Raw genomic sequence first — 115,343 nt, forward strand, 5'->3', positions numbered from 1 at the left:
GAGGAAGCCGCCGACACCGTTGTCTTTATGGAGGCCGCACCATGAACACGATCGTTCCCCGATCAACCTTCTCGCAGCAGGACCGTGACCTTGTTGCCAGCCTGTTTGCCGATATAGGTGCGCAAACCGCCGATACCGAAGGCGTTAGCCGCCCGGCCTATTCGGCCATCGAAACCGCAACGATTGATTATCTGGTCGCATTTGCCCGCAAGCACGGGCTTGAAGTGGAATTTGATGCCGCCTGCAATGCGCTGTTTTCCCTGCCCGAAGACCTGGCAGCCGAAAAGTTTGTGCTGGTTGGCTCGCACGCTGATAGCGTACCAAATGGCGGCAATTTTGATGGTTTGGCCGGTATCCTTGCCGGTTTGATGTGCCTGGTACGTGCCAAAAACGAAGGCCGCCGCTTTGCCCGCCCGGTTAAGGTAATTGCCCTGCGCGGCGAGGAAAGTGCCTGGTACGGCCCGTGTTATATTGGCTCCAAGGCGCTGTTTGGTCTTTTGGGCACGACCGAGCTTTCGGCCCGTCACAAGGGCGATAATCGCCCGCTGGCCGATCATATGGCCGAGATTGGCATTGATATGGCCCCGGTGAAGGCAGGGGAAAAGCTGTTTGATCCGTCCTGCCTGCTGGCCTATGTCGAACTGCATATCGAACAGGGGCCGTTGCTGGTGAACAAGGATTTGCCGGTTGCTAATGTGTCGGGCATTCGTGGCAATTTCCGCCACAAGGCGATTACCTGCATTGGTGAGGCAGGACATTCCGGCGCGGTGCCGCGTGCCTATCGCCGCGACCCGGTATTGGCCGCAGCCGACCTGTTTACCCGCCTGGATGACGACTGGGATACGATTTTGCAAAAGGGCGATGACCTGGTGTTAACCAGCGGCGTTGTGGGGACTGACCCGCAAAAGCACGCCATTGCCCGCATTCCTGACAGCATATCCTTTAGCCTGGATGTGCGCAGTCAGGATGCCTCGACACTGGATGCGATGCGCGATTTGCTGCGTGCCCATATGCGCATTGTCGAACGTAACCGCAAAGTCCGGTTTGAACTGGATGACGAACTGGGTGTGGCCCCGGCCCTGTGTGATGGCGATGTGGTGGCGGGTATTTCGGCTGCGATGCGCCGCCTTGGGTTTGAGGATTATGTCATGCCCAGCGGGGCGGGGCATGATGCCGCCGTTTTTGCCAATAACGGGGTGCCAACCGGCATGATCTTTATTCGTAACCGGAATGGATCACACAACCCGCGCGAGGCAATGGAGATTGATGATTTCATGGCGGCAAGTTCGGTTTTGTATGAATATCTCACCCATTCGGAGGCCGCATGACCGCAACAGAATTGACGTTGCGCCGCCCGGATGACTGGCATTTGCATTTGCGCGATGGGGCGATGATGCGCACCGTATTGCCCTATAGCAGTGGCAATTTTGCCCGTGCGATTATTATGCCCAATCTGGTACCGCCCGTGGTGCGCGGGGATGATGCCCGGGCCTATCGTGACCGTATATTGGCCGCCCTGCCACCCCGGCATGATTTTACCCCGCTGATGACACTGTATCTGACCGAAACCACCGATGCCGATGATGTGGCAAAGGCCCATGAGGCCGGGCTTGTTTCAGCACTTAAGTTATATCCCGCCGGGGCGACCACCAATTCCGATTCCGGCGTGCGCGATATTGACCGTATCATGCCGGTTTTGGAACGCATGGCCTTGCTGGGTATTCCGTTATGTGTACACGGCGAAGTCACCGACCCGGCGATTGATATTTTTGACCGCGAGGCGGTTTTTATCGAAAAGGTTTTGCGCCGCATTGTTGACCGGGTGCCTGAACTGCGCATCATCATGGAGCACATCACCACCGAGGAAGGCGTGCAATATGTGTGGGAAGGCGGGCCCAATATTGCGGCGACCATCACCACCCATCATTTGATCATTAACCGTAATGCCATGCTGGTGGGCGGCATTCGCCCGCATTATTACTGTTTGCCGGTGGCAAAACGCGAAAAGCACCGTTTGGCTTTGCGTCGGGCGGCAACATCGGGCAATGAAAAGTTTTTCCTGGGTACGGATTCCGCTCCGCATCTTGACGCACGCAAGGAAAGTGCCTGTGGCTGTGCGGGGATGTTTACCGCGCCCAATACCCTTTCCTGTCTGGCACATGTGTTCGAGGAAGAAGCCGCGCTTGACCATCTGGAGGCTTTTGCGTCATTGAATGGTCCGGCCTTTTATCGCCTGCCGCCCAACGATACACGCATTCGGCTGGTCAAAAGGGAAGTGCCCTTCGATGTTCCGGCAAAAATTGCGACGGATGAGGGGATGCTTACCGTTTTTGATCCGGGATTTCCGCTTTACTGGCATCCCGAAGACGCACTATCGGTGGATCAGGGCGCAAAGCCGTAACCAGAACGAGGACCCGAGATGTTTTCCAATGCCTTTCCCGAACGTGCCCTGATGGCCGAAATGACGGCAAAGATGCTGCTTGAGATCGAAGCGGTTCATTTTCGCGCCGATAAGCCATTTACCTTTACCTCGGGTCTTGCCAGTCCGGTTTATATTGATTGCCGTAAACTGATTTCCTATCCGCGTATTCGCATGACCCTGATGGATTTTGCCGCCTCGCAAATTTTGCGCACTGCAGGCTTTCAGAAATTCCAGGCCGTTGCGGGCGGGGAAACGGCAGGTATTCCGTTTGCTGCCTGGCTGGCCGACAAATTGGCCCTGCCCATGCAATATGTTCGCAAAAAGCCCAAGGGTTTTGGCCGTGATGCGCAAATCGAGGGGGACATTATAGAGGGGGCAAATGTACTGCTTGTCGAGGATTTGACCACCGATGGCGGCAGTAAAATCAATTTCTGCGAGGCATTACGACGGGCGGGTGCCAATGTCACCGATACGCTGGTGATATTTTATTACGACATCTTTCCGCAGACCCGCGAAAAGCTGAAAGAACACGGGCTGGAACTGCACTGGCTGGCAACCTGGTGGGATGTGCTGGCCGTGTGCAAGGCCCAGAATTATTTTGACCCCAAAACCCTGGATGAAGTTGAAGCCTTTCTGACCAACCCGACCCAATGGTCGGGGCAGCATGGCGGCGCAACCGAAATTACGCTTTGAGAAGGGATACCGAAATGTATGAAAAATTGATCACCGTAATGCAGGGCGATGCCCTTGGCGTTCAGGCCTATGAGGAATGCAGCCGCATTGCCGCAACGGCCATTACCGAAAAATCGGGCGATGCCGCCCCGTTTTTGCTGCTGGGCATGATCGCCAACCGCTTTATCGATGCCTATCGGGACCAGCCCTTGTCGCGCAAAACCGCCGAAGACCAGGCCAAACGCTATGTCGCGCTATGTCGCGCCTTTCGCGAAGCCTTTGAACAGGGCAGCGATGCCGACAAGCTCAATATTCTCAATGAAACCGCGCGGGCCTATAACGCCGAAACCCTGTAAGGGCGTTTCGCCTGTTTCATATGAACGGACCCTGACCGGCAGACTGCCGCCTGTTTTACCGGCGGCAGTTTTTTTTACCCGGTCGGAAGCATGTTGCTGTTTTAATGCCTTCGGCCATTGCATGTCATGTTGGCTTGCAGGCATTGTGAATGACATTCGTCATCATCTGGTGGTTCGGGCCGTTTGGCAGCAGGGCCGCCGTCCCGGGAGATTGAAATCATGTCTGAAAATCGCGACGTCCTTGTTGTTTCGCCAGCACTGCCGCATCAAATGGAACTACTGGCGCAGGAATATACCCTGCATCGTTATGACAAAAGTGATGACCGTGACGCCCTGATTGCCAGCGTTGCGGAAAGTGTACGTCTGGTGATGACAACGGCAGGGGTGGGTGTTTCGGTGGAATTGATGGATAAATTGCCGAACCTGGAAGTGATTACCAGTTTCGGTGTGGGATATGATTCCATCGATATTGCCGCCTGCACCAAACGCGGCATTCGTGTGACCAATACGCCCGATGTGCTTAATGATGATGTGGCTGATACCGCCATCATGCTGATGCTGGCAACCCTGCGCCGCCTTGTGGTTGGCGACCAATGGGCGCGCAGTGGCAACTGGTCAAAAAACGGGGCCATGCCGTTAACCACCACCTTGCACGGCAAAAAGGTTGGCATTGTCGGGTTGGGGCGTATTGGCAAGGCGATCGCCAGCCGGGCCGAACCGTTTGGGGTGGGACTGGGTTATTTTGGCCGTTCACAGCAGGATGATGTTCCCTATCCCTATTTTGACGATTTGCTGAAACTGGCCGGTTGGGCCGATGTGCTGGTGCTGGCCTGCCCGGGCGGGGAGGCGACCCGCAACCTGATTGATATGAATGTGCTGCGTGCCCTGGGGCCGACGGGGTATGTTGTGAATATCGCGCGTGGAACCGTGGTGGATGAACCCGCCCTGATCACGGCACTGCGCGATGGTATTATTGCCGGGGCTGGGCTGGATGTTTTTCACAACGAACCGCATATGAACCCGTCCTTTGCCGATTTTGAAAATGTCGTGATTTATCCGCACCATGCCAGCGGCACCGTGGAAACACGCAACGCAATGGGGCAGCTTGTTGTCGATAATCTGGTGGCGTTTTTTGCTGGCAAGCCCCTGATAACGCCAGTGAACTAAAGGCATGAAGGATAGGTGGCGGGCCGGTTATTCGGCCCGTTTGCCTTGGCAGGATCCCGGTGTTTGGATAATCTGGCGCTATGACACAGGGCAAAGACCTTAAAATCCGTTTGAAAATTGAGCTGCCAGGCGGGGTGCGCCTTGGCTATGGCAAGGTTGATCTGTTGCGTGCAGTGGCCCGGGAAGCATCAATCTCGGCGGCGGCGCGCACGATGGGCATGTCCTATCGTCGGGCCTGGTTGCTGATCGACGAGCTAAATAAAAGTTTCGCCAGCCCGGTGATTGAAACCCGCATTGGCGGCAAGGCGCATGGCGGTGCGACCCTGACGCAAATGGGCGAAAAGATTGTTGCCATCTATCAGGCCGCAGAGGAACAGGCCAAAACGGCAATGGCCGAAAATCTGAGCGACCTTGCGGCCTGTCTGGCACCAGAAACGGAGATTGTAACGGAAACGGGAACCGTAACGGGTGATCTGGCTGAGTTTTCGGAGACAGACGAAGCCTGACTGTTTTTCCTTAAGCATCCGTATCGCGCAATTTGCCATCGACCGTAACCGATTTGATTACGGCATAAACCTGCTGGCCAACTTCCAGTGACAGGCGTAGCGCCGACCAGTTGGTGATGCGGGCCTGAATAACCGGGGTTGTTAGTATTCTGCCCTTGGCGGCATGGCCGAGGTGAAGGGCGGCCTCGATATTGCCGGTGCCAACCGGGGTCAGGGCGGCAATGGTGGCGGGTAAAATGTTATTGGCGCTAATGCCGTCGGGAATGGATGTTGCGATCATCACATCGCGCGCGCGAATATGCAGGCGGGTTTGTTGCGGGATGGTGCTGGCGTGGGTGGTCGTAGTGTTCGCCGAAGGTAAAAGCGGCACAATCAATTGATGCCCGGCACAGCCCAGATAGGAAATGCCGCCTTTTGGATCATGACCTGTTACCGTGGCCGGAATAACCGCTCCGGCGTCAAACTGCCCGGTTAGCGGGGCCAGGTCGGTGCGGGCCAGAATATCAAATACCGACCCGCTGGCGCGCACGCGGCCCTTATCCATCACCACGATATGGTCAGCCAGCCGGGCAACTTCATCAATTGAATGGCTGACATATAAAATTGGCAGGCGGCGCTGATCGCGCAGCGCCTCCAGATAGGGCAGGATTTCTTCCTTGCGGGCCTGATCAAGGGCGGAAAGCGGCTCGTCAAGCAACAAAATATCCGGGTTGCCCAACAGCGCCCGTCCGAGCGAGACACGCTGCCTTTCCCCGCCCGAAAGTTTCGCCGGGCGGCGGGACAGTAAATCGCCAATGCCCAGCATGGCAATGATGGCGTCAACCTGGTTTTCCGGCAGCCGGTTTGTCGCACGGCGATGGGCAAAAAACAGGTTTTTGCGCACGGTTAAATGGGGGAATAGCCTTGCATCCTGAAACACATATCCCACCCGCCGCTTGCGCGGGGACATATGGGTTTTCGTTGCGCTATCAAAAACCGTGCTGTCATTAATGGTAAGGGTGCCGGAATCCGGCTTGATCAATCCGGCAATGGCATTAATCAGGGTGGTTTTACCACTGCCCGAGGGGCCAAACAGGGCGGTGATGCCCGGTTGTTCCACCTTGAACTGCGCCTGTAAATCAAGGGTTCCGGCTTGATGGCGAATGTTAATCTTCAGGCTCATGGGCGGACCTGCCCGGTCAGTTTCTGGCGGATGCCGCGCATGGCCATTTCCGAAATAACCAGCCCGAACAGGGCCAGCCCGATGGACAGGGCGGCAAGCCGTGCGGCCGCCAGTTCGCCCCCCGGTGTTTGAATGGCGGTATAAATTGCCAGCGGCAGGGTGCGGGTTTCGCCGGGAATGTTCGAGACAAAGGTAATAATCGCGCCAAATTCGCCCAGACTGGCACTAAAGGCGGTGATCGCCCCGGCAATGATGCCGGGCAGGGCCAGGGGCAGGGTAATGTTAATAAACCGGTCAAACGGCCCGGCCCCCAGCGTTTCGGCCGCCTGATGCAGGCCGGGATCCATATTTTCCAGCGCAATGCGTATGGCACGGACCTGAAAGGGGAAGCTGACAATACCTGCCGCCAGGGCGGCCCCGCCCCAGCTAAAGACCAGGCGAATATCAAATGTATGAAGCAGCCATGCCCCAATCGGCGCACGGGTGCCAAAACTGATCAGCAGCAAATACCCCATCACCACTGGCGGCAGGATCAGCGGCAGATGCACAATGGCATCAAGCAGAAACCGGCCGGGAAATCGCCCGAATGTCAGCGCGCTTGCCGCCAGGATGGCAAAGGGCAGGGCCCCTGCCACGGCGACAGCGGCAATTTTCAGGCTTAACAGCAGGGCATCAATTTCGGCGGGCGACAGCGTCATGGGGGAGGGGGCCTGTTACTTGCTGATCGGGTCGTCGTTATTATTGGGGCAGGGTAAAACCATATTGGCCGAAAATGGCGCGTGCATCAGGTGATTTTAAAAAATCCAGCAGGCGGGTGGATGCCGGGTTTTTCATATCCTTCATCACCGCAACCGGATAGGTGATGGCAGGATGGCTGTTTGCCGGGAAAGTCGCAATGATTTTAACGCCCTTGCTGATGGCGGCATCGGTGCCATAAACAATGCCAAGCGGGCTTTCGCCGTGTTCCACCAGGGCAAGGGCGGCACGAACATTATCGGCGCGTGCCAGGCGGGATTCGGTTTTTTCCCACATGCCGAGCTTTCCCAGTGCCTGTTTACCGTAAATACCGGCTGGCACATGGTCCGGGTCGCCCATTGCAATGCGGTCATCCTTGCCAATCAGGCGGGTCAAATCGCTTTTGGTATCCAGCGTTATATTGCTCAGTTTGCTGTCTTTCGGGGCAATCAAAACCAGTGAATTTCCCAAAAGGTCGCGGCGGGTGCCTGCCTCCAGCAGGTCCTGTTCTGACAGCCAGTCCATCCATTTTTCATTGGCGGAAACAAAAATTTCTGCCGGGCCGCCCGCCGCAATCTGGCGTGCCAGGGTGGATGAACTGGCAAATGACAGGCGCACATTATCGTCCGGGTTTTGTTGTTCATAGGCTTTGGCAACATCACCCATCGCGTCTGTCAGGCTGGCAGCGGCAAAAACGGTGATGTCCCTGGCTTGGGCAAAGGCGGGCATCATGAAAAGACCAATTCCTGCTGCCAGGCACAGCAGGGGGCGGGGCAAAGGGCTGAACATAGGGGGCTCCGGTTATCACTAAATCACCTATCGCTATATTTCATTGGATATAGCGATAGGTCAAGCAACCATTGCGTTATGCGGGGTGCGAACCGGGCAGGTAGGGATGGAACGGGGCAGCGCGTTTTAATTCTGGCAGGCAGCCGTCAGGGCCGGGTCATTATTTGCCAGCGGATCCATTTTAATGTCACCCTGCGGAAAGCCGTTATCATCAAGGTTTGTCGCGGGCGTAATGAAACCGGCCTGCTTGCTGTCACAGTCAATCAGCCGGGTTGTTGCCATCGCCGGATGGCCCTTTTGCAAATACACGGTGGTGATTTGCTTTTGCGCCGGATTCTGCGGGTTGGGAACATTTTTACCGGCATCTATCGCGGTAAAGCGATTTATGGGCGGGCTGATCAGCGTCCAGGGTTTATAGGGCGTGTTGGCGGTAAGTGTTTCGGTGACAATGACATTATCGGGCAGGCGGGCCGATATGCGCCCAAACCAGCTATAATCATCCCAGATCATATAGCCAAACATGCCAAGGGCGGCGGTGAGCGGGATCAGATATTTCGGGGCCTTGCGCCCGGTCAGCCGAAATCCGAGCATAACAATGCCAGCGCAGGCAAAGCCGACCACGATGGTGGTAAAAATAAAGACAAACATGGTCTGTGGTTCCTGCGGTTGCGGTCGCTTGCGCGCGTAAATGCTGTAAATGACTTAGCGCAGGACACGATCCAGCTCAAGTTCGCCTTTCGGATCACGCTTGTCGATCTGGGCCAAAAAAAGTTCGGCCGTGGCAATGGCGTCGGTTAGGGCATTGTGGGCCCGATAGGGCGGTAAATTATGGGCCTTGCGCAGGTTTTGCAGTTTTAGCGCCCCGCTTTTGAGCGGCGTGCCCTGGCGGTGAATATCGCGCAGACCCAAAACCAGCGTATCCACAGTTGGCATTTGCAGCGAGGCCCCATAAAGCCTTTTGCACGCTCTTCCTAAAAATCCCAGTTCAATCGGGGCATGATGTGCCAGCAAAACCCGCCCGGCCAGTATCGGCAAAAGCTGACGCAGGATCTCATCGATATCGGGCGCATTTTCCAGATGACTATCAAGAATCCCGTGCACAACAGCCGAACTTTCGCGCACGTCCCGGTTGGGGCGCACCAGCGTGTGATATGCACTGGATAAATCCACCCCGCGATTACGCACCACCACCCAGCCGATGCTGATAATGGCATCCTTTTTCGGATGAAGGCCGGTGGTTTCCAGGTCAACCGCGACAAATTCCACATCGGAAACCGGTTTTTCCGGGTCAACCGGCGGAATGTCGTAAAATTGCGCCAGCGGGCCCCTGGCACGGTTGCGGTTCCAGCGCCGGTAAAACTGGCTGTCCTTTAGTTTTTCCTGAAGACCCATATTCTATCCTGCATTGCTATGTCGCTCAAATGTGCCGTGCCTGTCAGGTGCCGCTTTTGCCAAAGCTGCTTTCAAGTGCGGATTGCAGTGTTTTGATCACGTTAAACGCATCCTTGAGGTGGCTTCGCTCGAAGGCGGAAAGGCTCTCGGGATGTAAAAAGTTGTCCGGCCGTTGACCATCGCGGATTTGCGCGACCTGGTGTTTTAAGCGGGTAATGCTGATGAACTCATAGGCATCCATCAAATCGCGCGCACCCTGCGCGCTGATCGAACTGGTATGCAGGGCAGCCTGCAGGCGGGCAGTGGTATTCACCGCCGCAATGCCATTGCCCAGCGCGTGAATGCGGGCAATATCAACAATCGGCACCACGCCACTATGTTTCATATCCAGGGTGCGGTCATGCTCGCCTCCCCGGATCATGACGAAATTGCGGAAAAACCCCAACGGCACCTGATGGCTTTGCGCATTGCCGACCATAAAGGCCAGGAAAATCCGGTTACCCGATGCCAGCCTTAGAATTTCGCGGTGCAATTGCGCGTAAAGATCGGTTTTGCCGTAAATCGGCCGCAGGTCAAACCAGACCGAACACAGCATTAAGGCCTTGGGTTCCGGGCTTTGGATCCAGGTGGTGAAATACCGTTGCCATGTTGCGACGGGCTGGCGCCATTTTTCGGTTTTCGCCATCATCTCGCCGGGGCAGTAAACGTAACCGGCCTCGTTTAAACCATCACAGACGAATTCCGCCAGATTGCGGAAATAGTCACCATGCAGGGCAGGGTCATAGGTATCATCCAGCATCAGGCAGTTATCCTGGTCTGAAATGGCGGTTTGTTCCTGCCGCCCCTGCGAGCCACCTGCCAGCCACACATAGGGCACGGGCGGGGGACCAAATTTCTGTTCGCCCAGTTCCAGTAACCGCGAGGTCACGGTATCGGCCAGCGTGGTCACGATATGTCCGGCATTTTGCGATGTGGCCCCGGCATCAATCAACTGGCGCAGCAGTTCGGGAATTTGCGCAATCACACCGGCCATATCGGCAGGGTTGTCCATTTTGCTGATTTGACCGGCCATATAAACCGCCGACAGCGACTGACGCATCAACAGGTTGGTGGTGGTAATAACGCCAACCGGCGTATCCGCCCCCGGGGCCACCACCGGCAAATGGCGGATGTTGTGGCGTGTCATGGTCAGCAGGGCATCAAAGGCATAGGCGTCGGGCGCAATCGAGATGGGGTTGGGTGTCATCACGGCAGATACGGGTGTTGCGTAATCCAGCCCCTGTGCCACCACGCGGTTGCGCAGGTCGCGGTCCGTAACAATTCCGGCAATTTTGCCCGCTTCGTCCGTCAGCAACAGGCAGGAAACCCGTTCCTTGCTCATATGCTGCCCGGTTTCCAGCAGCGTTGCGCTTTGCGGCAGGCTGACCACATCACGGCCAATCAGGTTTTTGACCTGAAGGCTCATCAGTTTGAGCTGGTCTTCGTCGCGGGCTTCGGCCATTTGCATACCGCCGCGCAGGCGTGCCCCGCCCATCAATTCAAAGAAATAGGCAAATTGCGGGTGCTGGCGGGCCAGGTCGTGAAAATCGCTTTCGGGCAGTTGGTACACCAGGGTGTCTTCAATCGCGGTAATGCGGTTGGCCGCCTTGCCGCCGCGAAACATGGCGCGCACGCCAAAACATTCCCCTTCGGACAGGCGGGCGAGCAACTGGCCGTCTGGCGATTGGGTTTCAACCGCACCGGTACGCACAATGTGCAAATGCAGGCAGGTAATATCGGGTTGTAAAATGACCGACCCCTTGCGGAAATACCGTGCCGTCAGGCGCGCCGGGATTTTGTCCAGCGCGCTACCCGGCAGCAGGTCAAACGGGTGATGGGCGGCTAAAAAATCGCGAATGTCTTTTAACTCTAGGCTCATGTTATTCCCCGGTTGCAAAGGATCGGGCAGGTTGCCGGAAGGTGTGTCATCTTCCGGGCATTCACCCTAACGCAAAGACCCCCGCATGTCTTTGACATCGCGGGGGTCCTGTTCATTTTGGCTGATATTTTTTCAACCTGAATGGATATTGCCGGTTTTAATGGTCAACGGCAGCCCCGGCCCCTTTGGGGATACGGATCTGTTCAACCATGTCCTGAATATGCAGTGGGGGTTCTGCCGTTATTTTGGAAACGGCAAAGGCCACAATGAAATTCAGCAACATACCAACCGCACCAATACCTTCCGGTGAAATGCCAAACAGCCAGTTATCGGCGGTATTGGCAATCAGCGGGGTAATGAAAACACCCTTGTAGGTGATGATATAGCTCATCGTGAAAACAAGCCCGGTCAGCATCCCGGCAATGGCGCCTTCACGGTTCACCTTCTTGGAGAAAATCCCCATGATAATGACCGGGAACAGTGATGCCGCGGCCAGACCAAAGGCAAAGGCCACCACCTGTGCAACAAAGCCCGGCGGGTTATAACCCAGATACCCGGCAATGCCGATGGCAACAGCAGCAGCAATACGGCCCGTCATCAGTTCCTGCTTTTCGGTCATATCCGGTGTGAAAGTACCTTTCAAAAGGTCATGCGAGATACTTGATGAAATCACCAGAAGCAGGCCCGCCGCCGTTGACAGGGCCGCGGCAATACCACCGGCCGCCACCAGGGCGATCACCCAGTTGGGAAGCTGGGCAATTTCCGGGTTGGCCAGCACCATAATGTCGTTGTCGACCTTCAACTCGTTGCCTTTCCAGCCATATTGTTCGGCCTTGGCGGCAAAGGCGGCATTGGCATCGTTGTAATACTGGATGCGGCCATCGCCGTTTTTGTCGTCAAAGGCCAGAAGGCCGGTGCTTTCCCAGCGTTTCATCCATTCCGGGCGGTCTTCAAATACCAGGTTGCCATCGGGAGATCCCACCGGGCCGGTTTGCACCGTTTCGGTAAGGTTCAGGCGGGCCATTGCACCCACGGCCGGGGCGGTGGTGTAAAGAATGGCAATAAAAACCAGTGCCCAACCGGCAGACGAGCGGGCATCACGCACCTTTGGTACGGTAAAGAACCGCACGATAACGTGCGGCAAGCCCGCCGTGCCGACCATCAGCGCCAGGGTAATGGCGAAGATGTCGATCGTGGATTTGCTGGTGGTGGTATATTCCAGGAAACCCAGTTCGGTCACAACCTGGTTCAGGCGATCCAGCATATATTCGCCGGTGCCATTTACCGTGGACCCAAAGGCAAGCTGCGGGATCGGATTGCCGGTCAACTGAAAGGCAATGAAAATCGCCGGGACAGTATAGGCCACAATTAGCACGCAATATTGTGCCACCTGGGTGTAGGTCACACCCTTCATGCCGCCCAGCACGGCATAAACAAACACAATGCCCATGCCAACAATCAGGCCGGTCAGAAGGTCAACTTCCAGGAAGCGCGAAAACACAATGCCAACACCGCGCATCTGGCCCGCGACATAGGTAAAGGAAATGAAGATCAGGCAAATCACCGCAACGATACGGGCGGTTCTGGAATAGAAACGGTCGCCGATGAATTCCGGCACGGTAAATTTGCCATATTTGCGCAAATAGGGTGCGAGCAACATCGCCAGCAGGCAATACCCGCCGGTCCAGCCCATGAGGTAAACCGAACCGCCATAGCCCAGAAACGCAATCAGACCGGCCATCGAAATGAACGATGCCGCCGACATCCAGTCCGCCGCCGTTGCCATGCCGTTGACAACCGGGTTCACCCCGGAACCGGCCACGTAAAATTCGCCAGTCGTGCTGGCCTTTGCCCAAATGGCAATACCGATATAAAGCGCGAAGCTCAAGCCCACGGCAATATATGTAAGGGTCGTAAGATCCATGTAAATGCTCCCCAATACAAATGGCCTGCGTGGGCCTATTCGTCTTCCCGGACGTTGAATTCACGGTCCAGCTTGTTCATCTGCCAGACATAAACGAAGATCAGGGCCACAAAGACATAGATCGACCCTTGCTGGGCAAACCAGAAACCAAGCTGGAAACCGGCAATCGAAATCGTATTGAGGGCATCGACAAACAGAATGCCGCAGCCATATGAGACCGCAAACCAGATGACCAGCAGGGTCAGCACCAGTTTGACGTTGCGTCTCCAGTATTCAGCGCCGGATTTTTCTTCCATTGCGCGTCTCCTTCCTCGGATATGAACCGTCCCGTGCCGGGTTGGGTAATATTGTTATTGATCACCCGGACTTTTAAAAATGCAGTGCCTGATCGCGCAGGTTGCACGCTGCACCATCCTGTTTTCCTACCAGCTTTATGTGCTGATCAGGAACTAACCCTTAGTCGAATGACTTGGAGGGATAATAGGCTTCATTCGAGAAAGTTGTTTTTAAACAGATGGTTGCGTGAGCGTATGGTGGCTTGCAACAGGGCGGGATTCGACTAAAGTCGTGCAAGGTCAGTGCCGCCAGACGCCCCTTGCAGGCTTTTTCGTCGCGTGTGGTTGCACATCGGGCCATTCATGCCAGATCAGATGGAACCGCGATTGTCCCCGATCCCTGCCGATCCCTGAAATGCGGCTGCACATCGCATCATGGCCGTTATCGGGGGGAAATTGCCGGTTTTGGTTCTTTGCCGTTGTTTGTAAGGGGCAGCTCGGTTACAAACGGCGCACAATATTTGCCCCGCAATTATGGGGCGCGGTTCATTTTGGATGGGGAATTTAATGGCATCCTATCAGTATATCTACGTCATGAAGGACCTGACCAAGATCCTTCCGGGTGGTCGCGAACTTTTCAAGGGCATTACGCTGTCCTTCCTGCCGGGCGTTAAAATCGGTGTTCTCGGGAATAACGGTGCCGGTAAATCGACGCTGCTTAAAATCATGGCGGGCATCGAAAAGGATTACGCCGGTGAAGCATGGCCGGCAGAGGGTGTGAATGTCGGCTACCTTGAACAGGAACCGCAACTGGACCCGGCAAAAGACGTTTTGGGCAACGTGATGGAAGGGTGCGGGCAGATCGTTGACGATCTGGCGCGTTTCAACGACATCAGTGCCAAATTCGCCGAACCGATGACCGACGATGAAATGAACGATCTGCTGGCCGAGCAGGGCGAACTTCAGGAACGCATTGATGCCGCCAATGGCTGGGATCTGGAGCGGACGCTGGAAATTGCGATGGATGCCCTGCGTTGCCCGCCCAAAGATGCCGACGTGACCAAGCTTTCAGGTGGTGAACGTCGCCGCGTCGCACTTTGCCGTCTGCTTCTGGCCAAGCCGGACATTCTGCTGCTTGACGAACCGACCAACCATCTTGACGCTGAATCCGTTGCCTGGCTTGAACGCCACCTCGAGGACTATCAGGGCACTGTTATTCTGGTTACTCACGATCGTTACTTCCTCGATAACGTGACCGGCTGGATCCTTGAGCTCGACCGTGGTCAGGGCATCCCGTATGAGGGCAACTATTCATCCTGGCTTGAACAGAAACAGAAGCGTCTGGCGCAGGAAGCCCGTCAGGAAGGCAACCGTCAAAAGCAGCTGGCTTCGGAACTGGACTGGATTCGTCAGAACCCGAAAGGCCGTCAGGCGAAATCCAAGGCCCGTGTTCGTGCCTATGATGATCTTGTTGCAGAAGCCGCAAAGGCCGTGCCGGATTCGACCAAGATCGTTATTCCGGTGTCCGAGCGTCTGGGCAATGAAGTGATCACCGCCGAAGGCCTGACCAAGGCATTTGATGACAAACTTCTGTTTGAAAACCTTGATTTCCGCCTGCCGCCCGGGGGTATCGTGGGTGTGATCGGTCCGAACGGGGCGGGTAAAACCACGCTGTTCAAAATGCTGACCGGTGCCGAAACCCCGGATGCCGGAACGCTTAAGGTCGGTGAGACCGTCAAGATGGGCTATGTTGATCAGTCGCGTGACTCGCTTGATCCGAATAAGACCGTCTGGCAGGAAGTGTCCGATGGCCTCGACGAGATCCTTCTGGGCAAACGTCCGATGAGCTCGCGCGCCTATGTGTCGCAGTTCGCCTTCAAAGGGGCCGACCAGCAGAAAAAAGTCGGTCAGCTTTCAGGTGGCGAGCGTAACCGCGTCCACCTTGCCAAGATGCTGAAATCGGGCGCAAACGTTCTGCTGCTTGACGAACCGACCAACGATCTTGACGTTGATACATTGCGTGCCCTTGAAGAAGGTCTGCTGGAATTTGCCGGTTGTGCTGTGGTTATCTCGCACGATCGTTTCTTCCTTGACCGTATCGCCACCCACATCCTGGCCTATGAAGGCAATTCGCATGTCGAATGGTTTGAAGGCAACTATCAGGAATATGAAGCCGATTACAAACGCCGTTACGGTGAAGAGGCCACCCGCCCGCACCGCATCAAATACAAACCGCTGACCCGCGGTTAATAAGGGCGTTCATCGCTGCTGTGATCAGATCAGGGCCATCCGGGGTTTCCGGGTGGCCCTTTTTGCTGCCCGGCATTTGCCATTTTTTTACGCCATGAGGTCATTCTGGTTATGATGACTGGCAGGTTTTGGGTGCAAATCGTTTCAGATGATAGACAGCTTGAACGTGCCCGGGACTGGGCGCAACGGTTTCACGCAGGCCAGGTGGATAAGCTGGGCCGTCCCTATATTGACCATGTAAGCGATGTGGCACAAAGGGCCAGTCTGCATGGGCATGAGGCCGAAATCGTTGCCTGGCTACATGATATTGTCGAGGATACACCCGTTACACTGGCCGAAATTGAAGAAACCTTCGGGCAGACCATTCGCGAGGGCGTGGAAGGCATGACGCGGCGGGCGGGCGAAGACTATTTTGACGATTACCTGCCCCGTTTGCAGCACAACGCCCTGGCCCGTATCGTGAAGCTGGCCGATATGCAGCACAATATGGCGAAGCTTGACGATTTGTGCGCGGTAAATCCTGAGGATGCCAAGCGTCTTGCGGAAAAATATGCGCGGGCAATGGCGTTTTTAACCGGCGCGGTTATCCATACAGGCTCGCAAACATAAAGCACCCTTTCCCCCGATGGCTGATGTGCCCGGTGTTGCCGGGTAAAAGAAAACGGCGGTCCGTCTGAACCGCCGTTTGATCAGGATATTTCAGGTTAATGCCTGCCTGTTTTAGAAATTCCAGCTCGCCTTCAGGGTTGCCGTCTGGCTTTGATAGCCGGGGCGTAATTCACCATCATATTCCAGTCGAATATCCGTGCTGTCCGTTGCGGCCAGCGACAGGGCAGCACCGATATGCACGCCGTCGGACGGCAGGCCTTCGGTTTCAACCGAATAGGCAGCACCACCGATTTGCCCGGTCGATGTCTGGGCGCTATCGGTATAGTCATGCACCCATGCTGCCGAAATTTCCGGGGTCAGCATGCCATAGGCGGTATCAAACTGCCATTGTGCGCGTGTGCCAAGTTCCTGGGTCACAACATCGCTGTTTTGCGCATCAACCGACAGATTGGCCGATCCGGCCCCGGTTTCGTCATAGGACTCGTTGCGGGCATGGATCCAGCGCAGGCTGGCAAAGGGCGTAAGGGTGGTATTGGCGCCGACGGAAAAATCATACCCGGCCCGGGCGCGCGCCATATATTGCTGGCCGTCATAATCGGCACTGGCGGTCTGGCCAAGGAAAGAAACATTGCGCTTCTGGTCAAAATGGTTCCAGCCCATTCCGGCCTGTCCATCAAGGGCCAAACGTCCCAGCCGATAGGTGCTGTAGGCGGTCAGTTGGTAACTGTCCAGACGCTGGGTTGAGCCGCTGGAATCGTTGCTGCCATCGGTCCAGGATCGCAGCCAGCTCAGCGCGACACCGCCCAGCAGGTTCGGGGTGATCAAATGGTCAAAGCCCGATGTCAGGCCGAAACTTTTGCTGGTAAAGCCATCATTGTCCGAACTTCCCGCCAAATGGGATGATCCACCCAGGAACTGGCCCCAAAGCGCACTATGTGCGGTGTCATTCCCGGCAGCCTTGCCCGTCCCGGCATAGGCCCCGCCATCGCCGCCCATCACCAGTTGCTGGTGGGCATCCACCGCACCCAGCACAATCGAGGTTGCCTGGGCCGACATTTGCAGGGTGTTGGCGGCATTGGCCGGGGCCAACTGCTTGATCGCGGCCCCCTTTTGCTGTTCGGTGGGCAGGCTGTCAATCACGGCAAGAACATTGCTTTGGAAGGCCTGCGCCTGAGGCGTGGTTTCACCGTTCAGTTTGTCAAGCACACTGCCCAGCGAGGATGCAACCCCGCCCGTGGCTTGCCCGACCGGGCTATATTTGCCTGATCCGCTGGAATCAGCAGTCAGTTTTACGACCAGATTACCGCCATTATTCTCGGTCGTTGTCGCGGTCAGCCCGTTGGTACCTGTAACCGAAATAGATGTGATGCTGGTATCGCCACTTTCATCACCAACGCTAACAATCGTGTAGGTATCACCAACTTGCAGGTTACTGCCCTGAAGCACCAGTGTGGTATTGCTGATATTGGCCTGGCCGGAAACATCAAGGGCACCATGGCTGCCGCTAGTGATGGAGGACACCAGCCCGCCGCCGGTTTGGGTATAGTCGCCGGTGATCGAAATGCTATTGGACAGTTTGATCGTCGCGTTATTGACCTGAACCTTGTGGCCGGTGACGTTCACATTGTTATTCAGCCAAATAAAGCCACTATTGAATGTCAGATCGGCATTGTTATGGCTGATTGATCCTACATTGCTGCTCACGGAGCCACCTGACTCTCCGGTAAACAGCCCATAGGAGGATGACGAATCACCGCCCGAAATGGTCATGCCAGTCGTGCCGTTATTGCTGATGTTACCTGCAATCGTGCCGCTATTGGTGATAGCACCTAAGCTTGCGTTTGTGTTGGTCGATATCGCAGTGGGCGCAACAATCGTTCCAGTGTTGTTGATGTTACTTACATTTGCGGTGCCGTTGAGGGAAACGCCAGCAGAACCAGCCCTGATGGTACCATTATTGGTGATTGTACCAATAGACGCGCTACTGGCCGATATGCCTGTTGACCCACTGGAAATCAGTCCGGTCGATCCGTTGGTGATTCCTGTGATAGTGGCGTTAGGGCCAACCGATACTGCCGAAAAAACGGTTGCGCCAGAGGCCGCTATCGTTCCGTTATTGGCGAGTAATCCGGCTGACGCGCCGGATATGGACACGCCGGGGTTGCTGGCACCTGATAGGGTAACCCCGCTATTGACAATAAGATCGCCTCCTGTCCAATTGACACAATCCAAGTTGGCGAGAACTGTCCCCCCTGATGTGGACAAGCAGCTAGCTGCTTGCGCAGATGGCACGATTGACGGTGCCAGATTTAAGGCAAGCACCGAGGCACCGAGTAGTAAGCGTTTGTGGATCATGCTATATCCCCATATGTAGCATAAAACGCCTTAAACAGCCGAACGACCTGATTGTAAAATTCAACGCGAAATTCCACTTGGCGCGTGCAGCCTGATGCTTTCTAGCGTTTTGGTAGTAGATTGATCGTATAAATATCAGAAGTTTGGTTTTTATACTATAATAATAGAATCTGACATTTTCTGACAAATCAGTCTTTTAAACGCTGTTTTGCAGTCTTGAAACTTGACGGAAGAGGAAAGCTGCGGAGCAGGGGACTGGGGTACAGGCGAGGACTATTTTGATGCCCTGTTTGGCACAAAATGCTACGCCAGGAACGGGCATAATGGTGCCAATTAAGACAAATTGCTTTAATTGGCCGTGCCAAAAATAAAGGCCCGCAGGCATAAACCGGCGGACCTTTTGGTGAATTGGCAAGATGATTTTCTTGACGCCACAGGACGCCCTCGGAGATCAGTTCTCGCCGATTTTTTGTTTCAGCATGTCGGTCAGGGCCTGAACCTTGCCGCCATTGTTCTGGATCACGGACGCGAATTCGTCGCGCTGGGTGATCCCCATGCTAATACCTTCGATGGTGACATCGATGATGCGCAAATTGCCGTCAAATTCCCGCAGGCGCCAAACGATTTTGACAGGCGGTCCGTCCGGGCGGATGACCTGGGAATTGACAAAAATGTCTTTGTTGTTTTCGGTGTAATCGCCAACAACAAACTTTTCGCCATCAAAATCCTTGAATTTGCTGGCATAGTTGAGCGCGAGATATTTCTGGAGCAGATCGGCAAAATTGGCCAGTTCCTGGTCTGAAAGGCTGCGCCAGTAACGCCCGAGAACAAAACGGGCCACCTGGTCCATTTTGAAATATTTGTCCATCAAATTGACAAAGCGTTCCTTGCGGTCGTTATCGTCAATTTTTTTGCCAGCCAGTTCGGAAATGGCCTCGTCACCCAGCGAGCGGATAAAATCGCTGGGATTTTGGGCTGCGGCAATTTCCTTAACCTGCTGCGGGCCAGCAGTATGTGTTGCCGCCACGGCACCCTGGCCGAAGGGAATGGCAACACCTGCCGAGGCCATCATCAGACCGGCAATCAAAAAGCGTCCATGTATGTGTTTCATTTGTCTCCTGCCGGGGCATCTTGATCGTCGAAATCAAACGAAGCATTCATGGCATTATTTTGGCCGTCATTCATGACCGGGCCACCATTGCGGATGACACTGTTGCGGTGCTGCCGGTAAAGGCTGCGCAATGCCGCATAGTAATCCAGCGACGTTTGTTTGAGCTGTTCAAGGTTGTCATTGTTGCGGTAGCGAAAGTCAACCGCACCGGCAACTGTTCCCCCGTAATAGGCCGCAGCGACCTTGTCGCTGTTATCCGCGCCATATGTGAACGGATTCATCAGATAGTCAGTGACCATGCCCGTCGTATCGCGCAGGTTGGACGGACCAAATAGCGGCAATACGATATAAGGACCCGCACCGACCCCGTAATGCCCCAGAGTCTGGCCGAAATCTTCGTCGCGATAGGGAATGCCAAATTCGGTTGCGACGTCGTTAAAGCCCAGCAGACCAATGGTGGAGTTGACAATAAAACGCTGGAACGACGCTGCTGCCTGATCAGGATCGCCCTGGAACAGGGCATTGATTGCGTTAATCGGTTCGCCAAGGTTATTGGCAAAGCTTCTGACCGAATTTTTCACCGGCTGTGGTGCAATATCGCCATACCACATGGCCGCCGGATACAGGATCAGGAAATCGACAGCACCATTTACATTGTGCACCACCCGATTCACAGGTTCGATCGGATCAAAATCGGTTTGGTCCTGTGCCGGCTGAGTCGATGCACAGGCTGCCAAAACGGACAGAGACGCCCCAACACAAAGTGCCCGTATATTTTTCAGATTCATTTTTTTCGCCAACGGTTTACAAATCCATTTTCAAGGTCCCCGACTGTATCCCCGGATACAGATTTAAACCGGATTGCTGGTATTGGAACCCCGCCGGTCATCAAACCTGCATCCTGCGATACCGCATATGCCCCGTATATCATGTGGTTAGCATATGAAGGTTTTAAATGCCAGTCAGCAAAAGAGAGATAAGGAGACTATCCTCATGGCTGTGGTAATTAAGTCACATCATCGGTGAGGAGATGCGCTTTTTGCTTGAATAAATATAAATATATCTTTATATGTGCATGAGAAACCGGGAGGGTGATCATGGAACAGGTTCTGGCAGGATTGCGCGCCGCCGCAGAAGCCACACGATTGCGGCTATTGGCAATTTGCGCGGAATGCGAACTGACGGTCAGCGAAATCACGCAGATTATCGGGCAAAGCCAGCCTCGTGTGTCGCGGCACCTTAAACTGCTGTGCGAGGCAGGGCTGTTGGTACGTTTCCGCGAAGGAACCTGGGTTTTTTATCGCACCCCGCATAGTGGCCCGGGGGCTGAGCTGGTGGCGCCTGTTTTAAACCTGCTGCCGCGCGATGATGAAGTGCTGTTGCTGGATCGTACCCGCCTGGATCAGGTGAAAAAGCAGCGTGAACAGGTTGCCACCGAATATTTTCGCGCCAATGCCGGTGAATGGGATACCATCCGGTCCCTGCATGTTGACGAGGCCGAGGTGGAAGCCGCCCTTCTGAACACACTTGGCAATCTTGAAGGCAAGCGTATTCTTGATATTGGCACCGGTACGGGCCGGGTGCTGGAGCTTTTGGGCAAATCCGCCGCCGAAGGGGTGGGCGTTGATATGTCGCGCGAGATGCTGGCCGTGGCGCGTGCCCGCCTGCAACGTGCGGAACTGGCAAATTGCCTGGTGCGCCAGGCCGATATGTATCAATTGCCTTATCCTGATGGCGCCTTTGACGTGATTACCCTGCATCAGGTTTTGCATTATGCCGAGAAGCCCGAAACCGCGATTGCCGAGGCCGCGCGCCTGCTTGCCCCTGGGGGAACCCTGCTGGTGGTTGATTTTGCCCCGCATGACCAGGAAGAGCTGCGCGAACACCATGCCCATCGCCGTCTCGGCTTTGATGACGGGGCGATGAAGGACTGGTTTGCATCCTCCCGGCTGGCGATGGATGACGTGATCAATCTGCCGGGCAAGCCGTTGACGGTGTGTCTGTGGTGCGGCCATGCCGACCGCGGCGCGATCGCCGATCCCGGCACGGGGCAGGCTGCCGAATAGCTGCCCGAGACTTTAACAATACCAGACAGCCCCGGCATCGACTTGATAGGCGGGCTTGAAAATAACGGACGTTGCCTGCAAGGGCATTTGAACACAAGGTAGACGACAATGACGCAATTGCGTGACACCACACATCAAACCGCCGCTAACCGTCGCGATTTGCGGGTTTCCTTTGAATTTTTTCCGCCCAAAACGGAAAAGATGGAAGAAACCATGTGGCGTTCAATCCATCGCCTTGCGCCGCTGGCACCGTCTTTTGTGTCGGTCACATATGGGGCGGGTGGTTCCACGCGGGACCGCACCCACGCCAGTGTGACCCGTATTCAGCGCGAAACCGGTATTCCGGCCGCCGCACATTTGACCTGTGTGGGCCATACCCGGGGCGAGATCGAACGTATTGCACGCACCTATTGGGATGAAGGCATTCGGTCCATTGTGGCCCTGCGCGGTGACTTGCCTGATGCGGGGGACACCTATGTGCCGACCCCGGGTGGTTATGATTATGCCGTTGACCTGGTTGGCGGGCTTAAAAAAATTGCCGATTTTGATATTTCGGTTTCAGCTTATCCCGAAACGCATCCCGATGCGCCAAGTGCCGATTTTGAAATTGAGTATCTGAAACGCAAATTTGATGCCGGGGCTGATCGCGCGATTACCCAGTTCTTTTTTGACAACGAGGTTTTCCTGCGTTTTCGCGATAAATGTGCCAAGGCTGGCATCAGTGCACCGATTGTCCCGGGTATTCTGCCTGTCACCAATTTCGCCTCGCTTCTTAAATTTGCCGGGATGTGCGGTGCCAATGTACCGGCACGCCTGCATCACCGGTTTGACGGGCTGGACGATGACCCCGATACCCGCCGCATGGTCGCCTTTCACGAGGCCATCTCCCAGGTGGAAGGGCTGATTGCCGAAGGGGTAACGGATTTTCATTTCTATACCCTGAACCGGGCCGAACTGACCTATGCGATATGCCATGCGCTGGGCATTCGCGCCAAACAGGTTGCTCTCTCTGCCTGAGAAACCGATATATAAGGCGCCTTTGCGCCGCTATGATACACAGACAGGATATGCCGTCATGACTGATCGCCAGAAACGTATTGCCCTGCTTAAAGAGCGCGCCGAAAAGAAAATCCTGATTCTGGATGGCGCAATGGGCACCATGATCCAGAAGCACAAGCTGACTGAGGAAGATTATCGCGGTGAACGCTTTGCCGACTGGAAGCAGGATTTGAAGGGCAATAACGACCTTTTGTCCCTGACCCGGCCAGATATTATCAAGGATATTCATCTGCAATATATTGCCGCCGGGGCCGATTTGAACGGCACCAACACCTTTAGTGCCACCACCATCGCCCAAGCCGATTACGGCATGGAAAGCCTGGCTTATGAAATCAATTATGAAAGTGCCAAACTGGCCCGCCAGGCCTGCGATGAATGGGAAGCCGCCCATCCCGGCGATGTACGTTTTGTCAATGGGGCCATCGGTCCAACCAACCGGACAGCTTCCATCTCGCCCGATGTGAACAATCCCGGCTTTCGCGCCGTAACCTTTGACCAGCTTGCAACCGCCTATAAGGAAGCGGCAAATGGCCTGTTGGATGGCGGGGCGGATACGTTGCTGGTTGAAACCATTTTCGATACGCTAAATGCCAAGGCGGCCCTGTTTGCCATTGCCGAAGTGATCGAGGAACGGGGCGAGGATGTGCCGGTCATGATTTCGGGCACGATCACCGATGCCTCGGGCCGGACCCTTTCAGGTCAGACGACCGAGGCGTTCTATAATTCGGTACGCCATGCCAAGCCGTTTTCGATTGGCCTTAATTGCGCCTTGGGCGCAGCCCAGCTTCGCCCCTATGTGGTTGAACTTTCGCGTGTTGCCGAATGCCGCGTTTCGGTTTATCCCAATGCGGGCCTGCCTAACGAATTTGGCGAATATGACCAGACCGACAGTGAAATGGCCGCCTTGGTCAAGGAATGGGCCGAAAGCGGCCTGATCAATCTTCTGGGCGGGTGCTGCGGGACAACGCCGCCCCATATCAGGGCGATTGCGCAAGCCGTGCAGGATTGTGCCCCGCGCAAAGCGCCCAAACTGACGCCGCATATGCGTCTGTCGGGACTTGAACCGTTTGATGCCGCCTAAGAGCAAAGCCGAGAGAGACTGAGAGAACGATGTCCGAAATATCCAGATTCATCAATATCGGCGAACGCACCAACGTTGCGGGCTCGTTGAAATTCAAGAAGCTGATCGTCGAGGAAAACTACGAAGCAGCCCTTGATGTGGCCCGCGAACAGGTCGAAAACGGTGCCCAGATCATCGACATCAACATGGATGATGCGATGCTTGATGCGGAATCGGCGATGGTGAAGTTCATCAATCTGGTGGCGGCAGAGCCCGACATTGCCCGTGTGCCGATCATGGTGGACAGTTCCAAATGGAACGTGATCGAGGCGGGCCTGAAATGCCTGCAGGGCAAGGGCATCGTTAACTCGATCAGCTTGAAGGAAGGGCCGGAACCTTTTATTCGCCAGGCAAAGCTGTTGCGCCGTTATGGGGCCGCCGTTGTTGTGATGGCCTTTGATGAAAAAGGCCAGGCTGACACGGTGGAACGCAAATTTGAAATTTGCCAGCGCAGCTATCGGGTGCTGGTCGATGAAGTCGGCTTCCCACCCGAAGACATTATTTTCGATCCGAACATTTTTGCCGTCGCCACCGGGATCGAGGAGCACGATAATTACGCTGTTGATTTCATCGAAGCCTGCAAGCTGATCAAGGAAAACCTGCCTTACGCCAAAATTTCCGGCGGGGTTTCCAATGTGTCTTTTTCGTTTAGGGGGAATAACCCGGTACGTGAAGCCATGCACTCGGTATTCCTGTATCATGCCATCAAGGCCGGCATGGATATGGGCATCGTCAATGCCGGGCAGTTGGTGGTGTATGAGGAAATACCGGCCGAACTGCGCGAGCGGGTCGAGGATGTGATCCTGAACCGCCGTTCCGATGCCACCGACCGTTTGCTTGAAGTGGCCGACAAATATAAAGGCACGGGCGGCCCGGAAAAGAAAGCCGACCAGGAATGGCGCAAAAAGCCGGTTAATGAACGCCTGGCCCATGCCCTGATTAATGGTATTGCCGAATTTGTCGAGGAAGATACCGAAGAAGCCCGCCAGCAGGCCGACAAACCCCTTCATGTGATTGAAGGCCCGCTGATGGATGGCATGAACATTGTGGGCGACCTGTTTGGTGCGGGTAAAATGTTTTTGCCCCAGGTGGTGAAATCCGCCCGGGTGATGAAAAAGGCCGTGGCTTATCTGATCCCCTATATCGAGGCAGAGAAAGACGGCAAGCGCGAAAGCAACGGTAAAATCCTGCTCGCCACCGTGAAAGGCGATGTGCACGACATTGGCAAAAATATCGTGGGCGTGGTCCTGCAATGTAACAATTTCGAGGTCATTGACCTTGGCGTGATGGTACCAACCCAAAAGATTATCGAAACCGCCAAGGCGGAAAAGGTTGATATGATCGGCCTTTCCGGGCTGATTACGCCATCGCTGGAAGAAATGACCTTTGTGGCCGCCGAAATGAAACGCGAGGGGCTGGATATTCCGCTTTTGATTGGCGGGGCAACCACATCGAAGGTGCATACCGCTGTCAAAATCGCGCCGAACTATGACAAGGCCGTGGTTTATGTGATTGACGCATCACGCGCCGTGGGTGTTGCCAGCAAGCTGGTTTCCGAAACGCACCGCGACGTCTTTGTCAGCGAATTGCGCAATGAATATCTGGCAATGGCCGAACGCCATGCGGCCCAGCAGTTGCAGAAAAAACGTTTTGCCCTGGCTGATGCACGCGCCAACAAGGCGCAACTGGATTGGGATAACTTCACCCCGGTTGCCCCGGCAAAACCGGGCCTGACGGTGTTTGAGGATTTTGATCTTGCCGAACTGATGAACCGGTTTGACTGGAAACCGTTTTTTGAAACCTGGGAACTGCATGGCCGTTTTCCGGCCATTCTTGATGACGAGGTGGTGGGTGAAACCGCCCGTAACCTTTATGCCGATGCCCAGGCGATGCTGAAACGCATTATCGATGAAAAATGGTTTAAACCGCGCGCTGTTGTTGGCCTGTGGCCGGCCAATTCGGTGGGTGATGATATTGAAATCACCCCGGCACCGGATGGTAACGAACCGATCACCATTCATACCCTGCGCCAGCAGATGTATCGCGAAAACAACAAACGCCCCAATCGCGCCCTGGCCGATTATATTGCGCCCAAAGATAGCGGCAAAACTGATTATATTGGCGGGTTTGTTGTAACGGCCGGGCCGGAGGTTGAGGCCATTTCCAAAAAAATGGAAGCCGAGCATGACGATTATAACGCCATCCTTGTGAAGGCATTGGGCGACCGCTTTGCCGAGGCCTTTGCCGAAACCATGCACGAAAAGGTCCGTCGTGACTTGTGGGGCTATGCCAGCGATGAAAACCTGTCCAACGATGATTTGATCGCCGAAAAATATCAGGGTATCCGCCCGGCACCGGGTTATCCAGCCTGCCCGGACCATACCGAAAAGGGCACGTTGTGGAAATTGCTGGATGCGGAAAAACATACCGGCGTGTCGCTGACGGAAAGTTTCGCCATGACGCCGACCTCATCGGTCAGCGGCCTTTATTTTGCCAACCCGGATGCCAAATATTTTGGTCTTGGCAAAATTGAACGTGACCAGGTGGAGGATTACGCCAAACGCAAGGGGATGGACCTGTCGGTCGCCGAACGCTGGCTGGCCCCGAACCTAAATTATGATCCGGCACGTTGATATAACGATTTGATATAAAACGGAAAATTTAATCCTGCCCTGCACCCCGTCGGCTTTGTCTGGCGGGGTTTTCTTTTTCTTTATATATCACGCTAAGTGTGATATTTTTAAGCGTAATCAGGAGGAAAGCGCTTGAGGGTTTTTCTAAACAAAAGTTTCAGACGCTTTGCCAGAAAAGAAAAAATATCCCATGCCAAGTTGCTTGAAGTGGTTGGAGATGCCAGTCGCGGTATTATTGATGCCGATCTTGGTGGGGGCGTGCTTAAGCAGAGAATAGCACGCCCGGGTGAGGGTAAATCAGGTGGCTATCGGGCCATTATATTTTTCCGTCGTCATGAGCGGACTTTCTTTATTTATGGTTACGCAAAAAAAGACCTCGATAACATAACCGAAGAGGAACAATCCGATTTCAGGAAACTGGCAGGTCACGTTCTCGGTCTTTCAGATGAGACGCTCGTGAAGCTTCTTGAAAAGAAGGATCTTTTTGAAATTACCAAAAGTAAAAATGGTGAACAGGATGACAAACAGAAAAAATCACCGAAGTGATGCGTTTGCCGCCATTCATGAGACCGCCGAGGCGCTTTATGGCGTGGGCGCAATTGACAAGCAGACCATGCGCGAATTTGACGATAGCTGCCTGATGCGTGTTGATGATCTTTCGCCATCCGCTATCAAGGAAATCCGTGAACGGGAAAGCATTTCGCAACCTGTTTTTGCCCGGTATCTTAATGTTAGTCGAAATCTGGTCTCTGACTGGGAACGCGGGGTTAAAAAACCGGGAGGGCCGGCATTAAAGTTGCTGACGATTGTTCAGAAAAAAGGATTAAAGGCGATTGCCTGATATGTCTTCCCCTTCATCCTGTGACGGGCTTCAGGATGAAGGGGGCATGTCGCAAGATTTTAGTGGGTCGGGCGGAATAATCTGCCCTTTTCCGTGATCAGGACAATGATCAGGCACAATCCTCCCAGCGTCAGATAGCCTGTCACGATGGGAATAACCGTGCCGTTGAAGTTTTGGCCGACAATCGTGCCGCACATCACGCCAATCAGGGTGGTGTAAAAGCCAAGCAGCGAGGATGCTGTTCCGGCAATCGCGCCAAGCGGTTCCATTGCCAGTGAATTGAAGTTTGGCATTGTCAGCATGAAGGCGAAATGGGCAATGGTCAGACCAACGCCAAACATCCAAAGTGGTGGCACGCCATCAAAGGCCAGGGCAATCGCCAGATTGACCGCGCCCATTGCGATAAAAACGCACAGGCCGAAATGCGAAAGTTTGTGCATCCCGATTTTGCGCACCAGGCGCGCATTGACGAACGAGGCCACACTCATGGCGGCGGCAACCAGGCCAAATACAACGGGAAACCAGTCGCCCAGCTTGTAAATCGAGGAATCAAAAATCTGTTCGGCCGATCCGATATAGGACATCAGGCAGCCAAAACACAGGCCCATTGCCGTGCCATAGCCCAGTGTCTGGCGTGTGGTTGCCGTAACACGGAAATCCCGCAGGATCCGGCGGATTGAAAGTTTGTGGCGATATTCCGGATGCAGGGTTTCGGGCATGCGCAATTTGTACCAGACCACCAGAATCAGAACCAGCAGCAGCATGAAACCGAAAATAAGATGCCAACTGCCAAAGGACAGGATCAGGCCGCCGCTGGCCGGGGCAAAAACCGGGACAATAATGAACACCATCATCACCAGCGACATCACGCGCGCCATGTCGCGCCCCTCGAAGCAGTCGCGAATGATGGTCAGGGTTAAAATACGCGGGGCGGCAGCGCCCAGCCCCTGAATAAAGCGGGCGATTAGAAGGTGGTCAAAACTGTCGGCAAAAAACGATAGCAGGGTACCGATGGTGTAAATGAACAACCCCAGCATCAGGGTTATTTTGCGGCCATATACATCGGCCAGCGGGCCATAGACAATTTGCATCAGCGAAAAGCCGATCATGAAAATGAACACCAGAAGCTGGATTTCATTGGGATCGGACAGGGCAAAATCCTGCGAGATAGGGCCAAAAGCCGGAAGCAGATTGTCAATGGAAAGCGCGACCATGCCCATTGTCAAAGCCATCAGTGTGATGAATTCGGCAAAAGGCGGTATGGGGCGGGACGTGGATGTTCCCGTCGATTGACTGCTGGTCATTAACTGAAAGTCCTGAAACAAAGGTTTGGGGCACATATGATATGCACCTGATTTGTTTGTAAGAATGGGGCATTGAACAGTCAAAGATCAATGCCGTTTTTGAATGGCTTTAACCATGTGTCACACAGACCGGTACCATTTGGGCAGAAAATGTACAAATTTGGGTCTTCGGTACACAGTCTCCTGACAGATAAATTGACGGTGGCGGATCGGCAATGCGATATACTCGTTAAGGGTGTGAATTTTTAATGCACCCGCATTTTGGGGCAGGGGGTATTTTGGCCGGAAATTCGCTGCGAAATCTGCGTGTTTTTGTGGGGTTGCGTCGTCTTCTGAAAGGCGAACAGCTTGTTCTGTCCATTTTGGCCCTGGTGGTCGGCACCCTGGTCGGGGCAATGGCAATTGTCTTTCGCGAGGGGCTTTTGCAAATTCAGAAGCTGGGCTATGGCTCCTCGGACGAGGCGGTGCATTATTTTCTTAAAACCCTGCCGGCCTGGCATTTGATCCTTGTTCCCACACTGGGCGGGCTTTTGATTGGCCTGTTTATTTATTATTTTATGTCCGAACGGCGATCTTTGGGGGTGGCCGATGTGATTGATGCTGCCGCCTTTCACGATGGCCGCATGTCCGCGCGCAGCGGGATCAAGGCCGCCCTGGTCAATGTGGCCTCTCTGGGCTGCGGGGCGTCATTGGGCCGTGAGGGGCCGGTTGTGCATATGGGGGCCACCATTGGTTCGTGGTTGACCCGTGTTTTGCATTTGCGCCGAAGTGCGGCACGAACCCTTCTGGGCTGCGGGGTGGCATCGGCGGTGGCGGCATCGTTTAATGCGCCGTTGGCCGGGGCCCTTTTTGCCCACGAGGTTGCCCTGGGCCATTATGCCCTAACCGCCTTTGCCCCGATTGTGCTGGCCTCGGTCAGCGGGACCATTTTAACCCGGCTTTATTTCGGGCATGACGTTGCCTTTTTGATCCCCGCCCATGAAATTGCCTCTTTTCTGGAATTTCCCGCCTTTGCCCTGCTCGGCGTTTGTGCCGGTGTGCTGAGCGTTCTGGTGGTGCGATCCGTCGGCTTTACCCAGCAATTCATCCGCGCAGCCCGCATTCCGGTTTGGGGGCGGCCTGCTTTGGCGGGGCTTGCCGTGGGGGTGATGTCGGTGGGATATCCCGAAGTGGTCGGCGTGGGCTATGGCGCGATGAATGATGCGTTATACGAGGTTTATTCCTGGTCGCTGCTAAGCCAGCTTCTGGCGGTAAAGGCGGTCTTGGTGGTGATCTGTCTTGCTTTTGGTTTTGGCGGTGGGGTGTTTAGTCCGGCGCTGTTTTTGGGCGCGATGCTGGGCGGGGCTTTTGGCCTGACGGCAACGGCCGTTCTGCCGGATTTATCCTCCGGTCACGGGGCCTATACGCTGGTGGGCATGGGGGCCGTGGTAGCCGCCATGCTTGGCGCGCCCATTTCCACCACGTTGATTATTTTTGAACTGACTGGTGATTATGAATTGACGATTGCGGTAATGGTGGCATCGGTGATTGCCTCCATGATTGCCGACCATGCCCAGGGCGGGTCGTTTTTTAGCTGGCAGTTGCGCCAGCGCGGGCTAAGCCATCGCTGGGGGCGGGAGGTTAATTTGCTGCGCAGCCTGAAGGTGGGCGATGTGATGTCGCGGCAATTTGCCACCGTTTCGCCCGACGAGCCGATCAGTCGCCTGCGCGAAAAGCTGATCAATGCGCCCTATAGTGAATTGTTCGTGCTCGATGATGCAGGTAAATTGCTGGGCACCATTACCCTGGCCGATTTGCGCCATGCGGCCTTTGACCCCAATATTGGCGATGATGTTACCGCCATCAAACTCGCGCGGGCCAAACCGCCCGCCCTGTGCCGTGAAGACAGCATCGAACATGCCATTCGCCTGATGGAACAGACCGGCGAAGAACACTTGCCGGTGGTTGCCAATACCGAAGACCGGTTGATGATAGGCTTTGTCCATGAAAAGGATGCCATGATGGCCTATAATCGTGCCCTTCTGGAATTGCACGGCGAAGAACGCGGCGATGCCCCGCCAAAATTGTTTTAGAGTTGCCGGGCTGGAACGCGCCTTATAAATCGCACATTCTGGCAGTGAAACATCTGTCGGAAGTTCCCGTTTTGTTGCACATTGGCAAAAGCCATACTGGCCCTGTCTGTTTCGCGTGTTATATATGCTGCCATGACTGATGATCCCTTTGAAATCGACGAATACAGCTCTGCCCCGGACATGCGCCTGGAAAAGGCACCAACACCGGGATACCTGACCACGCTGAATGCGGAACAGCGCGATGCCGTTGCCACGCTGGACGGGCCTTTATTGGTGCTGGCCGGGGCGGGAACGGGCAAAACGCGCGTTTTGACCACGCGCCTGGCCCACCTTTTGGAAACCAAAGGGGGCGCGCCGGAATATCTGCACCCGCAGCAGATTTTAACCGTGACCTTTACCAACCGTGCCGCACGCGAAATGCAGGAACGTGTGGCCGCCACCCTGGGCCGCCCGGTGGAGGGCTGGTGGCTGGGCACCTTCCATTCACTGGCCGCCCGTTTGTTGCGCCGCCATGCCGAACTGGTGGGGTTAAAATCGAACTTCACGATTCTCGATACCGATGACCAGATCCGCCTGCTCAAGCAGATCATGGAAGCCGAGCAGATTGATGTAAAAAAATGGCCCGCCAAACAATTGATGGGGATCATTCAACGCTGGAAAGACAAGGGCTTAACGCCGGATCGTGCGAGCGAGGGCATGGAATTTGCCAATGGGTATGCCCAGCAGCTTTACCGCATTTATCAGGAACGTTTGACGGTTCTGAATGCCGCCGATTTTGGCGATTTATTGCTGCACTGCCTGACGATTTTCCAAAAGCATCCCGAAGTGCTGCGCCAGTATCAGCAAACATTTCGCTATATTCTGGTTGATGAATATCAGGATACCAACGTCGCCCAGTATTTGTGGCTGCGCGCAATGGCGATGGTTCATCGCAATATTTGCTGTGTTGGCGATGATGACCAGGCGATCTATAGCTGGCGCGGGGCGGAAGTTGGCAACATCCTGCGTTTTGAAACCGATTTTCCTGGGGCCCATGTGGTGCGACTGGAACAGAACTATCGCTCCACACCGCATATTCTGGCCGCGGCATCACAATTGATTGCCCATAATTCCGGCCGTTTGGGCAAGGAACTCTGGACCGAAATTGATGCGGGCGACAAGGTCCAGGTCAAGGGCGTGTGGGATGGTGAATCCGAAGCACGCCTTGTGGGCGAGGATATTGAAGCCCTGCAAAGCAAGGGAATCCGGGCGTCGCAAATTGCCATTCTGGTCCGGGCCGGGTTTCAGACCCGCGAATTTGAAGAACGCATGATCACGCTGGGTGTACCCTATCGTGTGGTTGGCGGCGCACGGTTTTATGAACGCCAGGAAATTCGCGATGCTATCGCCTATATCCGCCTGATTGCCCAGCCCGATGACAGCCTGGCCTTTGAACGTATTGTCAATGTACCCAGGCGCGGCGTGGGCAAGGTTGCCTTGCAAACCCTGCATCAATATTCGCGCGATCAATCGGTGTCACTGCCGCGTGCAACGCGGGAGCTGATTGATACCGAGGAACTGAAGCCCAAGCTGCGCAAGGATTTGTCGGTTTTTCTGGCCGATTTTGACCGCTGGCGCGCGCTATTGGCGGAAAAAAGCCATGTCGAGGTTTTGGAAATCGTCCTTGATGAAAGCGGTTATACCGATATGTGGCGGGCATCAAAGGAAATTGATGCACCGGGCCGCCTGGAAAACCTCAAGGAACTGGTTTCCGCGATTGGAGAATTTGAAAACCTGACGACATTCCTGGAGCACGTGTCGCTGGTGATGGAAAATGACCAGTCCGACGAGCGGGAAAAGGTCACGATCATGACTCTGCACGCCGCCAAGGGGCTGGAATTTGACTATGTCTTTTTGCCGGGTTGGGAAGAGGGCGTATTTCCCCATCAGCGGGCCATGGATGAAAGCGGGGTCAAGGGGCTGGAGGAAGAGCGACGTCTGGCCTATGTCGGCATTACAAGGGCGCGCAAACGCGCCACCGTTACCTATGCCGCCAATCGTCGCATTTATAACCAGTGGCAAAGTGCGCTGCCGTCGCGCTTTGTTGATGAATTGCCATCCGATCATATTGAGCGCATCAGCGATACCGGCCTTTCGCAGGGCAAAGGCAATGTATCGCCCGGCGCCTGGGGTGCCGATGACTGGATGAAGCCACCAAGCTGGGCCAATGAGGGTGATCATAATGGTGGCTACAAATCACAGAAAAACACATTTTCGGATCGCAAATTTGCCAGTTCCGGCTGGCAGGACCGGGTGCGTAAAAATGTGATTGATGTTGCGCCCGATGGCGAGGCGGTTTTCACCACGCGTGCTGGATCATCGAAATACAAGGTTGGCGACAAAGTGCGGCATCGTAAATTTGGCCCCGGTATTGTGCGTGCGGTGGATGGCAACAAGCTGGAAATCCATTTTGACGATGTTGGCACCAAAAAGGTTGTCGACAGTTTTATTCTGCCGGGTTAAGCCGGGGGAAATTTTAATCGGGCGCGCAGCGGCGCGACTTTCAAACCGGTTGCAAACCAGGGCAACCGCGATCAACGAGATGCAAAATGACCGAAACTGTGCGTTGCTATAATTTCTCCTTTACCGTCAAAGGGGCCCATGTCGAAGCCTTTGCCGAGGCATTGTCAGACTATTGCGATGCCCTGTCGCATTCCGAACTGACCAGCGAGCCCGATACTGACTGGCGGGTGGAGGGTTTTTCCGGCACCGAAATTGACAAACCAGGTGTTGAAACGGCGGTGTCGCTGATGGCATCGGCCCTGGGCGCGGAAACCCCGGTGGTGGAGTTTGGCAGTTACGAACCCAAGGATTGGGTGAGTGATAATTTGCGCAGCTTCAAGCCAATTTCGGTGGGACGGTTTTATGTGCACGGGTCGCATTGGGATGGCGACGTGCCGCTGGCAAAAATCGCCCTTCAGGTCGATGCCGGTCTGGCCTTTGGCTCTGGCGAACATCAAACCACCAAGGGGTGCCTTGCCGCGATTGACTGGCTGGCAAAATACGGCCCGCGCCGCAATGCGCTGGATATGGGCTGTGGTTCGGGTATTTTGGGTATGGCGTGCGCCAAAACCTGGAACTGCCCGGTCATGATGGCCGATATTGATGCGCCGTCGGTTCGGGTGGCACGCGAAAATGCCAAAATCAACAAGGTTGCCGGGCTGATCACGGCCCTGCATTCCAACGGTTTCGCAGATGTCCGCATTCGCGATGCTGGTTATTATGACATTGTGTGCGCCAATATCCTTGCGCGTCCGCTGCGCAAAATGGCCTATGAACTGGCAAATACCCTGTCGGATGACGGTGTTGTGGTGCTCTCAGGCCTGCTTGCCCATCAGGAACAGTTTGTTCTGTCGGCCTATCGCGAAGTCGGCCTGACCCTGCTCAACCGTTTCAAGGTTGAAAACTGGACCACACTGGTGGTGGGCTAACGTTTACCGCGCATAAAGCCAAAATATTTGCCCTGCCATTTGCCTATGTGAATGGCAGGGCTTTTTTATGATTGGATTTTTAACGCCCGCCTGAAACATCAATCAGGGCGCCGGTAACGAAGGAGGATGAATCCTCCATCAGCCACACAATGCTTTCGGCAACTTCCTCGGCGGTGCCGGTGCGGCCCAGCGGGCAGTTTGGGCCTAGCTCCGCTGCACGGTTGGGGCGGCCGCCGCTGGCATGAATGTCGGTCTCGATAATGCCGGGGCGCACGCCATTGACGCGAATGCCTTCTGGCCCCAGTTCCTTGGCCAGGCCAATTGTCAGGCTGTCAATCGCGCCCTTGGACCCGGCATAATCGACATATTCGTTGGGTCCGCCCAGCTTTGCCGCCATTGACGAAATATTGACAATCACTCCGCCCTTGCCATCGCGGGACCGCGCCATATGGCGGGCGGCTTCGCGCGCGACGATATAGGCGCCCAGGATGTTGGTATCAAAAATACGTTCCATCCGTTCAACATCCATATCCATCAATTTCATTGCCGGGGCGACGATCCCGGCATTATTGACCACGGCATCAAGGGTGCCAAAGGCATCCAGCGCAACGGTAAACAGGGAAATGATGTCTTCTTCGCGGGCAACGTCGCAGCGTTTGATAATACATTCACCGCCCGCCTTTCGGCAGTCATTGCGGGTTTGCTCGGCAGCGGCCTTGTTGCCGACATAGCTGATGGCGACATTCCAGCCACGTTCGGCACATAAAAGGGCTGTGGCCCGGCCAATTCCGCGTGATCCACCGGTAATCAGAACTGTTTTCGGCATGTTTCTTCCCCGTTTTCTTTCGGGGCAAACTATTGCAGGTTCAACTGTTTGGAACAAGCCATAGCAAGAAAAGACATTGGGATGAAAAGCGAAACGGCTCCGCCGGGGAAGGACGGAGCCGTTTCTGAGGGAAACAAAAAAAGACCACAAGGAAAGTGAACCTCAATCCTGCGTGCCGTCTGCAAGGGGACAATGGCAAACGGGCGGGAAGGTCCAGTCAGTCCCGGTCTGCGGTCAAGTCGCTGGCGGGGAGGCCAGCATACCCGGATTGCATCACATCGCCCGACTGGGCACTGCCTGTATCAAAACCGAGCGCAATGCGTTCCTGATGGGAAAGGCGCTCAAGGCCATCATAGGCTGTCTGGCGACGGCGTGACTGGGCAACACTTTGCGCAGTAAATGGAAAACGGACCACCGTTTATTGTCTCCTGCAAATTGATGGCCCGGCGGGTCATCTTTTTGTCATGCACATGTCATAGTAAAAAAACGTTAACTTTTGTATTGCGAACTGTGCAGGGCTTTCATACCTGATGCGCATGTGAGGCCATATGGCGGGACAAATGGCTGAAAATGCAGGCTTGTATATAATAGGCAAAAACCCGTAATCTCGCCGCACTTTATGACCCTGTTCCCCTGTCGGACCATCAAAAAGGATTTCCCATGACCTATTCGGGCGATGCGCATTTGGCTGCTTTGTTAAAAAAGGATGGTATCGAAAAAGACCTTGCCGCAATTGTTGATCTGATAGACGGGGTACTGGCGGCAGCCAATGGCGACAGCCGGGCGGACTGGTTTGATTTGGTGGGGCCCAATCTGTCGCCTGATACCAAGGAAGCCCTTTTGAACCTGCGTGATGAACGCAAGGGCAGCTTTTGCAATGCCGCCGATGGCTTTGATGCCGCCGAACGCATTGCGCAATTGCGGACCTATCTGGCCGCCAAGGGCATTGATGGCTTTATTGTGCCGCGCGCGGATGAACATCAGGGCGAATATGTGCCTGCCCGTGCGGAACGTCTGGCCTGGTTAACCGGCTTTACCGGCTCCGCCGGGGCGGCGGTTGTGTTGCAGGACCATGCCGCCATTTTTGTGGATGGCCGTTATACCATTCAGGTGCGCCAGCAGGTGAATGGCACGCTGTATCAATATCGCCATCTGGTCAATGAACCGGCAGTTGGCTGGATTTATGACCATCTGGAAGCCGGGCAGAAGCTGGCCTATGACCCGTGGTTACATACCGTTGCCCATGCCGACCAGCTGCGCGAAGCCTGCGAAAGTGCCGGGGCTGAACTCGTCGCGATTGATCCCAACCCGATTGATGCCCTGTGGCACCAGCAACCCGCCCAGCCGCTGGCCCCCGCCCGCCCGCATTTGCTGGAATATGCCGGGCAGTCCAGTGCCGAAAAGCGGGCCACCATTGCCAAGGCGCTGGAAACGCTGGAATGCGAAGCCGCGGTTATTTCAGCGCCTGACAGTATTGCCTGGCTGTTAAACATTCGCGGCGGCGATGTGCCGCAAACGCCGCTGATGTTGGGATATGCGATTATTGATAAAACCGGCGCAGTAGACCTGTTTGCCGATGACCGCAAATTCGCCCCCGAAACCCGTGACTGGATTGCAGGCGATGCCACATTGCGCCAGCCCGGTGAACTGGCCGACGCCCTGCGCGGTTTGGGCAATGGGTCTGTCCGGCTCGATGAAGCAACCGCATCGGACTGGTTGCGTATGCAATTAAGCAAGGCCGGGGCAACCGTGCGGGTGGGGCGCGACCCGATTGCCATTCCCAAGGCGATTAAAAATGCGGTGGAACTGGAAGGCTCGCGCAAGGCGCACAAGCGCGATGGCGAAAAAATCATTCGTTATTTTGCCTGGCTGGAGAAGGCCGCCGCAGACGGCACCCTGGATGAAATGCGGGCGGCTGACAAATTGCTGTCCCTGCGCGAGGAAGACCCGCTGTTTCGCGACAGCAGCTTTACCACCATTCCCGGCAGCGGGCCGAATGGCGCGATTTGCCATTATCGCTGCATCCCGGAAACCAATCGCAAATTGCAGCCTGGCGAAATTTTCCTGATCGATTCCGGCGGGCAATATATTGATGGCACCACCGACATTACCCGCACTACCATTATTGGCACGCCCAGCGATGAAATGCGCGACCGTTTCACCCGTGTGCTGAAAGGGCATATCGCCCTTGCCACGGCCAAATTCCCGGTCGGTACCACCGGCCCGCAGCTTGATACCCTGGCACGCAAACCACTGTGGGATGTGGGCCTGGATTTTGACCACGGCACCGGCCACGGCGTTGGCAGTTATTTGGGGGTGCATGAAGGACCGCAACGCATTTCCAAGGCGGCCAATAAAATTGCCCTGAAGCCGGGCATGGTTCTGTCAAACGAGCCGGGATATTACAAGGAAGGCGAATATGGCATTCGCATCGAAAACCTGATCGCCGTGATCGAGCTTCCGGCACCAGAAGGGGCGGAATTGCAGGTACTGGGGTTTGAAACCCTGACCTTTTCCCCCATTGAACGCCGCCTGATTGATGCCAGCCTGCTTGATGATGCGGAACTGAACTGGCTGAACGATTATCATGCCCAGGTTTACGCCATGTATGAAAACGACCTCGATGATGAACATCGTGACTGGTTGAAACAGGCAACTGCACCGCTTTCCAGGGATTAAGCAGGGGAAGGGTGCTGTCCCTTTCGGCCCCAATGGCATAAAGACGCGCCAGTATCGACATGATGCTGGCGCGTTTTGTTTGGCATGATTTATGGGGATGCCGGGCAAAACGTTGGCGGAATCCGCATTGGCAGCAAAATAGTTGCCGCCAGAGTTTCATCGTATCAGGCTAATTCAATGTGAAAAACAAGTGATGGATACGCCTTATGGTGGGTGTGCTTCTTTATAAGCATCTGAAAATAAAATATTTTATTGATATTGGTCAGGGTATCGAAAAACTTTGTAGGGGTCGCAGGAAAACCGATTTGAAAAAACCTCGAAATCTGACGGATACTTTGACGAACAAATCAATCTGAAACACCTGCCTGACGGGGCCGCCTGGACAGCCGGTCAAGGGCATTTATGACAAAGACGGTCACGGATGGCAGGAAGTTAAACAGTGATCTGGCACAGGCCGGAAAACAGGAACGTCCGAGTGTAATATGACCCAGACCTATCAGGCGATGGCATTTACCGTGCCCGAAAATGCATGTGACTGCCATGTTCACATCTTTGATGCAGGGCGTTTTCCCCTGTCGGCTGATCGTGTCTATACACCGGACCATGCGCCGCTTTCGGCGCTTGAAACACATTTGGCGCAATTGTCATTTCGCCGGGCCATTCTGGTGCAGGCCAGCCCCTATGGCACCGATAATGCCTGCATCCTTGATGCCATCGAAGGCATGGGGCAGGACCGCGCCCGGGCTGTTGCCGTGATTGACGACAGCTTTGGCGATGAAGACCTGGTGCGCCTGCACGGCGCGGGGGTGCGTGGTATTCGCCTTAATTTGCGAACCCATGGTGATGTGGATGCACAAAGTGTTGCCGCCCGGTTGGACCATGCCGTACAGCGGGTTTTAGCACTGGGTTGGCATATTCAGATTTATACCACCCTTGGCAATATTGCCCTGCTTGAAGACAAACTGGCAGCGCTGCCGGTTGATCTGGTGCTTGATCACATGTGCTGCCTGGATGCGGCGGGGGATTTGACCCAGACCGGGTTTGACAGCCTGTGCCGCCTTTTGGCTTGCGGCCATGTTTATCTAAAGCTGTCCGCCCTTTACCGGGTGTCGCGCCAGCCGGGTTATGGCGATGTGCAGCCCTTTGTTGAAAAGCTTTTTGCCACTCGCCCTGATCGCATGCTGTGGGGCAGTGACTGGCCCCATACCATGCCCGCACCGGGAACGGTGCGTTCGTCTGATAAAATTGAACATTTCCGGCCTGAAGATAACGGGCTGGCCTTAAACCTTGTCGCACAATGGGCGGGCGATCCCGCCCGTGTTAAAGCCATGCTGGTAGATAATCCCGAACGGCTCTACTGGCGTTAGTTACCGGATTTCGGAAAAAAGAATGACATTGATAACCGACCTAGCCGAGCGCATTCATGCGCTGGGACACGCTGATCTTACGCCTGTTGCCATCGCAAATGCCAAAACCGTTATTCTTGACACGGTGGGCTGCACCCTTGCGGGCACCCACGAGCCGGTGGTTGAAACCATGCTGCAGACCGAAGGGCTGGCAACGCCGGGCCACGTGTCACTGCTGGGGCGTGATACCAAACTCGATGTGTTGTGTGCCGCCCTGGTCAATGGGGCGGCCTCGCATGCGCTGGATTTTGATGACGTCAATATTGCAATGGGTGGCCATCCATCCGCGCCGGTTTTGCCAGCTCTGTTTGCCATTGCCGAAAGCCAGCCCGTTTCGGGCATGGATTTTATGCTGGCTTTCATTGTCGGGTTTGAAACCGAAACCCGCATGGCACGTGCAGTGAATTTTCATCACTATGATCTGGGCTGGCACCCGACGGCAACACTGGGTGTGTTTGGCGCTGCTGCGGCATCGGCCAAGCTGTTGGGGCTTGATGTACACCAAACCGCACTGGCCCTGTCGCTATCTGCCAGCCTGGCCAGCGGGGTTAAGGCCAATTTTGGCACCATGACCAAACCTTACCACGTTGGGCATGCCGCTCGGCATGGCCTGATGGCGGCCAAAATGGCGCAAAATGGCTTTACCGCCAGTCTGGATGTGCTTGAAGCCAGGCAGGGTTTTTTGAATGTTTACAACGGCAAGGGCAATTACCAGGCCGAGTTGATTACCCAGGACTGGGCCGCCCCGCTTGATATTGTCGAGCCGGGCATCGGCATTAAATTATATCCCTGCTGCGATAGCACCCATGCCACGGTGGATGCGCTGTTTTCGTTGCAAAACGAACATGGTTTTAAGGTCGATGATGTGGAAAGCATCGATACCCGCATTCATCCGCTGCGCCTGACCCATGTGAATCGCCCGCAATTGCGCAACAGCCTGGACGCGAAATTCAGCGTGCAATATTGCGCGGCGCGCGCCCTTCTGGATGGCGGGCTGACATTTGGCAGCTTTGATGCTGCTGCCTACAATGATCCGGTTGCGCTTTCCTTGATGGCGCGTGTAAATGCAGCACCGCATGCCGATCTGTCACTCACCCGGCCGGGAAATTACCTGACCGAGGTGGAAGTAAAACTGCGTGATGGTCGCAAGCTTAACAAACGGATGGACCGCCCCTTTGGGCGTCATGCCGATGAACCGGCACCAGCCGAATTGATCAGGGCCAAATATGACGATTGCGCCGGACGGGTTTTGTCTGCCGGGGCAGCGGTGCGTTTGCACGACGCCATCATGGCGCTGGAAACCCTGACTGACCTTTCCTGTTTGTGCACGTTATGGACGCCATCAAACAATATGGCCGCCTGAATGTGAAAGACGGGGAAAACAATATGTGTGGGAGTGAAATGGAATGATCCGGCGACTGGACTTGCTGTTATGCGGGTTTGAAAAGCTGATGATGGTCGGTTTGACCCTGGTGGGGGTCTGCCTTGGCCTTTTGCAGATCATCCTGCGATATGTGTTTAATTCGGGCATTCACTGGCTGGAAAGCGTTTTGGTGATTTCGCTGGTGTGGGCGATGCTGTTTGGCGCCAGCCGTGCTATCCGCGAGGGGTATCATCCGCGTGTGGACCTGCTGCCGATGGCAATGGGGCCACGTGGACGGGCGGTTTTAAACCTGCTGGCCTATGGGGCGACCCTGGCATTGTGCCTGTATTATGCCTATGACGCGATTTTCTATGCCAATTTCCTGAATATGATTGGTGCGGTCAATCAGGAAACCGATATTCCCGAACTGTATTTCTTTCTTGTTGTGCCCATCACGATGGTGTTTTTCAGCCTGCGCTATGTGCTGTTGCTGCTGAGCCTGGGGCGTGACATCGGGGCACTGAAACCCGAAGAAATCTATCTTTCCAAAATTGCATCCAACAAGGGGCAGGGCAAATGACCGTTGCTTTTCTGGCCATTGTTTTCTTCGTCCTGATCCTTATTGGCGCGCCGATTGCCGTTGCCCTGGGTGGGGCGGCGGTATTGTCCTCGATCTTCTTCTCGCCAATCCCGACCGGGATTCTCGGGCAGAAACTGCTGACCAATCTTGAACATTTCACTTTGATGGCCGTGCCGTTTTTCTTTTTGGCCGCAGCTCTGATGGAAAATGGCGGGCTGGTGCGCCGCCTGGTGGATCTGGCGACGGCCCTGATGGGGCATTTCAAGGCCGGCCTTGGCATGGCAACGGTTTTGACCTGCATTTTCTTTGCTGCCATTTCCGGCTCCAGCCCGGCCACCGTGGCGGCGGTGGGTAACATTCTTTATCCCGCGCTGCTAAAGGAAGGCTATTCCAAAAAATTCTCGATCGGGGCGATTTGTACCTCGGGGTCGATTGGCATTTTGCTGCCGCCAAGCATTCCATTGATCCTCTATGGCTTTGTTACCGAAACCTCGATCCCCAAGCTGTTTTTGGCGGGTGTGGTGCCGGGTGTCATTTATGGTCTGCTTTTGTTGTTTACCGCACGTTTCCTTGCAACCCGCGAGGGGGTGGAAGTCCGCCAGCGGGCGGCCGTCGGGGAAATGGGCCGGGCATTTCGCGTCAGCTTTCCGGCATTGTTGCTGCCCATTGTGATTATCGTCGGGATTTATGGTTTTCCGGGGTTTGAACTTTTTGGCATGCAGTTTGAGGGTGGGGCCATTTTCACCCCGACCGAGGCGGCCCTGGTTGCCATTGGTCTGGCGGTTATTGTTGGCATGCTGATCTACCGCGAACTTAAGGTTCGGGATGTTTTTAATGTTGTTGCCGCAACAGTACCGCGGGTTGGCATGATTTTTTGGGTCACGGCCAATGCCCTGATGTTTGGCTATTTCATTACCAAAATCGGTGTGCCGGCCAAACTGGCCCAACTGGTTCTCGATGCCGGGCTATCGCCGGTTCAGTTCCTGCTTTGCGTCAATGTGCTGTTGGTGATTGTCGGTTTTTTCCTTGAAGGTGTCCCGACCATTCTGATTTTTGCACCGCTGCTCGAGCCTGCGGCCCGGTCGCTTGGTATCGATCCGGTTCATTTTGCCATCATCATGGTGGTGAATATCGAATTGGGGCTGATCACGCCGCCGGTGGGTATGAATCTTTTTGTCGCCAGCAGTATTTCGGGCATGTCGGTTTTGACTGTGTTCCGGGCGGCATTGCCCTGGATTGCCGCCACCCTGACGGCCCTGCTTCTTGTGACCTTCGTACCGCAAGTTTCGCTTTATCTGCCAGCTTTGATGAAGTGACCCGCACCGTTTTCAGGGGATGGAAGGGTGTGACCAACACAATGATAAATAGTGGAGAAATGAGATGAAATATACCGGGAAACTGCGTTTGACCCTGGCAGGGATTTTGATGGCCGGGGTTGCCTTTGGGGCCTCGATTGCCAATGCCGAGCCGATTAAAATCGTCATGTCTGATGATTCGGCCAAGGTCAGCCTCAAAGGCCAGACCTTTGAAAAATTCGCCGAAGAAGTCAAAAAACGCCTTGGCGACAAGGTTGTGATTGAACTGCATCATTCCAGCACCCTGTTTGATCAAAGCGACCAAGTCCAGGGGCTTCAGCTTGGTGCGGTCAACTTCATTGCGCCAACAACGGGCACCTATGCCACTCTTGCCAAGGGCATGAATGCGTTTAACCTGCCGTTTCTTCTCGATACGCCGGAAAAATTCTCGGCCGCGATGCAGGATGAAACGGTACGCAGCATTTTTGTGCCGCAACTGCGCTCCAAAAACATTGAACCGGTTGCCTTCTGGATCAATGGTCCGCGTGTTCTGGGCTATTCCGGCAACAAGGATGTACTGACGCCTGCCGATATCGCGGGCATGAAAATCCGTGTTCAGTCCGCCCCGGTTTATGTGAAAACCTTTGAGGCCGTTGGTGCAAACCCGGTTAGTGTGAATTGGGGTGAAGCCCCGACTGCCCTTCAGACCGGCGTGATTGACGGTGCCGAAGTGACGCCGAATGCCTGGAAGGGGTCGGGCATGTATGAAATGATCAATCATCTGACCCTGACCAACCATATGTATTCCTATTACATGGTGGGGACCAGCAAGAACTGGTGGGATGGCCTGCCCGACGATGTCCGTTCCGGTATTGCCGATGCCCTTAAAGCCGCAACCGACTGGAACCTTGAAAACGGCCTCAAGATGAACAGTGACGATGTGGAATTCATCCGTCAAAGTGGTGTTAAAGTTCATAGCCTGAACGACGAACAGCATGCCGCCTGGGTTGCCAAGATGAAACCGGTCTGGAAAGAACTGGGTGAACCGCTGGTTGGCCCCGAAGTGATGGCCCGGCTGAAAGAAATTGCCGGTGCGGCGGACTAAATCACCCGCCTGCCTGACCGATACATAAAACATTCCAGTACAGCGACCCGGTATTGCCGGGTCGTTTTGCGTTTGGCGACGGCAACAGTTCTTAGTCCACTTTCCCTACTGTATGAAAGAAATCCTGCACGATTGTCAGATATTGGTGGGCAACACGCGACAGCGGTGTTGTTTTGTTGAAAATCGCGCAGGCTTCGACCTCGATATTCATAAAGGTCGGCACGGCAACCAGATCGGGATAATGGTTGTCGGACAACAGGGACGTATCAAGGATACCAATCCCGACCCCTGAATTGATCAGGTCATAGGCCTGAAGGGTGCCGGTTTCGACCTTGGGCGACAGGGGGATATCGTGCTGGCGCAGTGCCCGGTTCAGGGCATTGCGCAAATAGGTGCCCGACCGGTTCAAAATCAGGTTTTCATTTCGCAGGTCATTTGGCTCGACACGGGAATGTTGTGCCAGCCTGTGATCGGCCCGGAGCACACATTCAAATTTGATTTTCTTAAGCGGGATATATTCCAGCATCGAATTTTCCCGCGCCCCATAAACAAAACCCACATCAAAGGCCCCCATGCGAATGCTGTTCACCACCTGGGAGGATTGACCCGAATGGATGGAAATCGTGGCCTTGGGAAAATGCTCACACAGGATTTTAATCGTCGGGGCAACAAAATGTTGCGACATGGAGGGCAGGGATTGCACCGATAAAAACGCCGAATCTCCCTCGGCGATATTGGTGATTTTGGTTTGCACATGGTCGAGATGCTGAAACATCCGGTCAACTTCGGGCAGCAGTTTGATGGCCTCGGGCGTGGGTGACAGGCCAAAGGCACTGCGTTCAAACAGGATCAGCCCTACGGAATCCTCCAGCCGTTTTAGAAGGCCACTGGCAGTAGGCTGGGAAATATTCAGTTCGACCGATGATTTGCTGATCGATCCGGTCAGCATGATGGATCGAAACAGTTCCAGTCCGCGGATGCTCGCTTTCATCTGTTTTTCTGTCCTGCTGTTGTGCCCGTCTGTCTGGTTTGTTTGCCTATATACACCCAATGACGGATTTGTCCGAAGAACCAATCGGGAAAATGCACTGGAGTGCCCGGTTTATTGATTGATCGGATGTGATTGGGTTTTGTAATTCGCACCTGACAGAGAGAGGGGAAATAACGTATTCTCTCGCGCATTGGATCGATACAAATTTTGGGAAAACCCAAAGTAAAAACAATCAGGAGGAAGAATATGTCATCGGACTGGATGCCCGACGCATCGCGTTACGAGAAGATGACCTATCGCCGCAGCGGCCATAGCGGGCTGCAATTGCCGCAAATTACCCTTGGCCTTTGGCACAATTTTGGCGGCGTTGACGTTTACGAAACCCAGCGCGCCATGATCCGCCGGGCGTTTGATCGCGGTGTTATTCATTTTGACCTTGCCAATAACTATGGCCCGCCGCCCGGTTCGGCCGAAAGCAATTTTGGCCGTATCCTTGATCAGGATTTGCGCGCCCATCGCGATGAAATGGTGATTTCCACCAAGGCGGGCTATCGCATGTGGCCAGGTCCTTATGGTGAATGGGGATCACGCAAATATCTGATTTCCAGCCTAGATCAAAGCCTGAAGCGGATGGGGCTGGATTATGTTGATATTTTCTATTCCCACCGGGTAGACCCGGATACCCCGCTTTATGAAACCATGAGCGCGCTGGACCAGGTGGTGCGTCAGGGCAAGGCGCTTTATGTTGGTATTTCCTCCTATTCGGCGGAGATGACGCGTAAGGCACAAAAAATCCTGACCGAACTGGGTACACCCTGTGTGATCCATCAGCCCAGCTATTCCATGCTGAACCGCTGGGTAGAGGAGGAAGGTCTGCTTGATACCCTGTCTGAACTGGGCATTGGCTGCATTGCCTTTTCCCCGCTGGCACAGGGGCTTCTGACCAATAAATATCTGAAGGGTGTGCCGGAAAATTCCCGTGCCGCCGAAGGCGGGTCGTTCCAGTCCTCCATGCTGACCGAGGATAATATCAACCGTGTGAAGGCGTTAAACGAGATTGCACAACGTCGCGGGCAGACGCTGGCGCAAATGGCGATTGCCTGGGTTTTGCGCCGACCGGAAATCACCTCGGCCCTGATCGGCGCACGCCATGTTGAACAGCTTGATAACAGCCTGGATGCGCTGAATAATCTGGAATTCAGCGCCGATGAACTGGCGGAAATCGACAAATACGCCACCGATGGCGGGCTGAATTTGTGGAAACGCTCGTCAGATTCCTCGGCGGATGTTTAAGCACATTTCTTAGCCCGTTTCCGGGCTGAAGGGTAAAACCGGCATTCCATCGCGAATGCCGGTTTTATTTTGGGTCAATTCCCGATCGGCATTGTTCCGACCAGATCGCGCAGGGTGTCAATCACGGCCTTGGTCCCGGCACTTAGCGGCCGGTCCTGCAACCAGGACAGCATTACCGTGCGGGCCATACCGGGCTGGGTAATGCGTCGCGCCTTTAATCGTCCGGTGGAAAGTTCCGCCACCAGGGAGGAGCGCGGCAATACCGTATGGCCAAGGCCGCGTTGGGCCAAGTCCACCAGCACACGTAACGCATCGGCCTCGACCACCGGCATTAACGGGCGACCGGCACGAAAGGCGGCCTCCTGCATTTTGGCCCGCAGGCCGTGTTTCGGGGTCGGCATAATCAGCGGCAGGCGCACCACATCTTCAAACGCGATTTCGGTGGCATTTTCCGGCACCAGCGACGGGTGCGAGATCAGGAACAGGTCTTCGCGCCACAAAGGTTCCGAATGCAGGCTGCGCGAGATCATGCCGTCATGCAAGGCACCGACATCCAGCCTGCCTGATAGCAACCCTTCCTGAATATCGCCGGTCAAATCCTCGGCAATCGACAGGCTGAGTTCGGGGTAGCGGTCCCGTACCGCTTCCACCAAAGCCCCGGTAATGACAATCCCCGCACTGGGCGGCAGGCCGATATTGACATGGCCGGTGATATGGTCGCGCCGTTCGCTAATATCGGCTTCCAGGCGGGCAAGGTCGCCCAAAATTACGCGCGCCCGTTCGGCCAAAATACGTCCGGCTTCGGTCAGTTTGACGCCGCGTCCGGTGCGTTCGAGCAATTGGGTATTCAGGTTTTCTTCCAACAGGTTCAATTGGCGGCTTAGGGCCGGTTGCGACAGATTTAACCGGTCGGCGGCCCGCGACAGGCTTCCCAGTTCGGCGATGTGAATAAAACTGCGAAGCTGTTTGATGTCCATGATGGTCGGTTTCTGTTAAAGGTTCATCCGCTTTGCTAATGTTATCAGTAAAACTGATAACTGGTAACATTTTATTCTAATTGAATAATGACTGTGGCGGCGTAGGATAGGGGCGTAGAGAGATCGGAGCCCCGTATGTCCCCCACATCATCAACAATGGCAGGCAAAACGCCTGCACAAGATGGTTCTGTCACGCCATCACCAGAATTCACAGCGCATGACGCGACATTACAGGCAGAAGCCGACAATGCCGCGCACCTTGCATGCGAACAGCACGAGGCGGATGCCATCAAAACCAGAACGGCGCGTTCGGCCCTGATTTTGGTGTTGCTTGCCACCTGTGCGCTGGCGATGAAGGGGCTTTTGGCAAAGTTTGTTTATGCCACTGGTATGACGGTAGACGGGCTTTTGTTGCTGCGGTTTTCAATCGCCATGCCGTTTTTCTGGTTTGGCGTTTGGATGTTTGGCAAAAATCGCCCCGGTGAACGGGCGATGCGACCGGCAGATATGATCTGGGGTGGAGCATTCGGGGGCCTGTTTTTTGCTGCTTCGCTGTGTGATTTTACCGCTGTTTCCATCATCGATGTGACAGTATCACGCATTGTGCTGTTCAGTTTTCCCGCCATTGTCATGATTTTGGAAGCCCTGCATAACTGGCGTTTGCCGCCGCCTCGGCAGATCGTGTGCTTTTTGATCACCTATTGCGGGCTGATTTTGGTGGTGGCCCCCAATGGGGTGTCGCTGGTGTCGGAACATGTATGGCAGGGCGTGTTTTGGGCGTTTTCATCGGCCCTGACCTATGCCTGTTATCTGTATTTCAGCCAGCGCAAAATCAATGTCATTGGGTCAATGCACTTTTCCGCCCTGATCAACACGGTCGCCGGTATTGCGATGGTTCTTTACGAACTGATTGTTGAAAAACCGCTGAACCTTAATCTGGCGGGGGTTCTATGGACGGCGGGTATTTCCATTTTTTGCACCGTTATTCCGTTTTTCCTGCTGTTTGAAGGTATTCGCCGCATTGGCGCGACCCAGGCCTCGCTCATTTCGCTGTCCGGCCCGGCATTAACCTTCTTTGCTGCCTGGCTGTTTTTGGGCGAAACACTTAACGCCACACAAATGGCCGGGTTTGTTGTGGTGATGCTGGGTGTGGCATCACTGAAAAACAAAATGACGCTGGCCGGGTTTGGCCGTTTGCTGGCCCGTCCGTTTCAGGGGCCGATGCGTTAAATAGGGATCGGTGTTTGGCGTGTCAGTAAATGCTGATTTCATGTTCCGGCAGGCGTTCCCCCTGCCGCCATTTTAACGGGTCGATGAATTTGCCCGCCCATGCGCCGCGCCGGGCGGCCTTGGCCGATTGTTCTGCCGCCGCATAGGACGGCATTTCATCGGTCCGGGCAACGGCCCAGCCCAGGGCCACCATTTGCTGACCAATATCCACACCATTGGCATTTTTGCAAATCGCCATATTGCGTTTATAGCGGTTAAGGGCCTTGGTCTCGCAGCGCACCGGGGTTTTGGCAATCAGGTTGGTCAGGGCCTGCCACGCCTCTGCCCCGCAGGCGGTATCCTTTCCGTTTACCACGCATTGCTGAAAACGTTCCAGGCTGTCCGCCCCATATAAGTCCACCAGCTTAAAGCCAAATTCCAGCGTATCGCCATCCTGGGCAACCGGTTTGCCTGACAGGGGGGCAAACCAGTTATCAGCATGGGCCGGTATCGGTATTGTCGTGCCAAGAGTACAAAGGGCAAAGGCGACCAGTGTTTCCTTTATCCGTGCCAGCCACGTCTTTTGCCCGGTCTTTGCGCCGGGCGCAGGCAGTTTATGGCAGGGATATATCCGTGTCATGACCGGTCCTAATAAAGGTCGCTATAGCGGATTTCGTCGAGCTGGGCGAAAACGATTTTCCAGTCCTGATCCACCCGCATCAGGGCGAAAGCATAATCACAATCAAAGATCAGGTCGTTGGCCTCGTTTCCGAAACGAAAGGACACAACCGCCCGTGCCCCGCCGGGCAGCGAGGAATGCTGTTCGGTCAGCATCGCCTTGCACAGGGCCAGGCGGGCCTTGGCAAGTTCTTCGACAAAGGGCGCATGATAGGCGGCCAGGTCATGCTTTGAAGAAATGGCATGCACCCCGCCCAGATCATTGATCAGACAGGGCAGGTGAAAAAACGGCTCCAGCGCATCGGCGGAAAGTTTCAAATGGGCATCGCCATAGCGGTGAAAAAAGCTGGTCAAATCTTCCATGATGATTTTCCTTTATCCCGCCAACGATGCCCGTTTTTATCTTATGTGGCAATCAGATCCAGCCAGCCCTGTTCATCCAGTACGGTAACACCGGCTTCCTCTGCCTTCTTTAATTTGGAACCCGCACCCGGTCCTGCAACCAGATAATCGGTTTTTGCCGAAACCGACCCGGCAACTTTCGCCCCCAGGCTTTCGGCCTTGGCCTTGGCCTCGTTGCGCGAAAACAGTTCCAGCTTGCCGGTAAAAACCACGGTTTTACCGCTGACCGGGCTATCAACATTGGCCGGGGCCTCGACATCGGTGATCTCCAGAATGTCCTGAAGGTCGTCCAGAACCGCGCGGTTATGGCTTTCGGCGGCAAATTCCAGCAGGTCATGGGCAACGCCGGGGCCGATCTGGTCAATATTGATTAGATCGCGCAGCGCATCGCTATCGGCTTCCTGTGCATCAATCATGGCCTGTCGCCATGCGGTGACATTGCCGTAATGCCGGGCGAGCAATTTTGCCGTGGCCTGGCCGATCTGGCGAATACCCAGGGCGTAGATAAAACGATCAAGGGAAATGGTGCGGCGCTGGTTAATGCTGGCAAACAGGTTTTCGGCGGATTTTGGTCCCCAGCCTTCGAGTTTGCGCAATTCCTCGCCATGATCATTCTCCAGGCGGAAAATATCGCCCGGTTGCCTGACCCAACCCAGTTCATGAAAGGCTTCAATATGTTTGCCGCCCATGCCTTCAATGTCAAAGGCATTGCGCGACACAAAATGCTTGAGCCGCTCCACCGCCTGTGCCGGGCAAATCAGCCCGCCGCTACAGCGCGTCACCACTTCGCCGTCTTCGCGCATGGCATGACTGCCGCATTTGGGGCATTTGTCGGGAAACTGGAATTCAACACTGTTTTCGGGGCGTTCCTCGGCTACATATCCCAAAATTTGCGGGATGACGTCGCCTGCGCGTTGTACCGTTACAAGGTCGCCTTCGCGCACGCCCAGGCGTTCAATTTCATCGCGGTTATGCAGGGTGGCGCGCGAAACAACAACACCCCCCACCGTGACAGGTTCCAGATGTGCCACCGGGGTCAGCGCACCGGTGCGGCCTACCTGGATTTCAATGGATTTCAGGCGTGTTTTCGCCTTTTCTGCCGGGAATTTATGGGCAATCGCCCAGCGCGGCGAGCGGCTGACAAAACCCAGGCGCAATTGCAGCTCAAAATCGTTTATCTTATAAACAATGCCGTCAATGTCGTAATCAAGCTCGGCACGCTGATTGCTGAGTTCTTCATAGAACGCCATGATTTCGTCGGCATCGTGCAGCATGCGGGTATGCGGATTGGTGACAAATCCCCAGCCTTTGATTTTCTCAATGAAATTCCAGTGCGTTTCCGCCAGACTTTCGGACAATTCGCCAAAGCTATAGGCAAAAAAGCGCAAGGGGCGCTTCGCACTGATCGACGGGTCCAACTGGCGCAGCGAACCGGCCGCCGCATTGCGCGGATTGGCAAATGTTTTATTGCCCGCTTCGGCCTGGCTTGCATTCAGTTTCTGAAAATCGGACCGGGACATGTAAACTTCACCGCGAATTTCCACCACGGCCTCGGGCGCATCATCGGGCAGGGTGCGGGGAATATCGCCAATATGGGCGACATTGGCTGTCACGTCCTCGCCCTCCGTCCCGTCGCCGCGTGTTGCCGCACTTACCAGCGTGCGGTTTTCATAGCGCAGCGAGAGCGACAGGCCGTCAATCTTTGGCTCGCCGACCAGTTCGACCGGGCTATGCGCCGTCAGATTCAAAAAGCGGCGAATACGGGCGAGAAAATCGACAATATCCTCGCGCGAAAAGGCATTGGCCAGCGAGAGCATCGGCCGCGCATGGCGCACCTTGGCAAACCCCTCGGCGGGGGAGGCGCCCACTTCCTGGGTCGGGCTGTTTTTCTTAAGCGTTGGATAACGGCTTTCAAGCTCGATCAGGCGGCTAAACAGCGCGTCATATTCCGCGTCAGACACCAGCGGTTCGTCATTGACGTAATAGGCCGTATTAAAATCGCGAATCTTTTGCGCAATTTCCGCATGCTGGCGGGTTGCGTCGCTGCGGCTTTCGGGCATTGCCGGCACAATCCCGGTGTCGGTTACGGTTTCATCCGCCGCGATGTTCGGGGCTTGGCTGCTGGTTTCAGACGCTGTTTTATCGGCGCTCATGTCGTTTTATGTTCCGTTCCAGATTGCGGGCCGTTGATGCAGGTGTTTCTAAAATATAGCAGCCTTTCTGGCGAGTGTTAGTTTGCCCGTTTGCGACCCTGCTGACAGAAACCGACTCATCGTTTTATCGCCGCTGCAAGTGGCTGTTGCTGCCAACCTGACGTCCAAAAAGGTGCGATCAGGCAGGCAGGCCCAGCAGGCTGTCGGCAGCCGCACGGGCTTCGGCGGTAATGGAATGCCCTGCCAGCATGCGGGCAATTTCCTCGCGCCGTGCATCCTGCACCAGTTCGTTCACCCGTGTTACCATTGCCCCGGCATCTTCGCGCTTGGCGATGTTAAGGTGGGTTCTGCCGCGCGCGGCGACTTGCGGGCTGTGCGTAATCACCAGAATTTGCCGTTCCTGGGCCAGCAGATGCAGCCGTTCGCCAATGGCCGCTGCCGTGGCACCACCAACTCCGCTGTCAACTTCGTCAAACACCAGTGTCGGTACGGCCGAAACCCGTGCCAGCACAACCTTCAGGGCGAGCAGAAAACGCGAAAGCTCCCCGCCCGAGGCGATTTTATTAAGTGCTCCGGCCGGGCTGCCGGGGTTGGTGGAAACGGTAAACTGTACACGGTCCAGCCCGTCCGGCCCCCATTCGTTTTCCTCAAGTGCGGTGATTTCGGTAATAAAGCGGGCCTTGTCCATACGGAGCGGCGGCAGTTCGGCATTAATCGCGGCATCCATTTTGGCTGCGGCCTTTTTGCGCGCTTCGTGCAGTTTTTCGGCGGCCTCGACAAAGGATTGGCGGTGTTTCGCCCCGGCTTCCTTCAGGCGTTCGAGTTCCTGTTCACCAAATTCAAGCTGTTCGATCTGGCGGCGGAAATCCAGCATCAGGCCATGAAGGCCATCGGCGGGGACGTTATATTTTCGGGCGGCTGCGCGCAGGGCAAACAGGCGTTCTTCAACATTTTCCTGATGGCCGGAATCAAGGTTCAGATCCGCCTGCGCTGCCGAAATGGCGCGCATGGCTTCTTCAAGCTCGATCGCGGCACGGTCCAGCGCCTCGATAATCGGTTCAAACCGGCCATCGGCCTTTTCCAGTTCGCGTTCCAAATGGCGCTGGGCGGAACGAATGGCGCTTTCCGCCCCCTTGCCGCGTGACAGGTCATTTTCGGCATCACCCAGGGCGGCGACCAGTTTTTCGCCGTGCATCAGGAACTGGCGTTCCTCGGCAAGCTGTTCTTCTTCGCCTTCCACCGGGGCGAGCTTGTCCAGCTCGTCCACCGCGTGGCGCAGCCATTCCTCTTCCTCGCGGGCTTTGGTGATGCGGGCCTGTGCGCTTGCCAGTTCCTTTTGAGTTTCACGCCAGTTGCGCCAGTGATCGCGCACCTTCAGGGCGGCCTGGGTCAGGTTGCCATGGGCATCCAGGGTGGCGCGGTGTGTTGTCGGGTCCAGTAAGCCGTGCTGGTCAAACTGGCCCTGAATTTCGACACAGTAATTGCCTACATCGCGCAAAATGCCAATGGAAACCGACTGGTCATTGATATAGGCGCGCGACCTTCCATCGGCGGTGACGACGCGGCGCACGACCAGTTCGTCATCTTCAATATCGATATCCTGTTCGTGCAACAGGCCAAAAACCGGGTGCCCGGCCGGAAGCTGGAAGGTAGCGGTCACACTGGCCTTGTCATTGCCGTGGCGGACCAGGCCGCTATCGGCGCGTGCGCCCAATGCCAGCCCCAGAGAATCAAGCAAAATCGACTTACCGGCACCTGTTTCCCCGGTCAGAACACTCAGTCCCTCGTGAAAATCCAGGTCCAGTTTATCGATCAGGACAACATTACGAATGCTAAGGCGTCGAAGCATGTTGGCATACTGGCGTTGTTACAGATAGACGCGGAACAGGACGAGAACATAGCGTCGATTGCAGAGTGCCGAAACATTGACTTGCTTGCAAGCCCTGCGCACAAAATATGTCCGCAGGGCGTTAAAATTCGGCGATTTTCGCCTGAATTGGCAGGCTTTTGATCAGAACAGGTCAGAAATGGCTGTGGTTGTCGAATCCCACCAGCTTTCGTCATCGCTATCCTGCTTTTTATTCAGCAGAAGATCGTAGGAATCCTTGTACCACTCACTTCCCGGGAAGTTATAGCCCAAAACCGATGCGGTTTTCTTGGCTTCCCCCGTCAGTCCCAGTGCCAGATAACATTCGGTCAGGCGTGAAAGGGCTTCGGGAACATGTGTGGTGGTCTGGTAAGTGGTGACAACCTTTTGAAACCGGTTGATCGCAGCCAGATAATCACCCCGATCCTGATAATAGCGGCCGACGCTCATTTCCTTGCCCGCCATGTGATCGACCGTCAGGTCCTTTTTCAGCTTGGCATCGCGGGCATATTTGCTGTCGGGAAAACGGCGGATAACGTCGTCAAGGCTTTGCATTGCCTTTTCGGTCATCTGCTGGTCGCGGCGCACATCCGAAATCTGTTCGTAATACGAAAGCGCCTTGAGATAATAGGCATAGGCGACATCGGCATTGGCCGGGTGCAATGAAATGAAACGATCAAGCGCGCTGATCGCATCATCATATTTGTTGTCCTGGTAATAGGCATAGGCCGACATCAGGGTCGCCTTGGTCGCCCATAAAGAATAGGGATGCTGGCGTTCCACCTCGTCAAAGGCCTTGGCCGCTTTTTGATATTCTTTCTGATCCAGCAGGTCCTGGGCAGTGTTGTAAAGCTCTGCTACCGGTCTTTCGACATATTCCGGTTCTTTGGTGCTGGAACACGCAGCCAGCATAAGCGCCAGGCCGCAAACGGCAATCAGATGTTTCGCGTGAGCCGAACGAGGCAAGGTTGGAATCCTTAATTCTGTCTGCGATCGTACTGAAACCCATCGGATTTCGCTGGTGTGGCCGGGACTATATCACGCCAATACCATCTGTGGGCAAGTGGTTGAATCAATGAAAATGGCTTTTTCGGTTCTTTTATCGAAAACAGCACCCAAATCCGCACTTTACAGGGGGCAGGGCCGGGTATTCTGGCGGAAGGGTCATAACAGCCTGAAGCGCAGACAAATGGCTGTTGTCATTTAGCGATTCGCTATTTTCATGCCGGACGCGCAAGACAAAAAAAGCAGGCGCTCCCGCTTGGGGAGGGCCTGCCAATTGCCTGCATCATGGTTTTCAGGCAGAAGCACGGACCGGTTCGCTGGCATGAAGGGCGGTTGTGCGCATCGGCACCAGGCGCCAGGCGCTGTCATCGGCGAACAGGGCCTTGAGCAGCATGTTATTGACCATATGGCCCGATTTATACGCCGTTACCTTGCCCTGCAACTGATGACCGGCGGCATAAAGGTCGCCCAGCGCATCAAGGATTTTGTGGCGGACAAATTCGTTTTCGTAACGAAGGCCTTCTTCGTTCATCACCGAATCGCCCGACAGCACCACGGCATTTTCCAGCGACCCGCCAAGGGCAAGGCCCGCATTGCGCATGGCTTCGACTTCGTGCAGGAAGCCAAAGGTCCGGGCCCGGGCGATGGAATTGACAAACACGCCATCATCAAAGGTAACGGCCAGGCGCTGGTTGGCGATGGCCTTGCTGGCAAAGTCGATTTCAAAATCGATATGGAACCCTTCGGCAGGTTCCACCTTTGCCCGGCAACCGTTATGTTCAACCTCAATGGTTTTCAAAACCTCGACCACCATGCGCGGGGCGTTTTGTTCTTCGATGCCGACACAATCGATCAGGAAGGTAAAGGGGGCAGAGCTGCCATCCATCACCGGGACTTCATCAGCATCAATATCGATCAGGATATTGTCGATGCGCTGACCGGCAAGGGCAGCCATCAAATGTTCGATCGTGCCGATTTTAATGCCAGCCTCAAGGTCGCCAAGGCAGGTGCAGAGGCGGGTATCGATGACTTCATTATAGAGGGCGGCAAAAGTTGGTTTGCCCGGCAGGTCAACACGGCGGAAAACAACCCCATGATTAACCGGGGCGGGATGCAGCGTGATCTGGATTTTCTGCCCCGAATGCAGGCCGACACCGGCACATCCGATCGAACTTTTAAGACTGCGCTGCCAGACAACAGATGAAGCTGCGGCGCGCTGGTCATTCAAAGCAGTGCTGATATCGGCAATATTATTCACGGGGAACCCCCAGACAAATCAGGTTGTATATCGATTGATTTTCATCGGGCGGTATGTGGGCCCGTTTTCCAGGGTCACAAACTACCGGGCTGACCGCAATGCGGCAAATCACTCTTTGTTACCGTTTGTAACGTTGAGATTTCAAAGAAAAATCAATTGTTTATTAATAATTTCCGCATTGCGGCAAGGGGTGTTTCGGCTAGGAATTGTGCTTGATGATTTAAGTAGTAATACGGATGCCCATTAAAAAAGGGGAAGGCCGAAACCTTCCCCTTTTCGCGCGGAGGCTCGTCGTCAGTTAGCCTGGCGACGAAGGAAAGCCGGAATCTCCAGAAGGTCGTCAGACGCCGAAGACGTTTTGACCCGGGAAGCTGGATCGGCTTTCAATTGCGGGCGGGCATCATCCCCCAGGGACAGTTCGGTCTGGCGGGGGGCAGGTGCCTGGGCCTGTGGGGCTGCAGCCTGCTGGCGCGGGGCAGCATCCTGTTCTGTCTGGTGGTTGTTTTTGCCAAACAGGTTACGGATACCGCCAAAACGCGGGCGGCTGCTGTGGCCGGTATCGGCGGCGTCGTAAACATCGGGTTCACCACGGGCCGGGGCATTATCGGTCGGGCGGGCAGCGCGCGGCGGAATGAACGGCATATCGCCGTTATCATCTGCAACATGCTGGCGCGGTGTGCTTTGTTGCGGCTGCTGGGCGCGCGGCGCCTGGCGCAGGGCCGGGTTCGGTTTCAGCACGGTCTGACCCAGTTCGATTGATCCGGTTTGGGCCGGTTCGCCTGCCGGGTTGGACAGGCCGGGCTGTTGCGCATTGCCGGTGGCGGCAAAACGTTCAGACGGCATGTCTTCAACCGATGACCCGCCAGCATAATCGTCCTGGCCGCTAAAGGCGGCGGCTGCCGGGGCATGTTCGGCGGCGGCAGGCTGCTGTTGCGGGGCCGGGGCATGGGTCCCAAAACCGGGGGCCGGTTTTGCCGCCGCCGGTTTATCGGAACGCGCATTGGTCAGCGGAATGGTGGTTGGCTTCGGGCGGCGGACTTCTTCGGCATCAATGCCGGTTGCCACCACGGAAACGCGCAGGCCACCCTCGATGGTCGGATCAAAGGTCGAACCAAAGATGATGTTGGCTTCGGGATCGACTTCTTCACGAATACGATTGGCCGCTTCGTCAACTTCATACAGCGCCATGTCCATGCCGCCGGTGATGTTGATCAGAACGGCGCGAGCGCCCTTCATCGAGGCATCTTCAAGCAGCGGGTTGGCAATGGCGGCTTCGGCCGCTTCCAGCGCACGTTTCTCGCCCGAGGCTTCGCCGGTGCCCATCATGGCCTTGCCCATTTCGCTCATGACGGTGCGAATGTCGGCAAAGTCAAGGTTCACAAGGCCCGGAACCATCATCAGGTCGGTAATGGAGCGCACACCATTGCGCAGCACGTCATCGGCCATCTGGAAGGCATCTGCAAAGGTGGTTTTTTCATTCGCCACCCGGAACAGGTTCTGGTTCGGGATAATGATCAGTGTATCAACATATTGCTGAAGCTGCTCGATGCCCTGTTCGGCGGTGCGCATCCGGCGCGTGCCTTCAAAATGGAACGGCTTGGTAACGACGCCCACGGTCAGAATGCCGGCTTCCTTGGCGGCACGGGCAATCACCGGTGCGGCCCCTGTGCCGGTTCCACCGCCCATACCGGCGGTGATGAAAACCATGTGGCTGCCTTCAAGCTGGGCCTGGATTTCTTCAATCGATTCTTCGGCAGCAGCACTGCCGGCATCGGGCCGTGCGCCAGCCCCAAGGCCCTGGGTGATCTGGCGACCAAGTTGCAGCTTGCGGCTGGACTTGCTCTGGTTCAGGGCCTGTGAATCGGTATTGGCCACGACAAAATCGCAGCCTTCAAGTTCGGATGCGATCATATTGTTGACCGCGTTGCCACCGGCGCCACCGACACCGATAACGGTAATTTTTGGTTTCAGGTTTTCTTCCGCTTCAGGAACGGAAAAATTAATTGTTGGCATGTTTGCTCTTCCTTCTCCGCGCTTAGGAGTCTGAATCCAAAATCAGCCTTCCCTTTGCCGAAATTAGACCCGTGCTGATCTTTTACAGGTGAAAGAGTTAGTGCGGTGTTAATGACATCGTTAAGCGGCGAAAATTTTCCGTTTTTTTTCGCTGTTTTCGGTGCGCTGTACTCTAACACGGGAAACTTGGCAGGTTTTAAGGGTTTTTGATATTTCCTGCTTCGGGATCATTCAGGGGAAGGACTCTCTTTTGCGCGTGTTTTATGGTTTGCTCGCAACCAGAATGCCGCATGGTTCTTAATGAAATCTGACTCTTGGCCGGTTTTTGTAAATTTTGTTGCAGAATCGGCCTATCGGAAATTCTGGCGGGATCGCGTAAAGGTTAAACAGGTAAACGGGGTTGGCGCGGCCAATTCCGGACGGGTTAGAAATTTTCCTTAAGCCACGCGCCAAGGCGGCCCCAGCGCCCGCCGGACTGGCGAATGTGGCTCATGGCTTCGCTTAGCGGGTCGTTTTGCTGTTCAACCGCGCGCAGCAACAGACCGGCACAGGCAGAAAAGGCCGGGCCGGATGTGGCCTGGGCCATTCCGGTTACGCCATGCGGCGAGGCCACTGTTGCCGGGCGTTCAAACATTTGGCCTGCCAGATCGGCAATGGCGTTTAGCTGGCTTGCCCCACCCGTGAGCATAATGGACCGGCCGCCAATTTGCGACAGGCTGTTTTGTTCAAGCTGGTCGCGGATAAGCTCGAATGTTTCTTCCAGGCGCGGCTTGATGATGTTGATCAGCATCGAACGCGGCACATGGTTGACATTGGCCTCGTCCTCGTCGCCAATAACCGGTACGGCCAGTATTTCCTGATCGTCAGACGGCGAGGTCAGCGCGCTGCCATGCAGGGTTTTCAACCGTTCGGCATGGGACAGCGATGTATTAAGGCCATAGGCAATGTCGCGGGTGACATGGGCACCGCCCACCGGGAAGCTGGCGGTATAAATAACCTGCCCGCCGTGGAATACGGCCACACTGGTTGTGCCCGCCCCCATATCAATCACGGTGGCACCCAGGTCGCGCTGATCCTGGGTCAGGGCCGAAAGGCCAGATGCCAGCGGGGTAACAACCGTTTCCTCGATTTCAAGATGGCAGCGCGCCAGCAGGGTTTCGAGGTTGCGAAGTGCTGCAATTTGCGTGCGGACAAAGTGCAGATCCAGCCCGACAACCGTGCCATACATGCCGCGCGGGTCGCCCAGGCCAACCGACTGGTCCACGCGAAAGCCCAGCGGTACGGTGTGGATCAGCTCGTCACCAGCCTGGCGCAGCAGCGCGTCTTTCTGGTCGTTGAGTTTGCGAATTTCCAGATTGCCAATCGGGCGGGAGCCCAAAGGCAGTTCGATGGTATGTGTTTCGGATTCGAGACGCCCGCCAGACAGATTGACGATAACAGCCTCGATTGTCTGGCCTGCCATTTTTTCGGCAGCATTGACCGCCGCAAGCACGACTTCCTGTGCTGCGTCAAGATTTGCGATCGATCCGCTTTGCAGACCCTTTGACATGTTATGGCCGATGCCGATGATTTTCGGCTGGCCGGACTTGTCGGGTCGCGCAATAAAACAGCAGACCTTGGATGTCCCGATATCCAGGGCTGCAATCAGTCCTGATCTCGTTTTGCTGCGTGCCAATTGTTTGCTCTGAGTTTGCTTTTTGATGTGGGGACATGCGTTACCCGCATCATCATACACCCCTTATCCCGCTTTTCGGTCAAAAGCAGTTGCAAATTGGTTAAGGCAGGGGTGTATCTTTTGCATTTTATTGCCCGATCAGTGTTTTATTGTCATCAGGCAGCATCAAAAGGGCCGTTTGGGTTATACCGACCCTTTCTTTTCCTTGGGCGGGTTGCGGCGCAGTTCGGCGGCCCCGGGTGTCAGGCGCACAAAGGTACGGTCTGCCAGGCGCAGGTCCACAACCAGCACATCGCTTTCCAGCAGATGATGGGCCTTGTCCAACTGGTCCAGGCGAACCCAGGCCTTGTCCATGTCATGTTCTGGCAGGCGGATGAACATGCCGTTGGAAAGCTGAACATTCCAGCGACGATGACCAATACGTTGCGCACCTGTGACCATTTCAAACAGGCGCGGCACGGTTTTCAGGGTTTTGATCATTTCGGCGGCATGTTCGGGGGCATCATCGCCCACCAGAACCGGCAGGTTCAAATAGTCACCCAGTTCGTAATCCTGCAATTGTACGCCATCGGCATCGATCAGCACATGATTATCGCCATTCTGCCACAGGGCCAGGGGCTGGCGTTCCTCGACATGGACAATAATGGTATCGGGCAGGCGGCGTTCAACGCTGGCTTTACGCACCCAGGAAAGCTGTTCGATGCGTTCGCGCGCGGCATCGGTATCAAAGGTAATAATTGGCGATCCCGGTTTTTGCCCGATGGCGGCCAACAGGGCATTGGGGTCGGTTCGGTGACGTCCGGCCACATCAATGGTATTGATCACCATGCCAAACCGTGCCGAGGCATCAATGGCCTGGCTGCGTGCCATTTCAAGCCATTGTTCGGTTTTGCCGCTTTGCCAAAGGGCAACCGGCCCGCCAACAATCAGGGCGGTGGCACCGACCCAGCGGCAAATACGGACTGTTTTGCGCCAAACAGCCGACCAGCCATATTCCCGTTCAACCTTTTCCCGGCGCTCGCGCGCCTGTTCGGCTATCGTTCGCATGTGGCGTCCTCGACCATCCATGCAACAATGTCGGCAAAGCTCATGCCATCATGACGGGCGGCATCGGGGACCAGCGATGTCGGCGTTAAACCCGGCTGGGTGTTGATTTCCAGAATGGCAAGTTTGTCATGTTCCGGATCATAGCGGAAATCGGCACGGGCAACCCCCTTGCAGCCGAGCGCATGATAGGCCTTTTCGGCGCAATCGCGCAGCCGGGTGCGCAGGGCACTAGGAATATCGGCCGGAATGATGTGCTGGGAACCGCCATTGGCATATTTCGACTGATAGTCATAAAAGGCATGATTACCAGTCAGAATTTCAATCACTTCCATTGCCTGTCCGTCCTTGACGGCAACGGTCATTTCCCGCCCGGCGACATATTCTTCCTGCATCACGCCATCGCCATGCACCCATTCGCGGGCCAGCATGTTTTGTTCTTCTTCGTCATTCAGGATAATTTCAACCCCGACGGACGACCCTTCGTTATTGGGTTTCAAAACATAGGGCGGTGGCAGGGCGATGCCGTTTTTAATGTCATCGCGGGTGACATAAACATGCTTGGCGCAGGGCAGGCCCTTTTCGTTGAACATGGCCTTGGCGCTCATTTTATCCATTGCGATGGCCGAGGCCCGAACGCCGGAATGGGTATAGGGAATATCAAGAATTTCCAGCAATCCCTGCACCGTGCCATCTTCACCCCAACGTCCATGCAGGGCATTGAAAATGACATCGGGTCTGGGTGACAGGTCGGTGATCTGGCGGGCGAGATCGCGGGTGGCGTCAATTTCCGATACCCGGTAGCCTTTTTCACGCAATGCCTTGGACACTTCGCGCCCCGAAGACAGCGAAACATCGCGTTCGGCTGACCAGCCCCCGTAAATGACCGCGACATGCTTGCTCATGCGTCTTTTCCTATGATCGAATGTCCCAAACGTTCGCCAATGCGGCGAATTTCCCAGCGCAGATCAATGCCGGAATGTTCCATGACCCGACGGCGTACTTCTTCGCCCAGTTCTTCCAGGTCGCTCGCACTGGCATCGCCCAGATTAATCATGAAATTGCAATGCTGCGGCGACATTTGCGCCCCGCCAATGGTCAGGCCACGGCACCCGGCGGCATCAATTACCTCCCAGGCCCGTTTGGGCGCGGGGTTGGCAAAGGTGGAGCCCCCGGTGCGGGCCCGCACCGGCTGGCTGGCATTCCGGGCTTCCTGTATTTCGGCCATGCGCCGGGCAATTTCGCCACGGTCATCGGGGGTGCCACGCATCACCGCCTTGGTGAAAATCCAGTCATCGGGAATGTCACAATGGCGGTAATTCAGGCCCATTTCATTGACAGCAAGGGTATGAATGTTGCCTTTACTGTCAATTGCTTCGGCGCTGATCAGAATATCGCGCATTTCCCGGCCATAGGCCCCGGCATTCATCCGCAGGGCTCCGCCAATGGTGCCGGGAATGCCCGATAAAAATTCAAGCCCGGCCAGGCCCGCTTCCTGTGCCACCTGCGCAACATTGCCATCCAGCGCCCCGGCCCCGGCATGGATTTCTTCCCCTGACACCGTTACATCGGTAAAGGGCCGCCCCAGCCGCACCACAACACCGCGCAATCCCCCGTCACGCACCAGAAGGTTTGATCCGACACCAATAATCGAGACCGGAATTTCGCCGGGCTTGTCGCGTAAAAAGTCAGCCAGGTCCTGGGTGTCGGCGGGGCGGAACATCACATCGGCCGGGCCGCCGACCTGAAACCAGGTGACTTTTGCCAGTGACGCGCCTTCGCGCAATTTGCCGCGAACCTTGGGCAGGTGATCAATGATCGGGGTGTGCGGTGCCTGGGTCATGACGTTTTAAGGGCCTCCATCTGGGCGGGCAGGGCATTGGCCCACGCGCTTATGGACCCTGCACCAAGGCAGACAACAAGGTCGCCGCTTTTGGCATTGCCCGAAACCACATTGGCCAGTTCATCGGGTCCGTTCAGGGCCAGAACCTTGCGATGCCCGCGATTGCGCAACCCTTCGACAAGGGCATCGCGCGTTGCGCCCTCAATCGGGCTTTCGCCAGCGGTGTAAACATCGGCGACAATTACGGTATCGGCATCGTTAAAGCAGGTGCAGAATTCCTCGAACAAATCATGCAGGCGCGAATAACGATGCGGCTGAACCACGGCGATCACGTTGTTTTGCGTGGCAGATCGCGCCGCCTTCAGAACCGCGCGAATTTCAACCGGGTGATGGCCGTAATCGTCAATGATGGTCACACCATCAACTTCGCCGGTTTTGGTAAAGCGGCGTTTGACACCGGTGAAGCCATCAAAGGCGGAAACGATTTTATCATCATCGATGCCCAGTTCCAACGCCACTGTAATGGCGGCAAGGGAATTGGATACGTTATGGTCGCCCACCATTGGCAGACGGACATTGTGAATGGTGCGTTCGGCACTGTCCACCCGTTCGCGAATCACCACGTCAAAGGTGCTTTGGCCAATTTCGGTGCGTACATTGGTTGCCCGCACATCGGCTTGCGGCGAAAAGCCGAATGTGAAAATGCGCCGGTCGGTCACGCGCCCAATCAGGGCCTGGACCTCCGGGTGGTCAATGCACAAAACGGCAAAACCATAAAACGGAATGTTCTGAACGAAGTTTTTAAAAGCCTCGCGCAACTGGTCAAAATTCTTCCAGTGGTCCAGATGCTCCGGGTCAATATTTGTGACAACGGCAATGGTGGAGGGCACCTTGACGAAGGTTCCATCCGATTCATCGGCTTCCACCACCATCCAGTCGCCATCACCCAGGCGTGCATTGGTGCCATAGGAATTGATGATGCCGCCATTGATCACGGTCGGGTCCAGCCCGGCGGCATCCAGCATGGTGGCAACAAGGGACGTGGTGGTGGTTTTGCCGTGCGTGCCGCCAACGGCAATGGCGGCCTTTAAGCGCATCAGTTCGGCCAGCATTTCGGACCGGCGCACAACCGGCACCATATTGGCGCGTGCGGCAACCACTTCGGGGTTATCGGATTTGACGGCGGTGGAAATTACAACAACCTTGGCATCGGTGATGTTGGCCGCATCATGGCCGATAAAAACCTGAATGCCCTTGTCGCGCAGGCGCTGGACATTGGCATTGTCCGCCATGTCCGACCCCTGCACCTGATAGCCCAGATTGTGCAAAATCTCGGCAATGCCAGACATGCCGATCCCGCCAATCCCGACAAAATGGATGTTTCCGATGCCAAGTGGCAGGGTTTTCATGCGAGGTCTCCTTGGACGTGTGGTGTTTTTTGTTTCAGATCGACCGGGGCGCCCGCCGGGTTCAGGCCCAGCATTTCCACAACCATGTCTGCCAGCCTTTCGGCGGCATTGGCGCGGGCGGCAGTGCGCGCGCCTTCGGCGGCACGGGCCAGGGCCGACGGCCCGGTTAAAAGTTTCGCCAGTCGTTCACTAACGATTTCAACGGTAAAGCGTTCCTGCGAAAGCATCCATGCCCCGCCTGCCTGTTCGACCTGTTCGGCATTGTAACGCTGGTGGTCATCAATGGCATGGGGCAGCGGCACCAGAAGCGAGGGGCGGCCAGCCACCGTCAGTTCAGCCACCGTTGATGCACCGGATCGCGCAATCACCAAATGGGCGTCGCGCAATCGTTCCGGGATGTCGTCAAAAAACGGCTTTAAGGTTACATCAATGCCCGACCCTTCATAGGTCTTTGCAGCCTCATCAAGGTCTTCGGCACGGGCCTGTTGGGTGACATGCAGGCGGCGTTTTAAATCATCGGGCAGGCGAATGATGGCCTGGGGCAGAATTTCCGAAAGGATGCGTGCCCCCTGGCTGCCGCCGGTGATGAGCAGGTTTACCGGGCCATCGGCCTCTGGTGCGAGATAGGGGGCATTGGCAAGGGCGGCAATTTCGGGGCGCACCGGGTTACCTGTCCAGATCACGCGGGGTTTGTCGCCTTCGCTGATCATGCGCACCTCGGGGAAGGATGTGGCAATGCGGGTGGCCGATTTTGCCACAACCCGGTTGGCGCGGCCCAAAACGGCGTTTTGTTCATGAATCGCCATCGGGATGTGCAACCCTTTGGCCGAAACTGTTGCCGGGATCGAGGCATAACCGCCAAAGCCGATTACGGCGGCCGGGCGGATTTTTTTAAGATGTCGTCTGGCCTGCCAGGTCCCCAGCGCCAGGCGCAGCATACCGCTGATGCGCCCCCGGAGTCCCTTGCCCGCAATGCCGCCAGCCGGTAGCTGAATGGTTGTGACACCCTCAAGATTTTCGGTATAGCGCGCCGCCCGGGCATCGGTAAAAAATACCACTTTGGCCCCGCGCCGCACCAGTGCGCGTGCCAGCGAAACCGCAGGAAACATATGCCCGCCGGTGCCGCCCGATGTCAGGGCAATGCACTGTTCCTCAAGCGGGGTGTCGGTAATGGTAAATTCTTCTGTCGTCATTCTGGACTGTAACCTGCGCGAAACTCGGATGGCTAGGGTGCCGGATGCTTCAAGAGAAACCGAGAAAGGTTAATATCCCTTCAAATGCAGGTCAAAAATCCGCCTAGTCGGAACTTCTTTTTCGCGTCAGTGCCAGAATGAAGCCCATACTGATGGCAATCGCCACGGTCGAGGACCCGCCATAGGAAACAAAGGGCAGGGTCATGCCCTTTGGTGGCACCAGTTGCAGGGTCGATGCCATATTGATCATGGCCTGCAAACCAAATTGCACCAGAAGGCCGGTAACCGCCAGAACGACAAACATGTTGCGTTCGCCCATCATGCGCGACAGGCCCCGCATGACGATAAAGGTGAAAATACCGATCACCAGCAAACAGAACAGCAGGCCGAATTCCTCGCCCGCGACGGCAAAGATAAAGTCGGAATGGGCATCGGGCAGATAGTTTTTTACCGTGCCTTCGCCCGGCCCCTGGCCCATGATGCCACCATTCATGAAGGCTTCCATCGATCGCTGGATCTGGTAATTGTCACCCGTTGCCGGGTCAAGGAAGCGGTCCACGCGCGACTGAACGTGCGGCAAAATCAGATAGGCCGATGCCGCAAGGCCCACCACACTCATGCCCAGGCCAAACACCAGCACAATCGGCAGACCGGCCAGAAAAATCTGTGCCGACCAAATGGTGGTAATTACCACGGTTTGCCCGAAATCCGGCTGGATCATCAAAAGAATGATACAGGTTGCCAGCAACATGCAGCTTACGATATAGCCGGGGAAATTGGGGTTCAGCCGTCCTTCGGAAAACATCCAGGCCGTGACCACGGCAAAGGCGGGTTTTAAGAATTCCGACGGCTGAATGGTAATACCGCCAAAATTGATCCAGCGTACTGCCCCCTTGATCTCTGGTCCGACAAAGGGCGTTATGATCAGAAGTCCGATGATCGCCAGAAACATGATGGAGGCGACCCGACGCACCCATTTGATCGACAGCATCGAAATGCCACCGGCACAAATGGCGGCCAGGGTTAAAAAGAAAAACTGCCGACGCACAAAATGGAAGCTGTCAACGCCAATACGGTCCGCCACCGGCGGGCTGGCCGACATGACCAACAGGGCCCCAATCCCCATCAGCAGGATGGTCGCTGCCAGCAACCAGCGATCAACCGTCCACCACCAGACACTGAGCAGCGAGGTATCGGCACGGGAAAAGGCAGTATTGCCGTCTTTATCGCCAAACAGGGATTTCATCATGCCTCCGGATTGGTGCGGGATGCGATGTCGGCGGTGGTGGTGCGCAAATCGGTGAAAAGGTCGCGGAAGGCATCGCCACGGGCTTCAAAACTTTTGAACTGGTCAAAGGATGCACAGGCAGGCGAGAGCAAAATGACCGGGGCCGATGATGCAGTATCTGATGATGCTTGCCTCTCGGCCTGGTCCGCCTTGGCTGTTTCAAGGGCGCGGCGGGTGGCGATGTCAAGCGTACCGCATTGCTCGAACGGGACATGGCCGTTAAGGGTGGCGGCAAAGGCCTCGGCGGCACTGCCAATCAGAAAGGCTTTTTTGATGCGGCCATAAAAGGCGTCAAGCCCGTCTATGCCGCCTTCCTTGGGTTTGCCGCCCAAAATCCAGTAAATATTGTCATAGGCCGACAGGGCCTTTGCCGTGGCCTCGGCATTGGTGGCCTTGCTGTCATTGACAAAGGTGATGCCGTCAATCGTACCAAGCTGTTCCTGACGATGCGCCAAACCGGGGAAGGACATGATCCCGGCGATAATGTCGCGCGGTGCAACTTGGCGTGCCCGGCACAGGGCATAGGCAAAGGCAATATTTTGCCAGTTATGACGGCCCGGCATATGGGTGACGGTGGCTAGATCCAGGATCGGATCCCGGGCGTTGTCCAGATCATCAATCAGCCAGTGATCATCTACATAAACCCCGTGCGGGGCCGGGCCATTGACCGAAATTTCAACAATGCGATGACCGCCCTCGCGGGCCAGTTCGGTGGCCATTTGGGCACAATGGTCATCATCAATCGAAATGATCGCCCATTTGGGGCCTTTCTGGCGGGCAAAAATCGTGCGTTTCGCCCCGATATAGCCCGTCATGCCACCGTGACGGTCCAGATGGTCCGGCGTGATGTTGAGAAGCGCACTGGCATCAAAGGCCGCCTGGTTCAGCAGGTCCAACTGATAGCTGGAAAGTTCCAGCACATAACAGTCATCGACATCCAGCGCGTCAAAGCCCAGCACCGGATAGCCCAGATTGCCGCCTACCTGCGTTTTGATGCCCGATTGTGCAATGATATGTGCCGTCAGGGCGGTGGTGGTGGATTTGCCATTGGTGCCGGTAATTGCCAGCATCGGGGTGCCGGGCACCGTGGTGCAAAGCAGTTCAACATCGCACACAATCGGCTTGCCCGCCCGGCGGGCTTTTTCGGCGGCAGGATGCGGGGTGGGAAAGGTCGATGGAATGCCGGGGCTGATCACCAGCATTTCCGGCACGCGCCAGTCACATTCCACCAGATTGACCGGCGTGACATTTAAGTCATCAAGCTGATGGCGGCTGTCTTCATTGTCATCCCAGGCCCACACGATGGCCCCCGACTGGATCAGAGCCTTCACACTGGCCAGCCCCGATTTGCCAAGGCCCAGAACCGCCACGGTTTTTCCGCGATATTGTGAAAGGTCGATCAATGTCGTGTTCCGATCCAGAAAGGGATGTTAACGCAGTTTCAGGGTTGCCAGACCAATCAGGGCCAAAATGACCGAGATGATCCAGAAACGGATAACGATGGTGGGTTCGTGCCAGCCTTTCTTTTCAAAGTGATGGTGCAGCGGCGCCATACGAAACACGCGCTTGCCCGTCAGTTTGAAGGAACCGACCTGGATAATCACCGATACGGTTTCCAGCACGAAAAGCCCGCCAATAATCGCCAGAACAAGTTCGTGTTTGGTCACAACGGCAACAGCACCCAGCGCCCCGCCCAGGGCCAGCGACCCGGTATCGCCCATAAACACCATTGCCGGCGGCGCGTTGAACCACAAAAAGCCCAAACCAGCCCCGACAAGTGCGCCCAAAAGAACCGTTAATTCGCCAGACCCGGCAATATAGTGAACCTGCAAATAATCGGCGAACTGGATGTTGCCGATCAGATAGGTGATCAGGGCAAAGCTGGCAGCGGCAATCATCACCGGCACGATGGCAAGGCCATCCAGGCCGTCGGTCAGGTTTACGGCGTTGGATGCGCCCACCATGACAAACATGGCAAAGGGGACAAAAAACCAGCCCAGATCCAGCAGCAGGTTTTTAAAGAACGGAAAGGCCAGTTGCGTTGCCAGGGCCGGGTCGGTGTTATACGAAATCCACCAGGCGGCAATGGCGGCAATCGAAAATTGCCCCACCAGTTTGGCCTTGCCCGGCAGGCCCTTTGAATTGCGTTTGGAGACTTTCAGGAAGTCATCCATGAACCCCAGAAAGCCATAACCGATTGTCACCAGCAGCACAGCCCAGACATAGGGGTTTTTCAAGTCCGCCCATAACAGGGTGGCAATACTGGTGGAAATCAACAGCAAAAGCCCGCCCATTGTCGGCGTGCCTTTTTTGGTCAGAAGGTGGCTTTCCGGCCCGTCTTCACGAATGGGTTGTCCTTCGTTCTGGCGCGTGCGCAGCATGTCGATCAGCCAGGGACCCAGCACAAATGCCAGCACCAGCGATGTAAAGACCGCACCGCCGGTCCGAAAGGTGATGTAGCGGAACAGGTTAAACAGCGGAAACTGGTCAGCCAGCGGATAGAGCAGGTTATAGAGCATTGGCTCTCGGGTTCCTTATGCGTCAGTTGGATGCCGGGGCGGTGCCCGCTTGACCCGATTTTAGGGCCGAAACAATTTTAGAAACGTAAATACCAAGCGATCCTTTGACCAAAACCACGTCACCATCGCAAATTGATGCCAAAATCGGGGTAATCGCGTCCTCGGCCCGGTCAAAATGGCCCAAATGGCGTTCTTTTGGCAGTTCTTCGGCCAGCAGGGCCATCATCGGCCCTACGGTAAAGACAGCATCGATTCCCAAATGCTCCAGCGGATGGGCGAGGTCACGGTGCATTTTTTCCGCATCTTCGCCCAGTTCGCGCATGTCGCCCAAAATGGCAATGCGGCGGCCGTTTTCACCCGGTTTTTCGTTTGCCAGCAGTTTCAGACCCGCCATCATCGATGTCGGATTGGCGTTATAGGCATCGTCAATCAGCAGGTAATGGCCTTTTTCGCTGCCATCCGCTGCCTTGATGGCAAGGGCATGGCGTGCGCCGCGCCCGGCAGGCGGGGTAACGTCGGCCAAATCCTGTGCCGCGCGCACAACGTCGGCCCCGATCTGGTCCACACAGGCCAGTATGGCCAGCGAATTGATCACCCAGTGTTCACCGGGGCAGCCCATGAAATATTCAAGGTCCCGGCCGCCGATGCGGGCCCGCACGGCACTGCCGCCGGTGACGATATTGGCCTCAAATAACCGGTAGGTTGCGGTGGCATCGGTGCCGAAGCTTTTGATGTTGGTAATGCCCAGTTCCTTTGCCCGGCGCGCCAGGGCAAAATAATGGATGTTGTCGCGGTTCAAAATGGCCGCGCCATCCGTATTCAGCCCGTCAAATATCTCTGACTTGGCCTTGGCGATTTCGGCCTCGTCCTTGAAAAATTCGGTGTGTGCGCCGACCACCGTGGTAATCAGGGCAACTTCCGGTTTGACCATTTGTACCAGCGGCGAAATTTCACCGGGATGATTCATGCCGATTTCAAAAACGCCATATTGCGCATCGACCGGCAGGGTCGCCAGGCTAAGCGGAACGCCCCAATGATTGTTGAAGCTGGCCGGGCTGGCATGGGTTTTTGCCTGTTCACCCAGCACATATTTCAGGGCTTCCTTGGTGCCGGTTTTGCCGACACTGCCGGTAATGGCAATGATTTTGGCCTTGCTGCGTGCGCGCCCGGCCATACCAAGGCGCACCATTGCATCAAGTGTATCATCAACAATCAGAGCCGGGGCATCTTTGGGCAGGACCGATGCGTCCGAAACAAGCGCGGCACGGCAACCGGCCTCGAATGCCTTGGCAACAAATTCATGGCCGTCAAAATTCGGGCCTTTCAGCGCGATAAACAAATCGCCAGGCCGGGTTTTGCGGCTGTCGATCGAAATACCGCTTACCTGCCAGTCGCCAGCGACACTGCCGCCGGTGGCAGATACGGCATCCTCTGCCGTCCATAAAACAGCTTCACTCATCGCGTTTCTTCTTTCTGTTGGTCGCGTCGTCTGTCTGGCTGCTTGCATTCATGCCCTGCCGGTCAGGCTGCCTTGCGTGGCAGGTGCCTTGACTGGTGATGGCAGGTGTCAGTTTCCGCCCAGCAAAATATTGCGGGCAACCGCAGCATCGTCGAACGGCAATACCGTTCCCTTCACGATTTGGCCGCGTTCATGGCCCTTGCCTGCAATAATCAGAATGTCATTGCGTTGCAAGATGCCAATGCCACGCTTGATGGCCTCGGCCCGGTCGCCAATTTCAACCGCCCCTTCGCAGGCCGCCTTGATGGCCGCACGAATGGTGGCCGGGTCTTCGCTGCGCGGGTTATCATCGGTGATAATGGCAATATCGGCATTTTCCCTGACCACCCGGCCCATTTGCGGGCGTTTGCCGGTATCACGATCACCGCCAGCGCCAAAAACGCAAATCACCCGGCCCTTGCAATGGGGGCGAACGGCCTTGATCACGGTTTCAAGCGCGTCTGGCGTGTGGGCGTAATCGACAAAAACCGGTGCGCCAAATTTGGTTTTGCCCACCAGTTCCAGCCGACCCCGTACACCTTCGAGTTTTTCAAGCGCGCTTGCAGCAGCGGCACTATCGGCACCCGAGGCAATGACAATGCCGAGGGAAGCGAGTGCATTCATGATCTGGAAGGTGCCCATCAGGGGCAGGTGAACATTATATTCTTCGCCGTTAATTGCGATGCGGATTTGCGTGCCAGTGGCATCGGGTTTGGCCGATAGCAGCTTGATGCCATCGCCCTTCACGCCATAGGACAGAATATTGATGCCGCGATCCTGGCAGATCTGGCGCAATTTGTCGTATTGGGGAATGTCGGCATTGATGACGGCGGTGCCATCGGTTGTCAACAATTCGCCAAACAGGCGGGCCTTGGCGGTGAAATATTTGTCAAGATCGCCATGATAATCCAGGTGATCCCGCGACAGGTTGGTAAAGGCGGCAACCTTTATTTTTACCCCGTCAAGGCGATACTGGTCCAACCCGTGCGAGCTGGCCTCCATTGCAACATGGGTGACACCGATGTCACACATATCGGCCAGCGAATGATGCAGGGCGACCGGGTCTGGCGTGGTCAGCGAACCGGGAATTTTCGCCCCGGCCGCGCGAATGCCCAGCGTGCCGATTGATCCCGAAAGCTTGCCCAGGATCGTCCAGAGCTGTTCGGTGAAAACCGCTGTCGAGGTTTTGCCATTGGTGCCGGTAATGGCGGCAATGGTTTCGGGCTGGTGGCCATAAAAGCGCGCGGCAAGCTGTGCATAACGCTGACGCGGGTTTTCAACCGGAATAAGCGGCACGGTGACGGCCGGTTCTTTCGGTGTGCCTTTGGGGGCCAAAATGGCCGATGCACCAGAACGCAGGGCGTCCCGGATGTATTTGGTGCCATCCTCGCGCGCCCCCTGAAGGGCGGCGAACATATATCCTTCACGCACAGCGCGTGAATCTGCTGTCAGGCCCTTGATGTCCGGGTCTTGTCCCTGGGCATGTTTCATTGCTGCCTGATCTCCTGCCATAAGCTCAGAAAGACGCAAGTTTGCGTTCCTCCTTGCGAAGATCCAATCGCAACGCCTGCTCTATTTCCGGCGCCTTCGCGTACGCCGGTTCAATCCCCAGTAGGGGAGCAATGCGTGTCACAACCTTGCCAACGGCGGGGGCTGAAACCCAGCCTGCCGTAGCATAACCAAACGTTTCTTTTGTGCCCTGTGGCCCATCGAGTGTCACAAGAACCGCATAGCGCGGGTCCTGCATCGGGAAGGCAGCCACAAAGGTAGACATTCGGGCATTCTTGACGTAGCGCCCGTTTACAAGTTTATCCGCCGTGCCGGTTTTACCCCCAAGGAAGTAACCCGGAACATCGGCTTTTTTGCCTGATCCTTCGGTGACGACAAGGCGCATCAGGCGGCGCATTTCGTCAGACGTTTTTTTGGAAATCACCCGCACGCCCGCCGGGGCGCCATCCTGTTTCAGGATGGTGCTGGGGCGGCGAATGCCTCCATTGGAAATGGTGGAAATGCCGTTAATCAATTGCAGCGGTGTCACGGCGATGCCATGCCCGTAGGAAATCGTCATCAGGTTGATTTCGCGCCACGGATTGGGCAGCAGCGGTGCACCAACTTCGGGCAGTTCCACATCGGACGTATCCAGAAAGCCAAAAGCCTTCATGTATTTTTTCTGGGTCTCAATGCCAAATTCCATTGCCATCCGGGCTGACCCGATATTGGAGCTGTAGGCCAGAATTTCCGGCACCGTCAGCCAGCGGTTTTCGGCATGGAAATCATGGATGCTGAACCGGGCAACGCGCAGCGGCTTGGTGGCATCATAGGTGCTGTTCAGGGTTGCGGTGCCGGTATCGAGCGCAATCGCGGCATTAAACAGTTTAAATACTGATCCCTGTTCATAAACACCCAGTGTGGCGCGGTTAAAACGCGCATCGGCCGGGCCCTGGCCGGGGCGGTGGGGGTCAAAGTCGGGCAGGGAAACCATGCCCAGCACTTCGCCGGTATAAATATCCATTACCAGGCCGGTGGCACCCGCCGCACTATAGGTTTGCATCGCACTGGCGACTTCGGCGCGCAGGGCATGTTGCACCCGAATATCGACCGACAGGCGCAACGGGCCGGAATTGCTGCGCAGGTCATTGTCAAATTCGCGTTCGGCCCCGGCAATGCCGTTATTGTCAATATCGGTAAAGCCCAGCACATGGGCAAACAGGCGGCCCTGCGGGTAAACGCGGCGTTCTTCACGCTGGAAATTCAGGCCGGGAATACCCAGCGCATTGACCCTGTATTGCTGGTCCGGGGTCAGGTTGCGACGGATCCAGACAAATGCCTTTTGTGAACCAAGGTGACGGATCAGCGTGTCACGATCCAGACCCGGCAGCACGGTCAGCAATTGGTCGGCGGCGCCAACCGGGTCCTTGATCACGCGGGCATCGGCATAAAGCGAGCTGGTCGGAAGGTCGGTCGCCAGCAAAATGCCGTTGCGATCCACAATATCGGCGCGTTCGGTTTTCAGCTCGCGGCTGTCGGTACCGGCTGTCAGGTCGGGTTCGTTACCCTGTTTCAGAACGGTGGCATTAAACAGGCCGCCGGCAATCCACAAAAAGCCGATGCCAAACATGATGCCGGTAATAAAAATGCGATTACGCGCTGTTTCCAGCGCGTGCTTTTCACGTTGTTCCGGGCCAAGTTCGGGGCGATCACCGCGCAGCCAGTATGAAAAACGAAGCAGATTCATTGTGTGCCCCCGTTTTCAGCCGGGGCGGGAATAGCCGCACTTGGACCATCAATGATCATGTTTTCCGCCGCCTCGTCATAGGCACGGTCTGATGGGCGGTCGCGCGGGGCGGGCATATAGGCAACGGCCTCGCCAAATTTGTCCAGGCGATAACGTTTGGCATCGGTGTCGGTCGGGATATTGTCGATGCTGGCCATCTGAAGGGGCTGAATCTGTTGCAGTTTCAGATATTCCTTCGCCAGTTTCTCGATCCGGGCCGGGGAATTCAGATAGCTCCATTCCGCCTGGAAAACGTGGATGCTTTCCTGCTCGTCCAGAATTTCCGACTGGATGGCGGCATAGCGGCGCTCCAGCCGTTCGACCTCGTGGGAAATCCAGTAGGTGCCAACCCCGATCAGAACCGTCATTACAAACCAGAAAGCCGTCATGATCTTGGTCATGCGATACCTCCGGCCTTGCGGGCGCCAGCGGGAACATCATTGCGAACAGCCGCACGCAGTTTGGCCGAACGCGCCCGTGGATTGGCGCGTAATTCGTCTTTCTGTGCGCTAACAGCCTTGCGGCTGAGACTGGCGAAAGTCGGTTTGGCCGGTTCGGGCTCGCCGGGCAGGCGGCGGGACTGTTTGGCGGGGTCGCCGCAGCGTTCCTTGAAAAAGGTTTTGACCAGGCGATCTTCCAGCGAATGGAAGGTAACAACCACCAGACGTCCGCCAGGTTTAAGCATGGCTTCAGCGGCATTCAGTGCGCGGTCAAGCTCGCCCAGTTCGTCATTCACATGAATGCGCAGGCCCTGAAAGGTGCGGGTGGCCGGGTCAATGCCGTCTTTGGATTTGCGCACGACAGAACGCACCGCACTGGCAAGCTGGCCTGTGGTGGTAAAGGGTGTTTCCGCGCGCATTTCAACAATCTTGCGGGCAACCTTGCGCGATGCGCGTTCTTCGCCAAACCGGTAAATGACATTGGCGATGTCTTCTTCTTCGGCAGTATTGACGAAATCGGCTGCACTGGGGCCGGACATCGACATGCGCATATCCAGCGGACCATCGGTGCGAAAGGAAAAGCCGCGCTCCGCCTGATCAAGCTGCATGGAGGAAACGCCAATATCCAGAACAATGCCGTCAACCTGTTCAACGCCGCGTGCAGGCAGCAGGGTTGCCATCTCGCCAAAGCAGCCTTCTACCATATGAAAACGGCCGTCATATGCGGCCGCAAGTTTATGGCCGGTTTCAACCGCACTCGGGTCACGGTCAATGCCGTAAAGCGTGCAGGGCGCATGCTCCAGGATGGCGCGGCTATAGCCACCGGCCCCAAAGGTGCCATCCACCATGATGTCGCCTTCGGCGGGGCTTAGATATTCCAGAACTTCGCGCAGCAAAACGGGTTTGTGCGGGTTGGCTGGTGACGGGTCAAAAGGCAGCGGGCTGGTCATCATGCGTCATCCTCCGGCAGGTCGGATTCCGGGGATGCGTCGGCAGCAGCGGCGCGTGCTGGCATGGCAGATGCCGGTTTCAGCTTCAGCGTGGAACCGCGATTGACCAGGCGGGTGCGGCTGGCGGTTTTGCGATCGGCAAAGGTATCGGGGTTCCAGATACGGAAGGTCCGGCCACGACCAACAAAGGCTACCTGGTCGGTAATACCGGCATACTCGATCAGTTCTGGTGGCAGAATGATACGGCCTTCGCCGTCAAAGGGCAGGGCATGGGAGGCACCAAGGATGGTGTCGGCCAGGTCTTCGGCTTCGTCCGAGAACATTTCCATGTCATCAAGTGAAGCGGCAATACGCTCCATATGGCTTTCAGAGCAGCCCTCGATGGTGGGTTCCTTGGGGGATTCATAGACGTAAATTCCGGCAAAGCCATCAGCTTCCAGGGCGGCACGGAACCTTTTGGGCACGGAGACGCGCCCTTTCCGGTCCAGTTTGTGAATGTGCGTCCCTGTGAACAGCACCCGCCTAAATCCCCTGCTGATCGACCGCTGGATAACGAAGTTTGGAAAGAGACATCGCCACCAGACGTCTGTGCCCCACTTGGCACTGCCAAAATGCCTGCTTAATGGGGTATCATGGGATCATATGGGGGTCAATGGGATTTGATGGGGCTAACTGTGATATTTATGGGCAATTCTGCCCTTTTCGGCCTCTTTTCCGGGTGGCAAAACGGGGGCAAAAGATGCAATTTCAGTGTGTTTTTGCCTTTTGACCCATGAAATTCCAAATCTGACCCATGACATCCCATTGGGGATTGGTTTTTTTGCCATGATGGGGTTTGATGGGACAAAGGACATTTCCGGCACACCGGAACGACCTGTTTGCCATTTTGCGAACCGGAGTCAGTTTTGCAGACAAAGACTATGATCAGGTTAATTGCGGGCGGTTTTACCCTGTTGGCTGTGGTGGTTGCCGGGCCTGTTTTTGCGCAAGGCAGCGCAACGGGTAGCCAAAGCAGTTCTGGCACCAGCAATCATGGCAAAACTCAAACCCGGTCACAGGGGGGCTATAATGCCATTTCCCCGCAAATGCGCCAGATGTTGCCCGCCCTGATGCAGCAATTGCAAAAGAACCCGGCCTTGCTGGAGCAATTTGGCCTGGGCGGCCTTGGTGGTTTAAACGGCCTTGCCGGAACCGCGCTGGGGCAGGGCAATGGCGATGGCAGTAATGAGTTTGGTTCCGGGGGGATTGGTGATATGGGCCTCCCCGCCATTCCCGGTGTGAATGTACCCAAAGTGCCGGGGGTTCAAAACGGGGCTGGCACGGGGACAAACAATGCTGCCGCCGAGGCGGCGCGCAAGGGCGGGCTGGTGGTGCCGCCATTGCCCGTGCCCGAACAGGTCACAATTTATCGTGGGCAGTATCATCCATCCGATATTAATCAGGATGGCCGGATAGATGCCGATGAAGCCGCCAGTTACGCCGCCTGGATGTTTCGCCGTCATGATATAAACGGCGATAATGTGCTGGTTTTGCGCGAGTTTTCCGCCGTCGAGGCCCTGCCAGGATCGGCAGAGGCAAATCGTACCCGCCTGCGTACCGAAGCCCGCCGCCTGGAATTGCTGTTCCCCCAATATGATGCCAATCATGACCAGATGATCGACAAATCGGAATTCATGAACAAAATCGCCGCCAATTTTGATGAAAAACGCGGAACGGCAAAGGATGTCAGCCCGTTTGTCTTTCAAACCGTGCTGCCATTTTAAGGCGCAAGCGGCAAAATACCTGTTTCGTGCGGGTTGCAGGCGCGGTTTGCGGCAGGTTGGCAATTGGCCCCGGGCGGCCTATTGTTAAGGAATTGTCACGACAGAAAAGGTGACAAAAGCTGTCTTGCAGGTCATACATGGCCCAAATCATCCGGCACGCCAGGACGGAGACCGCACATGGAAAGCAACGAAATCTACGCCCCCGTTCGCACCCCGAACGACGCGGACCAGCCGAAGAATACTGACGGCGAGGTTACTCTGTCGGATGCCGAAAAAGACCCGCGAACCGATATTGAAGTAAGCGAACGCCATGCCGAGGCCGAGCTTGCTGCCGCAGCCGAGGGCGAAGAAGATATTCATTGTGATGTTGACAGCCTGGGTGACGTTGATGCAGGCGGGCTTGTCGGGGAACCTGCCGCGATTGTTGGCACCAAGATTGTCGCACCGGGCAAGGCGGGTACGGCCGCCCCGGTCTGGATTGATTTGTTGGAGCCAACAGCCAGCGAGTTGCGTGCGATAGAGGCCCGCTTTGGCATCGAGGTGCCAACCCGTGAGGAAATGCAGGAAATCGAGCTGTCATCGCGGTTATATGATGAAGATGGCGCGCTGTTCATGACCGTTACTATCCTGAACCGGGCCGCAACCGATGACCCGGAAAGCACGGCTGTGACGTTTATTCTGGCGAAAAAAACGCTGATCACCCTGCGTTATGCCGATCCGGTCCCGTTTAAAACCTTCACCCGGCGGGTCAAACGCTCGCCAGGGTTGGCAAGTTCATCCGATGCGGTGTTGCTGGGCCTGCTGGAGCAGATTGTCGACCGTCTGGCCGATATTATGGAAATTTCGGTGGCGGATCTGGAAAAAATCTCCAATGCGGTATTTTCCAAGGAAGGCAACGGGTCGGACCAGGACCATCATGAAAACCTGCGCCGCATTGGCCGGGCGGGCAACCTTGCCAGCAAGGCCAAGGACAGCCTGCTTAACCTTAACCGCATGGCGCTGTTTTTAAATACCCAGGCCCGGTTTAAAAAGGATGCCAAGGTCCGGCTGAAAACCCTGTCGCGCGATATTGTCTCGATTACCGAACATGCCAATTTTGTTGCCAACAAGGTGACGTTCCTGCTCGATGCCACCTTGGGCATGATTAACCTGGAACAGAACAATATCATCAAGATTTTCTCGGTCGCGGCGGCGGCTTTTTTGCCGCCAACCCTGATCGCCAGCATTTATGGTATGAACTTTGAATTCATGCCCGAACTGCACTGGGAATTTGGTTATCCGCTGGCGATTGCCTTGATGGTTCTGTCTGCCGTCGGGCCGCTTTGGTATTTCAAGCGGAAAGGCTGGCTTTAAAACGTGTACGATAGTCGCTTGGCGCAACGCCAAGGTTTTTAACAAATACCCGGCGCAGGCGTTCATCATCGCCAAAGCCGCATAAAACGGCGATTTTTCCGATGGTCAGGTCGCTTCCTTCCAGATAATGGCGCGCACTTTCCAGTCGCAGGGCCTCCAGCGCGCGGGCCGGGCTGTTGTTGGTTTCGCGGGTATAAAGGCGCGAAAAATTGCGCGGGCTCATATTTGCCTGTGCGGCCAGGTCTTCAACGCTTAACGGTAAATGCAGGTTTTTGCGCATCCAGATATGCAATGCGTCAAATCGTCCGCCTTTATCCGTGCCTTGCTGGCTAAGGGGCTGGCTGAATTGTGATTGTCCGCCGGGGCGTTTGATAAACATGATCAATCCGCGTGCCACCGCTAGTGCCTGTTCCCGGCCCAAATCCTCCTCGATCATGGCAATCGCCATGTCGATGCCGGTTGTCACCCCCGCCGATGTCCAGACCGGACCATCGCGCACATAAATCGGGTCCGTTTTCACATGCGCATCGGGAAAATGTTGGGCCAAACGCTCGCACCAGCGCCAGTGTGTGACAACTTCGCGACCGGCAAGGTAGCCCGCCTGACCCAGTAAAAAGGCCCCGATGCAAATTGATGCCACGCGCCGCACCCGGTTTTGCTGCGCGACCAGCCAGTTCAGCAAAACCGTATCCTGCAGGGCATCGAGCTTTTCGTCGGTTCCGGCAATGATCAGGGTGTCGATGGGATGTTTGGATATTTCGGTTAGGGCCAGGGTGGGCAGGGCAATGCCGGTATCGGTCAGGATCGGCCCGCCATCGCGCGATACTAGCACGATGTCATAGGGCAGGCGGTGATCTTGCGTTTTGTCCAAGGCGGTCGTTCGCCCGCAATTCACGCGGTCATCGGCCAGCAGATTGGCATCGTGAAAGGCCTGCAACGGTCCGGTTACGTCCAGCAGCACAGAATCTGGTGTTATGACAAAAACGATCCGGCGCTGTTTCATTTTGCTGCCTTTTGTGTGGTCAGGCCTGTTATACAGGTATTTGGCATAAAATAAGGGATATTTGTCATTTATGCCATATGTGAATGGCGTAATCTGTGACGAGAGCAAATCACCCCGAACCGATCCCCGTAATGGCAGGTAAATAATGATATTCGATGATCCCAAAACGTATGCCAAAGAACACGGGCTTCCTGTCCTGATGCTGATTGACTGGCAAACAGGGTTTCGTGATCTGGATTATTGGGGGCCGCGCAATAATCCTGTGGCGGAGAGCAATGCGGAAAAGCTGTTGTCATTTTGGCGGCAGCAGGGTGGCCGCATCATTCATGTTCGCCATGATTCAACCACGCCAGCGTCGCCGTTATTCCCCGGTAAGGACAGCCATGCCTTCGAGGCATTTGCCACCCCGCAGGCGGACGAGGCAGTGTATGGTAAAAACGTCAATTCCGCTTTTATTGCTACGACACTGGAAGATGATTTGCGCGCCGCCGGGCACACCAGACTGGTGATGAGTGGCATCAGCACGGACCATTGTGTAAACACGACAACACGCATGGCCGGAAATCTGGGCTTTGATGTTACATTGGTGGCGGATGCCTGTTTTTGTTTTGACCGCATCCACCCCGACGGGCGCATTATTCCGGCGCAAATGGTTCATGATGTGCATCTTGCTGCCCTGTCAGGTGAATTTGCAAAAATCGCCAGCACGGATGCGGTGATAAAGCAGCACAGTTAATGCAATTGACTCGCAATAAGTAAATGTGCAACTTGGGCGAAACGTTTACAGGAGGCCGGAATGGCGAAAATTGAAACCCGTGATCAATTGCGTGGCATTTACGGCGATCCGATGGAAATTGCGCTGCAAAAAGAACTGTCTGTTCTTGATAAGCATTGCCGCCGGTTTATTGAACTTGCCCCTTTTGCCGTGATTTCGTCGGCCAATGAAAAGGGCGAGGGCGATGTTAGCCCGCGGGGCGATGGCCCGGGCTTTGTGAAGGTGCTGGATGACAAAACCATTCTGATGCCGGACCGCCCCGGCAACCGCCGCCTTGATACATTATCCAATATTCTGGTCAATCCTCAGGTGGGTTTGCTGTTTATGGTGCCGGGCATGAATGAAACCCTGCGCCTGAACGGCACGGCAGAAATTCGCGATGATGCCGACTTGCTGGCGCTGTTTGCCGATACCGGCAAGCTGCCGATTTCCGTGATTAAAATGACGGTCCGCGAGGCTTATCTGCATTGTGCCAAGTCGCTGATGCGCTCGCGCCTGTGGCAGGCGGATGCGCAAATTGACCGGAAATCCTTCCCGACCCTGGGCGCGATTATCAAGGATCAGCTTTCGCTGGCAAGCGGCGATGAACAAACCCAGGAAGAAACCGATGCCTATTTCGCCAAGTCGATTGCGGAAAAAGGCTAGGATTTTTCGCCATTATCGCGCGACATTTAGCCCGGTGTTGAAAGATGCCGGGTTTTTGCCATGTGGCAGACTTAACAGAACAATTAGCATGTGAAAGAAATACCAGATGGCCTGTAAGCCGGGTTCTGTCCCTGCGGCGAACCGCATTGTATGGCCATTCATCTGGGACATTCGTCACCGAATGCCTCCTGCAACCAACCCGAATGGTGGCCCGAAAACCGACCTGCCGACAGCGGCGAACCGCCCGGCCGACCATTCCTATTAGGTTTTGCTCCCGGTGGGGTTTACCATGCGTCCCGCGTTACCGAGGGACCGGTGCGCTCTTACCGCACCCTTTCACCCTTGCCCGATGGCTTGCGCGATCGGGCGGTTTGCTTTCTGTGGCACTTTCCCTGGGGTCGCCCCCGCCAGACGTTATCTGGCACCGTGTTTCCGTGGAGCCCGGACTTTCCTCCCCTTCCTGCGTTGCCACAGGAAAGGGCGACCATCCAGCCATCTGGTGGGCGCGGTTTACGCTAGCGCGCCCGCAAGGTCAAGCAAAAGCGGTATTCGCAGGAAGGATTGAAACCGGGTATGCCAGCCCGGATTAAAGTCTGCCTGCCCCTTGAAAAAGGATGGGCTGCTTCACTACTTAAGGATAGTTATTTATATACCTATTATTGGAAGAATTCTATGCTCAAGGTGGGGCTGCGCCAGCTTTGTTTCGGTTTTCTGGTTCTGGCGATCGCGGGGCTGCCATTGGCGCGGTCCCAGGCCGCGACAGAGGCGGTGCGACTGTGCTTTACCCGGTGGGAACCTTATGCCTACGATGATGGTAACGATACCGGACCTGCGGGCCTGGCAATTGATATTGCCAAGCGTGCCTTTGACCTTGCGGGGCGTGCGGTGACTTTTGTGCAAATGCCCCATTCGCGCTGTCACATCGGTATTCGTATGGGTCATTATGACGGCATTCTGTTTGAAAGCCTGAAAGAAAAACCGGTTGAAAAACTGGTGACGTCGCGTTTCGCCCTCGTCAACAGGGTGTTGGTTGCCGTGGTGCGTGAAAGCTACCCGAAAGCAGGCTATGACGGGCTTTCGACATTTCAGGGGGCAAACTGGCTGCGCGTCGTCGGGGACGATTATCCGGAAAAGATCATTGATGATCCGGATATGTATCCGGTTGATGTGGGCGAAAATGCCCACGGCCTGTTAATGTTGCGCCGAAACTATGTGGATGTCGTGTTTCGCGATCTGGCAAGCCTGCATTTTGGGTCCGATGCCGTCAAGGGGACGCCGGGCCTGAAAACCCTGTTGCCTGCGGTAGATGTCGAACCCTTTTATATGCGGCTGGAGGAACGGCTGGCCCCGGTCATGAAGGGCTATGACGATGCCATTGCCAAAATGCTGTCAGATGGCAGCATTGATCATCTGTTTTACCGACATCTCGGTTTTAGCCAGATTGCCTTCAATCATTATTTTTCCGGCGATGAAACACCGGTTTTGCCGCAGGACCGTTTAATGCCTTAAGGCTCTGACGTGCTTTGGCACCACGGCGGGCATTGGGCAATCAGGTCTTTTAAGATGGCAATGCTTTGCGCATCGGCATGACCATTCAGGCAGGTGGGCCGCCAGTGTCGCTGAAAGGCGACACGGTTATGAACCGGGTCGCCAGGGCCGTAACCAAATTGCAAAAGCAGGCTGTCAAACAGGGCTTCGCAATCGGCATTTTCATCGCGCAACGGAGGCGTGTCCCCTGTCGGATCAGGGGGGCTGCCTGTTTCGTCAACGGACAGGGCCGCGATATTTTTTGGCGATGTATGATGTTCGCCTGCGGCAATGGCTGTGTTTACCTGTGCATCCTCAAAAGTGTTTTGACTGGTGTCAGAGGACGGGTTTGCTGCGTCCTCGCGTGGCCACAGGCCAATGCCTTCGGCTGCAAGCTGGTGCCAGGGGAAAAGCTCGCCCGGGTCTTCCTTGCGGTCTGGTGCCATGTCGGAATGGGCGATGATGTGATGGGCCGGTATGTTGTGCCGGGCAAGAATGGCCTTGATAAGCACCTTCAGGGCATCAATTTGGCGCACAGCAAAGGGGCGATAGCCAAATTCATGCCCGGGATTGACAATTTCAATGCCAATGGCGCGCGAATTGACATCACAGCACCCGCGCCATTGGCCGCGCCCGGCATGCCAGGCGCGCTTTGCCTCGGCAACAAGCTGATAAATGCAGCCATCTTCCTCGATCATATAGTGGGCGGAAACCTGGGAGGCCGGGTCGCACATCCGTTCAAGCGCCATTTCGCCGCTGGGCATGCCGGTATAATGCAAGACCAGCATGTCAATCGCAGTTTCGGCAGGGCGTTCGCCAAAATTGGGCGAGGGGTGCCAGATAATGGGCTGTTCGGAGTGTTCCGGCATTGTTTTTAATCCATCCCCTGTTCCTGGTTCTGCGGTGGTTTGCGAAACATGATCACGGCAACACCGGCCAGAACGGTTAGTCCGCCAACAATTTTAAACGTGCTGATGCTTTCCCCAAATACCAGGATAGACCCGGTCACACTGATCACCGGTGCCAAAAGCGACCACGGCACGACCTGGTTTACATCATAGGTCTTGAGCAAATAGTACCACGACCCGTAAGCTACGATCGATGACATGATCACGGTGAAGCTCAAATTCGCCCACGCTACCCAGCTTGCATTTATAACGGCATGGATGGCGCCCGGTTCCAGAATAAATGACAAAACCAGCAATTGCGGTGCCGCCATTAGGCCCATCCAGCCATTCAGCTCGAAGGTGTTGATGTCGCCCAGCTTTTTGATCAATACATTGGCAACCGCCCACATTAGGGCGGCAAACACCACCAGCAGCAGCGGCAGTTTCACGTCGGTCATTGACGGGTCCCAGAACATCAGGGTCACACCGACAAAGGCCAGCGTCATGCCCAACAGGCGTTTCCAGCCCAGCCGGTCGTTGAAAAAATATGTCGCCAGCATGGATGAAAAGGGCACGCCAAGTAAAATGATGATGGCGACCGGCCCGGCATCCAGCATGGAAAGCGCGCAAAACAGAACGCCAAAATGCCCGGTGCCAAACACAAATGACAACAGCGCCAGTTTTGGCAGTTTGTCACGCGGGACCTGGGTAAACGGAACCAGCAGGGCCGCAACCGCAAGAAAACGAATGGCGGTAAGCATCATTGGAGGGATTTCGCCAACCGCGCCTTTGACGGTCAGCATATTGATGCCCCAGATAATGGCGACAGAAAGCGATAATAGTGCGGCTTTGAGGGGCATAAACAACCTGAAATCAAGAGTGACGCAGCCTGCCGGGCAGGCACCGCATAAAACTTCTGGTCGTTATGGTTACGTGTTTGTTTTGACTCACTCAAGTTTATTGCGCGCCGGGCACCAATGCACAAATGTGCAGTCTGTGCTGGTGGTGTTGATGTTTGTCGCAATAAAAAGGGAAAGCTGCGGTTGTGCAGCTTTCCCTTTTAAACCCTGGGGGCAGGACCTGTTGATTTCCGGCAGGGTTAGTCGATACCCAGTTCCTCGCGCAACATTTCCAGTTCCAGCCAGCGTTCTTCGGCCGTGGCAATTTCGGCGCGGGCGGCTTCCATGCGGTCCACCTTTTTCTGGAAGGCTGCCGGGTCCGATGTAAACAGGCTGCCATCGGCAAGTTCCGCTTCCAGCTTGGCAATCTCGCCTTCCAGCTTTTCGATGGTGGCGGGCAGCATGTCGTAATCGCGCTGGTCCTTGTAGCTTAGCTTGCCTTTGGCTTTGGGCTTGGCCGGTGTGGCATCGGCGGTGCCGCCTTTGTCACCACCGCCGCGTTTGATCGGCTTGGTGTTTGACGCGCCATTGTCAGCCTCGGCCTTGGCCGAGAGCTTGCGCAGATGCACATAATCCGAATAACCACCGGGATATTCGGTGGCAATGCCATTGCCTTCCATCACGATGGAGGAGGTGACGACGCGATCGAGAAAATCACGGTCATGGCTGACCAGAAGCAGCGTGCCTTCATATTCCGACAGCATTTCCTGCAACAGATCCAGCGTATCCATATCCAGATCGTTGGTCGGTTCGTCCATGATCAGAAGGTTGGTGGGTTTTGCCAGTTCCTTTGCCAGCAGCAAACGGTTGCGTTCCCCGCCTGAAAGGGCGCCGACGGGACTTCTTGCCTGTTTTTCGTCAAACAGGAAATCGCGCAGATAACTGACCACATGGCGTGGATTGCCGCGCACCATAATCTGGTCGCCGCCCACATCGCACAGGGTATCCCACAGGGTTTTGGTATCATCCAGGGCGGCGCGTTTCTGGTCAAAATAGGTCGGCGTCAGGTTGGTGCCGATTTTAACCGTGCCTTCGTCGGGCTCCAACTGGCCGGTCAGGATTTTCAGAAGTGTGGTTTTGCCCGCCCCGTTCGGGCCGATGATGCCCACCTTGTCGCCGCGTAAAATGCGGGTGGAAAAGCCTGAAATAATGTGTTTGTCATCCCAGGATTTGCCAATATCGGTGGCCTCGATCACCACCTTGCCCGACGTGCTGCCGGTTTCGGACGCCAGCGATACATTGCCAATCCGCCCCACCTGTTGCGAGCGTTCATGGCGCATTTCATACAGGCGGCGCAGGCGGCCCTGGTTGCGTTTGCGCCGGGCGGTAATACCCTGTACCGCCCAAACCGATTCCTGGGCAATCAGCTTGTCCAGCTTGGCGCGTTCTTCGGCTTCCTTGCGGTAAACCTCTTCGGACCAGTCATCAAAATGGGCAAAGCTTTGGTCGTTGCGGCGTAAAACCCCGCGATCCAGCCACAAAACCCCATTGGAAACCGCATTCAAAAAGGCGCGGTCATGCGAAATCACCACAACGGCCCCGCGAAACGCCTTGATCTCGCTTTCTAGCCATTCAATCGTTGGCAGGTCGAGATGGTTGGTTGGTTCGTCCAGCAGCAAAACCTGCGGATCGGCGATCAGGGCACGGGCAATGGCGGCCCGGCGGCCTTCACCGCCTGAAAGGGTGCTGGGGTCGGCTTTGGGGTCAATTTTAACGGCATCGAGCAGCATATCGGCCCGATAGGCGTAATCCTGCTCATGGTCCTCCAGCGCGCTTAGGACATAATCCTCGACCGTGGCATAATCGGCAAAGCGCGGCTCCTGGGCCAGATAGGCGACCTTGCAGCCAGGCTGGACAAAGCGTTCGCCGCCATCGGCCTCGATTTCACCGGCAATGATTTTCAACAGCGTGGACTTGCCGCCGCCATTGCGACCGACCAGGCACAACCTGTCGCGTTCGCCAATGGCGACCGAGACGTCGGAAAACAGGTCATTGCCGCCAAAGGTCAGGCGGATGTCGTTCATATTGATCAGTGGTGGCGCCATGAAAAATCAAAACCCCGAAAACGGTATTGTTAATGCCCCCTGCAAACCGCAAAATGCGTTGCGGTGCAAGTGAAATCATATGATGTGATGTTGGGCCATGCCGGTTGTCGATCGCCCACTGGCTATTGCAAGGTGCGATCAAACCACAGTCGAAAGCCGGTTGACCCAATGGTCAAATATGGCGTTCCTTGCAAATCTGGTCCCAGGCTGCGTTGATACGGGCCATTTTTTCGTTGGCCTGTTCCACAAATTCCTCGGGCATGCCCTTGGCCATCAAAAGGTCGGGGTGATTCTCGCGCGAGAGTTTGCGATGTGCTGCCTTAAGCTCTTCATTGCTGGCAGATCGGGTCAGGCCCAGTTGTTTATACGGATCCTGTTCGCTGCGCGGGGCGGTGCTGCCCTGGTGAACACGGTCAAAATCAACATCTTCAAAGCCGAAAATCATGGCAACTTTGCGAAGATATTCCTTTTCTGCCGGGTGCAGTGTGCCATCGGCCAGGGCAATCTGGTGTAAGGCTTCAAGGATGCTTTCGAGAACCGCGCGTTCACCGGCAAACATTTGCGCAATTTGCCGGGCATAGGGTTCGTAACCATCAGGCGACCGGCGGGCGGCATCAAATATCTGGCCGACCTGGGCGGCATCGGGGCCGCTAACGCGAAACAGGCGCTTGAAGGCGTTTATTTCCTCGCGGGTGACGGTGCCGTCCGCCTTCGCCATCTTCGCCGAAAGCACAATAACCCCGGTGGCAAAGGCGACCTGACGCGGGTCCGCCCCGCCAAACTGACCACCAAATTGTCCGCTATATTGCCCTGTGCGCTGCCCCCACGGGTTGCCGCCACCATGCTGGCCCCACGGCCCGCCTGATGAAATGCGGTCCTGGCTGAAGCCGCCATTATTGGCCCGATCCACCATATGGCCCGCCGCGGCACCCAAAATGGCACCCAGCGGTCCGCCCAGGGCAAATCCCGCAGCGCCGCCAATAATTTTGCCCCAGATGCTCATGGTTTCAATGCTCCGATTGTCAAAGGCGGTGCAATGAAACACGGCGCCGGATTGTTTAAGATCGTCTCAGAAATAGGATAATACTTCTGTATCGGCAAGGGGGGCCATCATGGCCATTATTTTACAATATTACATTGAAACGGTGGCGCCGGGTACCAACCTAAGGATAGTTATTATCCTTAGGTATTAAATGGGTGCGCTTTCATGCAATTCCTGTCAAAGTTCCGGCTTATTTATCAAATTTCTCTGATTGGGGCGATTGCGCTTGTTGTTTTTGCGTTTGTTGCCATCGGACAGTTTGTTTCCAACCAGTCCCGCCAGAAGGCAGAGCAGGCAGCTCAGGTCGCGACAGCAGATCGGCAAATGATCGGCGAGGTCTCGTTGGAGTTTTTAAATGCGCGACGTCGGGAAAAAGACTTTCTGCTGCGCCGGGACGAAGAATATGTCGATCTGCATGGTACCACTGTTTCCAGGGTTCTTGACGGGTTGAATTATTTGCGTGCCCGTTCGGAAATGTCGGCTGACTATGCAGTTATCGAACAGATTAGTGGTCTTTTCCAAAACTATGCCACAGCTTTTGGCGATGTTGTTGCCTTGCAGCGTGATATTGGTCTGGATGAAAAAAGCGGATTGATGGGGAAGTTACGTGCCTCGGTTCACGCTGTTGAAAGCGATTTGAAAAAATACGATGCCGATAAACTGACAGTCCTGATGCTGATGATGCGACGGCACGAGAAGGATTTTCTTGCCCGGCTGGACCGTAAATATCTTGCTGAAATACAACAGCGTTTCGCGGAATTTGAAGCGGCTCTGTCGATCAATGATGACATGCCGGCATCGGATAAAACCCGTTTGTTGCAGTTGATGAGGTCTTATGTTGCCGATTTTGCGAATGTGGCCGATGCCATCTTGCAACGCGAAGAAAAACTCGTGCGTTTGAGTGATTATTTTAGCGCGGCAGAGCCGCTTTTGGCGTCATTGACCGCCAAGGTTGATGCCTATGCAAGTGACCAGCGTGCGGATGCCAAAATTATCGCCCAAAAAAGCCTTCAGCTGAGTATTTTTGCCTTTGTTGCAGGGGCTGTCATTCTGCTTGTCATGTCGGTTTTGTTGTCTCGCGGGATAGTGTCAGCCATTACGGCGCTGACAGGGAAGATGACCCGTCTAGCCCACAACGATTTTGATGTGGACCTGTCCGAAGCCAGCCGGAAGGACGAAATTGGCGAAATGGGGCGGGCGGTGATGGTGTTTCGTGAAAACGGCATTGAACGCGCTAAACTCGAGGCAGAACAGGCCCGCCAGCAGGAAGAACGACGCATTCGTATGGAAAAACAGGAGCAGAATATCCTCGAATTTGATGCGGTTGTGGTCAAGGTGATGGCAACCGTAGAGGAGGCGGTTCAAAGGTTGCATGGTTCGTCTTCCGTGTTGCGCAGCAGTGCTGAAACATCGTCGCGTCAGTCAATGGGCGTTTCTTCCGGAGCGGAGGAAGCCTCGGCAAATGTGCAGCTGGTGGCAACCGCAGCAACTGAACTTGCCGCTTCAATTAGCGAAATTTCCAGTCAGGTCAGCGATACCTCGAACATGGCTGTTACGGCATCCGAACGTGCCCGTGCCACCAGCAATAACATCCAGCGTCTGGATGATGCGGCTGTGCATATTGGCGAGGTGATCGGCCTGATTAGCGACATTGCAGGGCAAACCAATCTTTTGGCATTGAATGCCACGATTGAGGCGGCCCGTGCCGGTGACGCCGGCAAAGGGTTTGCTGTGGTTGCCGGTGAGGTCAAAAATCTTGCTACCCAAACTGGTCGGGCGACCCAGGAAATTATCAATCAGGTGACGGGTATTCAGGGCGCAACCCGAGATGCTGTTGCCGCGATAGAAGAAATTGTTGGCATGATTGCCGAAATCAGCCAGCGCGCCTCTGCCGTGGCCGCTGCGATTGAGGAACAGACCGCTGCAACCAGCGAAATTTCACAGAATGTGGAGCAAGCCGCCGTCGGCACCGAAGAAATTTCGGCAGCGATGGCGGGTTTGAGCGGGGCTGTTGCCGACACAAACAGTGCCGCTGGCGATGTTAGCCGTTCAGCCACTGATCTGGGGCGGGAAAATAACCAGTTGCAGCAGGAGGTGCATAGCTTCCTTGACAGGATGCGGGCGCTTTGATGACAAAACGTTGGTAACTGTTGGGTGAGAGGGCTTGTTAATGGCGGAGTTTTTGCAATAAAGTAACGGTAAACCGTTATATTGTTGTTCCGGATGGTGGTTGTTGTCCGGTTCGTGTTTCGGTTACGTGCGTCAAAAAAATAACTGGAACGTCAAACATGGCCGAAAAACAGCGAATTGTTTCTTCCTCTCACCTGGTTTCCGACCGTGCTGCGGAACTCTCCGAACTGGAATTTGCCCTGATCCTGTCGGGCAATGCTTTTAACCGCTGGGTTGTGCGCTGCATGCGGGCGGCCGGAATGCCCGATCTGTCCATTCTTGATATTCTGGTTCTGCATAATGTGAATTCGCGCGAACGGGAAAAAAGCCTGTCGGAAGTGTGTTTTGTGCTGAATGTCGAAGACAGTCATCTGGTGAATTATGCGCTGAAAAAATTGCGCAAGCAGGGGCTGGTGGACGGCATCAAGCGGGGCAAGGAAGTGCATTACGCCACCTCGAAGGAAGGCCGCGAGCTGTGCCAGCGTTACCGCGAAGTGCGTGAAGCCTGCCTGATTGAAACCTTCGAGCGGCTGGGGGTTAATCGCGATGAAGTCGGCGATGTTGCCAAAACCCTGCGCGCCATTTCCGGTGTTTATGACCAGGCCTCGCGCGCGGCAAGTGCAATGTAAGTTTGACTGTTCCAAATTTCCTGCCGGCTTTGATCTGCAGGCAGGAAGGGGCCAGCGAATGATGTAAGCCGAGTCTTTTCCAATTCAAAATCAGCGTTTGAAGCGGCAGCTTTCCGTGCGGAAGGCTGCCGTTTTGTATGGGGGCGCAATGCCCGTTTTCCATCAGAACAGTCGAATGAAGATTTTATTTCAGCGTATTAAGGCCGCTTAAGGCTGATTAAAAAATAAGCATCCAGCTTTTTGCATGTCTGTTATGAAAGTACGTTGACAAAATGACGATAAAATGTAACCGTTTTGTTGGAAGGCTAAATTGAAAACTAAAAACGGGAGACTGATAACATGTTTAAAAAGGCGCTTTCGGCTGTTGCCGTCGCGGCGATGACCTTTTCGGCCGGTGCCGCAATGGCCGCCGAGAAGTGGGACATGGCAACCCCTTACCCGGATGCGACATTCCATACCCAGAACATTGTGGAATTTGCCAAGGATGTAGATGCGGCAACCAATGGTGAACTGGCGATTACGGTTCATTCCGGCGGTTCCCTGTTCAAACATGCGGAAATCAAACGGTCGGTTCAGCGCGGGCTGATACCGATTGGCGAAGTGCTGATTTCGCTTCTGGCCAACGAAGACCCGGTTTACACCGTCGATGCCATTCCGTTTCTGGCAACCAGCTATGACGATGCAAGGAAGCTGTGGGCGGCATCGCGCAGCACGATCGAGGAAAAGCTGGCAAAAGACGGCCTGAAAGTGCTTTACGCCGTGCCGTGGCCTGCCCAGGGCCTTTATACTGCCAAAGAAGTCAATTCGGTTGAAGACCTCAAGGGGCTTAAATTCCGTGCCTATAACGCCACCACCTCGCAGCTTGCCGAATTGACCGGCATGGTCGCAACCCAGGTGGAAGTCCCGGAAATTCCGACGGCCTTTGCCACCGGTATTGTCGAGGCGATGATGACCTCGCCCTCGACCGGGGCCAATACCAAAGCCTGGGACTTTGTTGATAATTTTTATGATGTGCAGGCATGGTTGCCCAAAAACATGGTGATCGTGAATGCCAAGTCCTTTGACCGCCTGTCGCCTGATGTGCAGAAAGCCGTGATGGACGCCGCCGCCAAAGCCGAAGAACGCGGCTGGAAAATGAGCATGGACGAAGCCGAAGCCAAAAAAGCCATCCTGAAAGAAAACGGCATGAATGTTGCCGCCCCCAGTGCCGACCTCAAGGCGGGCCTTGCCAAGGTTGGCGATGAAATGGTCGCCGACTGGCTCAAGGAAACTGGTGATACCGGCCAGGCCATCATTGACGCATACAAGAAATAATATCCATCCTGGGATGATCCGGGACCCGCTATGAGGCCCCGGATCATCTTCCGTCAAAATGATATTCTGTATCTCGCTATCAACCACCGGCCTGGCCGGGTGGAAAGGGGATCACTGTGCGTAAATCACTGGATATTCTTTTTAAGGTAACGTCGGTTTTGGCTGCTGTGTTTCTGGTGATGATCGCAGTGCTGATCCTGTCGCAATCCATCGGGCGTTTGTTTGGCTATGTTATTCCCGATGCCAATGAACTGTCGGGCTTTTCGCTGGCGGCAGGCATGTTTCTCGCCCTCGGCCCGGCCTTGCGGCATGGGGCGCATATTCGGGTTTTGCTGGTTGTCGGGCAGTTATCGGGTGTGCCGCGCCGCATCATGGACCTGATCACGCTGGCCTTTGCGGTTTTTCTGGCCGGTTACTTTACCTGGTGGATGGGTGTCCTCGCCCAGGAAAGCTTTTCCTATGGCGATGCGTCGCCGGGGGTTTTGGCCTTTCCCCTCTGGATACCGCAAACCGCGATGACCTTTGGTCTGGGTATGCTCACGCTCGCCCTGGTCGAAGGCTTGATAGATACGCTTTGGGGTCGTGCCACCGTGTTTGCCGACCGCGAAACCAGCGACATGACGGAATAAGGGATAGGTCACATGGAAGTTCTTGAAATCGGCCTGGTCCTGATGGCGCTGCTGTTCCTGTTTTTGGGCGCAGGGCTGTGGGTGGCATTGTCGCTGTTTGCCATCGGCATTATTGGTCTTGAGTTTTTTTCCGGCGCGCAAACCGGCCCGGTCATGGCAACCACCGCCTGGAGCAGCATTGCCACCTGGTCGCTGGCCCCGTTGCCACTGTTCATCTGGATGGGTGAAATCCTGTTTCGATCCCGCCTGTCCGAGGACATGTTTACCGGCCTGGCGCCGTGGTTAAACCGGCTGCCGGGGCGTCTGTTGCATGTCAATATTCTGGGCTGCGGTATCTTTGCGGCTGTTTCCGGCTCTTCTGCGGCAACGGCGGCCACCATTGGCCGTATGTCGATCCCCGAATTGCGCAAACAGGGTTACGCCGACAAGCTGATTTTGGGCACCTTGGCCGGGTCTGGCACGCTGGGTTTGCTTATTCCGCCGTCGATCATTCTGATTGTCTATGGCGTATCCGCCGAACTGTCGATTGCGCGTCTGTTTATCGCCGGTGTATTGCCCGGTATTATGCTGATTGTGCTGTTTATGGGCTTTGTTATGATATGGTCCACCATCCATAAGGACAAAATGCCTCCCGCAGCACCCAGCATTCCGTTTATGGACAAGGTGCGGGCATCGGGCCGTCTTATTCCGGTTATTTTGCTGATCTCGGCGGTGATTGGCTCGATTTACGGTGGCATCGCCACCCCGACCGAGGCCGCGGCCTTTGGTGTTGTCGGCGCGCTGATCCTGTCTGCCTTTAGCCGCACATTAAGCTGGGAGAGCTTTGTTGATGGTCTGATGGGGGCAACCCGCACGTCCTGCATGATCTGTTTTATTTTGGCCGGTGCCTCGATCCTGACGGTGGCGATGGGCTTTACCGGCATTCCGCGCGAACTGGCCGGGCTGATCTCGGACATGCACCTGTCGCCCTATGCCCTTTTGGCGATGCTGACCCTGTTTTTCATCGTCATGGGCTGTTTCCTTGATGGCATTTCGGTGGTGGTGCTGACCACCTCGGTCATTTTGCCGATGGTGCAGGCTGCCAATATCGATGCCTTGTGGTTTGGCATCTATCTGGTGCTGGTGGTTGAAATGTCGCAAATCACCCCGCCGGTTGGCTTTAACCTGTTTGTTTTGCAGGGGCTGACGGGCAAGAACCTGTTTTCCATCGCCGTTGCGGCGCTGCCATTTTTCTTTTTGCTGATGGCCGCTGTGGCGCTGATCACGATTTTCCCCGGCATTGCCACCTGGCTGCCGACGCAAATGAACTAGGCAATGTGCGGCCAGCATGGCCGGTCCCGTTGTCCCGCTATTTCTGAATTTCGGATGCTGAAGGAGTAAGCATCATGGCTTCGCCTGATCAAAATACATCGCAAACCAACACGGCCGATACGGCAAAGTGGCAGTTCTGGGTGGACCGTGGCGGCACCTTTACCGACATCGTGGCCCGCAAACCCGATGGATCGCTGGTAACGCACAAGTTGCTGTCGGAAAACCCGGAACGCTATAAGGACGCCGCCATTCAGGGCATTCGCGATCTGTTAGGTGTGGCCGATGATGAAGCCATCCCGGCAGAAAAAATCGAAGCGGTGAAAATGGGCACCACCGTTGCCACCAATGCGCTTTTGGAACGCAAGGGCGACCGCACGGTTCTGGTGACAACCACGGGCTTTCGCGATGCGCTGCGCATTGCCTATCAAAACCGTCCGCGCCTGTTTGACCGCAACATCAAACTGCCCGAAAGCCTGTATGAACAGGTGATCGAGGCCGCGGAGCGTTTTAACGCCAATGGCGAAGAACTGACGCCGCTGGATCGTGACCAGTTGCGTACTGATCTGCAGGCCGCCTTTGACGATGGCATTCGCGCCTGTGCGATTGTGTTCATGCACGGCTATCGCTACAGCGCACACGAACTGGCCGCTGCTGAAATCGCTCGCGAAATCGGCTTTACCCAGGTTTCCGTCAGCCACGAAGTCAGCCCGCTGATGAAGCTGGTCTCGCGTGGTGATACCACGGTGGTGGATGCCTACCTTTCGCCCATTCTGCGCCGTTATGTGGACCAGGTGGCAGGCGAACTGGGCGGTGTGAAGCTGATGTTCATGCAGTCCAACGGCGGGCTGACCGATGCCTCCAAATTTCAGGGCAAGGATGCCATTCTCTCCGGTCCGGCGGGCGGTGTTGTCGGCATGGTGCGCACCGCCGAGATGGATGGCTTCAAGCAGGTCATCGGCTTTGATATGGGCGGTACCTCGACCGACGTTTCGCATTATGACGGCGAATATGAACGCGATTTTGAAACCCAGGTCGCCGGGGTGCGCATGCGCGCGCCGATGATGAAAATTCACACCGTTGCCGCAGGCGGCGGGTCCATTCTGCATTTTGATGGTGCGCGTTTCCGTGTTGGCCCCGACAGTGCCGGGGCCAATCCTGGCCCGGCGGCCTATCGTCGCGGCGGGCCGCTGGCCGTGACTGACATTAACGTCATGCTGGGCAAGGTCCAGCCCGATTTCTTCCCGCCGGTTTTTGGCCCCGAAGGCAACGAACCGTTGGATGACGCAGCGGTCAAATCCCGCTTTGCCGAAATGGCCGCCAAAATCAAGGCCGATACCGGCAATGACATGACCAGCGAAGAAGTGGCCGAGGGCTTTTTGCGGATTGCCGTTGAAAATATGGCAAATGCGATCAAGCAGATTTCGGTACAGCGTGGCTATGATGTGTCGGATTATATCCTGCAATGCTTTGGCGGGGCAGGCGGGCAGCATGCCTGCCAGGTGGCCGATACGCTGGGTATGACCCGTGTTTTTGTCCATCCTTTTGCCGGTGTTCTCTCGGCCTATGGCATGGGCCTGGCTGATATTCGGGCGATGCGCGAACAGGCGGTTGAAGCCCGCCTTAAAACCGATGAGCTGGCAAATCTGGACCAGCAGCTTGACAAGCTCGGTGTGGAAGCGCGTGGCGAATTGCACGAGCAAGGTATTGGTGATGATAAAATCCGCCTGCTGAAAAAACTGCATCTGCGCTATGACGGCACCGATAATCCGTTGATCGTTGATTTTGGCACGGCGGACGACATCAAGGCCCAGTTTGAAGACCAGCACAAACAGCGTTACGGCTTTGTGATGGAAGAAAAACCCCTGGTGGTCGAGGCGGTCGCGGTTGAAGCCATCGGCGAAACAGAAAGCTTACCGGATGCCGAAGCCGTGGATGACAGCGACGCATCGGTCAACGCGCTTGCCACCCGCCGTGTGGTGTTTGGCGGCGAGGCGCATGAGACACCGTTTTATAAACGCGAAGACATGAAGCCGGGTGCGGTTGTGACCGGCCCCGCGGTGGTTGTTGAACCGGTTGGTACCACCGTGATTGATCCGGGCTGGGAAGCCAGGGTTAATGGTCGGGATCATCTGGTTCTCACCCGCGTGGTGCCGCTTAAACGGACCGAGGCGATTGGCACCGAAGCAGACCCGGTGATGCTGGAAGTGTTCAACAATCTGTTCATGAATATTGCCGAACAGATGGGGGTGACGCTCGCCAATACCTCCTATTCGGTCAATATCAAGGAACGGCTCGATTTCTCCTGCGCGCTGTTTGACCAGCAGGGCCTGCTCATTGCCAATGCCCCGCACATGCCGGTGCATCTGGGCTCAATGGGGGAATCCGTCCAGGCGGTGATGACCAAAAATGCCGGGAATATGAAGCCGGGCGATGTGTATATCCTGAACGACCCGTATAATGGCGGCACCCATTTGCCGGACATTACCGCGATCACCCCGGTCTTTGACGATGCGGGCAAGGATATTCTGTTTTATGTCGCCTCGCGCGGGCATCACGCCGATGTGGGTGGGATCACGCCGGGTTCCATGCCGCCCAATTCCCGCGTGCTGGAGGAAGAAGGCGTTCTGATCGACAATTTCAAACTGGTTGATCAGGGCAAATTCGATGAAGCCGGGCTGCGCGCCCTGCTCGAAGGGGCGACCTATCCGGCACGTAACCCCTATCAGAACATTGCCGACCTGCAGGCCCAGATCGCAGCCAATGAAAAGGGCGTTCAGGAACTGCGCAAGATGGTCGATCATTTCGGTCTGGACGTGGTTCATGCCTATATGAAGCATGTGCAGGACAATGCCGAAGAAAGTGTTCGCCGGGTGCTCGAAGGGCTGAATGACGGTGAATTTGCCTATGAAATGGATAACGGGGCCGTTGTCCGTGTCAAAGTCACCATCGACAAGGCCAACCGGTCGGCCACGGTGGATTTCACTGGCACATCCAGCCAGCTGGATAACAACTTCAACGCGCCTTCGGCGGTCACGCGCGCGGCCGTGCTTTATGTGTTCAGGACGCTGGTCGATGATGACATTCCGCTCAATGCGGGTTGCCTGAAGCCGGTGAACCTGATTGTGCCCGAAGGCTCGATGCTCAACCCCGTGCATCCCGCCGCCGTGGTGGCCGGGAATGTTGAAACCAGCCAGCATGTTACCGATGCGCTTTATGCCGCCCTTGGCACCATGTCGGGGGCGCAGGGCACGATGAACAACTTCACCTATGGCAATGACCAGCACCAGTATTACGAAACCATCTGTGGTGGTACGGGGGCTGGTCCGGGCTATAACGGCACGTCGGGTGTGCATACCCATATGACCAACTCGCGCCTGACCGACCCCGAAGTGCTGGAATGGCGTTTTCCGGTCCTGCTCGAAAGTTTTGGTATCCGTACCGGTTCGGGCGGTGAAGGTAAATTCAGGGGCGGGGACGGCACCGTGCGCCGCATTCGCTTCCTTGAAAAAATGACCGCCTCGATCCTGTCGAACCATCGTCGCGTGCCGGGGCAGGCCGTGGCAGGCGGCCAACCGGGCAAACTCGGCCGCAATGCGGTTGAACGCACCGATGGCACGATTACCGAACTCAAAGGTACCGACGGTGCCGAAATGAATCCTGGTGACGTTTTCATCATCGAAACGCCCGGCGGTGGGGGGTACGGTAAGGCCTAAGCCTGCCCCTGATTCTTGCTAACGCACATTCCATTACCGGGCTGCATTCTTGTGTGGCCCGGTTTTCTGTTTTGAGGCAATCAGGCTTGCGAGGGCCAATTATTGGCCTGTTTTGTAGTTGCGCATGATTTCGGTGATCATAATCCGCCGCATATACATGTTATTGGCGCTGATTTTGCTGCCAAAATAAGAATCCTTGATGCCGAAATTTTTGCCGGACAATTGCTGGGCAAGATTGGCAAACAGGCATGTGCTTACGTTGTTACCCATAAGAATCGTTTGATGGCGATTTGGCAGGATTATAACGGATGACAGGTGAAAATATGAAACGTCTTGAAAGTATAACTGTTTCAGAACAGCCTTTTACGCTGATTTTGCAGTGGCAGGACGGAACACGGCAAAACGCTGATCTGTCTGGTCTGATTGCTCTGTCACGTCACTTTTCCGTTTTTGCCAATGATCCCGCAGCCTTTGCGAAGGTGCGCATCATAAACTGGGGGCACGGCATTGAATGGGAAAACGGGTTGGACTTTAGCGCCGAAAACTTGGCCCGGATCGCAAATGAACAATCCGATGAGGACGGACGTGTTTTGATTGAAGGTTTTCAAAAGCGTTTCAAGCTGACGAATGAACAGGTCGGCCAAGCCTTGGGGTATCGTGTCAGTCAGATCAAGAATTTCAAATCCGGTCATACGGCCGTTTCACTAGCTGTTCGCATCGCTATTCATACGATGGAGCATGAACCGACTGTTTTATATGCGCGCATGAGAAATGCCCTTAAATCAGATCGTTTGAAAACGTCAGCGTGATTTAACTTTCCTTATGTTCACCGGGTTGAGCGGATCTGGATTGTCTGTTTGAGGCGGTTTTAACTGTCACTTGTCCGGAGAGGGCACCCCGCGAAATAAAGGGCGATCAGCAGGCCTTGCCGCGGGCTTTGAAATGGTTACATTTGCCGGGGTTGCAAATGGTTGCACCATCCTTTTCCCGCTTCATTCGACAGGACAGGCTCTTTTGAAATTCATCATCGAGTATCAGCGTTACGCGGTTCTTGCCCTGGTAACGTTTCTGGCGATTGTATCGCTGCTGTGTGTGCCGTTAAGTGCCTGGTTCTGGCTGCCTTTCATTGTGTTTGGGGCGCTGGGGATGGTGGGGATTTATGATTTGCGCCAGTCGCGCCATTCGATCCTGCGCAACTATCCCGTAAGCGGCCATATCCGCTTTATTCTGGAAAGTTTCCGCCCGGAAATCCGTCAATATATGATCGAAAGCGACCATGACGAGGTGCCGTTCAGCCGCCAGTCGCGCGGGCTGGTCTATCAGCGCGCCAAGGGGGCGGAGGATAAACGGCCCTTTGGCACCATCGAAAATGTCTATGCGTCGGGCTATGCCTGGCTGACCCATTCCGTCTCGCCCACTGTGATCCCGGACAAGGATTTTCGTGTGCGCGTTGGCGGTTCGCAATGCAAGCAGCCCTACGATGCCAGCTTGTATAATATCTCCGCCATGAGCTTTGGTGCCCTGTCGGGCAATGCCATTTTGGCGCTGAACAAGGGGGCAAAAAAGGGGGGCTTTGCCCATGATACCGGCGAAGGCAGTATTAGCCGTTATCACCGCCAGGGTGGGGGCGATCTGATTTATCAGGTGGCGTCGGGTTATTTTGGCTGTCGTAATGAGGACGGGACTTTTTCGGCAGAAAAATTCGCCGAAACGGCTGCTGATCCCCAGGTCAAAATGATCGAGGTGAAGCTAAGCCAGGGGGCAAAGCCCGGGCATGGCGGCATGTTGCCCGCTGCCAAAATTACCGAGGAAATTGCCGAGGCGCGTGGTATTCCAATGGGGATGGATTGTATTTCCCCTGCCGCCCATCGCACCTTTTCAACCCCCATCGGGTTGATGGAATTTATCGCCCAGTTGCGGGACCTTTCCGGTGGCAAGCCGGTAGGATTCAAGCTGTGTATCGGTCATCGCCGGGAATTTATGTGCATCGTCAAGGCGATGTTGAAAACCGGCATTCTGCCCGATTTTATTGTCGTCGATGGCAAGGAAGGCGGCACCGGGGCTGCCCCGGTGGAGTTTGCCAACCGGGTGGGGATGCCGATGCACGAAGGCCTGACCTTTGTCCATAATGCCCTGCGCGGAGCAGGCATTCGTAACGAGATCAAAATTGGTGCGGCGGGTAAAATCGTTTCGGCCTTTGATATTGCCCAGGTTCTGGCGCTGGGGGCGGACTGGTGCAATGCGGCGCGCGGTTTCATGTTTGCCCTGGGCTGTATCCAGGCGCAATCGTGCCATACCAACAAATGCCCGGTCGGCATTGCCACCCAGGACCCGGTACGCCAGCGCGCAGTGGATGTGGGCGATAAAAGCGAGCGTGTTGCCCGTTTCCACCATAATACCCTGCACGCCCTGGCCGAAATTACGGGAGCCGCCGGGCTGAGTGACCCGCGCAATTTCATGCCCTATCATTTCATGTTCCGCCAAAAGGATAATGAATTCCTTGATGGGAATGAAATGTACCCCTACCTGCCGGAGGGGTTTCTGGTTTCCGGCCCGGAAATACCCGAACTGTCAGACTGGCACAGCCGCTGGGACCGTTCATCGGCCGAAACTTTTGCCCCGTCCGAAATTCCCTTCGGGCCGTTCAAAAAGCGCGAGATGGTGCATAACGCCTGATTAACAGGATTGAGCAGGAAAACTGACAGCGGGGCAGGTTTGAAAGATCTGCCCCGCTTTATATTTTGTGACCTGCTGTTGTTTTCGGCATTGTTCGTAAGAGGATGCGCGTTGCTGCCCGTTATGTCGGGCGGGGTGACCATAAACAGCAACCGAGTTGCCACACCACACACTACCCAGCCTGACAATTGTTACAATCCGAACGCGGTTTTTGTGCGCCTGTCGTGAATGTTTGCCAGGGCCGTGCCAGGGTTTTCATCATCAAAGGAGTCAAGGGCGGACTGTCCCACCTGATTGATCCAGAACCGGTCAAGCAGGGCAAGCTGGCTTGCGGGTAAAGGGCCAAATCGCGAAGTTTCAATACCGACAAGGGCCGCATGCGCCCCGGACAACGGGGTGGGAGAAAACTGGCAGGTAATACGATGCGCAAAGGCAGGTGCACCCTCGCCCAAAACCGGTACGTTATCGGAAAGTACACTGTCATCGGCATGGCGATAGGCAATGCGATCTGGCAGGATCTGGTAGATGAGTGTGACGCGATTGTGCGCCTCATCCATATCGGGCCACGTTAGCAAACGAAAGCGCAGACCTGCATTTTCAACACCCGGCAGGGCAACACGGCAGATATCGACCTGATACATATCCTGTTTTTCGCCGCCTGCCAAAAGCAGCGCCAGCAACAGCCCCGGCAAAATTTGCCAGCTCCTGATGATCCATCCCTGGCCCATATCGCCACCCTATTTTTGAGGATAGGTTATGATGTAAGTTTTACGGGAATTGTCAAAGGGAAACAAACTCAATGCCCCGCACCTGTCATAATCCTGCCCTGTTTTGACCGGCAAATTTGATTATCCGGGTTCGGAACGATATGCAGGAGAGTAACGTTGCAGTTCTGGTTCGCCCGGCAGGCGGGCCTGTCTTGACACCCATAATGCAAAGGATATTCCGTGGCAGACGTTATCGATTATGAAATCATCGGCAGTGAAATGCAGTTGGTCGAAATTGAACTTGATCCTGGCGAAGGGGTTCGCGCCGAGGCAGGGGCCATGATGTATATGGGCCACGGCATCACGATGCAGACCAACACCGGCGGTGGCCTGTTTTCCGGTTTTAAACGTATGCTGTCGGGCGAAAGCTTTTTTATCACAAGCTTTGTCCATGAAGGGGAAGGCAAGGGGCATGTCGCCTTTGCTGCACCCTATCCGGGCAAGGTGATTGACCTTAATCTGCGCGATTTTGGCGGCACCATTCTGTGCCAGAAAGACGGTTTTTTATGTGCCGCAGCGGGTATTGATATTGATGTCGCCTTTTCCAAACGTGTTGGTGCGGGGCTGTTTGGCGGCGAAGGCTTTATTTTGCAGCGGCTGACCGGCGATGGCATGGCCTTTGTTCACGCGGGTGGCACGATCGTGCGCAAGGATTTGCAACCGGGCCAGCGCATGCGGGTTGATACCGGTGCCTTGGTCGCCATGACCGACAGTGTGGATTATTCCGTCGATTTTGTCGGCGGGTTCCGCAATGCGCTGTTTGGCGGCGAGGGGCTGTTTATCACCACCCTGGAAGGCCCCGGCACCGTGTGGCTGCAAAGCCTGCCTTTTGCCCGCCTGGCCGACCGTATTGCTGCCGCCCTGCCCAAGGACCGCAACAAGGACTGATTTTCAGCCCGTTCAGTTCGATGGAACTTGTCCGCCGCCGCCCTCATATTGCCGGGCGGCGGTTTTGTTTTATGACGGGGCGGGGGCGTTCGGTGTCTTGGCCCTTTCTGTGTTTCTGTCTTTGCCACGGCTGGCATTGCCATCCGCGATCATATCGCAGGCCCAGTTGGCAAAGGCTGTAACCTGGCTTTGCCGGTGCGGGGCGGCGCGTGATGTCAGGACATAGCCGCGCTCGGATGTCAGGGTCATGGTGCTGGCCGGCACCAGTTGGCTGCTTTGCAAATGCTGCTCTAACAAGGCCGTCCAGCCCAGCGCCACCCCCTGCCCGGAAAGGGCGGCAGATAACACCAGCAAATAGGTGTTAAAGCGATGCCCGCTGAGCGCACCGCCGGGAGAGTGCCCGGCGGTGCGCAGCCAGCTTTCCCAGTTAAACCAGCGATTTTCAATTTCGCTATCCAGATGCAACAGCGGCATTTTGCATAGATCTGCCGGTGTTTGGGCCACGCCATATTGCGCGAGAAAGGCCGGGCTGCACACCGGTGTGACCCGTTCGGCCAGCAGCAATATCCCCTGTGGCCCGCAATGGCCGAAGGACAGTTCGACGTCGATATTGGCATCCATGCCAAACCGTCCGGTCTGGTTGGTGACAATATTGACTTCAATATCGGGGAAGCGGGCAGTGAAATCGGCCAGATGTGGCATCAGGATAAAGGATGCAAAGGCAAAATCCGTCCCCACACTGATGCGGGTGCTGCGCCTTGTGCGGATGGTTTCCACCGTCCGGTCGATCTGGCCCAGGGCTGCGCTGACACTGTCATATAATTCCTGCCCCGCACCGGTCAGGGCGACACCGCGATGTAACCGGCGAAACAGGGGCTGGTTTAACTGGTCTTCCAGCAGCGTGACCTGATGGCTGACGGCAGGTTGTCCAATGCCAAGTTCCTGTGCCGCACGGGTAAAGCTGCCGCAGCGTGCAGCGGCCTCAAAGGCGATCAGGGCATGGGGCGAGCGGATGTTTCCATATTTCATGCCATTAATATTATCGATGCCAAAGATGAATACAAGCGGTCTTCACAAGAACCATTCAAATGCTAAACAGCAATGATAATGCAAGGTGCACAGGGTCTTTGCATCGATTGGGCGCCTGCCTGTGCTGCCTTGACGGTCATTCATAAAATCAGGGGGATATACGCGATGACGCGATCAAAGCCGATGAATATTCTGTTTGTCATGGCCGATCAGCTTGCTGCGCGCTGCATGCCGCTTTACGGGCATAAGGTGGTTAAAACCCCGAACCTGGATGTTCTGGCGGAAAACGCCGTGGTGTTTGATTCCGCCTATACCAACAGCCCGCTTTGCGCGCCGTCGCGCTTTTGCCTGATGACCGGCCAGCTTCCCCGCCGGATAGAGGCCTATGACAATGCCTCCGACCTGGCATCCGATATTCCCACCCTGGCGCATTATGTGCGCCATGCCGGTTATCGCACGGCTTTGGCCGGGAAAATGCACTTTTGCGGGGCCGATCAGCTTCACGGTTACGAAGACCGGTTAACGGCGGATATTTATCCTGCCGATTATGGCTGGTATTGCGATTGGGATAATTTTGACACCCGTCCAACATGGTATCACAATATGGGCTCTGTCACCCAGGCCGGGCCGGTTTACCGTTCCAACCAGCTTGATTTTGATGATGAAACCGTGTTTGAGGCCCGGCGTTATTTATATGATGTTGCCCGCAGCCAGCGCCACGATGACCGACCGTTTTTCCTGACGGTATCCTTTACCCATCCGCACGATCCTTACAATGCCCGCCCGGAATTCTGGAACATGTATGACGGGGTTGATATTGATCCGCCCCATGTCACCCTGAAACCCGAAGACCTGGATCCGCATTCGCGCCGCCTGCGCCATGTCTATAATTTGGATCAGCAACCCGTTACTGATGAAGACGTGCTCACGGCACGCCGGGCCTATTATGCCTCGATCAGCTATGTCGATTGTCTGGTCGGGTCGCTGATGCGCACCCTGCGCGAAACTGGAATGGCCGATAATACGCTGGTTATTTTCAGTGGCGATCATGGCGATATGCTGGGCGAACGCGGCATGTGGTATAAAATGTCGTGGTATGAACCATCAGCACGTGTGCCGCTGTTTTTTGCCTTTCCCGGCGCACAAGGGCAAAAACGCGTTTCGCAGTCGGTTTCCCTGATCGATATTTTGCCCACCCTGCGCGATATTGTGGGCGATGAAACCGTGCCCGCGCCCGCCAGCCCGATTGATGGCCGCAGCCTGATGCCCCATATCAATGGCACAGGCGGCCACGATGAGGTGATTGGCGAATATTGTGGCGAAGGGGCCCTGTCGCCCATCATCATGATCCGGCGCGGGGCATATAAATACATCGCTTCGCAAACCGACCCGGACATGCTGTTTGATCTGGCGAACGATCCTGATGAGCTTCATGACCTGATCAATGATTCCGAACACTACAAAATCCGCGATGCCTTTCGCGCGGAACTGGCCGAAAACTGGGACCTGGAAACCTTCCGCAAAAAGGTGATCGACAGCCAGAAACGCCGCAAACTGGTTTACGAAGCCCTGACCCGGGGCCGCATCACAAGCTGGGACCATCAGCCGACCCGCGATACATCCAACATGTATATGCGCAATCACAAGGACCTTGATGATGTCGAGGCCGATGCCCGCCTGAATGTGCCGGGTTTTTATAAACCCAAAGCCACCGGATAATCAGTGTAACGTACCTTTGCCTGTCATTTGTCCGTTATTTGAATAACGGCCACGACAATAAACGGTTTGCAGTTGCGCGGGCGGTTTTTTGCGGTGAGCTGTTAAAAGGTAATACCAATTTGCAATGTGACGTCGTAGGGTGGGCAAAATGCCGGGCAGGGGATTCTTGCCCTAATACAGCTATACGAGGAACGTCATGTCGGATCATCATTATGAACGGGCCGTGGTACCGGCCAGCCTGATTGAAACCCTGCGCGAAAAATTTGGCGACCGTGTTTCAACGGTCCAGGCCGTTTTGGATCAGCATGGCAAGGATGAAGGCTGGCACGATGCGTCGCCGCCCGATGCTGTTGTTTTTGCCACCTCGACCGAAGAAGTTGCCGAAACGGTTAAGCTGTGTGCGGCTCATGACGTGCCGATCGTGCCCTTTGGGACGGGCTCTTCACTGGAGGGCCATGTGGCGGCCCTGCGCGGTGGTATTTGCATTGATGTATCGCGCATGGATCAAATTCTGGAGGTCAATAATGACGACCTCGATTGCCGGGTGCAGGCCGGGGTAACGCGCGAACAGCTTAACGAACATCTGCGCGATACCGGCCTGTTCTTTCCGATTGACCCGGGTGCCAATGCTTCTATCGGCGGTATGACGGCTACCCGTGCCTCGGGCACCAATGCGGTGCGGTATGGCACCATGCGCGATAATGTTTTGTCGCTGACTGTGGTGACGCCGGAAGGCAAAGTAATCAAAACCGCGCACCGGGCACGTAAATCATCGGCGGGTTATGACCTCACCCGTTTGTTTGTCGGTTCCGAAGGCACGCTGGGCGTCATTACCGAAATCGGTTTGAAGCTCTATGGCATTCCAGAGGCCATGTCGGCTGCTGTTTGTGCCTTTCCTTCGGTCGAGGCCGCGGTGAACACCACCATCATGACCATCCAGGCCGGTATTCCCGTTGCCCGGATTGAACTGCTTGATGCCCTGCAAATTCGTGCGGTGAATAATTATTCCAAAACCGGATATGACGAAAAACCCACCCTGTTTTTTGAATTTCACGGCACCGAAGCCGGGGTCAAGGAACAGGCGGAATTTGTGCAATCGGTGGCCGAAGAATTTGGCGGTGAAGGCTTCCAGTGGGCAACCCGTGCAGAGGATCGCAACAAATTGTGGGCGGCCCGGCACAAGGCCTATTATGCCTCTTTGCAGCTTGAACCGGGCAAACGTGGTATGTCGACCGATGTCTGTGTGCCGATTTCGCGCCTGGCCGAGGCCATCATGGAAACCCGCGAGGATTGCGATGCCTCGATACTGACCTGCACAATGGTTGGCCATGTGGGTGATGGCAATTTTCATACCCTGATATTGCTGGACCCGGAAAAACCCGAAGAAGTTGCCGAGGCGCACCGTTTGCATGAACGCATGGTGATGCGCTCGCTCCGTCTGGGCGGGACCTGCACGGGCGAACATGGCATTGGTTATGGCAAACTGGCCTTTATGGAGGCCGAACATGGTGCCGATACCATCGCCATTATGCAGGCAATTAAACACGCCATTGATCCCAAAGGTCTGATGAATCCCGGCAAGCTCGTTCCGGGTGCCTGATCCGATATTGACCCCACGTAAAACGCCGCCAGATATGCCCTCTGGCGGCGTTTTTTTTGCCGGTGCGTGATGATATGCCGGGCAGGAGGTGCTAAGGGGGCAAGGTTCTTGCAGGTTCCGGCGATACTGCCAGGCCCCGTGAACGCGCCCTGGCTATTTCCCAAATTGCCTTTGTCGCCCAGCGATCGGATCAGCCTGGCAATGATCACTGCCAAAGTATCAGAGAAAAACAATGCCGGATCAAAACCCCTGAACGCTGAGGGGTAATGACGCTGGTGCGGCGCGACTCGCGGGTGGCAACGCCTGTTATTCGGTCTTTGGGCATTGGGGCAGACGCATCTTTGCCTGTTTTGTCGCATCCTCATGCAAATCGTAGGCCTCCAACGCCGTTTGTGACGTGGAAACGTGCCTTTATCCTGTTGATTAAAAAAACAAAGACAAGCAAACACCGCTTTCGCTGGTTGTTTGGGGGCTTTTATTCAATTGCCGTTTTTTTCCTTTGGCATAGAATTTAAACAGGGAAATTTTTGCGCTGTCGCAAATTTTTTGAAGCGGGAACACGATCAATGAAACGTTTAATCAAAGCTGCGGCGATTGCCACCCTTGCGGGCAGTCTTGTTGCCGGAAATGTGTCATCTGCCTGGGCCCAGGCAGCGAGTGGCGCTGGTGCTGGTAGCACGAGTGGTGCTGGTTCCAGTGGAGCAGGAGCCGCAGCCGGTGCTGGCGCGGCAGGGGGGGCTGCTGCCGGTGGTATTACGGCAGGGGCGCTGGCTGTTGGTGTTGCGGCGGCAGCGGCGATTGGTGTGGCTGTTGCTGTTGCCTCAAACGCCGCGTCACTTACTGATGCTGAAAAGACAGCGATCGATGATGCGTCAACGGACCCTGCTTCTCTGGCACAGGTCGTTCAGCAGGTCCTGCAGGGTCGTAAAAACACTGAAGAAGGCCTTTCGCCCAATATCGCGGGACTTGTCACTTCATATGCAATCAAGCGTAATCCGAATGCTGCTGCGACGATTACGTCAACGGCGGTTGCCGTTGCGGGAGGTGGCAGTGTTGAGGTGAAAGAGGAAAATGGTCTGGCTGTTGTCGTTCTTGTCGCTTCTGCAGTGGCAACTGCCCCTAACAAAGCAGGAGAAATCACGATCGCAGCCGCAACGGTAAGGCCTGAATTTGTGGCAGAGATTACACAGGCTGCCGTGACAGCGGCACCAGACCGTGCGGCTGACATTACGACTGCCGCGGTCCGATTTGATCCGTCTCGGGCGGCGGTGGTGGCAAAGGCTGCGGCAACGGCAGCCCCCCAGCAGGCGAAGGCGATCACCACAGCGGCCGTGGCGGCGGCACCGTCACAGTCATCGACAATCGTGACCCAGGTTTCCACCGTTCAGAATGTTAATTCCCAGGACGTTCAAACAGCGGCGAATACAACAACCGAGGATTCGGTTGATACTACCAATGACGGGTTTGACGATGTTGAACCGGCACCGCAAAGTGCCGCGCAGGAAAATCCTGCCAGCCCGACCACACCCAAGACTTAAGGCGCGGGCCGTTCTCTGTCGTTTTAAAAATGTTTAAAAAATGGCCCTGCTGGATGGGTTCTGGCAGGGCTTTTTCTCGTTTTGACCGGAGGATCGCAATAAATCATCGGGTGAAATCGGCAGTTTGCCGGAAATAAGCAATTATACGCTGGCGACAAATAAAACCGCGAGAAGCGGGCACAATCTTTCAGGTTATTGTCTGTCGGTTTTCTTTTGTTGCTGTTTTGGCCCCTTTGGGTAGAATTTAGAAAGGGATAAATTTTTCGCGCTGGCGCGATTTTCATTTTTTTAAGGGGGACTGGATCAATGAAACGTTTAATCAAAGTTGCGGCGATTGCCGCCCTTGTGGGCAGTTTTGTTGCCGGAAATGCCTTGCCCGTCCGGGCGCAGAACTCCGGGACCGGTGCCAGGATCGGAGGGGTGTCTGCCGGGGAAATTACATTCGGGGTAAATGCTCTTGCGAACGTGGTGATTAATTCAAACGTGACTGAAGCTAATGATAATAATAATAAAAATAACGGCCCCGCCAATGAACAAAACCTCACCGCAGCTGAAAAGGCTGCTCTTGATGGCGCTTTAACAGATCCAGCCTCCCTTGCCCAGGTTGTGCAGCAGATCCTGCAGGATCGTCAAGAAACGACCAATGGCCTTACGCCGTACATCGCGGGACTTGTCACTAAATATGCAATCGGGCGCAATACGAATGCTGCTGCGACGATTACGTCAACTGCAATTGCCGTTGCGATGGGCGACAGTGTTGAGGTGAAACTGGAAAAGGATCTGGTTGTTGTCGCTGTTGCAACGGCAACTGCCCCTGACAAAGCAGGAGAAATCACGGCCGAAGCCGCAAAGCAAATGCCTGATTTTCTGGCAGAGATTACACAGGCTGCCGTGACGGTGGTACCAGACCGGGCGGCCGATATTACGGCAGCCGCCGTCAGGGCCAATCCGTCCCAGGCCGCTAATGTGGCGAAGGCAGCGGCTGCGGCTGCACCCCAGCAGGCGCGTGCGATCACCACAGCGGCAGCTGCGCAAGCGCCGGGGCAGGCATCGTCAATCGTGTCCGAGGTAAGCTTGGTAGTCGTGCTTAACGGGGGGGCAAGCCAGGATGTGATAGACGGAGTGAATAACATCACCCAGGATACGACCAATGACGGCTTTGACGATGTTGAACCGGTAGATACCAGTGCCGCGCAGGAAAATCCTGCCAGCGCGGACAAACCCAAAACTTAAGGCGCGGGCCGTTCTCTGTCGTTTTAAAAATGTCTGAAAATGGCCCTGCTGGATGGGTTCCAGCAGGGCTTTTTTATATTTGTGTCGATCACGAGACCGTAAAGAAATACGCTGGTCTTGTGTCCTTCTTGCCCTGTGTGTTTCAGGTTTTATATTGCGGCTGTGACGGGGTGGCCGTCGCAATATTCCGGGCTGTTTCATCGCGGCTGGCAAACACGTCCCTGGCGGCAAACAGGCCATTCAGCGCGGCCGGGAAACCGGCATAAATCGCCATTTGCATGAGGGTTTCGGTAATTTCATCGCGCGAGAGGCCAACATTAAGGCCCGCATGGATATGCACCTTAAGCTGTGGTTTGGCCGTGCCCAGGGCGCAGAGCGCGGCAATGGTGGCGATTTCGCGGTCGCGCAGGGACAGACCGGGGCGGGTATAAATATCGCCAAAGGGAAATTCGATCAGGTAACGGGCGAAATCCGGGGCAATATCGGCCAGGGCATCAATCACCTTTTGGCCCGCCTCGCCGTCGATGTCGGCCAGTGCGCGCTGGCCGCGCTGGTATCGGGTTTCGGTAGAGGGTATTTGGCTGGTGTTCTGCCTGGTTTGTTGAGGTTGGGATGTGTTGACTGTCATCATCTTGCGTCCTTTGCAGGGTCGCGGCGTAACCCGCGATTTTGTCATCAAGGACAAGAAGGTTGGCCTGAAGCCTGGCAATGGTGGCCTGGACCTGATCGCGATGGGCCGCCAGAATGTCATGCCGTTCCTGCGTGGTGGCAGGGCCGCCATTGCGCAGGTTGGCATAGGCCAGCATATCGCGGATCGGCATGCCGGTATCTTTCAACCGGCCAAGAAATTCGATCCAGATCAGGATGGTTTCATCATAATCACGCTGGCCCGACGCATCACGATCAGCATAGGGCAACAGCCCGATACGCTCGTAATAACGAAGCGTATGGGCCGAAAACCCGCTGCGTTTTGCCAGATCCCCAATTTTCATTTCAGGCTTTTCCCTTGCCTTCTTGTCGGAACGCAAGGGATGCTAGGGGTTAGAGCGCACTCTAAGTCAAGCGGTTTTAGTGTTGTCTTGTCACGCCAGATCAAAACCGCATGGAAAGCGAGAGGGCACCAAACTGGTCGCTGCCATTTTGGCCGTAAAATTCCTTGGTGCGATAGACATGGGTGTAGGTAATGCGGGCTTCACCGACAATCACGGCAAAACCGACCTGCAAATCGCCGACCAGCGGCTTTTTATCGACCGAATTGCTATCGGCAAAGGTATTGCCATCCAGCGTAATGTCGCGGGCAACCGCCCGGCCCACGACCCCGGCAAATAAATAGCCGCTCATGGGGAAGCCCTCGGTATCGGGTTTAAAAAAGTCCGATCCCGGCAGGCTGGGGCGAATGCGCGGCGGGCCATAATCGGCAGGCAGGTCCACGCCCAGTCGTGCCATCGCGCCGATTTCGGCATTGGTAAAGCCATTACCCAGGGTAAAACCGGCACTTGGTGTTAAATCGGCTTCCACCCCCAGCAATTCCTGTTTGGCCCAACTGCGATATTTCCGTTCATAGCTGATGCCGATAATCGGTTCGTTTTTGATCTGGTTGTCCCAGCCCTTGGGTTCGGGGCTGTCGATCAGTTTATGAACAAATTTCTGGCTTTGTTCGGTCAGCGATGCCGGGCCAACCACCCCCAGGGTCAGTTCCAGGGTGTCAATCCGGGCGTAATCCTCGTGCCCTTCATACCCCAGCCCGGTATCGGACAGCAGGCCCATGCTGCCATAAAGATAGCCAGCCCAGGGGCGGTCATTGGGCTGGTTTTGCGCAATCGTGATGTCGCTGGGCGTATACATGCTTTGCCCCAGGGCGTAGCTTGTGCGAATGCGTCCGTTGGAGGCAAAAAACGGAATTTCCTTGGCGATATTAAGAAAATCCGCCGGTGCGCTGTCCTCGGGCGAGATAAAGGCCAGGCGCACACCATTGGTGTAGTGGCGGTCCTGGTTGTTTTCAACAAACAGGTCGTTTTCCACCGTGAGCGAAACACCCCATTTGGTGTCGGGTGCGCGTTGTGACTGCGGGCCTTTGGCCGTGTTTTCCTGGGCCATTGCGGGCAGGGCAAACAGGCTGGTCAACAGGGTAGTGGCGCAAAAACGGGCCGCCTGTCGGGACCGGATGGACATTTTATTTCTTTGGGGCATCATGACGCTCTTCCAAACGAAGCTCTTGGGCCAGAAAATCGGTAACGGTGCGAATTTTACGAAGTTTGTGCCGATGCGGGGCGCTTAGGGCATAAAGATTAAGTCTGCGCGGCAGATATTCGGTGAGTAGACACACCAGTTCGCCGCGTTCAATAAGGTCTTCCACAACCAGGCGGGGTGTCAAGGTAATGCCGCTGCCTGCGGTTAAGACATCGCGCATGGCAAGGCTGCTATTAACCCGGTAACGGCCGGCAACCTCGATTGCCATCTCGGTATTGTCGGCAGGGTTGGTGAAATGCCAAAGGCCGATACGCTGCGCACTGCTAAACAATATGCAGTCATGTGCCAAAAGGTCATGCGGGCAGGCAATAGGGGGATGGTGGGCCAGATAATCCGGGCTTGCCACCAATACGCGCGAATAGCTGCAAATCCGCCGCGCAATCAGCGAGGAATCGGCCAGGGTCTCGCTAACGCGAAGGGCGATGTCAAACCCTTCATCAATAATGTCGGTCACTTTGTCATCGAGCACCAGATCAATCGACAGATCGGGATGGGTCTTGAGCAATTTGCCAATCACCGGGGCGAGTTTAAGCACGCCAAAGGATGTGGGGGCGGCAATGCGCACACAGCCGCGCGGGCCGTGCCCCAGGTCACGAACGGTTTCATTGGCATCATCCATGTCATCGAGAATACCGCAAATGCGCGCAAGATAGGTTTCTCCCGCCTCCGTCAGGCTGAGCCGCCGCGTGGTGCGCGCAATAAGCTGAACACCCAGCATGTCTTCAAGCGTGTTGATCTGCTTGGTAATCGCGCCGGGCGACATATTGAGTTCGCGCGCAGCAGCCGCGAAGCTGCCCCGTTCGGCAATTTTGCGAAAACACTCAAGTCCGCGTAATCTGTCCATCTGGTCCCTAAAATTCCCCGTATTCTTTCCATTTTGGAAATAAATTGGGGCGAAAACACGGCACGATCCGCAAAAATGCCTGTGATAGGCTGTCTGTTATCAAATGGATCATGACAGGCAAAGGTTCCTGGTTGAGGGCAAATTTTGATGAAAAATGCCCGGATCGCGCAATCCGCGTATTTGGCGGGGGGAACCGGCCTTTTGGAAAGTTGGGATGATGAAAGCCTTATTGTTGCTCTTGGGTACTGGCATATTGGGCGGAACCTCCATTTTGCTGGCAAAGCTGGCGGTCAGCACGGGCATGACGCCGCTGTCCTATCTGTTCTGGCAATCGTTGGGGGCGGGGCTTGTTTTGCTGGTTGTTTCGGCCCTGCGGGGGGATGCGCCCTCATTTGCCCCGCGTTATTTGCGTTATTATTTCGTGGCCGGGCTGGTCAGTTTGGCGTTGCCGATGGGGGTGGGTTATTTCATGGTGCCGCATCTTGGCGCGGCGCTGGCGGGGATTTTTACCGCCATGCCCCCATTGATCACCTATTTGCTGTCCATGTGCATTGGTCTGGAACAGGCGCGGTTAAAGCGCATGCTGGGGTTGATGGCGGGGTTTGTCGGGGTGTTGTTTTTGTACCTGCCACAATTAACCGCCCCGGACAGCACCCTGCTGGTCTATTTGCTGGTTGCGGCGATTATTCCCGTCAGCCTTGCGATCGGCAATGTCTATCGCACGGCGGACTGGCCTGCCGGGGCCAACCCGGTGCCGCTGGCGGCCGGTATGATGCTGGCCAGTGCGGTATATTGCCTGGTATTTGAACAGGGGCGCGACCATTTGATGATGCCCGATTTGGCCCAGACCGGGCTGTGGGGCATCATTGCCGTGCAGGTCGCCGTCGCCGCCCTGATGTATATGTGCCATTTTGAATTGCAGCGCGTGGCAGGCCCGGTTTACCTGAGCCAGATTGGCTATATCATGGCGCTGACCACCCTTGTTGGCGGGGTGGCCCTGTTTGATGAACCCTTGCGCCCCGAATTGCTGGTAACACTGGCATGTGTGGTGCTGGGCACGTTTCTGGTGCGCCCCGGTGGTAAAAAGGCGGCACTGGCCCGCGCCGATGCGGATTAATCGGCCTCTCTCTGCCGCACAATCGTGCCAATGGCATTGACCAGCACGCGCGATGCCACCAGGGCGGACATGCCATCCATATCGTTGGGCGGATAAAACTCCACCAGGTCAAATCCGGCAATACGGGCGCGCTTGCCAATATTGGCAATCAGGTCAGTCACCTGAAAATAGGTCAATCCGCCCGGTGTGCGTGCGGCCACGCCGGGCATAATTGCCGGGTCCAGCCCGTCACAATCCACCGTAATAATCACCTGTGCCCCTTCCGGGATGTGTGCAAGGGCGGTTTCTATGCCGTGATGGTGAATATCGCGGGCCGTGACCATGCGGCTGCCAAATGCCTGGGCAGCGGCAATTTCCTGCGGGCGGGCACTGCCCACACTGCGCAGCCCGATTTGCACCATGCCGGCAATATGGGGCATTTCGCTGGCCCGGCGCATGGGGCTGGAATAGCCGAATTTTTCGCCGTGCAATTCGTCGCGCCAGTCCATATGGGCATCAATCTGCACAATCCAGATCGGCCCGAGACCGGCAAAGGCCTTAAAAAACGGGATTGGCAGGGAATTATCGCCGCCCAGCAAGATCGGTACGGCGGACTGTGCCATAATATTGCGGGTGGTGGCCTCGACCTTTTCGCGGTTTTGCGCATTTTCGCCCATCACCGTGGCAAGGTTGCCAATATCAATGCAGCTTGCATCTTCGCCGTTAAATAACGGCCCGCCCAAATCAAAATCCCAATGTGTCACCAGCGGGGCGTCTTCCTGGCTGGCCGCCCTTATGGCATCGGCCGCACCGGCATAACCGCTGCTGTCCTTGCCGGGGTAGGTGCTGCCATGTCCGGCGCCAAAGATGATGGCCTTTGGCTTTGATCCATTTGGTAAATGTGTGGGCAGGCCCAGAAAAGTCGGCGCGGCGCTGTTGATGGCAGGATTGATCATTGGGGCCTCCGTAAGCCAGCCTGACGGGAAGGAAAGGGCAGGTAAGGGAAGATTTAGGCCGAAACGTGGGCTTCGTGCAAAATCAGGCGGCCATTATCACCCTGCTGGCAGGAAAGGGAATGATAATTGATAATGCTGTGCCCTGGCATATTGGCCGGTTGCGCATGGGTTTCCGTCACGATCATGACCGTGGCCCCGGCGGCTTTTCCTGCTGCAATGCCAGCGGGGGCATCTTCCCACACCAAACAGTCGCTTGCATCAAATCCCAGTTTTTGCGCGGCCATTAAAAAGCAGTCCGGTGCCGGTTTCCCGGCGGTGACATCTTCGGCGGTAATCAGAATATCGGGCATGGGTAAACCCGCTGCATTGATGCGCTGCACCGCCAAACGGTGCGGGGCAGAGGTCACAACCGCCCAGCGGTTGCGCGGCAGAGACGATAAAAAGGCCGCAGCCCCGCCAATCGGTTTTACCCTGTCGCCCGCCTGAAATTCCGCCTCGGTCAGCAGGGCTTCTTCCTGCTCAATATCGATGCCGGGCGGGGCAAAACGGGCGATGGTTTCCACGGCACGCACCCCGTGCATGGCATGGATGATTTCGGCTTCGTTCAGGCCGTGACGTCTGGCCCAGTCGCCCCAGGCTTTTTCGGCAATTTCGATGCTGTTGACAATGGTGCCGTCCATATCAAACAGAAAGGCCTCAAAACCCTGCCCGGTCATAAAAACTCCTGACTTAAAATGATTTCAGGCAGATGTTAGCGCAGGGCGGGACAGGAAAGAAACTGGCGGTTTGTTAAAATGATGAAGCCGGGCACGGAGGCCCGGCTTGCTGGTTTACAGAAGTGTCAGTTTTGGTGGCAGCGTGACCGTTTGTGCGACCAGTTTCCGCCTTAGGGTACGGCACGGCGCAGGCGCGGGGCCTCGGCGTTGGTGGTATCAATCAGCCCGCGATAGGCATGCCAGCTTGCATGGCCCAAAAGCGGCATGACAACAGCCAGACCCAGCAAAAACACAACCATGCCGCAGGCCGCCAGAACGGCAATCGCCGCCCCCCAGCCGGTCAGCACCCGCCAGTTGCGCAGGAATGTACGGATACTGAGCGAAAGTGCGGTAATCACATCAATATCGCGATCTACCAGAAGCGGGATCGACACCAGCGAGATGGCAAAAACCGCAATGGCAAAGCCGCCCCCGATGATGGAGCCCGTGATCAGGAATGTCATGGCGTCACGCGAAAAGAATGTTTGCCAGATCAGGGCATCAAGCGGTGGGACCGTGCCATTGTAAAACAGCGCGAATAACAGCATCGCCACCCGCGACCATAGCAGGAAAAACAGCATCAAAATCACGCCAATCGCGCCCAACTGGCCGGGATTGCGGCGAAAGCCGTTCAAGCTGTGCCACAGCGTAACATTTTCGCCCATTTCAAGGCGGCGGCTGGTTTCATACAGGCCAACGGCCAATAGCGGCGCAATCAGCATAAACCCCGCCCCCAAAGGCAGGGTCAAGTAAGGCTGGCCGGACTGAAACAGGCTTAACAAAATGACATATCCCGCCACGACGCAAAAGGCACCATAGGTCAGGCCAATTGCCGGGGCGCGTTTGAAATCGCGCCAGCCCGCCTCCAGCCATTTGCCGGACTGGTCGCTGGTAACATCCCGGATCAAAATGCCACGCTGGCCGTTTAGGGCATCATTATTGCCAGCGGCGAGGCTTTCCGTTGGGGGTGTCACATTCGGCGTTGTCGAATTCGTCATTATATATCCTCCCTGCGCCAATGCGGGTCACGTGACAGCAGATACAACCCTGTTTGTCCTGCCAGCCTTCGGAAAAGGAGCGGACGGGCATTTTGTTTTTTATTTAAAAGATATATTAGCACCTATTGATGGATTTTCCACCCACAGATTATAAACCTTTAATAGGTGCGTTGCGGAAGGACGGGTGGGGTGTTTTTGATCACAGACAACCAAAAGATTGCCATTTTCTGCTGCAATGCAAATCAGGGCCTGTATGATAATGGTTTCCATGGAAAATTTCTGATGGGGCCGTCCCAACAGATTGCGCGCAAAAAGAAAGCGGAGCCGAAACTTTGAAAAAGATACTCGCTGTAATTGGCGCTCTTGTCGTAGTGATTATCGCCGCCCTGCTGGTTATTCCGTCGCTGATTGACTGGAACAGTTATAAAGCTGAAATAACCACAGCGGTTAGCGAAGCGACGGGCCGCAATCTGGAATTGCGTGGTGATTTATCCCTGTCATTGCTGCCTTACCCGGCCCTGTCCGTAAAGGATGCCGCCCTTGGCAATGTTGAAGGTGCTGCCGACAAAAACATGGTGACGGTCAAGGAAGTCGAGGTTTCGGTGGCCCTGATGCCGCTTCTGACCGGCAATATCCGGGTCACACAGGTGCGCCTGATTGACCCGGTGGTGTCGATTCAAACCTTCAGGGATGGCACCAATAACCTGGTATTTGACCCCAAAGATGCCAAAAGTCACGGCCCGGATGCCGGGACAATCAATAATCCCCAGGATCAATCGGCACCTCAGACCCCGGCAACGCAGGCACCTGAAAGCGCACCGGCGGAAAATGGTGGCGGAAGCTCGCTTG

101 protein-coding genes and 1 other RNA gene (2 of these 102 cut by a window edge) are annotated in these 115,343 nt (G+C 55.5%); 48 read left to right on the plus strand and 54 right to left on the minus strand.

Going from position 1 to position 115,343, the window contains the following annotated elements; genetic code table 11:
* The 7 genes from TH25_RS11960 to TH25_RS11990 form a co-directional block, all read left to right on the plus strand.
* Positions 1 to 45: the end of a dihydroorotate dehydrogenase gene (locus TH25_RS11960; RefSeq protein WP_114088657.1), read on the plus strand. 900 nt of this gene lie to the left of the window's left edge; only the last 45 of its 945 coding nucleotides appear in the window; the start codon falls outside the window, past its left edge; its stop codon occupies positions 43 to 45.
* On the plus strand, positions 42 to 1,328 hold the full coding sequence (locus TH25_RS11965) for a Zn-dependent hydrolase (protein ID WP_114088658.1): 1,287 nt from the start codon (positions 42 to 44) through the stop codon (positions 1,326 to 1,328). Before TH25_RS11960 ends, TH25_RS11965 begins: the two co-directional genes overlap by 4 nt.
* On the plus strand, positions 1,325 to 2,401 hold the full coding sequence (pyrC, locus tag TH25_RS11970; RefSeq protein ID WP_114088659.1) for a dihydroorotase: 1,077 nt from the start codon (positions 1,325 to 1,327) through the stop codon (positions 2,399 to 2,401). The genes TH25_RS11965 and pyrC overlap by 4 nt, the downstream gene beginning before the upstream one ends.
* Positions 2,402 to 2,419: 18 nt before the next feature.
* Positions 2,420 to 3,115: an orotate phosphoribosyltransferase gene (locus TH25_RS11975; RefSeq protein ID WP_114088660.1), complete on the plus strand. Its 696-nt coding sequence runs from the start codon at positions 2,420 to 2,422 to the stop codon at positions 3,113 to 3,115.
* A 14-nt stretch (positions 3,116 to 3,129) separates the two neighbouring features.
* Positions 3,130 to 3,450, plus strand: a complete 321-nt coding sequence (locus TH25_RS11980) for a hypothetical protein (RefSeq protein WP_114088661.1) — start codon at positions 3,130 to 3,132, stop codon at positions 3,448 to 3,450.
* 219 nt (positions 3,451 to 3,669) lie between these two features.
* Positions 3,670 to 4,617, plus strand: a complete 948-nt coding sequence (locus TH25_RS11985) for a 2-hydroxyacid dehydrogenase (protein ID WP_114088662.1) — start codon at positions 3,670 to 3,672, stop codon at positions 4,615 to 4,617.
* Between the two features lie 80 nt (positions 4,618 to 4,697).
* Positions 4,698 to 5,123, plus strand: coding sequence for a winged helix-turn-helix domain-containing protein (locus TH25_RS11990; protein ID WP_114088663.1), 426 nt, complete (start codon positions 4,698 to 4,700; stop codon positions 5,121 to 5,123).
* Between the two features lie 10 nt (positions 5,124 to 5,133).
* Here the strand turns inward: TH25_RS11990 and modC are convergent, their stop codons facing one another.
* The 8 genes from modC to TH25_RS12030 all read right to left on the minus strand — a co-directional run bounded on the left by modC (position 5,134) and on the right by TH25_RS12030 (position 13,339).
* Positions 5,134 to 6,285, minus strand: coding sequence for a molybdenum ABC transporter ATP-binding protein (gene modC / locus TH25_RS11995; RefSeq protein ID WP_114088664.1), 1,152 nt, complete (start codon positions 6,283 to 6,285; stop codon positions 5,134 to 5,136).
* The gene (gene modB / locus TH25_RS12000) at positions 6,282 to 6,983 is read right to left on the minus strand and encodes a molybdate ABC transporter permease subunit (RefSeq protein WP_114088665.1); all 702 of its coding nucleotides are present in this window, start codon (positions 6,981 to 6,983) and stop codon (positions 6,282 to 6,284) included. The genes modC and modB overlap by 4 nt, the downstream gene beginning before the upstream one ends.
* Positions 6,984 to 7,023: 40 nt before the next feature.
* Complete coding sequence (modA, locus tag TH25_RS12005) at positions 7,024 to 7,809, minus strand: molybdate ABC transporter substrate-binding protein (protein ID WP_114088666.1); 786 nt, start codon at positions 7,807 to 7,809, stop codon at positions 7,024 to 7,026.
* A 126-nt stretch (positions 7,810 to 7,935) separates the two neighbouring features.
* Positions 7,936 to 8,457, minus strand: a complete 522-nt coding sequence (locus TH25_RS12010; protein ID WP_181847586.1) for a hypothetical protein — start codon at positions 8,455 to 8,457, stop codon at positions 7,936 to 7,938.
* Positions 8,458 to 8,511: 54 nt separating this feature from the next.
* On the minus strand, positions 8,512 to 9,201 hold the full coding sequence (locus TH25_RS12015; RefSeq protein WP_114088667.1) for an exonuclease domain-containing protein: 690 nt from the start codon (positions 9,199 to 9,201) through the stop codon (positions 8,512 to 8,514).
* Between the two features lie 43 nt (positions 9,202 to 9,244).
* Positions 9,245 to 11,119 carry a putative nucleotidyltransferase substrate binding domain-containing protein gene (locus TH25_RS12020; RefSeq protein ID WP_114088668.1) on the minus strand — a complete coding sequence of 625 codons (1,875 nt, stop codon included), beginning with the start codon at positions 11,117 to 11,119 and terminating at the stop codon, positions 9,245 to 9,247.
* 157 nt (positions 11,120 to 11,276) lie between these two features.
* Entirely contained in the window at positions 11,277 to 13,043 is a 1,767-nt protein-coding gene (locus TH25_RS12025; protein WP_114088669.1) for a sodium:solute symporter family protein, read from the minus strand.
* 35 nt (positions 13,044 to 13,078) lie between these two features.
* A complete protein-coding gene (locus TH25_RS12030; protein ID WP_114088670.1) occupies positions 13,079 to 13,339 on the minus strand; it encodes a DUF4212 domain-containing protein in 261 nt (86 codons plus the stop codon).
* A gap of 546 nt (positions 13,340 to 13,885) precedes the next feature.
* On the opposite strand from TH25_RS12030, the gene ettA reads away from it, so the two are divergent.
* Together ettA and TH25_RS12040 are read left to right on the plus strand one after the other, a co-directional pair.
* On the plus strand, positions 13,886 to 15,568 hold the full coding sequence (gene ettA / locus TH25_RS12035) for an energy-dependent translational throttle protein EttA (protein WP_114088671.1): 1,683 nt from the start codon (positions 13,886 to 13,888) through the stop codon (positions 15,566 to 15,568).
* 132 nt (positions 15,569 to 15,700) lie between these two features.
* Complete coding sequence (locus tag TH25_RS12040; protein WP_220151404.1) at positions 15,701 to 16,177, plus strand: HD domain-containing protein; 477 nt, start codon at positions 15,701 to 15,703, stop codon at positions 16,175 to 16,177.
* Between the two features lie 111 nt (positions 16,178 to 16,288).
* Here the strand turns inward: TH25_RS12040 and TH25_RS12045 are convergent, their stop codons facing one another.
* Positions 16,289 to 17,881: an autotransporter family protein gene (locus TH25_RS12045; protein ID WP_220151405.1), complete on the minus strand. Its 1,593-nt coding sequence runs from the start codon at positions 17,879 to 17,881 to the stop codon at positions 16,289 to 16,291.
* 64 nt (positions 17,882 to 17,945) lie between these two features.
* Between TH25_RS12045 and TH25_RS24915 the strand changes: the two genes are divergently transcribed.
* Positions 17,946 to 18,551 (plus strand): hypothetical protein, encoded by a 606-nt coding sequence (locus tag TH25_RS24915; protein WP_181847591.1) that lies wholly within the window; start codon positions 17,946 to 17,948, stop codon positions 18,549 to 18,551.
* Positions 18,552 to 18,983: 432 nt separating this feature from the next.
* Here the strand turns inward: TH25_RS24915 and TH25_RS12050 are convergent, their stop codons facing one another.
* Positions 18,984 to 19,643, minus strand: a complete 660-nt coding sequence (locus TH25_RS12050; RefSeq protein ID WP_114088673.1) for an MlaC/ttg2D family ABC transporter substrate-binding protein — start codon at positions 19,641 to 19,643, stop codon at positions 18,984 to 18,986.
* A complete protein-coding gene (locus TH25_RS12055) occupies positions 19,640 to 20,431 on the minus strand; it encodes an MlaA family lipoprotein (RefSeq protein WP_114088769.1) in 792 nt (263 codons plus the stop codon). Before TH25_RS12055 ends, TH25_RS12050 begins: the two co-directional genes overlap by 4 nt.
* A 309-nt stretch (positions 20,432 to 20,740) precedes the next feature.
* Between TH25_RS12055 and TH25_RS12060 the strand changes: the two genes are divergently transcribed.
* The 6 genes from TH25_RS12060 (at position 20,741) to TH25_RS12085 (ending at position 27,362) form a co-directional block, all read left to right on the plus strand.
* Positions 20,741 to 21,709: an ArsR/SmtB family transcription factor gene (locus TH25_RS12060; RefSeq protein ID WP_114088674.1), complete on the plus strand. Its 969-nt coding sequence runs from the start codon at positions 20,741 to 20,743 to the stop codon at positions 21,707 to 21,709.
* A 108-nt stretch (positions 21,710 to 21,817) separates the two neighbouring features.
* Entirely contained in the window at positions 21,818 to 22,726 is a 909-nt protein-coding gene (gene metF, locus TH25_RS12065) for a methylenetetrahydrofolate reductase (protein WP_114088675.1), read from the plus strand.
* A 58-nt stretch (positions 22,727 to 22,784) separates the two neighbouring features.
* On the plus strand, positions 22,785 to 23,849 hold the full coding sequence (locus TH25_RS12070) for a homocysteine S-methyltransferase family protein (RefSeq protein WP_114088676.1): 1,065 nt from the start codon (positions 22,785 to 22,787) through the stop codon (positions 23,847 to 23,849).
* A gap of 29 nt (positions 23,850 to 23,878) precedes the next feature.
* Positions 23,879 to 26,521: a methionine synthase gene (gene metH, locus TH25_RS12075; RefSeq protein WP_114088677.1), complete on the plus strand. Its 2,643-nt coding sequence runs from the start codon at positions 23,879 to 23,881 to the stop codon at positions 26,519 to 26,521.
* A 132-nt stretch (positions 26,522 to 26,653) separates the two neighbouring features.
* Positions 26,654 to 27,067, plus strand: coding sequence for a type II toxin-antitoxin system RelE/ParE family toxin (locus TH25_RS12080; RefSeq protein WP_114088678.1), 414 nt, complete (start codon positions 26,654 to 26,656; stop codon positions 27,065 to 27,067).
* Positions 27,039 to 27,362 carry a helix-turn-helix domain-containing protein gene (locus tag TH25_RS12085; protein WP_114088679.1) on the plus strand — a complete coding sequence of 108 codons (324 nt, stop codon included), beginning with the start codon at positions 27,039 to 27,041 and terminating at the stop codon, positions 27,360 to 27,362. Before TH25_RS12080 ends, TH25_RS12085 begins: the two co-directional genes overlap by 29 nt.
* Positions 27,363 to 27,421: 59 nt before the next feature.
* Here the strand turns inward: TH25_RS12085 and TH25_RS12090 are convergent, their stop codons facing one another.
* A complete protein-coding gene (locus TH25_RS12090; protein WP_114088680.1) occupies positions 27,422 to 28,666 on the minus strand; it encodes a multidrug effflux MFS transporter in 1,245 nt (414 codons plus the stop codon).
* Between the two features lie 248 nt (positions 28,667 to 28,914).
* On the opposite strand from TH25_RS12090, the gene TH25_RS12095 reads away from it, so the two are divergent.
* The 3 genes from TH25_RS12095 to TH25_RS12105 all read left to right on the plus strand — a co-directional run bounded on the left by TH25_RS12095 (position 28,915) and on the right by TH25_RS12105 (position 34,208).
* Positions 28,915 to 30,738 carry a chloride channel protein gene (locus TH25_RS12095; RefSeq protein WP_114088681.1) on the plus strand — a complete coding sequence of 608 codons (1,824 nt, stop codon included), beginning with the start codon at positions 28,915 to 28,917 and terminating at the stop codon, positions 30,736 to 30,738.
* Between the two features lie 132 nt (positions 30,739 to 30,870).
* Positions 30,871 to 33,240, plus strand: a complete 2,370-nt coding sequence (locus TH25_RS12100; protein WP_114088770.1) for an ATP-dependent helicase — start codon at positions 30,871 to 30,873, stop codon at positions 33,238 to 33,240.
* 86 nt (positions 33,241 to 33,326) lie between these two features.
* Complete coding sequence (locus TH25_RS12105; protein WP_114088682.1) at positions 33,327 to 34,208, plus strand: 50S ribosomal protein L11 methyltransferase; 882 nt, start codon at positions 33,327 to 33,329, stop codon at positions 34,206 to 34,208.
* Positions 34,209 to 34,287: 79 nt separating this feature from the next.
* On the opposite strand, the gene TH25_RS12110 is transcribed toward TH25_RS12105, so the two are convergent.
* Positions 34,288 to 35,034: an SDR family oxidoreductase gene (locus TH25_RS12110; RefSeq protein WP_114088683.1), complete on the minus strand. Its 747-nt coding sequence runs from the start codon at positions 35,032 to 35,034 to the stop codon at positions 34,288 to 34,290.
* A gap of 217 nt (positions 35,035 to 35,251) precedes the next feature.
* Positions 35,252 to 35,449 (minus strand): hypothetical protein, encoded by a 198-nt coding sequence (locus tag TH25_RS12115; protein ID WP_114088684.1) that lies wholly within the window; start codon positions 35,447 to 35,449, stop codon positions 35,252 to 35,254.
* Positions 35,450 to 35,694: 245 nt separating this feature from the next.
* Here TH25_RS12115 and TH25_RS12120 point away from each other — a divergent pair, with 245 nt between their 5' ends.
* The 6 genes from TH25_RS12120 (at position 35,695) to TH25_RS12145 (ending at position 43,462) form a co-directional block, all read left to right on the plus strand.
* Positions 35,695 to 37,713 carry an aminopeptidase P family protein gene (locus tag TH25_RS12120; protein ID WP_114088685.1) on the plus strand — a complete coding sequence of 673 codons (2,019 nt, stop codon included), beginning with the start codon at positions 35,695 to 35,697 and terminating at the stop codon, positions 37,711 to 37,713.
* A 482-nt stretch (positions 37,714 to 38,195) separates the two neighbouring features.
* Entirely contained in the window at positions 38,196 to 39,080 is an 885-nt protein-coding gene (locus TH25_RS12125) for an amidohydrolase family protein (RefSeq protein ID WP_114088686.1), read from the plus strand.
* A 22-nt stretch (positions 39,081 to 39,102) separates the two neighbouring features.
* Positions 39,103 to 40,482, plus strand: a complete 1,380-nt coding sequence (locus tag TH25_RS12130) for an MmgE/PrpD family protein (RefSeq protein WP_114088687.1) — start codon at positions 39,103 to 39,105, stop codon at positions 40,480 to 40,482.
* 43 nt (positions 40,483 to 40,525) lie between these two features.
* Positions 40,526 to 41,062 carry a TRAP transporter small permease gene (locus TH25_RS12135; RefSeq protein WP_114088688.1) on the plus strand — a complete coding sequence of 179 codons (537 nt, stop codon included), beginning with the start codon at positions 40,526 to 40,528 and terminating at the stop codon, positions 41,060 to 41,062.
* Positions 41,059 to 42,378 carry a TRAP transporter large permease gene (locus TH25_RS12140; RefSeq protein WP_114088689.1) on the plus strand — a complete coding sequence of 440 codons (1,320 nt, stop codon included), beginning with the start codon at positions 41,059 to 41,061 and terminating at the stop codon, positions 42,376 to 42,378. The genes TH25_RS12135 and TH25_RS12140 overlap by 4 nt, the downstream gene beginning before the upstream one ends.
* Positions 42,379 to 42,442: 64 nt before the next feature.
* The gene (locus TH25_RS12145; protein WP_114088690.1) at positions 42,443 to 43,462 is read left to right on the plus strand and encodes a TRAP transporter substrate-binding protein; all 1,020 of its coding nucleotides are present in this window, start codon (positions 42,443 to 42,445) and stop codon (positions 43,460 to 43,462) included.
* 91 nt (positions 43,463 to 43,553) lie between these two features.
* On the opposite strand, the gene TH25_RS12150 is transcribed toward TH25_RS12145, so the two are convergent.
* Positions 43,554 to 44,453, minus strand: coding sequence for a LysR family transcriptional regulator (locus TH25_RS12150; RefSeq protein WP_073955884.1), 900 nt, complete (start codon positions 44,451 to 44,453; stop codon positions 43,554 to 43,556).
* A 246-nt stretch (positions 44,454 to 44,699) separates the two neighbouring features.
* Between TH25_RS12150 and mgrA the strand changes: the two genes are divergently transcribed.
* Positions 44,700 to 45,746 carry an L-glyceraldehyde 3-phosphate reductase gene (gene mgrA / locus TH25_RS12155; RefSeq protein ID WP_114088691.1) on the plus strand — a complete coding sequence of 349 codons (1,047 nt, stop codon included), beginning with the start codon at positions 44,700 to 44,702 and terminating at the stop codon, positions 45,744 to 45,746.
* A gap of 74 nt (positions 45,747 to 45,820) precedes the next feature.
* On the opposite strand, the gene TH25_RS12160 is transcribed toward mgrA, so the two are convergent.
* A complete protein-coding gene (locus tag TH25_RS12160; protein WP_114088692.1) occupies positions 45,821 to 46,723 on the minus strand; it encodes a LysR family transcriptional regulator in 903 nt (300 codons plus the stop codon).
* Positions 46,724 to 46,858: 135 nt separating this feature from the next.
* Between TH25_RS12160 and TH25_RS12165 the strand changes: the two genes are divergently transcribed.
* Positions 46,859 to 47,953 (plus strand): DMT family transporter, encoded by a 1,095-nt coding sequence (locus tag TH25_RS12165; RefSeq protein ID WP_258549131.1) that lies wholly within the window; start codon positions 46,859 to 46,861, stop codon positions 47,951 to 47,953.
* A gap of 22 nt (positions 47,954 to 47,975) precedes the next feature.
* On the opposite strand, the gene TH25_RS12170 is transcribed toward TH25_RS12165, so the two are convergent.
* From TH25_RS12170 to TH25_RS12275, 22 genes are all read right to left on the minus strand, one after another.
* On the minus strand, positions 47,976 to 48,572 hold the full coding sequence (locus tag TH25_RS12170; protein ID WP_114088694.1) for a thermonuclease family protein: 597 nt from the start codon (positions 48,570 to 48,572) through the stop codon (positions 47,976 to 47,978).
* An 8-nt stretch (positions 48,573 to 48,580) separates the two neighbouring features.
* Positions 48,581 to 48,973, minus strand: coding sequence for a hypothetical protein (locus TH25_RS12175; RefSeq protein ID WP_114088695.1), 393 nt, complete (start codon positions 48,971 to 48,973; stop codon positions 48,581 to 48,583).
* Between the two features lie 41 nt (positions 48,974 to 49,014).
* A complete protein-coding gene (gene ligA, locus TH25_RS12180) occupies positions 49,015 to 51,084 on the minus strand; it encodes an NAD-dependent DNA ligase LigA (protein ID WP_404969421.1) in 2,070 nt (689 codons plus the stop codon).
* A gap of 259 nt (positions 51,085 to 51,343) precedes the next feature.
* Complete coding sequence (recN, locus tag TH25_RS12185) at positions 51,344 to 53,014, minus strand: DNA repair protein RecN (RefSeq protein WP_114088696.1); 1,671 nt, start codon at positions 53,012 to 53,014, stop codon at positions 51,344 to 51,346.
* A 162-nt stretch (positions 53,015 to 53,176) separates the two neighbouring features.
* A complete protein-coding gene (locus tag TH25_RS12190) occupies positions 53,177 to 53,998 on the minus strand; it encodes an outer membrane protein assembly factor BamD (protein ID WP_114088697.1) in 822 nt (273 codons plus the stop codon).
* Between the two features lie 331 nt (positions 53,999 to 54,329).
* Complete coding sequence (lpxC, locus tag TH25_RS12195; RefSeq protein WP_114088698.1) at positions 54,330 to 55,295, minus strand: UDP-3-O-acyl-N-acetylglucosamine deacetylase; 966 nt, start codon at positions 55,293 to 55,295, stop codon at positions 54,330 to 54,332.
* 294 nt (positions 55,296 to 55,589) lie between these two features.
* Positions 55,590 to 57,308, minus strand: a complete 1,719-nt coding sequence (ftsZ, locus tag TH25_RS12200) for a cell division protein FtsZ (RefSeq protein WP_114088699.1) — start codon at positions 57,306 to 57,308, stop codon at positions 55,590 to 55,592.
* 424 nt (positions 57,309 to 57,732) lie between these two features.
* Positions 57,733 to 58,983 (minus strand): cell division protein FtsA, encoded by a 1,251-nt coding sequence (gene ftsA, locus TH25_RS12205; protein WP_114088772.1) that lies wholly within the window; start codon positions 58,981 to 58,983, stop codon positions 57,733 to 57,735.
* Positions 58,984 to 59,166: 183 nt separating this feature from the next.
* Positions 59,167 to 60,030, minus strand: a complete 864-nt coding sequence (locus tag TH25_RS12210) for a cell division protein FtsQ/DivIB (protein ID WP_114088700.1) — start codon at positions 60,028 to 60,030, stop codon at positions 59,167 to 59,169.
* Entirely contained in the window at positions 60,018 to 60,932 is a 915-nt protein-coding gene (locus TH25_RS12215; RefSeq protein WP_114088701.1) for a D-alanine--D-alanine ligase, read from the minus strand. The genes TH25_RS12210 and TH25_RS12215 overlap by 13 nt, the downstream gene beginning before the upstream one ends.
* Entirely contained in the window at positions 60,929 to 61,870 is a 942-nt protein-coding gene (murB, locus tag TH25_RS12220; protein WP_114088702.1) for a UDP-N-acetylmuramate dehydrogenase, read from the minus strand. The genes TH25_RS12215 and murB overlap by 4 nt, the downstream gene beginning before the upstream one ends.
* On the minus strand, positions 61,867 to 63,279 hold the full coding sequence (murC, locus tag TH25_RS12225; RefSeq protein WP_114088703.1) for a UDP-N-acetylmuramate--L-alanine ligase: 1,413 nt from the start codon (positions 63,277 to 63,279) through the stop codon (positions 61,867 to 61,869). The genes murB and murC overlap by 4 nt, the downstream gene beginning before the upstream one ends.
* Positions 63,276 to 64,472, minus strand: a complete 1,197-nt coding sequence (gene murG / locus TH25_RS12230) for an undecaprenyldiphospho-muramoylpentapeptide beta-N-acetylglucosaminyltransferase (RefSeq protein WP_114088704.1) — start codon at positions 64,470 to 64,472, stop codon at positions 63,276 to 63,278. The genes murC and murG overlap by 4 nt, the downstream gene beginning before the upstream one ends.
* A gap of 103 nt (positions 64,473 to 64,575) precedes the next feature.
* Positions 64,576 to 65,718, minus strand: coding sequence for a putative lipid II flippase FtsW (ftsW, locus tag TH25_RS12235; RefSeq protein ID WP_114088705.1), 1,143 nt, complete (start codon positions 65,716 to 65,718; stop codon positions 64,576 to 64,578).
* Complete coding sequence (gene murD, locus TH25_RS12240; protein ID WP_114088706.1) at positions 65,718 to 67,163, minus strand: UDP-N-acetylmuramoyl-L-alanine--D-glutamate ligase; 1,446 nt, start codon at positions 67,161 to 67,163, stop codon at positions 65,718 to 65,720. The genes ftsW and murD overlap by 1 nt, the downstream gene beginning before the upstream one ends.
* A gap of 27 nt (positions 67,164 to 67,190) precedes the next feature.
* Positions 67,191 to 68,279, minus strand: coding sequence for a phospho-N-acetylmuramoyl-pentapeptide-transferase (mraY, locus tag TH25_RS12245; protein ID WP_114088707.1), 1,089 nt, complete (start codon positions 68,277 to 68,279; stop codon positions 67,191 to 67,193).
* Positions 68,280 to 68,301: 22 nt separating this feature from the next.
* Positions 68,302 to 69,738 carry a UDP-N-acetylmuramoyl-tripeptide--D-alanyl-D-alanine ligase gene (locus TH25_RS12250; RefSeq protein WP_114088708.1) on the minus strand — a complete coding sequence of 479 codons (1,437 nt, stop codon included), beginning with the start codon at positions 69,736 to 69,738 and terminating at the stop codon, positions 68,302 to 68,304.
* Positions 69,739 to 69,846: 108 nt separating this feature from the next.
* A complete protein-coding gene (locus TH25_RS12255) occupies positions 69,847 to 71,268 on the minus strand; it encodes a UDP-N-acetylmuramoyl-L-alanyl-D-glutamate--2,6-diaminopimelate ligase (protein WP_258549132.1) in 1,422 nt (473 codons plus the stop codon).
* Between the two features lie 25 nt (positions 71,269 to 71,293).
* A complete protein-coding gene (locus TH25_RS12260) occupies positions 71,294 to 73,012 on the minus strand; it encodes a peptidoglycan D,D-transpeptidase FtsI family protein (RefSeq protein WP_114088710.1) in 1,719 nt (572 codons plus the stop codon).
* Positions 73,009 to 73,452 carry a cell division protein FtsL gene (gene ftsL, locus TH25_RS12265; protein WP_114088711.1) on the minus strand — a complete coding sequence of 148 codons (444 nt, stop codon included), beginning with the start codon at positions 73,450 to 73,452 and terminating at the stop codon, positions 73,009 to 73,011. The genes TH25_RS12260 and ftsL overlap by 4 nt, the downstream gene beginning before the upstream one ends.
* Positions 73,449 to 74,441, minus strand: a complete 993-nt coding sequence (gene rsmH, locus TH25_RS12270; RefSeq protein WP_114088773.1) for a 16S rRNA (cytosine(1402)-N(4))-methyltransferase RsmH — start codon at positions 74,439 to 74,441, stop codon at positions 73,449 to 73,451. The genes ftsL and rsmH overlap by 4 nt, the downstream gene beginning before the upstream one ends.
* Positions 74,441 to 74,959 (minus strand): division/cell wall cluster transcriptional repressor MraZ, encoded by a 519-nt coding sequence (locus tag TH25_RS12275; protein WP_114088712.1) that lies wholly within the window; start codon positions 74,957 to 74,959, stop codon positions 74,441 to 74,443. Before TH25_RS12275 ends, rsmH begins: the two co-directional genes overlap by 1 nt.
* A gap of 402 nt (positions 74,960 to 75,361) precedes the next feature.
* On the opposite strand from TH25_RS12275, the gene TH25_RS12285 reads away from it, so the two are divergent.
* A complete protein-coding gene (locus tag TH25_RS12285; RefSeq protein WP_114088714.1) occupies positions 75,362 to 76,204 on the plus strand; it encodes an EF-hand domain-containing protein in 843 nt (280 codons plus the stop codon).
* A gap of 177 nt (positions 76,205 to 76,381) precedes the next feature.
* Positions 76,382 to 77,557 carry a magnesium/cobalt transporter CorA gene (gene corA, locus TH25_RS12290; protein WP_258549133.1) on the plus strand — a complete coding sequence of 392 codons (1,176 nt, stop codon included), beginning with the start codon at positions 76,382 to 76,384 and terminating at the stop codon, positions 77,555 to 77,557.
* Here corA and TH25_RS12295 read toward each other — a convergent pair.
* Entirely contained in the window at positions 77,535 to 78,560 is a 1,026-nt protein-coding gene (locus TH25_RS12295) for a GlxA family transcriptional regulator (RefSeq protein ID WP_114088715.1), read from the minus strand. The genes corA and TH25_RS12295 overlap by 23 nt on opposite strands.
* A gap of 145 nt (positions 78,561 to 78,705) precedes the next feature.
* Between TH25_RS12295 and TH25_RS12300 the strand changes: the two genes are divergently transcribed.
* Together TH25_RS12300 and TH25_RS12305 are read left to right on the plus strand one after the other, a co-directional pair.
* Positions 78,706 to 79,296, plus strand: a complete 591-nt coding sequence (locus TH25_RS12300; RefSeq protein ID WP_114088716.1) for a cysteine hydrolase family protein — start codon at positions 78,706 to 78,708, stop codon at positions 79,294 to 79,296.
* A 60-nt stretch (positions 79,297 to 79,356) separates the two neighbouring features.
* Positions 79,357 to 79,980, plus strand: a complete 624-nt coding sequence (locus tag TH25_RS12305) for a pyridoxamine 5'-phosphate oxidase family protein (protein WP_114088717.1) — start codon at positions 79,357 to 79,359, stop codon at positions 79,978 to 79,980.
* A gap of 98 nt (positions 79,981 to 80,078) precedes the next feature.
* On the opposite strand, the gene rnpB is transcribed toward TH25_RS12305, so the two are convergent.
* An RNA gene (gene rnpB / locus TH25_RS12310) (RNase P RNA component class A) lies at positions 80,079 to 80,480 on the minus strand.
* A gap of 172 nt (positions 80,481 to 80,652) precedes the next feature.
* Between rnpB and TH25_RS12315 the strand changes: the two genes are divergently transcribed.
* On the plus strand, positions 80,653 to 81,489 hold the full coding sequence (locus TH25_RS12315) for a substrate-binding periplasmic protein (RefSeq protein ID WP_181847593.1): 837 nt from the start codon (positions 80,653 to 80,655) through the stop codon (positions 81,487 to 81,489).
* Here TH25_RS12315 and TH25_RS25640 read toward each other — a convergent pair.
* The 4 genes from TH25_RS25640 to TH25_RS12335 form a co-directional block, all read right to left on the minus strand.
* On the minus strand, positions 81,486 to 82,376 hold the full coding sequence (locus tag TH25_RS25640) for an N-acetylmuramoyl-L-alanine amidase (protein ID WP_114088719.1): 891 nt from the start codon (positions 82,374 to 82,376) through the stop codon (positions 81,486 to 81,488). The genes TH25_RS12315 and TH25_RS25640 overlap by 4 nt on opposite strands.
* 5 nt (positions 82,377 to 82,381) lie before the next feature.
* The gene (locus tag TH25_RS12325; RefSeq protein WP_114088720.1) at positions 82,382 to 83,254 is read right to left on the minus strand and encodes a DMT family transporter; all 873 of its coding nucleotides are present in this window, start codon (positions 83,252 to 83,254) and stop codon (positions 82,382 to 82,384) included.
* Positions 83,255 to 83,493: 239 nt separating this feature from the next.
* Positions 83,494 to 85,338: an ATP-binding cassette domain-containing protein gene (locus TH25_RS12330; protein WP_114088721.1), complete on the minus strand. Its 1,845-nt coding sequence runs from the start codon at positions 85,336 to 85,338 to the stop codon at positions 83,494 to 83,496.
* Positions 85,339 to 85,510: 172 nt separating this feature from the next.
* Positions 85,511 to 86,341, minus strand: a complete 831-nt coding sequence (locus TH25_RS12335) for a TerB family tellurite resistance protein (RefSeq protein ID WP_114088775.1) — start codon at positions 86,339 to 86,341, stop codon at positions 85,511 to 85,513.
* Positions 86,342 to 86,545: 204 nt separating this feature from the next.
* Here TH25_RS12335 and TH25_RS12340 point away from each other — a divergent pair, with 204 nt between their 5' ends.
* The 9 genes from TH25_RS12340 (at position 86,546) to TH25_RS12380 (ending at position 98,821) form a co-directional block, all read left to right on the plus strand.
* A complete protein-coding gene (locus TH25_RS12340; protein WP_114088722.1) occupies positions 86,546 to 88,510 on the plus strand; it encodes a methyl-accepting chemotaxis protein in 1,965 nt (654 codons plus the stop codon).
* Positions 88,511 to 88,668: 158 nt separating this feature from the next.
* Complete coding sequence (locus TH25_RS12345; RefSeq protein ID WP_114088723.1) at positions 88,669 to 89,178, plus strand: winged helix DNA-binding protein; 510 nt, start codon at positions 88,669 to 88,671, stop codon at positions 89,176 to 89,178.
* A gap of 339 nt (positions 89,179 to 89,517) precedes the next feature.
* A complete protein-coding gene (locus TH25_RS12350) occupies positions 89,518 to 90,492 on the plus strand; it encodes a TRAP transporter substrate-binding protein (RefSeq protein WP_114088724.1) in 975 nt (324 codons plus the stop codon).
* Positions 90,493 to 90,608: 116 nt separating this feature from the next.
* On the plus strand, positions 90,609 to 91,121 hold the full coding sequence (locus tag TH25_RS12355; protein ID WP_114088725.1) for a TRAP transporter small permease: 513 nt from the start codon (positions 90,609 to 90,611) through the stop codon (positions 91,119 to 91,121).
* 12 nt (positions 91,122 to 91,133) lie between these two features.
* Positions 91,134 to 92,432: a TRAP transporter large permease gene (locus TH25_RS12360; protein WP_114088726.1), complete on the plus strand. Its 1,299-nt coding sequence runs from the start codon at positions 91,134 to 91,136 to the stop codon at positions 92,430 to 92,432.
* 74 nt (positions 92,433 to 92,506) lie between these two features.
* On the plus strand, positions 92,507 to 96,145 hold the full coding sequence (locus TH25_RS12365) for a hydantoinase B/oxoprolinase family protein (protein WP_114088727.1): 3,639 nt from the start codon (positions 92,507 to 92,509) through the stop codon (positions 96,143 to 96,145).
* Positions 96,146 to 96,247: 102 nt separating this feature from the next.
* Positions 96,248 to 96,457, plus strand: a complete 210-nt coding sequence (locus tag TH25_RS25705) for a DUF4160 domain-containing protein (protein WP_114088728.1) — start codon at positions 96,248 to 96,250, stop codon at positions 96,455 to 96,457.
* Positions 96,454 to 96,954: a DUF2442 domain-containing protein gene (locus TH25_RS12375; RefSeq protein WP_114088729.1), complete on the plus strand. Its 501-nt coding sequence runs from the start codon at positions 96,454 to 96,456 to the stop codon at positions 96,952 to 96,954. The genes TH25_RS25705 and TH25_RS12375 overlap by 4 nt, the downstream gene beginning before the upstream one ends.
* Positions 96,955 to 97,159: 205 nt before the next feature.
* Entirely contained in the window at positions 97,160 to 98,821 is a 1,662-nt protein-coding gene (locus tag TH25_RS12380) for an FMN-binding glutamate synthase family protein (protein WP_220151406.1), read from the plus strand.
* A 191-nt stretch (positions 98,822 to 99,012) separates the two neighbouring features.
* Here the strand turns inward: TH25_RS12380 and TH25_RS12385 are convergent, their stop codons facing one another.
* Positions 99,013 to 99,549: a hypothetical protein gene (locus TH25_RS12385; protein WP_114088731.1), complete on the minus strand. Its 537-nt coding sequence runs from the start codon at positions 99,547 to 99,549 to the stop codon at positions 99,013 to 99,015.
* Between the two features lie 219 nt (positions 99,550 to 99,768).
* Between TH25_RS12385 and TH25_RS12390 the strand changes: the two genes are divergently transcribed.
* On the plus strand, positions 99,769 to 100,476 hold the full coding sequence (locus TH25_RS12390; RefSeq protein ID WP_114088732.1) for a TIGR00266 family protein: 708 nt from the start codon (positions 99,769 to 99,771) through the stop codon (positions 100,474 to 100,476).
* Positions 100,477 to 100,545: 69 nt separating this feature from the next.
* On the opposite strand, the gene TH25_RS12395 is transcribed toward TH25_RS12390, so the two are convergent.
* On the minus strand, positions 100,546 to 101,505 hold the full coding sequence (locus TH25_RS12395) for a LysR substrate-binding domain-containing protein (protein WP_114088733.1): 960 nt from the start codon (positions 101,503 to 101,505) through the stop codon (positions 100,546 to 100,548).
* A 165-nt stretch (positions 101,506 to 101,670) separates the two neighbouring features.
* On the opposite strand from TH25_RS12395, the gene betC reads away from it, so the two are divergent.
* From betC to TH25_RS12415, 4 genes are all read left to right on the plus strand, one after another.
* Positions 101,671 to 103,224, plus strand: coding sequence for a choline-sulfatase (gene betC / locus TH25_RS12400; protein WP_114088776.1), 1,554 nt, complete (start codon positions 101,671 to 101,673; stop codon positions 103,222 to 103,224).
* 196 nt (positions 103,225 to 103,420) lie between these two features.
* Positions 103,421 to 104,824 carry an FAD-binding oxidoreductase gene (locus TH25_RS12405; protein WP_114088734.1) on the plus strand — a complete coding sequence of 468 codons (1,404 nt, stop codon included), beginning with the start codon at positions 103,421 to 103,423 and terminating at the stop codon, positions 104,822 to 104,824.
* A gap of 566 nt (positions 104,825 to 105,390) precedes the next feature.
* Positions 105,391 to 106,362 (plus strand): hypothetical protein, encoded by a 972-nt coding sequence (locus TH25_RS12410; RefSeq protein ID WP_114088735.1) that lies wholly within the window; start codon positions 105,391 to 105,393, stop codon positions 106,360 to 106,362.
* Positions 106,363 to 106,782: 420 nt separating this feature from the next.
* A complete protein-coding gene (locus TH25_RS12415; protein WP_147253011.1) occupies positions 106,783 to 107,595 on the plus strand; it encodes a hypothetical protein in 813 nt (270 codons plus the stop codon).
* Positions 107,596 to 107,737: 142 nt separating this feature from the next.
* Here TH25_RS12415 and TH25_RS12420 read toward each other — a convergent pair whose 3' ends face one another.
* The 4 genes from TH25_RS12420 to TH25_RS12435 all read right to left on the minus strand — a co-directional run bounded on the left by TH25_RS12420 (position 107,738) and on the right by TH25_RS12435 (position 110,689).
* On the minus strand, positions 107,738 to 108,097 hold the full coding sequence (locus TH25_RS12420) for a carboxymuconolactone decarboxylase family protein (protein ID WP_220151407.1): 360 nt from the start codon (positions 108,095 to 108,097) through the stop codon (positions 107,738 to 107,740).
* On the minus strand, positions 108,090 to 108,587 hold the full coding sequence (locus tag TH25_RS12425; protein WP_114088737.1) for a MerR family transcriptional regulator: 498 nt from the start codon (positions 108,585 to 108,587) through the stop codon (positions 108,090 to 108,092). Before TH25_RS12425 ends, TH25_RS12420 begins: the two co-directional genes overlap by 8 nt.
* A 100-nt stretch (positions 108,588 to 108,687) precedes the next feature.
* The gene (locus tag TH25_RS12430) at positions 108,688 to 109,767 is read right to left on the minus strand and encodes a lipid A deacylase LpxR family protein (RefSeq protein ID WP_114088738.1); all 1,080 of its coding nucleotides are present in this window, start codon (positions 109,765 to 109,767) and stop codon (positions 108,688 to 108,690) included.
* Between the two features lies 1 nt (position 109,768).
* Positions 109,769 to 110,689 carry a LysR family transcriptional regulator gene (locus tag TH25_RS12435; protein WP_114088739.1) on the minus strand — a complete coding sequence of 307 codons (921 nt, stop codon included), beginning with the start codon at positions 110,687 to 110,689 and terminating at the stop codon, positions 109,769 to 109,771.
* A gap of 214 nt (positions 110,690 to 110,903) precedes the next feature.
* On the opposite strand from TH25_RS12435, the gene TH25_RS12440 reads away from it, so the two are divergent.
* Positions 110,904 to 111,806, plus strand: coding sequence for a DMT family transporter (locus TH25_RS12440; protein ID WP_181847595.1), 903 nt, complete (start codon positions 110,904 to 110,906; stop codon positions 111,804 to 111,806).
* Here the strand turns inward: TH25_RS12440 and TH25_RS12445 are convergent.
* The 4 genes from TH25_RS12445 to TH25_RS24920 all read right to left on the minus strand — a co-directional run bounded on the left by TH25_RS12445 (position 111,803) and on the right by TH25_RS24920 (position 114,764).
* The gene (locus TH25_RS12445; RefSeq protein WP_114088741.1) at positions 111,803 to 112,741 is read right to left on the minus strand and encodes an agmatinase; all 939 of its coding nucleotides are present in this window, start codon (positions 112,739 to 112,741) and stop codon (positions 111,803 to 111,805) included. The two genes, TH25_RS12440 and TH25_RS12445, sit on opposite strands and share 4 nt — an antisense overlap.
* A 53-nt stretch (positions 112,742 to 112,794) precedes the next feature.
* Positions 112,795 to 113,457 carry an HAD-IA family hydrolase gene (locus TH25_RS12450; RefSeq protein WP_114088742.1) on the minus strand — a complete coding sequence of 221 codons (663 nt, stop codon included), beginning with the start codon at positions 113,455 to 113,457 and terminating at the stop codon, positions 112,795 to 112,797.
* A gap of 170 nt (positions 113,458 to 113,627) precedes the next feature.
* On the minus strand, positions 113,628 to 114,494 hold the full coding sequence (locus tag TH25_RS12455; RefSeq protein WP_114088743.1) for a DUF2189 domain-containing protein: 867 nt from the start codon (positions 114,492 to 114,494) through the stop codon (positions 113,628 to 113,630).
* Positions 114,495 to 114,593: 99 nt separating this feature from the next.
* A complete protein-coding gene (locus TH25_RS24920; RefSeq protein ID WP_181847597.1) occupies positions 114,594 to 114,764 on the minus strand; it encodes a hypothetical protein in 171 nt (56 codons plus the stop codon).
* A gap of 62 nt (positions 114,765 to 114,826) precedes the next feature.
* On the opposite strand from TH25_RS24920, the gene TH25_RS12460 reads away from it, so the two are divergent.
* Positions 114,827 to 115,343: the beginning of an AsmA family protein gene (locus tag TH25_RS12460; RefSeq protein ID WP_114088744.1), read on the plus strand. It continues 3,059 nt past the right edge of the window; only the first 517 of its 3,576 coding nucleotides appear in the window; it begins with the start codon at positions 114,827 to 114,829; the stop codon falls past the right edge of the window.

This window comes from Thalassospira profundimaris (genome assembly GCF_003326755.1).
Lineage (GTDB): Bacteria > Pseudomonadota > Alphaproteobacteria > Rhodospirillales > Thalassospiraceae > Thalassospira > Thalassospira profundimaris_B.

What these genes read in the sequence shown, in the direction of transcription:
- TH25_RS12085 (WP_114088679.1), top strand. Translation starts at nt 27,039, where the DNA reads ATGACAAACAGAAAAAATCACCGAAGTGATGCGTTTGCCGCCATTCAT.
- TH25_RS12070 (WP_114088676.1), top strand. Translation starts at nt 22,785, where the DNA reads ATGACTGATCGCCAGAAACGTATTGCCCTGCTTAAAGAGCGCGCCGAA.
- TH25_RS12150 (WP_073955884.1), bottom strand. Translation starts at nt 44,453, where the DNA reads ATGAAAGCGAGCATCCGCGGACTGGAACTGTTTCGATCCATCATGCTG.
- TH25_RS12405 (WP_114088734.1), top strand. Translation starts at nt 103,421, where the DNA reads ATGTCGGATCATCATTATGAACGGGCCGTGGTACCGGCCAGCCTGATT.
- TH25_RS12305 (WP_114088717.1), top strand. Translation starts at nt 79,357, where the DNA reads ATGGCGAAAATTGAAACCCGTGATCAATTGCGTGGCATTTACGGCGAT.
- TH25_RS12345 (WP_114088723.1), top strand. Translation starts at nt 88,669, where the DNA reads ATGGCCGAAAAACAGCGAATTGTTTCTTCCTCTCACCTGGTTTCCGAC.
- TH25_RS12340 (WP_114088722.1), top strand. Translation starts at nt 86,546, where the DNA reads ATGCAATTCCTGTCAAAGTTCCGGCTTATTTATCAAATTTCTCTGATT.
- TH25_RS12325 (WP_114088720.1), bottom strand. Translation starts at nt 83,254, where the DNA reads ATGCCCCTCAAAGCCGCACTATTATCGCTTTCTGTCGCCATTATCTGG.
- TH25_RS12020 (WP_114088668.1), bottom strand. Translation starts at nt 11,119, where the DNA reads ATGAGCCTAGAGTTAAAAGACATTCGCGATTTTTTAGCCGCCCATCAC.
- TH25_RS11980 (WP_114088661.1), top strand. Translation starts at nt 3,130, where the DNA reads ATGTATGAAAAATTGATCACCGTAATGCAGGGCGATGCCCTTGGCGTT.
- TH25_RS12210 (WP_114088700.1), bottom strand. Translation starts at nt 60,030, where the DNA reads ATGCGAACGATAGCCGAACAGGCGCGCGAGCGCCGGGAAAAGGTTGAA.
- TH25_RS12295 (WP_114088715.1), bottom strand. Translation starts at nt 78,560, where the DNA reads ATGAAACAGCGCCGGATCGTTTTTGTCATAACACCAGATTCTGTGCTG.
- TH25_RS12105 (WP_114088682.1), top strand. Translation starts at nt 33,327, where the DNA reads ATGACCGAAACTGTGCGTTGCTATAATTTCTCCTTTACCGTCAAAGGG.
- TH25_RS12090 (WP_114088680.1), bottom strand. Translation starts at nt 28,666, where the DNA reads ATGACCAGCAGTCAATCGACGGGAACATCCACGTCCCGCCCCATACCG.
- TH25_RS12250 (WP_114088708.1), bottom strand. Translation starts at nt 69,738, where the DNA reads ATGAGTGAAGCTGTTTTATGGACGGCAGAGGATGCCGTATCTGCCACC.
- murG (WP_114088704.1), bottom strand. Translation starts at nt 64,472, where the DNA reads ATGACGACAGAAGAATTTACCATTACCGACACCCCGCTTGAGGAACAG.
- TH25_RS12335 (WP_114088775.1), bottom strand. Translation starts at nt 86,341, where the DNA reads ATGAGCATCTGGGGCAAAATTATTGGCGGCGCTGCGGGATTTGCCCTG.
- TH25_RS12165 (WP_258549131.1), top strand. Translation starts at nt 46,859, where the DNA reads ATGTCCCCCACATCATCAACAATGGCAGGCAAAACGCCTGCACAAGAT.
- TH25_RS12095 (WP_114088681.1), top strand. Translation starts at nt 28,915, where the DNA reads ATGCACCCGCATTTTGGGGCAGGGGGTATTTTGGCCGGAAATTCGCTG.
- TH25_RS12385 (WP_114088731.1), bottom strand. Translation starts at nt 99,549, where the DNA reads ATGGGCCAGGGATGGATCATCAGGAGCTGGCAAATTTTGCCGGGGCTG.
- TH25_RS12350 (WP_114088724.1), top strand. Translation starts at nt 89,518, where the DNA reads ATGTTTAAAAAGGCGCTTTCGGCTGTTGCCGTCGCGGCGATGACCTTT.
- TH25_RS12285 (WP_114088714.1), top strand. Translation starts at nt 75,362, where the DNA reads ATGATCAGGTTAATTGCGGGCGGTTTTACCCTGTTGGCTGTGGTGGTT.
- TH25_RS12215 (WP_114088701.1), bottom strand. Translation starts at nt 60,932, where the DNA reads ATGAGCAAGCATGTCGCGGTCATTTACGGGGGCTGGTCAGCCGAACGC.
- TH25_RS12125 (WP_114088686.1), top strand. Translation starts at nt 38,196, where the DNA reads ATGACCCAGACCTATCAGGCGATGGCATTTACCGTGCCCGAAAATGCA.
- TH25_RS11990 (WP_114088663.1), top strand. Translation starts at nt 4,698, where the DNA reads ATGACACAGGGCAAAGACCTTAAAATCCGTTTGAAAATTGAGCTGCCA.
- TH25_RS12440 (WP_181847595.1), top strand. Translation starts at nt 110,904, where the DNA reads ATGATGAAAGCCTTATTGTTGCTCTTGGGTACTGGCATATTGGGCGGA.
- TH25_RS12260 (WP_114088710.1), bottom strand. Translation starts at nt 73,012, where the DNA reads ATGAATCTGCTTCGTTTTTCATACTGGCTGCGCGGTGATCGCCCCGAA.
- TH25_RS12330 (WP_114088721.1), bottom strand. Translation starts at nt 85,338, where the DNA reads ATGGCGCCACCACTGATCAATATGAACGACATCCGCCTGACCTTTGGC.
- TH25_RS12445 (WP_114088741.1), bottom strand. Translation starts at nt 112,741, where the DNA reads ATGATCAATCCTGCCATCAACAGCGCCGCGCCGACTTTTCTGGGCCTG.
- TH25_RS12255 (WP_258549132.1), bottom strand. Translation starts at nt 71,268, where the DNA reads ATGAAACATGCCCAGGGACAAGACCCGGACATCAAGGGCCTGACAGCA.
- metH (WP_114088677.1), top strand. Translation starts at nt 23,879, where the DNA reads ATGTCCGAAATATCCAGATTCATCAATATCGGCGAACGCACCAACGTT.
- TH25_RS12170 (WP_114088694.1), bottom strand. Translation starts at nt 48,572, where the DNA reads ATGACACGGATATATCCCTGCCATAAACTGCCTGCGCCCGGCGCAAAG.
- murC (WP_114088703.1), bottom strand. Translation starts at nt 63,279, where the DNA reads ATGAAAACCCTGCCACTTGGCATCGGAAACATCCATTTTGTCGGGATT.
- modC (WP_114088664.1), bottom strand. Translation starts at nt 6,285, where the DNA reads ATGAGCCTGAAGATTAACATTCGCCATCAAGCCGGAACCCTTGATTTA.
- TH25_RS12455 (WP_114088743.1), bottom strand. Translation starts at nt 114,494, where the DNA reads ATGACGAATTCGACAACGCCGAATGTGACACCCCCAACGGAAAGCCTC.
- TH25_RS12120 (WP_114088685.1), top strand. Translation starts at nt 35,695, where the DNA reads ATGACCTATTCGGGCGATGCGCATTTGGCTGCTTTGTTAAAAAAGGAT.
- recN (WP_114088696.1), bottom strand. Translation starts at nt 53,014, where the DNA reads ATGCTTCGACGCCTTAGCATTCGTAATGTTGTCCTGATCGATAAACTG.
- rsmH (WP_114088773.1), bottom strand. Translation starts at nt 74,441, where the DNA reads ATGACCAGCCCGCTGCCTTTTGACCCGTCACCAGCCAACCCGCACAAA.
- ftsZ (WP_114088699.1), bottom strand. Translation starts at nt 57,308, where the DNA reads ATGCCAACAATTAATTTTTCCGTTCCTGAAGCGGAAGAAAACCTGAAA.
- TH25_RS12450 (WP_114088742.1), bottom strand. Translation starts at nt 113,457, where the DNA reads ATGACCGGGCAGGGTTTTGAGGCCTTTCTGTTTGATATGGACGGCACC.
- mraY (WP_114088707.1), bottom strand. Translation starts at nt 68,279, where the DNA reads ATGCTCTATAACCTGCTCTATCCGCTGGCTGACCAGTTTCCGCTGTTT.
- corA (WP_258549133.1), top strand. Translation starts at nt 76,382, where the DNA reads ATGGAAAGCAACGAAATCTACGCCCCCGTTCGCACCCCGAACGACGCG.
- betC (WP_114088776.1), top strand. Translation starts at nt 101,671, where the DNA reads ATGACGCGATCAAAGCCGATGAATATTCTGTTTGTCATGGCCGATCAG.
- TH25_RS11965 (WP_114088658.1), top strand. Translation starts at nt 42, where the DNA reads ATGAACACGATCGTTCCCCGATCAACCTTCTCGCAGCAGGACCGTGAC.
- TH25_RS12315 (WP_181847593.1), top strand. Translation starts at nt 80,653, where the DNA reads ATGCTCAAGGTGGGGCTGCGCCAGCTTTGTTTCGGTTTTCTGGTTCTG.
- TH25_RS12375 (WP_114088729.1), top strand. Translation starts at nt 96,454, where the DNA reads ATGACAGGTGAAAATATGAAACGTCTTGAAAGTATAACTGTTTCAGAA.
- TH25_RS11975 (WP_114088660.1), top strand. Translation starts at nt 2,420, where the DNA reads ATGTTTTCCAATGCCTTTCCCGAACGTGCCCTGATGGCCGAAATGACG.
- TH25_RS24920 (WP_181847597.1), bottom strand. Translation starts at nt 114,764, where the DNA reads ATGGAAACCATTATCATACAGGCCCTGATTTGCATTGCAGCAGAAAAT.
- TH25_RS12130 (WP_114088687.1), top strand. Translation starts at nt 39,103, where the DNA reads ATGACATTGATAACCGACCTAGCCGAGCGCATTCATGCGCTGGGACAC.
- TH25_RS12425 (WP_114088737.1), bottom strand. Translation starts at nt 108,587, where the DNA reads ATGAAAATTGGGGATCTGGCAAAACGCAGCGGGTTTTCGGCCCATACG.
- TH25_RS12365 (WP_114088727.1), top strand. Translation starts at nt 92,507, where the DNA reads ATGGCTTCGCCTGATCAAAATACATCGCAAACCAACACGGCCGATACG.
- TH25_RS11985 (WP_114088662.1), top strand. Translation starts at nt 3,670, where the DNA reads ATGTCTGAAAATCGCGACGTCCTTGTTGTTTCGCCAGCACTGCCGCAT.
- TH25_RS12110 (WP_114088683.1), bottom strand. Translation starts at nt 35,034, where the DNA reads ATGCCGAAAACAGTTCTGATTACCGGTGGATCACGCGGAATTGGCCGG.
- TH25_RS12395 (WP_114088733.1), bottom strand. Translation starts at nt 101,505, where the DNA reads ATGAAATATGGAAACATCCGCTCGCCCCATGCCCTGATCGCCTTTGAG.
- TH25_RS12135 (WP_114088688.1), top strand. Translation starts at nt 40,526, where the DNA reads ATGATCCGGCGACTGGACTTGCTGTTATGCGGGTTTGAAAAGCTGATG.
- TH25_RS12015 (WP_114088667.1), bottom strand. Translation starts at nt 9,201, where the DNA reads ATGGGTCTTCAGGAAAAACTAAAGGACAGCCAGTTTTACCGGCGCTGG.
- modB (WP_114088665.1), bottom strand. Translation starts at nt 6,983, where the DNA reads ATGACGCTGTCGCCCGCCGAAATTGATGCCCTGCTGTTAAGCCTGAAA.
- TH25_RS12060 (WP_114088674.1), top strand. Translation starts at nt 20,741, where the DNA reads ATGGAACAGGTTCTGGCAGGATTGCGCGCCGCCGCAGAAGCCACACGA.
- pyrC (WP_114088659.1), top strand. Translation starts at nt 1,325, where the DNA reads ATGACCGCAACAGAATTGACGTTGCGCCGCCCGGATGACTGGCATTTG.
- TH25_RS12300 (WP_114088716.1), top strand. Translation starts at nt 78,706, where the DNA reads ATGATATTCGATGATCCCAAAACGTATGCCAAAGAACACGGGCTTCCT.
- TH25_RS12100 (WP_114088770.1), top strand. Translation starts at nt 30,871, where the DNA reads ATGACTGATGATCCCTTTGAAATCGACGAATACAGCTCTGCCCCGGAC.
- TH25_RS12175 (WP_114088695.1), bottom strand. Translation starts at nt 48,973, where the DNA reads ATGGAAGATTTGACCAGCTTTTTTCACCGCTATGGCGATGCCCATTTG.
- TH25_RS12145 (WP_114088690.1), top strand. Translation starts at nt 42,443, where the DNA reads ATGAAATATACCGGGAAACTGCGTTTGACCCTGGCAGGGATTTTGATG.
- TH25_RS12030 (WP_114088670.1), bottom strand. Translation starts at nt 13,339, where the DNA reads ATGGAAGAAAAATCCGGCGCTGAATACTGGAGACGCAACGTCAAACTG.
- TH25_RS12010 (WP_181847586.1), bottom strand. Translation starts at nt 8,457, where the DNA reads ATGTTTGTCTTTATTTTTACCACCATCGTGGTCGGCTTTGCCTGCGCT.
- TH25_RS12050 (WP_114088673.1), bottom strand. Translation starts at nt 19,643, where the DNA reads ATGAAACACATACATGGACGCTTTTTGATTGCCGGTCTGATGATGGCC.
- TH25_RS24915 (WP_181847591.1), top strand. Translation starts at nt 17,946, where the DNA reads ATGCCAGTCGTGCCGTTATTGCTGATGTTACCTGCAATCGTGCCGCTA.
- TH25_RS12360 (WP_114088726.1), top strand. Translation starts at nt 91,134, where the DNA reads ATGGAAGTTCTTGAAATCGGCCTGGTCCTGATGGCGCTGCTGTTCCTG.
- modA (WP_114088666.1), bottom strand. Translation starts at nt 7,809, where the DNA reads ATGTTCAGCCCTTTGCCCCGCCCCCTGCTGTGCCTGGCAGCAGGAATT.
- TH25_RS12055 (WP_114088769.1), bottom strand. Translation starts at nt 20,431, where the DNA reads ATGAATCTGAAAAATATACGGGCACTTTGTGTTGGGGCGTCTCTGTCC.
- ftsL (WP_114088711.1), bottom strand. Translation starts at nt 73,452, where the DNA reads ATGACCAAGATCATGACGGCTTTCTGGTTTGTAATGACGGTTCTGATC.
- TH25_RS12410 (WP_114088735.1), top strand. Translation starts at nt 105,391, where the DNA reads ATGAAACGTTTAATCAAAGCTGCGGCGATTGCCACCCTTGCGGGCAGT.
- metF (WP_114088675.1), top strand. Translation starts at nt 21,818, where the DNA reads ATGACGCAATTGCGTGACACCACACATCAAACCGCCGCTAACCGTCGC.
- TH25_RS12435 (WP_114088739.1), bottom strand. Translation starts at nt 110,689, where the DNA reads ATGGACAGATTACGCGGACTTGAGTGTTTTCGCAAAATTGCCGAACGG.
- TH25_RS12160 (WP_114088692.1), bottom strand. Translation starts at nt 46,723, where the DNA reads ATGGACATCAAACAGCTTCGCAGTTTTATTCACATCGCCGAACTGGGA.
- ettA (WP_114088671.1), top strand. Translation starts at nt 13,886, where the DNA reads ATGGCATCCTATCAGTATATCTACGTCATGAAGGACCTGACCAAGATC.
- TH25_RS25640 (WP_114088719.1), bottom strand. Translation starts at nt 82,376, where the DNA reads ATGCCGGAACACTCCGAACAGCCCATTATCTGGCACCCCTCGCCCAAT.
- TH25_RS12025 (WP_114088669.1), bottom strand. Translation starts at nt 13,043, where the DNA reads ATGGATCTTACGACCCTTACATATATTGCCGTGGGCTTGAGCTTCGCG.
- TH25_RS12140 (WP_114088689.1), top strand. Translation starts at nt 41,059, where the DNA reads ATGACCGTTGCTTTTCTGGCCATTGTTTTCTTCGTCCTGATCCTTATT.
- ftsW (WP_114088705.1), bottom strand. Translation starts at nt 65,718, where the DNA reads ATGAAATCCCTGTTTGGCGATAAAGACGGCAATACTGCCTTTTCCCGT.
- mgrA (WP_114088691.1), top strand. Translation starts at nt 44,700, where the DNA reads ATGTCATCGGACTGGATGCCCGACGCATCGCGTTACGAGAAGATGACC.
- TH25_RS12430 (WP_114088738.1), bottom strand. Translation starts at nt 109,767, where the DNA reads ATGTCCATCCGGTCCCGACAGGCGGCCCGTTTTTGCGCCACTACCCTG.
- murB (WP_114088702.1), bottom strand. Translation starts at nt 61,870, where the DNA reads ATGACCCAGGCACCGCACACCCCGATCATTGATCACCTGCCCAAGGTT.